General features: G+C 66.1%; 95 protein-coding genes, 1 tRNA gene and 1 other RNA gene (2 of these 97 running past the window's edge). 36 read left to right on the plus strand and 61 right to left on the minus strand.

The genetic code is table 11. From position 1 onward, the window contains the following. Positions 1-4,547, plus strand: the 3' portion of a protein-coding gene (locus QW861_RS17130) for an RHS repeat-associated core domain-containing protein (RefSeq protein WP_315752249.1). Its footprint begins 3,331 nt before the window's first position; 4,547 of the gene's 7,878 nt are visible here — the last part of the coding sequence; the start codon falls outside the window, past its left edge; the stop codon is at positions 4,545-4,547. Positions 4,548-5,102: 555 nt separating this feature from the next. Here the strand turns inward: QW861_RS17130 and QW861_RS17135 are convergent. Next, complete coding sequence (locus tag QW861_RS17135) at positions 5,103-5,600, minus strand: hypothetical protein (protein WP_315752248.1); 498 nt, start codon at positions 5,598-5,600, stop codon at positions 5,103-5,105. A 52-nt stretch (positions 5,601-5,652) separates the two neighbouring features. On the opposite strand from QW861_RS17135, the gene QW861_RS17140 reads away from it, so the two are divergent. The 4 genes from QW861_RS17140 (at position 5,653) to QW861_RS17155 (ending at position 12,672) form a co-directional block, all read left to right on the plus strand. Next, the gene (locus QW861_RS17140) at positions 5,653-5,871 is read left to right on the plus strand and encodes a multiprotein-bridging factor 1 family protein (protein WP_042340407.1); all 219 of its coding nucleotides are present in this window, start codon (positions 5,653-5,655) and stop codon (positions 5,869-5,871) included. A gap of 340 nt (positions 5,872-6,211) precedes the next feature. After that, the gene (locus QW861_RS17145; RefSeq protein ID WP_315752247.1) at positions 6,212-6,625 is read left to right on the plus strand and encodes a hypothetical protein; all 414 of its coding nucleotides are present in this window, start codon (positions 6,212-6,214) and stop codon (positions 6,623-6,625) included. Positions 6,626-6,700: 75 nt separating this feature from the next. Further along, the gene (locus QW861_RS17150) at positions 6,701-9,358 is read left to right on the plus strand and encodes a PD-(D/E)XK nuclease family protein (RefSeq protein WP_315752246.1); all 2,658 of its coding nucleotides are present in this window, start codon (positions 6,701-6,703) and stop codon (positions 9,356-9,358) included. Further along, positions 9,355-12,672, plus strand: a complete 3,318-nt coding sequence (locus tag QW861_RS17155) for a UvrD-helicase domain-containing protein (RefSeq protein ID WP_315752245.1) — start codon at positions 9,355-9,357, stop codon at positions 12,670-12,672. The genes QW861_RS17150 and QW861_RS17155 overlap by 4 nt, the downstream gene beginning before the upstream one ends. A 386-nt stretch (positions 12,673-13,058) precedes the next feature. Here the strand turns inward: QW861_RS17155 and QW861_RS17160 are convergent, their stop codons facing one another. From QW861_RS17160 to QW861_RS17175, 4 genes are all read right to left on the minus strand, one after another. Beyond that, positions 13,059-14,312 carry a site-specific integrase gene (locus tag QW861_RS17160; protein WP_315752244.1) on the minus strand — a complete coding sequence of 418 codons (1,254 nt, stop codon included), beginning with the start codon at positions 14,310-14,312 and terminating at the stop codon, positions 13,059-13,061. A gap of 154 nt (positions 14,313-14,466) precedes the next feature. Beyond that, positions 14,467-15,078, minus strand: a complete 612-nt coding sequence (locus QW861_RS17165; protein ID WP_315752321.1) for a RadC family protein — start codon at positions 15,076-15,078, stop codon at positions 14,467-14,469. A gap of 70 nt (positions 15,079-15,148) precedes the next feature. Continuing rightward, entirely contained in the window at positions 15,149-15,316 is a 168-nt protein-coding gene (locus QW861_RS17170; RefSeq protein ID WP_316193305.1) for a hypothetical protein, read from the minus strand. Positions 15,317-15,352: 36 nt separating this feature from the next. Further along, positions 15,353-16,903: an alpha/beta fold hydrolase gene (locus QW861_RS17175; RefSeq protein WP_316193306.1), complete on the minus strand. Its 1,551-nt coding sequence runs from the start codon at positions 16,901-16,903 to the stop codon at positions 15,353-15,355. A 148-nt stretch (positions 16,904-17,051) separates the two neighbouring features. Here QW861_RS17175 and mddA point away from each other — a divergent pair, with 148 nt between their 5' ends. Together mddA and QW861_RS17185 are read left to right on the plus strand one after the other, a co-directional pair. Further along, the gene (gene mddA, locus QW861_RS17180; protein WP_315752241.1) at positions 17,052-17,837 is read left to right on the plus strand and encodes a methanethiol S-methyltransferase; all 786 of its coding nucleotides are present in this window, start codon (positions 17,052-17,054) and stop codon (positions 17,835-17,837) included. A 209-nt stretch (positions 17,838-18,046) separates the two neighbouring features. Further along, on the plus strand, positions 18,047-19,237 hold the full coding sequence (locus tag QW861_RS17185) for an MFS transporter (protein WP_315752240.1): 1,191 nt from the start codon (positions 18,047-18,049) through the stop codon (positions 19,235-19,237). On the opposite strand, the gene QW861_RS17190 is transcribed toward QW861_RS17185, so the two are convergent. From QW861_RS17190 to QW861_RS17200, 3 genes are all read right to left on the minus strand, one after another. After that, complete coding sequence (locus QW861_RS17190) at positions 19,238-20,041, minus strand: intradiol ring-cleavage dioxygenase (protein ID WP_315752320.1); 804 nt, start codon at positions 20,039-20,041, stop codon at positions 19,238-19,240. Positions 20,042-20,137: 96 nt separating this feature from the next. After that, positions 20,138-20,962 (minus strand): type I methionyl aminopeptidase, encoded by an 825-nt coding sequence (map, locus tag QW861_RS17195; protein ID WP_315715310.1) that lies wholly within the window; start codon positions 20,960-20,962, stop codon positions 20,138-20,140. Between the two features lie 97 nt (positions 20,963-21,059). Continuing rightward, positions 21,060-22,379 (minus strand): mechanosensitive ion channel family protein, encoded by a 1,320-nt coding sequence (locus QW861_RS17200; RefSeq protein ID WP_315715311.1) that lies wholly within the window; start codon positions 22,377-22,379, stop codon positions 21,060-21,062. A 209-nt stretch (positions 22,380-22,588) separates the two neighbouring features. On the opposite strand from QW861_RS17200, the gene QW861_RS17205 reads away from it, so the two are divergent. Next, entirely contained in the window at positions 22,589-24,382 is a 1,794-nt protein-coding gene (locus QW861_RS17205) for a potassium/proton antiporter (RefSeq protein WP_315715312.1), read from the plus strand. Between the two features lie 3 nt (positions 24,383-24,385). Here the strand turns inward: QW861_RS17205 and QW861_RS17210 are convergent, their stop codons facing one another. After that, on the minus strand, positions 24,386-24,904 hold the full coding sequence (locus QW861_RS17210; RefSeq protein ID WP_315825846.1) for a hypothetical protein: 519 nt from the start codon (positions 24,902-24,904) through the stop codon (positions 24,386-24,388). 173 nt (positions 24,905-25,077) lie between these two features. Then, complete coding sequence (mepA, locus tag QW861_RS17215; RefSeq protein ID WP_316193307.1) at positions 25,078-26,019, minus strand: penicillin-insensitive murein endopeptidase; 942 nt, start codon at positions 26,017-26,019, stop codon at positions 25,078-25,080. 394 nt (positions 26,020-26,413) lie between these two features. Here mepA and QW861_RS17220 point away from each other — a divergent pair, with 394 nt between their 5' ends. Next, complete coding sequence (locus QW861_RS17220; protein ID WP_316193308.1) at positions 26,414-28,633, plus strand: EAL domain-containing protein; 2,220 nt, start codon at positions 26,414-26,416, stop codon at positions 28,631-28,633. Here the strand turns inward: QW861_RS17220 and ftrA are convergent. Then, the gene (gene ftrA / locus QW861_RS17225; protein ID WP_316193309.1) at positions 28,607-29,638 is read right to left on the minus strand and encodes a transcriptional regulator FtrA; all 1,032 of its coding nucleotides are present in this window, start codon (positions 29,636-29,638) and stop codon (positions 28,607-28,609) included. The two genes, QW861_RS17220 and ftrA, sit on opposite strands and share 27 nt — an antisense overlap. Before the next feature lie 99 nt (positions 29,639-29,737). Between ftrA and QW861_RS17230 the strand changes: the two genes are divergently transcribed. Continuing rightward, entirely contained in the window at positions 29,738-30,136 is a 399-nt protein-coding gene (locus QW861_RS17230; RefSeq protein ID WP_315752235.1) for a rhodanese-like domain-containing protein, read from the plus strand. A 125-nt stretch (positions 30,137-30,261) separates the two neighbouring features. Here the strand turns inward: QW861_RS17230 and QW861_RS17235 are convergent, their stop codons facing one another. Both QW861_RS17235 and lepA read right to left on the minus strand, forming a co-directional pair. Next, positions 30,262-32,229 carry a methyl-accepting chemotaxis protein gene (locus QW861_RS17235; protein WP_315752234.1) on the minus strand — a complete coding sequence of 656 codons (1,968 nt, stop codon included), beginning with the start codon at positions 32,227-32,229 and terminating at the stop codon, positions 30,262-30,264. Between the two features lie 151 nt (positions 32,230-32,380). Next, a complete protein-coding gene (gene lepA / locus QW861_RS17240; protein WP_315715319.1) occupies positions 32,381-34,192 on the minus strand; it encodes a translation elongation factor 4 in 1,812 nt (603 codons plus the stop codon). A 116-nt stretch (positions 34,193-34,308) separates the two neighbouring features. On the opposite strand from lepA, the gene QW861_RS17245 reads away from it, so the two are divergent. Next, positions 34,309-35,913, plus strand: coding sequence for a glycosyltransferase family 39 protein (locus QW861_RS17245; protein WP_315752233.1), 1,605 nt, complete (start codon positions 34,309-34,311; stop codon positions 35,911-35,913). Between the two features lie 47 nt (positions 35,914-35,960). Here QW861_RS17245 and QW861_RS34010 read toward each other — a convergent pair whose 3' ends face one another. The 6 genes from QW861_RS34010 to QW861_RS17270 form a co-directional block, all read right to left on the minus strand. Continuing rightward, a complete protein-coding gene (locus tag QW861_RS34010) occupies positions 35,961-36,494 on the minus strand; it encodes a putative immunity protein (RefSeq protein ID WP_409998353.1) in 534 nt (177 codons plus the stop codon). An 89-nt stretch (positions 36,495-36,583) separates the two neighbouring features. After that, on the minus strand, positions 36,584-36,913 hold the full coding sequence (locus tag QW861_RS17250; RefSeq protein ID WP_315715321.1) for an HPr family phosphocarrier protein: 330 nt from the start codon (positions 36,911-36,913) through the stop codon (positions 36,584-36,586). Then, positions 36,910-37,311: a PTS sugar transporter subunit IIA gene (locus QW861_RS17255; protein WP_006611446.1), complete on the minus strand. Its 402-nt coding sequence runs from the start codon at positions 37,309-37,311 to the stop codon at positions 36,910-36,912. The genes QW861_RS17250 and QW861_RS17255 overlap by 4 nt, the downstream gene beginning before the upstream one ends. Positions 37,312-37,506: 195 nt before the next feature. After that, entirely contained in the window at positions 37,507-37,968 is a 462-nt protein-coding gene (locus QW861_RS17260) for an HPr kinase/phosphatase C-terminal domain-containing protein (protein WP_315752232.1), read from the minus strand. Continuing rightward, positions 37,965-39,770 (minus strand): sensor histidine kinase, encoded by a 1,806-nt coding sequence (locus tag QW861_RS17265; RefSeq protein ID WP_315825852.1) that lies wholly within the window; start codon positions 39,768-39,770, stop codon positions 37,965-37,967. The genes QW861_RS17260 and QW861_RS17265 overlap by 4 nt, the downstream gene beginning before the upstream one ends. 222 nt (positions 39,771-39,992) lie before the next feature. Next, positions 39,993-40,694 (minus strand): response regulator transcription factor, encoded by a 702-nt coding sequence (locus QW861_RS17270; protein ID WP_006611449.1) that lies wholly within the window; start codon positions 40,692-40,694, stop codon positions 39,993-39,995. Positions 40,695-40,912: 218 nt separating this feature from the next. On the opposite strand from QW861_RS17270, the gene QW861_RS17275 reads away from it, so the two are divergent. Then, positions 40,913-41,638 (plus strand): HugZ family protein, encoded by a 726-nt coding sequence (locus QW861_RS17275; protein WP_316167253.1) that lies wholly within the window; start codon positions 40,913-40,915, stop codon positions 41,636-41,638. 679 nt (positions 41,639-42,317) lie between these two features. Next, a complete protein-coding gene (locus QW861_RS17280; RefSeq protein ID WP_316167255.1) occupies positions 42,318-43,931 on the plus strand; it encodes a phosphoenolpyruvate carboxykinase in 1,614 nt (537 codons plus the stop codon). Between the two features lie 160 nt (positions 43,932-44,091). On the opposite strand, the gene QW861_RS17285 is transcribed toward QW861_RS17280, so the two are convergent. From QW861_RS17285 to QW861_RS17295, 3 genes are all read right to left on the minus strand, one after another. After that, positions 44,092-44,910 (minus strand): thioesterase family protein, encoded by an 819-nt coding sequence (locus QW861_RS17285; protein ID WP_316193310.1) that lies wholly within the window; start codon positions 44,908-44,910, stop codon positions 44,092-44,094. A 105-nt stretch (positions 44,911-45,015) separates the two neighbouring features. Further along, positions 45,016-47,523, minus strand: coding sequence for a glycogen/starch/alpha-glucan phosphorylase (locus QW861_RS17290; protein ID WP_316193311.1), 2,508 nt, complete (start codon positions 47,521-47,523; stop codon positions 45,016-45,018). Between the two features lie 218 nt (positions 47,524-47,741). Continuing rightward, positions 47,742-47,990, minus strand: coding sequence for a hypothetical protein (locus tag QW861_RS17295; protein ID WP_315752226.1), 249 nt, complete (start codon positions 47,988-47,990; stop codon positions 47,742-47,744). A gap of 138 nt (positions 47,991-48,128) precedes the next feature. Between QW861_RS17295 and QW861_RS17300 the strand changes: the two genes are divergently transcribed. After that, positions 48,129-48,560, plus strand: coding sequence for a hypothetical protein (locus QW861_RS17300; protein WP_316193312.1), 432 nt, complete (start codon positions 48,129-48,131; stop codon positions 48,558-48,560). A 95-nt stretch (positions 48,561-48,655) separates the two neighbouring features. Here the strand turns inward: QW861_RS17300 and QW861_RS17305 are convergent, their stop codons facing one another. After that, on the minus strand, positions 48,656-49,477 hold the full coding sequence (locus tag QW861_RS17305; protein WP_315752225.1) for a DUF2865 domain-containing protein: 822 nt from the start codon (positions 49,475-49,477) through the stop codon (positions 48,656-48,658). A gap of 188 nt (positions 49,478-49,665) precedes the next feature. Continuing rightward, entirely contained in the window at positions 49,666-50,223 is a 558-nt protein-coding gene (gene pyrE, locus QW861_RS17310; RefSeq protein WP_315752224.1) for an orotate phosphoribosyltransferase, read from the minus strand. A gap of 168 nt (positions 50,224-50,391) precedes the next feature. On the opposite strand from pyrE, the gene QW861_RS17315 reads away from it, so the two are divergent. Beyond that, positions 50,392-51,018: a glutathione S-transferase family protein gene (locus QW861_RS17315; protein WP_315715332.1), complete on the plus strand. Its 627-nt coding sequence runs from the start codon at positions 50,392-50,394 to the stop codon at positions 51,016-51,018. 222 nt (positions 51,019-51,240) lie between these two features. Here QW861_RS17315 and QW861_RS17320 read toward each other — a convergent pair whose 3' ends face one another. The 4 genes from QW861_RS17320 to QW861_RS17335 all read right to left on the minus strand — a co-directional run bounded on the left by QW861_RS17320 (position 51,241) and on the right by QW861_RS17335 (position 58,121). Beyond that, on the minus strand, positions 51,241-51,876 hold the full coding sequence (locus QW861_RS17320; protein ID WP_316193313.1) for a LysE family translocator: 636 nt from the start codon (positions 51,874-51,876) through the stop codon (positions 51,241-51,243). Between the two features lie 84 nt (positions 51,877-51,960). Then, positions 51,961-53,160 carry a glycosyltransferase family 87 protein gene (locus QW861_RS17325; RefSeq protein WP_316193314.1) on the minus strand — a complete coding sequence of 400 codons (1,200 nt, stop codon included), beginning with the start codon at positions 53,158-53,160 and terminating at the stop codon, positions 51,961-51,963. 1,004 nt (positions 53,161-54,164) lie between these two features. Beyond that, a complete protein-coding gene (polA, locus tag QW861_RS17330; protein ID WP_316193315.1) occupies positions 54,165-57,197 on the minus strand; it encodes a DNA polymerase I in 3,033 nt (1,010 codons plus the stop codon). A gap of 72 nt (positions 57,198-57,269) precedes the next feature. Next, positions 57,270-58,121 (minus strand): LysR family transcriptional regulator, encoded by an 852-nt coding sequence (locus QW861_RS17335; protein ID WP_315752219.1) that lies wholly within the window; start codon positions 58,119-58,121, stop codon positions 57,270-57,272. Between the two features lie 99 nt (positions 58,122-58,220). On the opposite strand from QW861_RS17335, the gene QW861_RS17340 reads away from it, so the two are divergent. After that, the gene (locus tag QW861_RS17340; RefSeq protein WP_315752218.1) at positions 58,221-59,189 is read left to right on the plus strand and encodes a quinone oxidoreductase; all 969 of its coding nucleotides are present in this window, start codon (positions 58,221-58,223) and stop codon (positions 59,187-59,189) included. Between the two features lie 8 nt (positions 59,190-59,197). Here QW861_RS17340 and QW861_RS17345 read toward each other — a convergent pair whose 3' ends face one another. Next, complete coding sequence (locus QW861_RS17345) at positions 59,198-60,250, minus strand: acyltransferase family protein (protein ID WP_315752217.1); 1,053 nt, start codon at positions 60,248-60,250, stop codon at positions 59,198-59,200. Between the two features lie 151 nt (positions 60,251-60,401). Here QW861_RS17345 and QW861_RS17350 point away from each other — a divergent pair, with 151 nt between their 5' ends. The 4 genes from QW861_RS17350 (at position 60,402) to QW861_RS17365 (ending at position 66,695) form a co-directional block, all read left to right on the plus strand. Further along, positions 60,402-61,721, plus strand: a complete 1,320-nt coding sequence (locus tag QW861_RS17350) for a UDP-glucose/GDP-mannose dehydrogenase family protein (protein ID WP_315715339.1) — start codon at positions 60,402-60,404, stop codon at positions 61,719-61,721. A gap of 116 nt (positions 61,722-61,837) precedes the next feature. Further along, positions 61,838-64,312, plus strand: coding sequence for an ATP-dependent helicase HrpB (hrpB, locus tag QW861_RS17355; protein ID WP_315752319.1), 2,475 nt, complete (start codon positions 61,838-61,840; stop codon positions 64,310-64,312). Between the two features lie 161 nt (positions 64,313-64,473). After that, positions 64,474-64,974, plus strand: coding sequence for a TIGR02281 family clan AA aspartic protease (locus tag QW861_RS17360; RefSeq protein WP_315752318.1), 501 nt, complete (start codon positions 64,474-64,476; stop codon positions 64,972-64,974). Positions 64,975-65,195: 221 nt separating this feature from the next. Further along, on the plus strand, positions 65,196-66,695 hold the full coding sequence (locus QW861_RS17365; protein ID WP_316193316.1) for a phosphomannomutase/phosphoglucomutase: 1,500 nt from the start codon (positions 65,196-65,198) through the stop codon (positions 66,693-66,695). Positions 66,696-66,748: 53 nt separating this feature from the next. Here QW861_RS17365 and QW861_RS17370 read toward each other — a convergent pair whose 3' ends face one another. The 5 genes from QW861_RS17370 to QW861_RS17390 all read right to left on the minus strand — a co-directional run bounded on the left by QW861_RS17370 (position 66,749) and on the right by QW861_RS17390 (position 70,676). Beyond that, positions 66,749-68,215, minus strand: a complete 1,467-nt coding sequence (locus tag QW861_RS17370; protein ID WP_316167266.1) for a methyl-accepting chemotaxis protein — start codon at positions 68,213-68,215, stop codon at positions 66,749-66,751. A gap of 20 nt (positions 68,216-68,235) precedes the next feature. Continuing rightward, complete coding sequence (locus QW861_RS17375) at positions 68,236-68,565, minus strand: hypothetical protein (protein WP_315752316.1); 330 nt, start codon at positions 68,563-68,565, stop codon at positions 68,236-68,238. Positions 68,566-68,677: 112 nt separating this feature from the next. Further along, the gene (locus tag QW861_RS17380; RefSeq protein WP_315715344.1) at positions 68,678-69,178 is read right to left on the minus strand and encodes an Lrp/AsnC family transcriptional regulator; all 501 of its coding nucleotides are present in this window, start codon (positions 69,176-69,178) and stop codon (positions 68,678-68,680) included. A gap of 130 nt (positions 69,179-69,308) precedes the next feature. Continuing rightward, positions 69,309-70,253 carry an NAD(+) diphosphatase gene (gene nudC, locus QW861_RS17385; RefSeq protein WP_316193317.1) on the minus strand — a complete coding sequence of 315 codons (945 nt, stop codon included), beginning with the start codon at positions 70,251-70,253 and terminating at the stop codon, positions 69,309-69,311. A gap of 3 nt (positions 70,254-70,256) precedes the next feature. Then, on the minus strand, positions 70,257-70,676 hold the full coding sequence (locus QW861_RS17390) for an HIT family protein (protein ID WP_316193318.1): 420 nt from the start codon (positions 70,674-70,676) through the stop codon (positions 70,257-70,259). Positions 70,677-70,821: 145 nt separating this feature from the next. Between QW861_RS17390 and ffs the strand changes: the two genes are divergently transcribed. The 5 genes from ffs (at position 70,822) to QW861_RS17415 (ending at position 74,383) form a co-directional block, all read left to right on the plus strand. Continuing rightward, positions 70,822-70,918, plus strand: an RNA gene (gene ffs / locus QW861_RS17395) — signal recognition particle sRNA small type. A gap of 131 nt (positions 70,919-71,049) precedes the next feature. Then, positions 71,050-72,888 carry a DNA polymerase III subunit gamma/tau gene (locus QW861_RS17400; RefSeq protein ID WP_316169602.1) on the plus strand — a complete coding sequence of 613 codons (1,839 nt, stop codon included), beginning with the start codon at positions 71,050-71,052 and terminating at the stop codon, positions 72,886-72,888. Between the two features lie 103 nt (positions 72,889-72,991). Beyond that, on the plus strand, positions 72,992-73,312 hold the full coding sequence (locus QW861_RS17405; protein ID WP_315715348.1) for a YbaB/EbfC family nucleoid-associated protein: 321 nt from the start codon (positions 72,992-72,994) through the stop codon (positions 73,310-73,312). Positions 73,313-73,337: 25 nt separating this feature from the next. Continuing rightward, positions 73,338-73,937 (plus strand): recombination mediator RecR, encoded by a 600-nt coding sequence (gene recR / locus QW861_RS17410; protein WP_315715349.1) that lies wholly within the window; start codon positions 73,338-73,340, stop codon positions 73,935-73,937. Between the two features lie 20 nt (positions 73,938-73,957). After that, positions 73,958-74,383, plus strand: a complete 426-nt coding sequence (locus tag QW861_RS17415) for a hypothetical protein (protein ID WP_315715350.1) — start codon at positions 73,958-73,960, stop codon at positions 74,381-74,383. Positions 74,384-74,543: 160 nt separating this feature from the next. Here QW861_RS17415 and QW861_RS17420 read toward each other — a convergent pair whose 3' ends face one another. Next, positions 74,544-75,929 carry an AmpG family muropeptide MFS transporter gene (locus tag QW861_RS17420; protein WP_315752211.1) on the minus strand — a complete coding sequence of 462 codons (1,386 nt, stop codon included), beginning with the start codon at positions 75,927-75,929 and terminating at the stop codon, positions 74,544-74,546. A gap of 116 nt (positions 75,930-76,045) precedes the next feature. Then, entirely contained in the window at positions 76,046-77,281 is a 1,236-nt protein-coding gene (locus QW861_RS17425; RefSeq protein ID WP_315752210.1) for a DNA recombination protein RmuC, read from the minus strand. A gap of 169 nt (positions 77,282-77,450) precedes the next feature. Here QW861_RS17425 and def point away from each other — a divergent pair, with 169 nt between their 5' ends. The 3 genes from def to truA all read left to right on the plus strand — a co-directional run bounded on the left by def (position 77,451) and on the right by truA (position 79,913). Further along, complete coding sequence (def, locus tag QW861_RS17430) at positions 77,451-77,978, plus strand: peptide deformylase (RefSeq protein WP_315715353.1); 528 nt, start codon at positions 77,451-77,453, stop codon at positions 77,976-77,978. 141 nt (positions 77,979-78,119) lie between these two features. Next, positions 78,120-79,055, plus strand: a complete 936-nt coding sequence (gene fmt, locus QW861_RS17435; RefSeq protein ID WP_315752209.1) for a methionyl-tRNA formyltransferase — start codon at positions 78,120-78,122, stop codon at positions 79,053-79,055. 120 nt (positions 79,056-79,175) lie between these two features. Then, a complete protein-coding gene (truA, locus tag QW861_RS17440) occupies positions 79,176-79,913 on the plus strand; it encodes a tRNA pseudouridine(38-40) synthase TruA (RefSeq protein WP_315752208.1) in 738 nt (245 codons plus the stop codon). An 83-nt stretch (positions 79,914-79,996) separates the two neighbouring features. Here truA and dapE read toward each other — a convergent pair whose 3' ends face one another. The 11 genes from dapE to rpmH all read right to left on the minus strand — a co-directional run bounded on the left by dapE (position 79,997) and on the right by rpmH (position 89,616). Beyond that, entirely contained in the window at positions 79,997-81,151 is a 1,155-nt protein-coding gene (dapE, locus tag QW861_RS17445; protein ID WP_315752207.1) for a succinyl-diaminopimelate desuccinylase, read from the minus strand. 17 nt (positions 81,152-81,168) lie between these two features. Then, positions 81,169-81,819, minus strand: coding sequence for a DUF805 domain-containing protein (locus tag QW861_RS17450; protein ID WP_316193319.1), 651 nt, complete (start codon positions 81,817-81,819; stop codon positions 81,169-81,171). A 68-nt stretch (positions 81,820-81,887) separates the two neighbouring features. Next, positions 81,888-82,733 (minus strand): 2,3,4,5-tetrahydropyridine-2,6-dicarboxylate N-succinyltransferase, encoded by an 846-nt coding sequence (gene dapD, locus QW861_RS17455; RefSeq protein ID WP_015669883.1) that lies wholly within the window; start codon positions 82,731-82,733, stop codon positions 81,888-81,890. A gap of 215 nt (positions 82,734-82,948) precedes the next feature. Beyond that, positions 82,949-83,641 (minus strand): pyrimidine 5'-nucleotidase, encoded by a 693-nt coding sequence (locus QW861_RS17460; protein ID WP_316193320.1) that lies wholly within the window; start codon positions 83,639-83,641, stop codon positions 82,949-82,951. A gap of 220 nt (positions 83,642-83,861) precedes the next feature. Then, a complete protein-coding gene (locus QW861_RS17465; RefSeq protein WP_315715359.1) occupies positions 83,862-84,926 on the minus strand; it encodes a DUF1036 domain-containing protein in 1,065 nt (354 codons plus the stop codon). Between the two features lie 80 nt (positions 84,927-85,006). Next, positions 85,007-85,903: an acetylglutamate kinase gene (argB, locus tag QW861_RS17470; protein ID WP_012047096.1), complete on the minus strand. Its 897-nt coding sequence runs from the start codon at positions 85,901-85,903 to the stop codon at positions 85,007-85,009. A gap of 75 nt (positions 85,904-85,978) precedes the next feature. Next, positions 85,979-86,350 carry a DUF423 domain-containing protein gene (locus QW861_RS17475; RefSeq protein ID WP_315752203.1) on the minus strand — a complete coding sequence of 124 codons (372 nt, stop codon included), beginning with the start codon at positions 86,348-86,350 and terminating at the stop codon, positions 85,979-85,981. After that, a complete protein-coding gene (gene yihA / locus QW861_RS17480; protein WP_315715361.1) occupies positions 86,347-87,006 on the minus strand; it encodes a ribosome biogenesis GTP-binding protein YihA/YsxC in 660 nt (219 codons plus the stop codon). Before yihA ends, QW861_RS17475 begins: the two co-directional genes overlap by 4 nt. Positions 87,007-87,151: 145 nt before the next feature. Continuing rightward, positions 87,152-89,017 carry a membrane protein insertase YidC gene (gene yidC / locus QW861_RS17485; RefSeq protein ID WP_315715362.1) on the minus strand — a complete coding sequence of 622 codons (1,866 nt, stop codon included), beginning with the start codon at positions 89,015-89,017 and terminating at the stop codon, positions 87,152-87,154. Between the two features lie 22 nt (positions 89,018-89,039). Further along, the gene (rnpA, locus tag QW861_RS17490) at positions 89,040-89,450 is read right to left on the minus strand and encodes a ribonuclease P protein component (protein ID WP_315715363.1); all 411 of its coding nucleotides are present in this window, start codon (positions 89,448-89,450) and stop codon (positions 89,040-89,042) included. A gap of 31 nt (positions 89,451-89,481) precedes the next feature. Next, positions 89,482-89,616, minus strand: a complete 135-nt coding sequence (gene rpmH / locus QW861_RS17495) for a 50S ribosomal protein L34 (RefSeq protein WP_006609582.1) — start codon at positions 89,614-89,616, stop codon at positions 89,482-89,484. A gap of 513 nt (positions 89,617-90,129) precedes the next feature. Between rpmH and QW861_RS17500 the strand changes: the two genes are divergently transcribed. The 3 genes from QW861_RS17500 (at position 90,130) to hisC (ending at position 93,114) form a co-directional block, all read left to right on the plus strand. Further along, on the plus strand, positions 90,130-91,605 hold the full coding sequence (locus QW861_RS17500; protein WP_315715364.1) for a HAMP domain-containing sensor histidine kinase: 1,476 nt from the start codon (positions 90,130-90,132) through the stop codon (positions 91,603-91,605). Positions 91,606-91,876: 271 nt separating this feature from the next. After that, a tRNA-Arg gene (locus QW861_RS17505) sits at positions 91,877-91,953 on the plus strand. 93 nt (positions 91,954-92,046) lie between these two features. Further along, positions 92,047-93,114 carry a histidinol-phosphate transaminase gene (gene hisC, locus QW861_RS17510; RefSeq protein WP_316193321.1) on the plus strand — a complete coding sequence of 356 codons (1,068 nt, stop codon included), beginning with the start codon at positions 92,047-92,049 and terminating at the stop codon, positions 93,112-93,114. An 87-nt stretch (positions 93,115-93,201) separates the two neighbouring features. Here hisC and draG read toward each other — a convergent pair whose 3' ends face one another. From draG to QW861_RS17560, 10 genes are all read right to left on the minus strand, one after another. Next, positions 93,202-94,092, minus strand: a complete 891-nt coding sequence (gene draG / locus QW861_RS17515; protein ID WP_316193322.1) for an ADP-ribosyl-[dinitrogen reductase] hydrolase — start codon at positions 94,090-94,092, stop codon at positions 93,202-93,204. Positions 94,093-94,104: 12 nt separating this feature from the next. Next, complete coding sequence (locus QW861_RS17520; protein ID WP_316172746.1) at positions 94,105-94,929, minus strand: NAD(+)--dinitrogen-reductase ADP-D-ribosyltransferase; 825 nt, start codon at positions 94,927-94,929, stop codon at positions 94,105-94,107. Between the two features lie 64 nt (positions 94,930-94,993). Further along, on the minus strand, positions 94,994-95,815 hold the full coding sequence (locus QW861_RS17525; protein WP_316172745.1) for a TIGR04222 domain-containing membrane protein: 822 nt from the start codon (positions 95,813-95,815) through the stop codon (positions 94,994-94,996). A gap of 2 nt (positions 95,816-95,817) precedes the next feature. Next, positions 95,818-96,372 carry a hypothetical protein gene (locus QW861_RS17530; RefSeq protein ID WP_315752198.1) on the minus strand — a complete coding sequence of 185 codons (555 nt, stop codon included), beginning with the start codon at positions 96,370-96,372 and terminating at the stop codon, positions 95,818-95,820. A gap of 93 nt (positions 96,373-96,465) precedes the next feature. Continuing rightward, positions 96,466-97,548, minus strand: coding sequence for a M48 family metallopeptidase (locus QW861_RS17535; RefSeq protein ID WP_316172744.1), 1,083 nt, complete (start codon positions 97,546-97,548; stop codon positions 96,466-96,468). Next, on the minus strand, positions 97,549-98,739 hold the full coding sequence (locus QW861_RS17540) for a vWA domain-containing protein (RefSeq protein ID WP_315752196.1): 1,191 nt from the start codon (positions 98,737-98,739) through the stop codon (positions 97,549-97,551). It lies immediately after the preceding gene. After that, positions 98,736-101,117 (minus strand): DUF5682 family protein, encoded by a 2,382-nt coding sequence (locus QW861_RS17545; protein WP_316172743.1) that lies wholly within the window; start codon positions 101,115-101,117, stop codon positions 98,736-98,738. Before QW861_RS17545 ends, QW861_RS17540 begins: the two co-directional genes overlap by 4 nt. 1 nt (position 101,118) lies before the next feature. Further along, the gene (locus QW861_RS17550) at positions 101,119-102,222 is read right to left on the minus strand and encodes an AAA family ATPase (protein WP_316172742.1); all 1,104 of its coding nucleotides are present in this window, start codon (positions 102,220-102,222) and stop codon (positions 101,119-101,121) included. Between the two features lie 29 nt (positions 102,223-102,251). Then, positions 102,252-103,646 carry a DUF5691 domain-containing protein gene (locus tag QW861_RS17555; RefSeq protein ID WP_316172741.1) on the minus strand — a complete coding sequence of 465 codons (1,395 nt, stop codon included), beginning with the start codon at positions 103,644-103,646 and terminating at the stop codon, positions 102,252-102,254. Between the two features lie 2 nt (positions 103,647-103,648). After that, positions 103,649-105,079 (minus strand): SWIM zinc finger family protein, encoded by a 1,431-nt coding sequence (locus QW861_RS17560; RefSeq protein WP_316193323.1) that lies wholly within the window; start codon positions 105,077-105,079, stop codon positions 103,649-103,651. Positions 105,080-105,973: 894 nt separating this feature from the next. On the opposite strand from QW861_RS17560, the gene QW861_RS17565 reads away from it, so the two are divergent. Next, positions 105,974-106,297 carry a hypothetical protein gene (locus QW861_RS17565; protein WP_315715405.1) on the plus strand — a complete coding sequence of 108 codons (324 nt, stop codon included), beginning with the start codon at positions 105,974-105,976 and terminating at the stop codon, positions 106,295-106,297. A 102-nt stretch (positions 106,298-106,399) separates the two neighbouring features. Here the strand turns inward: QW861_RS17565 and QW861_RS17570 are convergent, their stop codons facing one another. Further along, positions 106,400-107,956, minus strand: a complete 1,557-nt coding sequence (locus QW861_RS17570) for a glycosyltransferase family 39 protein (protein WP_315715406.1) — start codon at positions 107,954-107,956, stop codon at positions 106,400-106,402. Positions 107,957-108,369: 413 nt separating this feature from the next. Between QW861_RS17570 and QW861_RS17575 the strand changes: the two genes are divergently transcribed. Together QW861_RS17575 and QW861_RS17580 are read left to right on the plus strand one after the other, a co-directional pair. Further along, on the plus strand, positions 108,370-109,041 hold the full coding sequence (locus QW861_RS17575) for a response regulator transcription factor (protein WP_315715407.1): 672 nt from the start codon (positions 108,370-108,372) through the stop codon (positions 109,039-109,041). Next, positions 109,038-110,486 (plus strand): HAMP domain-containing sensor histidine kinase, encoded by a 1,449-nt coding sequence (locus tag QW861_RS17580; RefSeq protein WP_315715408.1) that lies wholly within the window; start codon positions 109,038-109,040, stop codon positions 110,484-110,486. Before QW861_RS17575 ends, QW861_RS17580 begins: the two co-directional genes overlap by 4 nt. 31 nt (positions 110,487-110,517) lie before the next feature. Here QW861_RS17580 and QW861_RS17585 read toward each other — a convergent pair whose 3' ends face one another. Both QW861_RS17585 and QW861_RS17590 read right to left on the minus strand, forming a co-directional pair. Further along, positions 110,518-111,681 (minus strand): hypothetical protein, encoded by a 1,164-nt coding sequence (locus QW861_RS17585; RefSeq protein ID WP_315715409.1) that lies wholly within the window; start codon positions 111,679-111,681, stop codon positions 110,518-110,520. Between the two features lie 289 nt (positions 111,682-111,970). Continuing rightward, positions 111,971-112,921, minus strand: a complete 951-nt coding sequence (locus tag QW861_RS17590) for an aldo/keto reductase (protein WP_315715410.1) — start codon at positions 112,919-112,921, stop codon at positions 111,971-111,973. A 252-nt stretch (positions 112,922-113,173) separates the two neighbouring features. Here QW861_RS17590 and QW861_RS17595 point away from each other — a divergent pair, with 252 nt between their 5' ends. Next, positions 113,174-114,412 carry an NF038122 family metalloprotease gene (locus QW861_RS17595; protein WP_315715411.1) on the plus strand — a complete coding sequence of 413 codons (1,239 nt, stop codon included), beginning with the start codon at positions 113,174-113,176 and terminating at the stop codon, positions 114,410-114,412. A 216-nt stretch (positions 114,413-114,628) separates the two neighbouring features. On the opposite strand, the gene QW861_RS17600 is transcribed toward QW861_RS17595, so the two are convergent. Further along, positions 114,629-114,805 (minus strand): hypothetical protein, encoded by a 177-nt coding sequence (locus QW861_RS17600; RefSeq protein ID WP_316193324.1) that lies wholly within the window; start codon positions 114,803-114,805, stop codon positions 114,629-114,631. A 365-nt stretch (positions 114,806-115,170) separates the two neighbouring features. On the opposite strand from QW861_RS17600, the gene QW861_RS17605 reads away from it, so the two are divergent. Further along, positions 115,171-115,343, plus strand: the 5' end (the start) of a protein-coding gene (locus tag QW861_RS17605; RefSeq protein ID WP_316186635.1) for a hypothetical protein. The gene runs 268 nt beyond the window's last position; only the first 173 of its 441 coding nucleotides appear in the window; it begins with the start codon at positions 115,171-115,173; its stop codon lies beyond the right edge, outside the window.

The raw sequence follows: 115,343 nt of genomic DNA on the forward strand, positions 1-115,343 counted from the left end.
ACTCGTTTGCGCCCCCCGAGGCCTTTGTGGATAACACTGGCGCTGATCTCGGCGTGCGGCTTGTCGACGTGGACGGCAACGGACTCCCTGACCTCCTAAGGAGTTGGAAGGACAAGGACGGCGCGGTTCAGAAAGCTGCCTATCTCAACGTGGGAAGTCGCGCGGACACCATGCTGGCGCTCACCAGCGGCACCGGCCAACGGATTGAATTCGCTTACCGGTCGTTGCTGACTCTACGCGAAAATGAGGGCGCCGGAACGCGTTTCTACGAGCCGAGTCCTATCTCAGAATACCCGGTGATCAGCCACGTACCGACTATGTACGCGGTTTCAAGGCTCTCTGTTGTCGATGGCCCGGGCAAACGCCTCGACACGTCGTACCGATACGCCGGCTTTCGTTTCGACGTGATCTCTGGCTCCGTTCTCGGCTTCGCCACCCGTTTCGCAACAAGCTTCGTCAACTCTGTTGCAAACATTGAGGAGCGCGTCGACCTGTATCAAGACTATTACCGGAATGGCCGTAACAGGCGAGAGACCTCGAGCTACGGCGGCGTCAACTTGTCGGTGACAGAAAACTCTTATGAGGTGATTGCGACGCCCGGTGGCGGTCGGATGGCACGGGTTGTACTTGCATCAACTCGCTCCGAAAACCGAGATCTAACCGGCGTGGTAATCGGTCGGACTGCAGAGACCGATACCTTTGACGCGTACAGCAATCTGGTCGACAGCTGCGTCGTGTACGGTGATGACAGCTGGATGTTCACTCACAACGAGTATCTTCCGGCTGCGCAGAATTTTGATTTGCGAACGTGGTTTCTGGGTCGCTTGACGCGCGCAAACGTCACGCATGCGACAAAGAACGTGACCTTAAAATGCAAGGACCTATCTGCAGACGCGAGCGGTGTTCCCGAGGCGGAGTACCTCTCCAGATCGGCAGAGTTTCGATACGATAAGCTCACTGGCGTTTTGACCGGTGATACATCGAATGTCGGCGACCCGCTCTCAGTGACGACGGAGTATCACCACGACGGCTTCGGAAACGTGGATAGCACCGTACGATCCGCAGCAGAGGAGAAGAGCCGCACCAGCTCCGTCGAATTCGACCCGCTTGGGCGACTGGTTGTCGCCGAAACCAATGCCTTAGGTTATCGCAGCACCCGCGTACTAGGCCCGATCCTGGGTCTCGTCACGAGGATTACGGACGCAAATGGCACGTCCGGTAGTACCAGCTATGACGCCTTCGGTCAGGAACTGAGGAGCGTTAATCCAAGCGGTCTCGTCAAGCGAACGGTTCGGGAGTTTGGGGCAGGCGAGAGCGTCTTCGGTGTACCCGTGGCTGTGAAGGTGACTGCGACCATCGAGCACTTGCCATCCAAGCAACTCTGGCTTGATCTCGCAGGCAGAACCCTGAGAACTGTAAGCGTTGGGTTCGGCAATAGGCGGGTGTTCACGGACTATGAATACGACGCTCAAGGTCGACAGATCACAACGACCCTCCCATATTTCGAAGGCGATGCAGTTTTCGCATCGAAGACAACCTATGACATCCTAAACAGACCTGTCCAAGTCAATCGTCCCAATGGCGGCTATACGATTTCCACCTACGCGGGCCTGGTTTCGACAGTCACGGAATTGGTCCGAGCTCCGTCAAACGGGGCGCCGTCGACCACCACGTCAAGGGTTGTTAAGGACCTCAAAGGAAGGGTGGTGCGAACGATTGATGCCAAGGGCGGCGTCGTCGATTTTACATTTGGTGCGGCCGATCGACTAATTAAGACAGTTAGCCCTGGGGGCCGTACAGTCGAGCTTTGCTACGACCGGATTGGCAATCGCACAGAAACAGTCGACCCTGATTTAGGTCACTGGCAGTATCAGTATGACGCCTTCGGAAAGATTGTCTGGCAGCGTGATGCACGAGGGCAGACCACAATTATCCAGTACGATGTCTTGGGGCGACCGCTGAGCCGGCGAGGTCCCGACAAGCAAGCGACCTACACGTATGACGTGGGTCCGTTTGCGATTGGACGTCTTGCATTCGTCGTCGGCTCAAACGGCTACGAGGAAACGTACACCTACGATTCAAGCGGTCGCGTAACGCAGAAAGCCAGTCGAGTGGGCCGACAGCTCTATGGGATCTCGCTGGTCTACGATGCGAACAGCCGCGTTAAGGAGGTCTATTACCCTGGCGGATACACGACCTTCAACGACTATGACTCGCTCGGCTTTCTCGCGACCATCTCCGCGAAAACTCCTAAAAATGCTCTGTTCGGAAGCCGCACGGCGGTTTGGAAATCAGACGAGCGCGACCAATACGGGCGGGTGAAGCTGGAAACATTCGGAAATGGCGTCAAGACGAAACACGTTTTCAGCGAAGAAGCCGGATATGAAAAGGAAATGGAAGCGACGCGGGAAGACGGGTCGCACGTCTCTCACCTGTCACTCAATTACGATCTCGCAGGTAATCTTAAGGACAAGACCGAGCATACGTCGGGCGTTATAGAGGAATTCACATACGATCCGCTCTATCGATTGGATGGCTGGAAGGTAAACAAAAAGACTGCGGCCACTTACAGCTATGACGATGCCGGGCGCATAAAATTCAAATCTGATATGGGCACTTTCGACTACACGGGAAATGGTCCGTTCAGCGGGGTAAAGAGCATCACTACAAAGGAGGGTCAACGGCAATATTTCACCTATGACGGCAACGGTAATATGGATTTTGGCCCCAAGGGCCACTTCACCTACGACTCTTCGAACCTCATGACCGAGGCGTATCGATCGAACGATGCGTGGTCGTCATTCGAATATTCCCCTGATGGCACGCGATATCTAATCCGCGCTCGCGACCACGCGATGTACACCGAAACCACCACAATCGGCGCTTTTGAGCGAATCGTAGAGTATTTCTCTGTCAGTGGCCACCCCGATGTAACTCGTGATCGGATCTATGTGTCGGCAGATACTGGGTTAGTGGCAATTCTCGAGGAAGCCACAGCGTTTTCTCCATACGGTAGTTCGTTCCCTCCGAATCTAATTGGGTCGAAGGCGCAATTCGATAAGATCGCAGATCTCACTACCACCGTTCACTACATCACCAAGGATCAGTTGGGATCGATCACTCGGATAACTGACAAGCGGGGCGTCGTCGAAAGTGCCTTTGCTTACGACCCTTGGGGGAAGAAGTGCGCACTTGGCGGTTCGGGTCTTCAGGCCCCGAATCGCAGTTGTTCGCCTCTCCAGAGCGCGAAGACGCTTGGATCAGTATCTGAACATATAAGCGGAACGTTCCATCGAGGGTTTACCGGCCACGAACACCTCGACAATCTTGACCTCATTCACATGAATGGTCGGGTTTACGATCCAACGATCGCTCGATTTCTCTCAGCTGATCCGCAAATTCAATCTCCGCTTTATTCGCAGAATTACGATCGTTATAGCTACGTGTTGAATAACCCTCTGCGTCTCGTCGATCCATCTGGGTTTGGTTTCTTCGGTGATTTGTGGGAGGGGATCAAATCGGTTGGTCGCGCAATCGCCAGACCGTTTGAACAGGCTTGGCATTGGCTGGAGCGTAATTGGAAGACCGTGGTGGTGATCGCCGTCGCAGCGGTGATCACGGTTGCAACTGGGGGGATTGGCGGTGCAATTCTTGCTGGGGCGATTTCTGGTGGATTGAACGCTGCGTTGTACGGGGGTGACATCAACGACATATTGCGTGGCGCGATCATTGGAGCAGCAGTGGGAGCAGCCTTCTATGGGGCCGGAAGCCTGGGCATGAGTGTTGCGCAAGCCTCAGGTTCACAGGCCGCAGGTCTCGCAGTCGGCACGTTGGGACACGGTGTGGTTGGAGGACTCCAGGCCAGCATGCAAGGAGGTAACTTCTGGTCGGGCTTCGGCTCCGCGGCTGCAACCAAGGCATTCTCCCCAATTGTCGAAAGCGAGAACAATGTGGCTGCCGAGACGGTAACCGCCGCGGCCATCGGTGGTACAGCCAGCGTGATTGGCGGTGGGAAATTCGAAGACGGCGCTATTACGGGAGCCTATTCGCAGCTCATGAATGGTATCGCTCACGATCTTGAGCAACGGTGGGCCGACGATAGCTACTTCCATCTGAATGCTAAAATAGGCATGTTCAGTATTGACGGTTTTACCGTGGGTGCCGAATCCGGGAGTGCCACAGCGGGAGTGATTACTCAAAACGGAGCCGCAGAGAACATCTACGCGGTTGAGTATGACGGGGGACTTGCGGTCTCGGGCTTTAAAGTCGGAGACCAATACGGCGCCGGTCTTGGTGTGGGCGCTGCTCTACACGCGGGGCCGGGCGCGGTAGGAGGGCAGGCGGAGGGCTTCGTTTTGGCAGGTGGCGGACAAGCGGGCGTGGGTGTCCTGGTGACAAAGACAGTAGGAGTCCAGACAAGTGGAGTAGGCGTTGAGGTATCGGTTCAGCCGCAAGCTGGTGGCGCAACGCTTCGAGCTCTTCAAAGCCTGGAGAATTCGATAAAGAGCGCGGTCGGCTTTTACAGAATGTGTCCCCAGTGCCAGTGATGCTAGGTATTTGACCAATGCCGGTGACCGCTGCGTCGGTCGAGAGCTGGATTGTAGGTGCTGCAGAGCGCGTTAAACTATGTCGTATCCAAGGTCGCCGCCGGCCGGTCTTCCGCTCTTTGCGGCCTTCGTCAGCGATGACAGATAGGGTTTTTTGGGGCTGAGTGCCGAGCGACGACAGGTCAGCATTCGCACGGCAGACGTCTCGTTGTGGTTCCTTCGCGCGTCATCCGTTCCCGCGCCGCATCTTCGTCGGTTCAGAAGTAAAACGGGCATCGATTTCCGCGCCCGACGCGACCGCACCGGACTAGCTACTATTGATGGCTAATCGGGGGGCAGAGGTTAGGTCGAAACTTGTGCAAGCTGCGTCCTGACTTGGCTGTCCAGAGGCGATAATTGTCGCTATACCAATTTTGATGTATCACCAACACGAGACACCGGTGACGCCTAGACATTGTGCTTTGTTGAACTTGCTTGCGAATTTGCTCGGTTGGTAGGGAGTCCCTCCAGCGCATTGAACCCTCGACTGAGTGAGGAGCCGCTCAATCGTCACGCTCACCCGTTGGGATCTCTATGGCCACCTTCCGTCTGCTGTTTTCCGACTTGTGGCTTTCGGATGCTTAAGGGCGTGCTTGCGACGTTGCATATCGCTTCAACGAGCAGACGCACCGCTCGTCCTTCCCAACCTATTTGATCGATTGGGGCTTCCCAGTACTCCGACAGAACGTAGGCCAAGTGACGGGCCTTCACACTCAAGCCCGTCATCGTATAGGCGGGGGTCCCCATGATGGCTCGTTCAACGGGATCAAGGCGGGCCAGGAGGGCCTCATCCCGCGCCGTCAGGTACTCGTCGGACTGCTTTAGGTTTTCACCGTCACGATCGAGTTCAGCTACCAACGCCAAGAACTGCTTTTCGAAGGCGACCAAAGGAGCGTCTAGGTCTCCGGCAGCTTCCTCGGGGGTGGTGCCTTTGGCGCAATCACGCATTTTTTCAGGTCGGTACACGGAAACCGATAATTTTACACGGTTAGCGTTTATAATCGCGGATGTCAACGCTTTTCGTGGCTGTTAAACGAAAATCGTGTTCCCATGAAATGGCGGTTGAATGACTCCCGATCAATCTCGGGCGGCTCGTGGTTTGCTCGACTGGTCTCAGGCTGAATTGGCTGCTCGGTCCAATTTGAGCGAGAGTACAATTCGTGATTTCGAAAAAGGCCGTCGTATTCCGTCAATCAACAATCTGGCGGCTGTCAGGCGCGCTCTTGAGGCCGCCGGCGTGCAATTCATCGACGGCGATCATCCTGGAGTTCGCTTAGTACGATGACAGACTGCTTCACGCGTTGGCAATCACTTACAGTTCAGGACGATTGCCGCGCCACCACGGGCCGCCTCTGGAGCCGAGCCTGAATTAAGGCGGTTGACGACTTCGGCTGCTTCGTTCTGAATCGTGTCTAACCTGTTGAAGTTCAGAACCGGCGACTTCTGGCACACGTCAAATAGCCCAAGATCGCGGCTCCTAACTGTTGGGTCGCACGCGCGACGACCTGCAGCATGTTTTCAGCAGAGTGACTATCTCCAGCCCGCGGGTGAGGAGCGATCTTCGGGCCGCATAATTCGGACAATCTAGAAAAGCTGTTTCAGTTCAATGGCGCCTGGAGCTAAATTTGTCCGAACGCGCCTTGAAAGTATTCAAATGTCGAAACCCTTCCAAGCTGGATCCGATGGCTGCCTTACAGTCTTTTACCGTATGCTGCGGAAGCTTATTCGCGTCCCTGGAGCGAATGGCCGCGATCGCCAGCGACCTCGGTGTGGCAGGCCCTGCGCTGGTTTCGATTTCCCTCGATGGAGTTGAAGACGTTGAGTTGTCTGCCGCACGGCCCGGCGGAAGACGAGTGCCGCAACCGGAGGTCATCTTGCCTGTGGCCAAACTGGCCGAGATGAACGGTGAACTCGCCCCGAAGGTTCAAGAGCAATTGGATATCCTGTGGCAGACAGCCGGGTGGATTGACGGTTCACCCTCTTTCACCTCTGAAGCCTGGGCAGGCTATAGCGACAAGCAGAACTACAGCATCGAATAGAAGGCGGAACTTGGCGAGGCGCCCCTTGGGGGATCACCTAGCAATTCGTTGATGGGGGATGCGGGGAGCGGGGTGATGAATCGTCGAACGGTTGTCGTTGAAGGGCCGCTCGCCTTTCGCATGAGGCGGATCGCCGCCGCACGACAAAATGAAGGCGGCGTGCAGATCATGACCTTGCCGCAGCTTGCGGCACGGCTAGCCGGCGGCTTCACGCGCCCCGCCCAATCGGAGGAGCTTGACCGGGCGATCCGCTCGGCGCTCGAAGCCGGCGGTTTCGCCGAACTCGAGAGCATCCGAAGCCTTCCCGGCATGACGCGTTCTGCGGCTTGGACGCTGAACCGGCTGTGGAACGCCGACTTCGCGTTGGCCGACCGCGCCCGTGAGCGCGCGCGGCTCCAGGATCTTATGACAATCGATGCGCATGTGCGTGCGAGCCTGCCTGCGGGTGTCCTGTCGCCGCGCGATCTGCGCGATGCAGCCCTACAGCGTGTAGCGTACGCGCCCACGGTCCTCGGCGCGGTCGAGCTCGATCGCGTCGTGGGGGTCGCCCCCGTTTGGCGCCCGCTGCTCATTGCCCTCGCGCAACAGGTGCCGCTCATCTGGCGCAATCCCGGCGATCCCGATGTCGCCTGGTTCGCCGGCGAGCTTGGCTCCGATCCGCGGCCCACACCGGCGCCACCCGAGATCGTCTCCTGCGCTTCGCCGCGCGCCGAGGCCGTCGAAGCCCTGCGGTGGATCCGCGAACTCATCGCGTCAGGCCGCGCACGGCCGGACGAGATCGCCGTCTGCGCCACGGCGACCGAGGACTGGGACGACCACATGCTGGTGCTGACGGCTGACTCCGGTCTGCCGGTGCATTTCTCGCACGGCGTGCCGGCGCTGGCGTCGCGGGAAGGCCAGACCTGCGCCGCCTTAGCCGACGTCTTGCTCAATGGGTTGAGCCAGGATCGCGTGCGCCGCCTCCTCGGCCGCGCCGTTGGACGCAGCCGCGGCCTCGATGCGCTGCCTCCGACCTGGGCGCAGGGCCTGAGGCCTGGCGCTGCGCTCTTCGAGCTTGAGCAATGGCGCCGCGCACTCGATGAAGCCCATGCTCGTCGCACGGATGGCGTCGACGTGCGGCCGCTGCTCATGCCGGTTCTCGAGGTGCTTGCCAGAGGAGCCGGCGCCGCAGATGCAGCCTGCGGTCTGTTGCTCGGGCGCGCGGCACAGGCGCTCTGGGTCGAGGCGCTTCGCCGTGCGCCGCCGGATGCGCTCGAATTTTCGCTGCATGAGCTTCGTCTTCCGGATGGCCGCGACCCGGGCGCCTGCGCGGTCTGGTGTCCGGCGAATCATCTCGCGGCCGCGCCACGTCGCTTCGTCCGTCTGCTTGGTCTGACGACGCGATCGTGGCCGCGGCGAACCGGCGAAGATCCGCTGGTTCCGAGCCACATCCTGTCGCGTGACTTACTGGATTCCGTGTCGGTCAGCGAACAGGACCGGCGGGCGTATGCGATCATCACCGCGCAGGCCGCCGGCGCTTTGGTGCTGTCGCGAAGTCGCCGCAACGCCCAAGGCGGGCTGCAGGCGCCCAGTCCGCTCCTGCCGCACGGCCCATGCACCACGGCATTGAAACGCGCGCGCATCCCGAGCCATGCTTTCAGCGAGGCCGACCGCCTGCTGGCTCGGCCCGAAGAGGCGGCGATCTCGGCGGCGCTGCGAGCCGCTGACGCCTGCTGGCGCAATCGCCGAAACCCTGCAGTGACCGCTCATGACGGTCGCGTGAGCCACGACCATCCCGTCATCACGCGGGCCATCGAGCAGGTGCAGTCGGCTACATCGCTTCGCCTCATGCTGCGCGACCCGCTCGCCTTCGTGTGGCGCTACGCCTTGGGCTGGCGCTCGCCGGTCGAAGACGAGCAACCTTTGTCGCTCGACGCGCGCGCCTTCGGCGAGCTCGTCCACGAGATGCTGAAGCGCACGGTCGACGCGCTCGAGCCCAATCCCGGCTATGTGCGCGCGGCCCGCCATGAGATCGAAAACGCCCTCGATGCGGCATCTGCCGCCATCGGGGCGCAGTGGCCGGTCGAGCGTTCGACCCCACCCCTTCTTTTGTGGTGCCACACGCTAGCCGCCGCGCGCGATCTTGCGCTCAAGGCGTTGACGCTCGATGAGGCGTTTCAGGCTGTCACGCGCAGCTGGACCGAACTCGCGTTCGGCCGCGAGGAAAATGCCACGGACGCCGCTGGCGATCTCCTGTGGCCGCCGACGGGACAGGTGATCATTCCCGGTGCCGGGGTGCGCATTCGCGGCAGCATCGATCGGGTGGACTTCAACAGCGCCTATAAAGCCGTCCGCGTCTCCGATTATAAGACCGGCGCCGAACCGGCGAAGGCCAGCGAGATCGTTCTCGGGCGCGGCGCCGAGCTGCAGCGTGTGCTCTACGCGCTAGCCGCGCGCCAACTCGTGGCGGACAATCCGCGGGTCATCGCGCGCCTGGTCTTTCTGGGGGCTGATCGGCCCAGGCCGTACAGTCTGCCGGATGTCGATCAGGCGATCGCTGACATTGGCGCGCATATCAGCGCGGCCATCGATCTTCTGCGTCGCGGCAACGCCTTGCCGGGTCCTGATGCACGCGAGGCCTGGAACGACTTCGCATTGGCGCTGCCAGCGAACCCCGCGGTCTATTTCCAGAGCAAACAAGCAGCTTTGGGCCGCGCCTTTGGCGACTTTGCCCGAATCTGGAGCGTGCGATGACGAAACTCGTCGACGAATCCGCGCGGCTGAGGGCGCTCACACAACTCCATTTGACGCTGCTGGTGGAGGCGGCGGCAGGGACGGGCAAGACCGCTCTCATGGCGGGCCGACTGACGATGCTGTTAGCGCGCGGCGCCGAACCACGCTCGATAGCGGCCATCACCTTCACGGAGCTCGCGGCGAGCGCGCTCGGCGCCCGCGTCCACCGTTATGTCGACGATCTGCTCGCGGGACGTGTTCCGAATCCGTTGCGGGAAGCTCTGCCCGACGGCTTGACCGACGCGCAGCGGCGCGCCCTTTCGGCGGCTGCCGGCAAGCTTGATGAGCTCACCGCCACGACAATCCACGCGTTTTGCCAGACCATCATCTGCAGTTACGCGGTCGAAGCCGATATCGATCCCGGCGCACGCATCCTCGATGCGACGCAGGCCGAGGCCGCTTTTGAGGCCGTGTTTGAGCAATGGTTCAGAAGGCGGCTGAACGGACCGGCACGGGCCGATGATCCGATCGCCTCCCTGTCGGAGTATGATCCGCGTCACGTGGCCGCCACCTTGCAGGGGCTTGCTCGGTTTCGCCTGAAGCATCGCGGTGCGCGGGCGCCCGCGGCCGATCTCAGCGGCCGGCCGGATGTCGATATCGTCGAGGCTGTCGCGGATTTCCGCCGCTGGCTGTCGGCGCAGCCCGTCGAGCCCAAGACGCTCGAAGTGGTCAGACAGCTGGAGACACTGGCCAGTCATTTCGAGGGCAGCTTCGCGACGCCGCCTGTTTTCGACACGCTCTGGCGGCTCGCTCATCCGGCGCGTCTGCCTTGTATGCGGCGCTACACCTTCGATTTGCTAACCCCAAGGATGAAGACGGCATGGGACAAGGCCGCCGGCAAGGATCGCGGCGCCGAACTCAACGCGGAGGCCGGTCGCCATTTTGCGCGGGTCGACCACTGTTACCGCGTCATCCTCGGCCGTGTCGCGACCGCGCTGGTCGGCAAGTTGTCCGATGAGCTCGATGAGGTACTCGCCGACTACGCTGTCTTCAAACGCGCCGCCGCCGTTCTTGACTTCGACGATCTGTTGGAGCGGGCGCACGCGCTCGTGCGGGAGCACGATGCAGTTCGACGCGCGCTTGGACAGCGATATCGCCACATCTTCGTCGACGAATTCCAGGATACCGACCCGATCCAGGCGGAGATCCTGTTTCGGATCGCCGCCGACGACGGTGCGCCCCGATGGCAGGACAGCGTTCTGCGCGAGGGCGCTCTCTTTATGGTCGGCGACCCTAAGCAGGCGATCTACCGCTTCCGAGGCGCCGACGTGGGCTCCTACGCAGAAGCACGGGGCGCCGTCGCCCGGCGCTGGCCCGACAACATCGTCCAGATCACGGCGAACTTCCGCTCGCGGCCGGCGGTCCTGACCCATATCAACCGGTGTTTCGCGGCGCCGCTCTCCGGCCGGAATCAGCCGGGTTACGTGGAGCTCGCGCCAACGCTCGATCCGCCGGATCACGAGCTGCCGTGTGCCGCCAAGATCACGATCGATTTGCCGCCGGACTCGCGGGCGGCGCAGATCCGCGACGCCGAGGCCGAAGCCGTCGCCGATCTCTGCACACGGCTAATCGGCAACTTGAAGATCCGCGACGAGGACGGCGAGCTTGCGCCGCTCACGCCGGGCGGCATCGCGCTGCTCGCCCCGACGGGCTCCGAGCTCTGGCGATACGAGCGCGCGTTTGAAGCGCGCGGGCTCCCGATCGCTTCGCAGGCTGGGAAAGGACTGTTCCGTCGCCAGGAGGTGCAGGACCTTGTCGCACTCGCGCGCGTGCTGGCGGACGCCGGTGACACCTTGGCGTTCGGCGCCTTGATGCGCGGTCCGCTGGTTGGCCTCAGCGAGGAGGAGTTGCTCGATATCACCGCCGGTTTGCCGGCGCTTGCGGATCGGCCCGACGCAATTCCTCAATTCTCGCTCGCGATGGATCCCGATCACGTCGCTCATCCAGTCGCGCGGCGGATCCTCACGATCCTCCAGGACCTACGCCGCCGGACGCGGGCGACGACGCCTGCGTTGCTGCTTGCCGAAGCTGTCGAGCGGCTGGCCGTGCGGCCGATCTTGAGCGCGCGCGAAGGCGACCGCAGCGCGCGAGCCGCCGCCAACGTCGAGGCGCTGCTCGAACGGGCACGGTCCTACAGCGTCAAAGGCATGAAGCGCTTTGCCCGCGACGTGAGCCGCGACTGGCGCGACGGCGCCGCCTACAACGAGGGCCGTGTCGATGCCGACGGAGACGCCATCGAGATCATCACCATCCACAGCGCCAAGGGGCTCGAATGGCCGGTGGTGATCCCGATCAACACCGCGACCTTGCTGCGCTCCCGCGAGCCGTTTGTGCACCGGGCTGACGACGACACGCTACATTGGGTGATCGGCGATGTCGTGCCGCCCGAGCTGCGCGCTGCGCTGGAGACCGATGACGAGAGCCTGATGCGCGAACGGGAACGGCTCTGGTACGTGGCGTGTACGCGAGCCCGTGAGCTGCTGATCGTGCCGGAACTAGCGCAGGCCGAGCAGACGTCCTGGGCTCGTGTCGTCAACCTGGGCCAGGACGCATTGCCGGAGCTGGACGTCTCCCGCATGGCGCCGGTGCCGACGTCGATGAGCGCCGACCCGCCGAATACCCAGACCGCTGAGCTCTTTGCAGCCGAGCGCGGGGTCATCGAGGAAGCGGCCGTTCCGCTGACCTGGGTGCGGCCGAGCGATCATGATCCGGACCGCTTGCAGTCGATCGAGGCCATCACGCTCGATGCCGGCGATGCGCCCGAGGTCAACCAGCCTGTCGGTGCGGGGCGCGTGCGCGGTCTTCTCCTGCACAAGCTGATGGAAGAGGTGCTGACGGGCGAACTCGTCGAGGAGGTGGAGCGCTTTGCCAGCCGCGCGCGCCAGTTGGCGGCTGAACTGGTCCTCGATCCCGACGACGGCGACGGCCTTCCGGACGCCGGCGAGATAGCGGCTACCGCTTGGCGTACGTTGCAGCTGCCGGACATCGTGGCGCTTCGCGAGCGGCTGATCCCTGAGTGGCCGGTGTATGCGCTGCTCGAGGATAGCTCGAAGCCAAGCGCGCTCTCCGGGCGCATCGACGCCATCGCCTACGCTGGGGATCGCGCCGAAGTGGTCGTCGACTGGAAGAGCGACGTCGATCCGTCCGACGCTGATATTCGCCTCCATGCCGGTCAGCTCGAAGACTATGTACGGGCGACGGGCGCTCACAGGGGCGCGCTGGTCTACATGACGCCGGGTGTCGTTCAGTGGGTTAGGGGCGGCTCGGCGGCGTGAGCGGTAACCGGGAGGGAGGGATTGAGGTGCCGGTGGGGTCGAAACCGCCCTTACCAGCCAGCCGCCGGAAGGGAAAGACGTCAGAAATTTGTAATCGTTTTTCTGACAGCCTCGACTCTCCGGTCGGAAATGGGGATACATTTTCTGACAGGGCGGGCGGACGTGTTGAGCGAGACGTTTGACTGAGATCCGGAGCCGAACTTCGATCCATTCGGAGGGGTCGACTGTACCGGCGAAAAGGGCTGTCTCTATCACCAACGTGGCGGGTGCCTCCGGAAAGTAGAGGCCTGCCTAGCTCGTCAGTGATACTTGGCATGGGTCGGCGTGGGCACAAGCCATGGAGCCGAACACGGCGGGCGTGGCAACCACGATAAGCGAGCGGCAACTCACGCGGCCTGCTCCAATGCGCGGTTGGCCTTCTTCTCCTTGAGCAGGGTCCGAACGAACCTGTCCCATTTGGCCATCCCGGCGCGCTTCTCGGGCATATAGTGCCACCGATCGTAATTCTTGGAGCTCACATCCTGGAGCGCGTGGTTTTGGAGGCGGTCGCGGATCTCTTTTGAAACGCCGGCCTTGCCTGCCAACGTCTTGAACGTCCGTCGGAGATCCCGATTGGTTGCGTAAGGTATGACGCCGCGGTCGCGCTGCCGCCACACGAAGCTATAGAGCGTTCCGTGGCTGACGGGCTTCCTCGGGTCTTTGGCCGATGGGAAGTACCAGCCATATTCGTTCGGCTTAATCGACTCGATCAGCTCAGCAGCGAGCAATGGGACCGGGACGGCGTGGGGTTGGTCGTTCTTGGTCTTGGACCAGTCAATGATCCGCTCCCTGGCGTCCCATTGATCGATACGGAGCCGCGCGATTTCCTCGACGCGCTGGCCGGTCAGCATGATGAGCTGCACGGCGCGCGGATAAGAGGGATGAACCGGCGTGTCGGGGTGCTCCAGCCAGCGATAGAGCTGCACGAACTCGTTTTCGTCGAGCCAGCGACTGCCTTGGACCTTGGGTTCGGTGGGGATGCCCGTTGCCGGATTAAAGGGAATCCGGAAGCGGCGAGAGGATTGCTGACGATAGTCGTTGTCGGACTTCATGCCCCAACTAAAGGCGGCATGGAGATAGGAGCGCACATGGTCGGCCATCGACTTGGCACCGCGCTCGTAGATCGGGCGGATCAGCTCGATGATTTCCTCGGCCTCAATCTCGCGGGCGAGGCGATTACGCCCGAGCGTGTCGGCGATCTTGTTGAGGCCTTTTTCAGTTTCCTTCCAGGACGGTTTGCCTCCGTCCTTGAGCGCAGCGACATAACCCTCGAATAGATCGGTGACCGTGCCGGGGCGAGTGTCGGTGGCGATCTTGATGCTTCGGCCCTTCTGGATGACGTCAGCAAAGTCGCGCTTGTAGATCTCGCGAGCTTGCGTGAGCGACATCGAGGGATAGGCGCCGATCTTTTTCTTAGTGCGTCTTCCGTCGCGCCACTGCTGCGCCATCCAGTCGGCGGTGACACGCTTGGGCATGGGCTTGAGGACGAGAACGAGACGGCCGGTGCCGCGCCCCTCGCCATCGGCGAGGTTCTCCTGCTTGCGACTGATCTCGACGCGCTTCAGCGCATGTCGGATAGCGGTGTCAGTTAGGGCGGGCATAGCGTTTCCTCCTTTCCGGAACTGGGATCGATCGAGGAGAAGCAGGGATCGCTAGCTGGGAGCGGAAGGCCGCTTTCTACCCCTTTTACAGCCCCCAATTTGCCAAAACCGCCTCCACTACGCAATGTCGGAAAAATTATATTTTACAAGTGTTTCAATGAGCTTGAGCGTGATCAGGCGTGAGCGAAAAGTGGCAAGTGGGGTGGTTGTGCACCAGGATGATCGCGGTGGCCGACAATTCGAGCGCGCGCTTGATCACTTCGCGCGGATAGACCGGCGTGTGATCGACGGTGCCGGTCTGCTGCACCTCGTCGGCGATCAGCTGGTTGCGCTTGTCGAGAAACAACAGCCTGAACTGCTCCTTGTCGGCGAACGCCATGCTGGTGCGGCAATAGGTGATGACGTCCTGCCATGACGCCAGCGCGTGCTTCTGCCGCACCTCGCCCTTGGCGATGCGGTGCGCGGCGGCGGCGATCAGCTTGAGCTGGGTGATCGAGGCGTCGCCGACGCCGTCGATCTCGCGCAGCCGCGGCTCCGGCGCGTGGATCACCTCGGCGAACGATCCGAACGTCTTGAGCAGCGCCTTCGCCAGCGGCTTGACGTCGCGCCGCGGCAGCGCGGCGAACAGCACCATCTCCAGCAGCTCGTAGTCGTTGAGGGCGTCGGGACCGGCGCTGTGAAAGCGCTCGCGCAGCCGCTGCCGGTGGCCGTGATAGTGCGGCGTGTCCGGCGGCGTATCGTTGGGAGGAGGGGCTTTCTCGGGCATCGGCGTCAGCATGCCGTGATGCCGCATTTTTGCAACATCGAAGTGCTCGCGCCCCGCAGGGCGCGCCTTGCTAGGCCGCGCGTCCGGTCAACACGATGGCGAAGCCGACGATGAGCGAAAACGCTGTGGGGTAGAAGGTGAGCGCAAAGCCGAAGGCGCGGCCCGCGGCGCCGCTGGCATAGCCGAGCCAGAACAGCAGACGCCCGAGGCCGAACAGGATCACGAGCGTGAGCAGCACCGGACGATGTCCTTCTCGTCCGTCGGGCGATCCTGCTTATGGCTGCAGACTGCCGATGAAGGCTTCGATGCTGGCGAGGGCCGGCCTCTGGTCGCCGGCGAACATCCAATGGTCGGCGCCGTCGAGCTCGACGAAGCGCGCGTGGCGGATATGGCTGGCGACATGCCGCCCGGCCCCGACGAGCACGGCGTGATCGTGGCGACGGTGCAGCACCAGGGTCGGTGCAGCGACCCGGGCGAGCAGGTGGCGGACGTCCGTATCCCTGAAGGCTTCGAGCAGGCCCTTGATGGCGCCGGGGCTGGATGCCGCGCGAAGCAGTCCGGCCCACCAGGCGCGCGCCTGGGGATCGCCAGCCAGACTCGGTGCGAATGTCTCGATGCCGGCGGGGCCGCCCCATTCGGCCACCAGCTGTCGCAGCCAGATGCCGTACTGGCTGGCCTGCAGCGCATGCGGATAGCCGGGCGCAGCGCTGCCCTTGGCGAGCGAGGCGAACAGGATCAGCCCGGCGACACGTTCGGGATGGTCGGCCGCGAAGGTGATGCAGGCCGGTCCGCCCTCGGAGGCGCCGAGCAGCACCGTGCGCCGGCTGCCGGCGGCGTCGAGCACGGTCGCGATGTCGCGCGCCGTCGCCTCCACGCTGGGGCTGAAACCGACCCGGTCGGAGAGCCCGATGCCGCGGCGATCGAACAGGATCAGGCGGCCGATTCTGGCGAGCGCGGACAGCAAGGCCCGACAGTGCGGCTCCTCCCAGATCCGCTCGACATGCGAGACGAAGCCGGGCAGCAGCAGAATGTCCTGCGAACCTGTGCCGTAGGTCTGATAGGCGAGATGAACGCCGCCGCCCAGGACATAGCGCGTCGGCGGTGCGCTGTCGCCTGGCGCCGCAACGCCCTGCGCCAGCAGCGCCAGCGTGTCGGTTTCGGGGGCGACGCCGAGCTCGTCGCGCAGGCGCTGCGTCAGGGCGTCGAGATGGCGCTGGGCGGCGGCGCGGTCGCCGGCCAGCATCAGGCTGCGGATCAGGGCGCGGCCATAGACCTCGCTGAGCGGGTCGAACGCGACGAGGCGTCCGGCGTGGACCGCCGCCGCGGCATGGTCGCCGGCCGCGCTGCGATCCCGCACCACGCGCTCCAGCGCCTGGACCGCCCGGCCGCGCAAGGCTTCACGCCGGAAGAACGCCCATTCCTCGAACTGCGGACAGTCGCCGGGCGCGAAGCCGTCCAGGAAGTCACTGGAATAGAGGCGGCAGGCCAGCTCGAATTCGCCGCGGTCGCACGCCGCCTCGAACAGCCGGGATTCGACCTCCAGCTCGACCGCTTCCGCCCACCGAATCGTCGCGCGATCGATGGTGAGGCAGCCGTCGCCGAGTGTGAGCTGGAGCCGGTGCAGCAGGCGGCGCAGCCGCGCCCGCGCGACCTCCTCGGAACACTCCGGCCAGAGCATCGTCGCCAGGACGTCCCGCGCGACAGGGCCTTTGGCCTCCGCCAGATAGACCAGCAGAGCGAGGCCCTTGCGCAGCGCCAGCGGGCACGGCTGGCCGTCGCGATGCAGCTCGGGAAAGCCTAATGTCCGGACGCGGAACTGAACCATCGGGGGTGCGACCTGGGTGGCTGCGTTCGGGGGACGCTCGGGGGACGGTCGATTGGTAAGGGCTCAGGCTCGCGCGAGACGCGACCGATCCCAGGATCTGGCGTCTCGATCACGGCCACGCCGTCCTCGCAGCAACAAGGAAACCTTCATGTCCGGGCGTCTCCTCATCATGCTCTACGCCGTCGCGAGCTATGCCGTCTTTCTTGGGTCGTTCGTGTGGGCGGTCGGTTTCGTCGGCAATTACAACTATCTCACGGCCAAGTCGATCGATGTGGGCGTGTCCAGCGCCGTGACCGAGGCCGTCGTCGTCGACGCGCTGCTGCTGGCGCTGTTCGCGATCCAGCACAGCGTGATGGCGCGGCCGGCGTTCAAGCGCGCGTTGACGCGCATCATTCCGGCGGCGGCCGAGCGCAGCACCTATGTGCTGCTGTCCAGCCTGATCCTGCTGCTGCTGTTCTGGCAATGGCGTCCGATCCCGAATCCGGTCTGGCACGTCGAGGGTGTCGCAGCGGGCGTGCTGACCGGCGTGCATTGGCTCGGCTGGCTGATCGCGCTCTCCTCGACCTACATGATCGATCATTTCGATCTGTTCGGCCTCCGCCAGGCCGTGCTCGCCCTCCGCGGCAGCGCCGGGACGGCGCAGCCTTTCAGAACGCCGCTGCTGTATCGGCTGGTGCGCCACCCGCTGATGCTGGGCTTCCTGCTCGCCTTCTGGGCCACGCCGGAGATGTCGGTCGGCCACCTGCTGTTCGCCGCCCTCAGCACGGCCTACATCCTGGTCGGGCTGCAGCTCGAGGAGCGCGATCTGATCGCCCAGTTCGGCGACACCTACCAGCGCTACCGCCGGCGGGTGCCGATGCTGCTGCCGCGACTGATCGGCGGCCGGCGGACCGCCGAGACGGAGACGGAGGCGGAGGCGCGCGGCGCGCAGTAGCCGGCGCCGGCTCGACGTCCGCAGGGCTCGTCGGGCACGCTCGCTTTTGATCACGGCTTGCCCGGTGCCGCGCCCACGCAGACGTGAATTGGTGCGGGGACCTCAGCACCTATGTCGGGCTTGAATGCTGCGATGCAAAATCACAGCTCGACAGCCTCCGTTCTCATAAGGCCCTATGGCCTGCCTGTTCAGTCCGAGAGAGATCCGCGTTGACCACCATCACGTCCGATTCCGGCGACTCGCTGTCGGCCTGGATCACGCTGTTATTGGCCTTTTCCTGCGGGCTGATCGTCGCCAACATCTATTACGCGCAGCCGCTGATTGGGCCGATCAGCGCCGAGCTTGGGCTGCGGCCGCAGCTCGCGGGACTGCTGGTGACGATGAGCCAGATCGGATACGGCGCAGGTCTCTTGTTCGTGGTGCCGCTCGGCGATCTCATCGAGAACCGCAAGCTCGTCATCATGACCATCATCGTCGGCGCGGCCGCGCTCGGTTGTGCGGCCCTGGCGACGAGCCCGTCGACATTCCTGCTCTCGGCGCTGCTGATCGGCTTCGGCTCGGTCGCGGTGCAGATCCTGATCCCCTATGCCGGGCACATGGCGCCGGAGGCGATCCGCGGCCGCGCCGTCGGCAACGTCACCACCGGCCTGATGCTCGGCATCATGCTGGCACGGCCGCTCGCGAGCTTCGTCGCGGCGCATGCCTCCTGGCACGTGATCTATGCGGCCTCGGCGCTCGCCATGGTGATCCTGGCCGGGGTGTTGCGCCTCGCCCTGCCGCCGCGTGAGCCGCAGGCGCGGCTGAGCTACGGCCAGCTGCTCGGCTCGATGGTCGAGCTCTATCGCGACACGCCGGCGCTGCGCCGCCGCGCGCTCTACCAGGCCGCGCTGTTCGGCGGCTTCAGCGTGTTCTGGACCACGTCCCCGCTGCTGCTGGCCGGGTCCGATTTCCGGATGTCGCAGACCGGCATCGCCCTCTTCGCGCTGGCCGGCGTCGCCGGGGCGATCATGGCGCCGGTCGCCGGCCGCATCGCCGATCGCGGCTGGACGCGACCGGCGACGGTCGCATCGATGCTGATGTGCGCGATCGGCTTCGCGTTGACGCTTTCGGTTCCACTCGGAACGAACGGGTCGCTGGCCACGCTGGTGATCGCCGCCATCGCCATCGATTGCGGCGCGCAGCTCAGCCTCATCCTCGGCTATCGCGTGCTGTTCGTGCTCGGCGCCGGCCAGCGCAGCCGGCTGAACGGGCTCTATATGACCACCTTCTTCGTCGCCGGGGCGGCGGGTTCCGGCCTCGGTGCCTGGGCATATGCGCATGGCGGCTGGACGGCCGCCGCCGCGCTCGGCACGGCGCTGCCGCTCGCGGCGCTGGCCTATCAGTTCACCGAGCCGAAATGATCAGAACGGGCTGCGCTTGAGCCCGGGCACCAGCGCCGCCAGCCGGTCCTTGATCCAGGGTGCGGGCGGCAACTTGCCAGTGGGCATCTCGACGGCGGCGGCCGGGTTACGGCTTACGGCCAACGTGAGGGTCGCCAGATAGTGATCGCGCTCCTCCTTCACCGCGCAATGCGCGCGGTGTTCGGGATCGGCCTCGGTCGCGACGCGGTCGTTGGCATTGATGACGAGCCGTTGCTTCGGCCGTCCCGTGTAGTCGGGCACGTTGGTGTAGATGAACTCGTTCAGCGCCTCGGGAAAGAAGGTTTGTCCGGTCAGCACCGTGGCCTCGTCGACAAACACCCTGAAGTGGATGTGGGTGGCGCGGCCGGCATACCAGCCGGGATAGATGGTCCTGAAGCCGGCCCAGCCGGCGGCGTCGGCCATCTGCGTGCCGCGCAGGAACGTCTTTCCGCTCTGGTCGAGCTTGTGAGTGTCGCTCTGGCCGGGATAGCCCGAATAGATGCCGCGGGCATCGCAGTGCCAGATGTCGACGCGCGCGCCGGGGAGTGGCGCGCAGGAGCCGGCCTCGATGACGCGAAGGCGCAGCCTGAGCGGCACGCCCGGCCGGTCCTCGGCGATCTCGGCGCGCACCAGCTTGGGATCGAGATAATAGGGACCGGATTCCGACTGCGGCGTCAGGATGCAGGCGTCGTCGGCATTCGCCGATGCGGGAGCTGTCTCCGACGCTGCGCGCGCCGGCGGCGTCAGCAGCGCTGCGCCCGCCGAGAGCAGGCCGAGAACGCCACGGCGTGTTGCGTTGGTCAGAGCAGCCTCCCGCAGTCGCATGCGACGGAAGCGGCAGTCGATCAGCCGGGCATGGCAACAATCGGACGCCCGGCGGCCATTCGGCCAGGAGCCCGCTCACACCTGCGTCAGCGGCTTCTCTCCATGGCGCTCCGAGAGCGTGAAGATCTCGACGCCGTCGGCGGTGACGCCGACCGAATGCTCGAACTGCGCCGACAGCGAGCGGTCCCGCGTCACTGCGGTCCAGCCGTCGGACAGGATCTTCACATGCGGCTTGCCGAGATTGATCATCGGCTCGATGGTGAAGAACATGCCGGGCTTGAGCAGCACGCCCTCGCCGGGACGGCCGACATGGATGATGTTCGGCTCGTCATGGAACAGCCGGCCGAGACCATGGCCGCAGAAGTCGCGCACCACGCTCATGCCCTGCGGCTCGACGAAGCTCTGGATTGCGTGGCCGATGTCGCCGGTGGTGGCGCCGGGCTTCACCGCGGCGATGCCGCGCATCATCGATTCGTAGGTGACCTCGATCAGCCGCTCGGCCTTGCGCGCGATCGGGCCGATCGCATACATGCGGCTGGAATCGCCGTACCAGCCGTCGACGATGAAGGTGACGTCGACATTGATGATGTCGCCTTCCTTCAGCGGCCGGTCGTTCGGCATGCCGTGGCAGACCACGTGGTTGATCGACGTGCAGGTCGAGTAGCGATAGCCGCGATACATCAGCGTCGCCGGATAGGCGCCGTGGCTGAAGGCGAAGTCCCGGACGAAATCGTCGATCCGCGAGGTCGGCACGCCCGGCTTGACGATGTCGGTGAGCGCATCGAGGCACTTCGACACCAGCGCGCCGGCCTTGCGCATGCCGGCAAAGCCGCTCGGGCCGTGCAGCTTGATCTGGCCGTTCTTGCGCGCAGCGGTGTCGGTCGCTTCGATATAGTTCATGGGCCTGTTTCGTTCTCAGGGGTGTCGCAGGGTGATCGCCTAATTTAATGATCGTGCCGGCCGGTGCAAGCCGGGTGTGCACGGCCGGATCTGCCGCCTAGCCGGTCGGCACCTCCAGCGTGGTCTCCACCGGCAGCGCACCTCCGCGAACGCGAAGCTCTCGCACCGGATACGGCACCCTGATGCCCTCGCGCTTGAAGGCCTCCCACAGCGCCAGCATCACCTCGCTCTTGACGCTGTCCATGTAGCTGGGGTCGGCGATCCATGTGGTCAGCGAGAACTTCATGCCGGCCTCGGTGAACTCGGTCAGCAGGCAGTTCGGCGCCTTCGATTTCAAGGTGCGCGGCGTCTCGGCCGCGATCTCGGTGGCGAGCTTGCAGACGACCCGGGGATCGGCGTCGTAGTTGGTGCCGAAATTGACCTTCACCAGCGTGTTCTTGTCGGTGTAGGTCCAGTTGGTCACCTTCTGGGTGACGAGGTCCTCGTTCGGGATCAGGAACTCGCGGCCGTCGCCGGCGGCGACCGAGATGTAGCGCGTGTTCATCGCGCTGATGCGTCCCGAGCTGTCGCCGATGGTGACGAGATCGCCCGGCTTCACCGATTTGTCGGCCAGCAGGATGATGCCCGCGACGAAATTGGCGACGATGCGCTGCAGGCCGAGGCCGATACCGACACCGGCGGCGCCGGAGAAGATCGCGAGCGCCGACAGGTTGATGCCGACCGCGCTGATCGCAATCGCGACGCCGAGGATCATCAGGCCCATGCGGACCATCTTGATCAGGAGCACCTGGATCGACGGCGTCAGGTCCGTCGAGCGCGTGATGCGGCTCTCGACGAAATTGCTGGCGATGTTGGTCAGCCACAGCACCGCGAGCAGCAGCACGCCGAGCTTGATCACCAGCAGCGGCGTCAGCCTGAGGCCGCCGAGCACGACCGAGATGGAATCGAGCGCGTCGACGACGTTGTCGAGCTGGCCGATGATGCTGAGCGCGGCGACCAGCCAGGCCGAGATCGACACGATCTGCACGATGAAGGTGCTGCGGATCACCGAGGTGATCAGCCGGATCACGAGCCAAGCGAGCGCCAGCTTGAGCGCGACGGCGAGCAGGTAGCTGCGGCTCGGCCAGGTCCACAGCAACATGCCGGTGCGGGCGATCCGCATCAGGATCACGAACACGACCGTGGTGACGCTCTCCAGCAGCACCCGTAGCAGCTGCCGCAGCGGGCCAGGCCAGCCCATCGCCAGCGAAGTCAGGTCGATGCGCGCACGCACGGCGGCGCTCGCCGCAAAGGCGATGCCGGCGCCGCTCAGCACCAGCCCGAGTTGAAGATAGAACCACGGCGAGGTGACCTCGGCGCCGATCGAGCGGCCAACGGTCTGCAGGAAGTCGAGAACGTCTTTCAGGTCGAGGTCCATCAGCGGGGTCTCGGAGGGGAACAGTGGCGCGGGTTGGCCGGATCAGCGGAATTTAGTTCGTTTTCGTCACAGGCGATTGCCGCGAAATATACCCCGAACGCGGGCAAGGATGGAAAAATGGGCATATCGCCGCGATAAGAGCAAATCCGGTTGGCGTGCAAGTGTGGCGACGATAAGGATGTAAAACTCGGATCCATCAACGTTTTTTCATGTCATCCCTCGACGCCGTCAGCATTGCGATCCTCCTCGGTGCGGTCCTCGTGATGGCCGGCATCCTGTCGAGCCTGCTGGCGTTGCGCTTCGGCGCACCGCTGCTGCTGGTGTTCCTGGTGATCGGCATGCTGGCGGGCGATTCCGGCCCTGGTCATATCGAATTTCAGGACGTCCGTACCACCTATCTGGTGGGCTCCGTCGCGCTGGCGCTGATCCTGTTCGACGGCGGTCTGCGTACGCGCTTCCAGAGCATCCGCACCGTGCTGGCGCCCTCGATGGTGCTTGCGACCGTCGGCGTGCTGATGACCGCCTTCATCACCGCGCCCGTGGCGAAATATGCCCTCGACCTCGGCTGGACCGAGGCGATGCTGGTCGGCGCCGTCATCGCCTCGACGGATGCGGCGGCCGTGTTCCTGCTGGTCCACGCCCAGGGCCTGCGGCTGCGCCCGCGTGTCGGTGCCACGCTGGAGGCGGAGTCCGGCAGCAATGATCCGTTCGCGGTGTTCCTCACCCTGATGCTGGTCGAGCTGATCTCGGTCGGTCACGGGTCGTTCGGACATTTCGTGTTCGAGCTGATCCGCGAGGCGGTGCTCGGCACGCTGTTCGGCATCGTCGGCGGCCGCCTCGTCGTCATCGGCCTCAACAAGGTCGCGCTGCCGCAGGGCCTCCACGCGCCGTTCGTGACCACGGCCGCGCTGGTGATCTTCGGCATGGCGCAGATCGCCCACGGCTCCGGCTTCCTCGCGGTCTATCTCGCCGGCCTCATCGTCGGCAACCGGCCGACCCGCGCGCACAACTCTGTCGTCACCTTCCTCGATGCCGCGACGTGGCTCGCCCAGATCGTGATGTTCGTGCTGCTCGGGCTGCTGGTGTCGCCGCAGCGGCTGCTCGACAGCCTCCTGCCGGCGATTGCTGTTGCGCTGATGCTGATGCTGGTGGCGCGACCCGTTGCGGTGTTTGTCTGCCTCTATCCGTTCCGCTTCAACTGGCGGGAGAAGGCGTTCATCGCCTGGACCGGCCTGCGCGGCGCGGTCGCGATCTTCCTCGCCTCGATCCCGCTGCTGGTCGGCCTGTCCAGCGCCTATCTCTATTTCGACGTCGCGTTCGTGGTCGTGATCATCTCGCTGCTTGCGCAGGGCTGGACGCTCGGCGTGGCCGCGCGCAAGCTGCACGTGGCGCTGCCGCGCACCGATCGGGGCCCGCGCCGCATCGAGCTCGATCTGCCCGGCCAGCTCGAGCAGCAGCTGGTCGGCTATTCGATCCGCTCCAAGAGCCTGTACTTCCGCCGCGGCCTGATCCCGTCCTGGTCGAAGCCGACCCTGGTGATCCGCAACGAGCAGATTCTGTCGCCGCCCGAGGCCGAGCCGATCGCGCCGGGGGACTATCTCTATCTGCTGGCGCCGCCGGAAAAGGCCGAGTCGCTCGACCGCTTCTTCGTCGACATGCCGCCGTCGGCCGCGCCCGACCCGCATCTGCTCGGCGACTTCATGGTCTCGGCCGAGCATACGCTCGACGAGGTCGCCGGCATCTACGGCGTCAAGCTCGGCGAGGGCGAGGACAAGCTGACGCTCGCCGACTATTTCGACATCCATCTCGACAACGCGCCGAAGGAAGGCGCGACCGTGGCGCTCGACACCATCGTGCTGGTCGCCCGCTCGATCTCCGGCGGCCGCGTCAACGTGGTCGGACTGCGTCTGCCGGAGGACGAGGAGGATGTGCCGGTGCTGACGCGCAAGGAGCGGATGAAGCGCAAGCTGGCCAGTGTCTGGTCGTCGGTCGCAGGGGTGTGAGCGTCATTCTGCCGCCGGCAGGACGGCGATCGAGATCGCATTCTCCGGCGCGCCGCTGACCTGCAGCACGAAAGGCTTTGATCCCAGCTCGTACTTCATGGTCTTGCGAATGCCGTCGCAATCGGTGGCGCCGCTGAAGCCGGCCGGCTTGAGGATCTTGCCGTCCTGCACCACGTCGATCCAGGCCGCGGCCGACAGGCTGATGGTGTAGACGCCGGCCTTGGGCGCTCCGGCGATCCGCGTGAGGCCGGCGAAGCTGCCGTCCCTGGGCGCGCGCTCCGGCGGCATCGCCAGCTTGGCGTCAGCCGTCGGACGCAGCTCCAGCACAATCCCGGTCGCGGGAATAACGGCCATCTCGGCGCCAGATACGAGCTTCTCGCGGTCGGCTGCGGTCAGCGCGGCGTGCTCGCGCGCGATGTCCCATTTGAACTTGTCGCAGCCGCTCGGTTCGGCGGCAACCGCAGCCGAGCTCGCGGCCACCGTAACGAGGAAGGCGGTCGTGGCGGGACGGATCAGGATCATGACGGACTCGCGACTGTTACGCCGCGCAGCGGCGCGCGGCATCTTGATACCGCGATAACAGGAGGTGGAGGGACCGTCATCCCCTTCGATCGCCGCGCTGACGGCGCGAGCAATATCATCCTATGGCAATCGTCCCGCCGCTGCGACTCCCAATCACGGCAGCGTCGGCCGAATCAATTCTTGGCGTCCGGCGCATGCAGCACCGCTCGGCAGCCAGGCGGCAGTTGCGCCATCGTCAGCGGTTGCGGCGGCTTAGGGGGCTCTTTCGGCGGCAGCGGATGCAGCACCGCATCCGAGAACCAATAGTCGAGGTCGCCGCAGCCATCGCCGCCCTCCTGGTTGGTCTGGCCGTGGCAGTCCGGATTGCCCGGCGGGCACACCATGCGGATGTGGAAGTGATAGTCGTGGCCCCACCACGGCCGCACCTTGGTGAGCCAGCTACGGTCCCCCCTCGCGTCCCGGCACAGCGCCTTCTTGATCGCGGCGTTGACGAAGATGCGCTGCACCGACGGCTCCTGGGCCGCGGCGCGGATCACGGCGACGTGGCCCTTCGTGAACACCCGCGGATCGACATCGAGGCGATCAGGCCGAACCATCATGACCGCCGACATCTCCTCGCGCTCGTTGCGCGACAGCCTATGGTCGGGCATCGGCGTCAGCCAGATGTCGGCGTCGAGCCCGATCTGATGGCTGGCATGGCCGGACAGCGCTGGTCCGCCGCGCGGCTGGCCGATGTCGCCGACCAGGATGCCGGGCCAGCCGGCATCCTTGTGCGCGCGGGTCGCCAGCCGCTTCAGCAGCGCGATCAGGTTGGGATGGCCGAAATTGCGGTTGCGCGACAGCCGCATCACCTGCCAGCCCTCGCCGTTGACCGGCATTCGCTCGGCTCCGGCGATGCAGCCGCGATTATAGGTGCCGATCACCCTGGTCGGTTGCGCCGACGGCAGGATCCTCCGCGCGAACAGCTCCTTGGCCGGCGTATTCGGATCGTCCGGATGCGCCAATGGCGGCAGGGCCTTTGGCTCGACGCTGCCCTTGTCCTGGGCATGAGCCGGGGCCGCCGCGGCAATGACGGCCGAACTGACGATGGCGACCAGAATCAGGCGGACATGCATGGCGCCAGTGTAGCGTCTGCCGACCGGCCGGGTTGCCCAATTCTACGTCAACAGCGGGTCATTCGAGCCGTTTTAACCTGGCTCTAACCCTGCTGCCGGATTGGCGGAACCGGCTGAACACGGCTCAATTGCGTGAGTTCGTTCGGTAAACGAACAATAAGCGCAGGGCCATTGCACGGTATGCGGGTCTTTTCTGGCTCGTGGCAACCGACGTCACTTATCGCTGGTTGTACAGCAGCCCTTGGTTGATCCTCCGCGCAGGTCTCAACTCTCCAAATGCGCGAGTGCATCCACCTGTTCCCGTAACCAGTGGCTGTCGCGCCCTGCATCAAGATACCATTTTTTCAGAAACGTGGCCGAAAACTGCCGTTCGAGAAGGAGAGTGAGGCACGCGATGCGGCCCGTTCGGCCACCCACGGCAAAAAAGCGCAATCGCGTGCCAAGCGCCCGCGATGCAGTTCACCCGGTCAAGCCAAGCCCGAGATTGCGTTGGCACAATTTGCGCAAGCTCGCCCCCGTCGATGAGATCGGCGGCAAGTGCGCCGAAGTGGCGATGGCTGAGGCGAAGAAGGCGCATGATCGGCTCATCGAAGCGATCGACATTCTTCCCGAGGGGATCGTGTTCCTCGACGCCGACGGCCGCTACATTCTCTGGAACAAGAAATACGCCGAAATCTACAACCGCAGCTCGGACCTGTTCGAATCCGGCGCCCGGCTGCAGGATACGATCCGGATCGGCGTTACCCGCGGCGACTATCCGGAAGCCGCGGGCCGCGAGGAGGAGTGGATCGCCGAGCGGCTCGAAAAGCTGTTTCATCCGAGCGGTCGCCATGAGCAGAAGCTGTCGGACGGCCGTACCATCCTGATCGAGGAGCGTCTGACCGGCGATGGCGGCATCGTTGGCCTGCGCGTCGACATCACCGAATTGAAGCAGCGCGAGGAGTCGTTCCGCCTGCTGTTCGACGGCAATCCGGTGCCGATGATCGTCTGCGCGACGGATGACGGGCGCGTGCTCGGCGTCAACGAAGCGGCGGCCCAGCATTACGGCTACAGCCGGGACGCCTTCGAGCGGCTCAGCATCCGCAGCCTGCAGGCCTATGATAGCGAGCCGCCCTGGGCAGGCGAGCAGTCCAGCGAGGAGCAGGCGGCGCGCACCTGGAAGCATGTCCGCGCCGATGGCGCCCTGATCGATCTCGCGATCTATTCGCGCCATCTCGTCCACAACGCCCAGCCCGCGGTGCTGCTGGCGCTGATGGACATCACCGAACGCAAGCGCGCCGAGGCGCGGCTCGCCTTCCTGGCCCAGCACGACGCACTGACCGGCCTGCCGAGCCGCAACCTGCTGCGCCAGAAGATCGATGACAAGCTCACCCAGATGCGGCGCGGCTCCGAGAAGATCGCCGTGCTGGTGCTCGGCCTCGATAGTTTCAAGTCGATCAACGATACCCTCGGCCACGCGGTCGGCGACCGGCTGTTGCGCGGGGTCGGCAAGCGGCTGCGCTCGGTCCTGCGTCAGGAGGACATCGTCGCGCGACTGAACTCCGACGAGTTCGCGGTGGTGCAGGGCGGGCAGGCGCGGCCGGAGGATGCGGCCCAGCTCTGCCGCCGGCTGCTGGAGGCGATCGCCGATCCCTATCTCATCGACGGCAGCTCGGTGACGATCGGCGCTACGATCGGCATCGCCATGGCGCCGAACGATGGCGACGACGCCGAGAAGCTGCTCAAGAATGCCGACATGGCGCTGTCGCGCGCGAAGAACGAGACGCGCGGCTCCTTCAGCTATTTCGAATCCGGCATGGATGCGCGGGCGCAGAGCCGGCGCAAGATCGAATCCGAGCTGCGCGAGGCCATCCAGCGCGACGTGCTGCAGCCGCATTATCAGCCGCTGATCGACCTCTCGACCGGACGCATCACCGGTTTCGAGGCGCTGGCGCGCTGGCCGCATCCAGAGCGCGGCATGATCCCGCCGTCGGAGTTCATCCCGGTCGCCGAGGAGACCGGCCTGATCTCGGCGCTCGGCCGCGCGATGTTGCGGCACGCCTGCAACGACGCCGCGAAATGGCCGGACGACGTCCGTGTCGCCGTGAACATGTCGCCGCTGCAGTTCCGCGTCGGCAACGTGCTGTCGCTGGTGATGGACGTGCTGAAGCAGTCGGGCCTGCCGCCGAGCCGACTCGAGCTCGAGATCACCGAGACGCTGGTGCTGGAGAAGAGCGGCCAGGTGCTGGCCACCCTGCATGCGCTGCGCGCGCTGGGCGTGCGCATCTCGATGGACGATTTCGGCACTGGCTATTCCAGCCTGAGCTATCTGCGCAGCTTTCCGTTCGACAAGATCAAGGTCGATCAGTCCTTCATCCGCGGTCTCGCGGCCAATCGCGAGGCGCAGGCGATCGTCCGCTCGATCGTCAGCCTGGGCAAGGGGCTCGGCGTCATCATCACGGCCGAGGGCGTCGAGACCGAGGCGGAGCTGCGCTGTCTGCGCGCCGAGGGCTGCCATGAAGGGCAGGGCTATCTGTTCAGCCGGCCCCGGCCCAATGTCGACATCGTCCGGCTCTTGCAGGCGCAGCGGGATGCCATGGACGGCACCTCACCCGGCAACGCGCTGGTGGCTTGAGCGAGCGACGTTGGCCGCTGTTGGACGCGCCTCGAAGCGCCGCCGATAGGCCGCGGGCGACGTTCCGACGATGCGCCGGAAAGCGACGCGAAACGTTTCGAGCGACCGGTAGCCGCACTGCGCCGAGATGTCCGCCAGGGAGAGCGTCGCATTCTCCAGCAGCTCCCGCGCCCGCGTCATGCGCTCCTGCTGCAGCCAGGCCGTAGGGCTCGCGCCCGTGCTGTCCTGGAACGACCGCAGCAAGGTCCGCTCGCTCATCCCGGCGCGTTTTGCCATCGCGCTGACCGCAATCGGCTGCGCCAGTCGCCCCCGTGCCCAATCCATGACGGCGCCGATCGTCCGTCCCGGGCGGGCCTGGACCGGTGCGACGACGTATTGCGCCTGCCCGCCGTCCCGGTGCGGCGGCATCACCAGCCGCCGGGCAACGCTGTTCGCAACCTTGCTGCCGAAATCGCGCCGGACCAGATGCAGGCAGGCGTCGATGCCCGCAGCGCTGCCGGCCGAGGTGATGACATTGCCCTCGTCGACATAGAGCGTGTCCTCTTCGACGCGAATATTCGGATAGAGCCGCTTCAGGTCGGGAATGTGCCGCCAATGCGTGGTGGCGCGCCTGCCGTCGAGCAGGCCAGCGGCGGCCAGAACGAACACGCCGGAGCAGATCGACAAGCACCGCGCGCCGCGCGCGGCCGCCTGCGCGATGGCGCGCAGCAGGCGCTGGGGCGGCCGCTCGGTGCGATCGCGCCATCCTGGAACGATGATCGTGCTGGCTTGCTTCAGGCGTGACAGGGGCGCGCCGGCCTCGACCACGATGCCGCCGGTCGCGCGGGCACGCCGCGCTTCGGCAGAGACCACCGTGAACCGGTACCAAGGGAAGTCGAACTCCGGCCGCGGCAGCCCGAAGACTTCGACCGCGATGCCGAACTCGAACGTGCACAGCCCGTCATAGGTGATGACGGCGACCAATCCCGGATTCGGGTGTGGAGCATGGGTTGCGGCGCGGGGCATTGGCGGAAACTTACCGAACTTTGTCCGATCCGTCACTTGGGTCGCCCCGCGTAGCGCGCGAGATTGGAGGAGCTCACGCAACGTCGCAGGAGAGAGACGATGACGACCCATGTCACCGAGGTGCCCGCAGCCCCGTCAGCCCAGGCGCTCGCCCATTTCGAGGCGATGCTCTCATTCGAGACCGATTGCTGGGACGTGCACGAGAGTCTGCATGCAGCAGCTCCGGACTTCATCCTGGTGGATGTCAGGGGCCCGGCCTCGTTTGCCAAGGGGCACATCACCGGCGCCATCAACATCCCGCACCGGACCATGACCGCGGAGCGGATGGCCGAGTACGCGAAGGACAGGCTGTTCGTGGTCTACTGCGCCGGCCCGCACTGCAACGGCGCCAACCGCGCCGCGATCCGGCTTGCGCGGCTGGGACGGCCCGTGAAGATGATGATCGGCGGCATCACCGGCTGGCTCGACGAGGGCTTTGCACTCGCGACCGGCGATTGAAGCGGAGGCCCGGCTGTTACCTCATCACCAGCGTCGTCCCCGCGAATGCGGGGACGACACCGATTTTGGAGCTCGCCGCCTTGGAAGGCTGCGAGCCAAGAGGGCGGGATGGCGAAAGTCGCCCGCTACGCCGCCTTGCGCAGGCCGGCGAGGAAGGTGTCGACGCTCTTGAACAGGTCGTTCGCACGCTTGCCGAGGTCGCGCGTGGCGACCATGACGTGGTCGGCGAGCTCGCGTGACTGCTCGGCGGCGTCACTGGCGCCGACGACGTTCTGCGACACCTCGTTGGTCCCGGACGCCGCCTGCTGGACGCTGCGCGCGATCTCGCGCGTCGCCGAGTCTTGCTGCTCGACGGCGGCGGCGATGGTCGCGGCAATGCCGCTGATCTCCTGGATCGTTGTGCTGATGCCGCCGATGGCGGTCACGCAGTCGGACGTCGCGGCCTGGATCGAGGTGACCTGGCCGGCGATCTCCTCCGTCGCCTTGGCGGTCTGTCCGGCCAGCTCCTTGACCTCGGCTGCCACGACCGCGAAGCCGCGGCCCGCCTCGCCGGCACGCGCCGCCTCGATGGTCGCGTTGAGCGCCAGCAGGTTGGTCTGGCTCGCGATCGCGTCGATCAGGCGCAACACGTCGCCGATCCTCTCGGCGGCTGCGGCGAGGCTGCCGACCATCTCGGTGGTCTGGCGCGCCTTGACGACCGCGGCATCGGCCACCTTGCTGGAATGCGCGACCTGGCGGCCGATCTCGGTCACCGAGGAGGCGAGCTCCTCGGAGGCCGCAGCGACGGTCGACACGCCGCTCGAGGCTTCCTCGGACGCAGCAGCGGCGGCCGCTGCGCGCTGCGAGGTGCCGTTGACGCTGACCGTGATCTCGTGGACGACGCGCTCCATGTCCGCCGTGGCCTTGGCAACCGAGGACACCACGCCCTTGACGTCGGCCTCGAACCGGTCGGCCATCTGCCGCTGCAGCGCCTGCTTCTCCTGCTCGGCGCGGTGTTGCGTCGCCTCCTGCGCCTCGCGCAGGCTGGCCGTCTCGATCATGTTGCGGCGGAACACGTCGACCGCCTGCGCCATCGTGCCGAGCTCGTCCTTGCGCTGGCCGCCGGGGATCGCGACCTCGGTGTCGCCGCTCGACAGCCGGTGCATGACGGCGGTGATGGCGACCAGCGGGCGCGAGATGCCGCGGGCGACGAACAGCGCGACGATGACGGCGAGCAGCAGGATTACGACCGTGCCGATGATCAGCTGCTGCTGCGCGCTGGCGGCGGCGGCCTCATAGGCGGTTGTGTCCTTGATCAGCTCCAGCACGGCGATCGGGTCGCCGGCGTAGTTCCTGATCTGCCCGGCATAGACCGCGGCGGGCTTGCCGGCCAGGGTGGCATCGCGCAGCAGCGCCGTGCCCTTGAACACCGCGAGCACCTCGTCCGGGGTGGCGACGGTCTCGTCGCCGAACGTCGAGGACAGCCGCTTCGGCTGGCCGTCGTTGATCCAGTAGACGGCGAGATCGATGCCGAAGCGCTGCTTGGCGCGCTCGACGAATTCCTTGCCGAAGGCGGCGCCGACGTCGACGGTCGCGATCACCTTGCCGTCGCGCACGATCGGGGTCATGCCGAAGATGCCGAGCGACAGCCGGCTCTGCTCGACGCCGGCGATCAGGCGGCCGGTCTGGTTGGCCTGCACCACGGTGATGCGGCGCTTCGAGGTGTCGTCGCCGAACACCTTGGGCTCATGCACGCGATAGAAATTGGTGGCCGGCGGCGCCCATACGTTCACCAGCGGAATGCCCTGCGCCTTCAGCGACGTCATGGCGCCGCCGAGCAGGGCGCCAAGCGCGTCGCGGTCGCCCTTGAGGTAGGCGTCGGCGATCGGGGGCAGCGCCGCCAGGGTGGAGCTGACCGCCAGCGCGGCGCGGCCTTCATAGTCGATGCCGGCCGACACGCTGTCGAACTGCAGCTTGAGTTGCTGCTCCAGCGCCAGTCGGGTCAGAGCGCGCTGCTGGATGACGGAGAAGGTGCCGAGCACGGCACAGGCGATGGCGACGGTCAGCGAGAGCGCGATGATCAGGCGGGCGGAGATCGACCGGAGGCGGGACATTCGGGGCATTCCTTGCTTTGCAGCAAGGGTCTCAGGATACCATTAAGGAACAGATACCGTAGTTGCACGGGAGCGCTGGTTCCGCTTTGGAATCCGGATTTTCTTCAGCCTATCGTGCTGATGAAACCAGAGAAGGGGGCGGGCCCGCGCCTCAGCTATCCACCTTGAGGGCGGCGATGAAGGCTTCCTGCGGGATGTCGACCTTGCCGAACTGCCGCATCTTCTTCTTGCCTTCCTTCTGCTTCTCCAGAAGCTTGCGCTTGCGGGTGATGTCGCCGCCGTAGCACTTCGCGGTGACGTCCTTGCGCAGCGCGCGCACGGTCTCGCGCGCGATCACCTTGCCGCCGATCGCCGCCTGGATCGGGATCTGGAACATGTGCGGCGGAATCAGGTCCTTCATCTTCTCGACCATGGCGCGTCCCCGGCCTTCGGCGCGGGTCCGGTGCACCAGCATCGACAGCGCATCGACCGGCTCGTTGTTGACGAGGATCTGCATCTTGACGAGATCGGCCGGCTTGTAGTCGGTCAAATGATAGTCGAACGAGGCGTAGCCCTTGGAGACCGATTTCAGCCGGTCGTAGAAGTCGAACACCACCTCGTTGAGCGGCAGGTCGTATTTGACCATCGCGCGGCTGCCGACGTAAGTCAGCTCCTTCTGATTGCCGCGGCGGTCCTGGCAGAGCTTGAGCACGCTGCCGAGATATTCGTCCGGCGTCAGGATCGTCGCCTCGATCCAGGGCTCCTGGATCTCGGCGATCTTGACCACGTCGGGCATGTCGACCGGGTTGTGGATCTCGATCTCCTCGCCGTCGGTCAGCTTCATCTTGTAGATGACGCTCGGCGCGGTCGCGATGAGGTTGAGATCGAACTCGCGGGAGAGACGCTCCTGGATGATCTCCAGATGCAAGAGGCCGAGGAAGCCGCAGCGGAAGCCGAAGCCGAGCGCGGCCGAGGTTTCCATCTCGAACGAGAAGCTGGCGTCGTTGAGCCGGAGCTTGCCCATTGCGGCGCGCAATGTTTCGAAATCATCGGCATCGACCGGGAACAGGCCGCAGAACACGACCGGGATGGCCGGCTTGAAGCCCGGCAGCATCTCCGAGACCGGCTTGCGGTCGTCGGTGATGGTGTCGCCGACGCGGGTGTCGGCCACCTCCTTGATCGCGGCGGTGATGAAGCCGATCTCGCCGGGCCCGAGCTCGTCGACCTGCGTCATCTTCGGCGTGAAGAAGCCGACGCGCTCGACGTCATAGGCGGCCCCGGTGCCCATCATCCGGACGCGCTGGCCCTTCTTCATCACGCCGTCGACGATGCGCACCAGCACGACGACGCCGAGATAGACGTCGTACCAGCTGTCGACCAGCAGCGCCTTCAGGGTCGCCTCGCGGTCGCCCTTGGGCGGCGGCAGGCGGGTGACGATCGCCTCCAGCACGTCGGGAATGCCAAGGCCGGTCTTGGCGGAGATCATCACCGCGTCGGAGGCGTCGATACCGATCACGTCCTCGATCTGCTGCTTGATCTTCTCGGGCTCGGCCGCCGGCAGGTCGATCTTGTTGAGGACCGGGACGATCTCGTGATTGTTGTCGAGCGCCTGATAGACGTTGGCGAGCGTCTGCGCCTCGACGCCCTGGCTGGCGTCGACCACCAGCAGCGAGCCCTCGCAGGCCGCCAGCGACCGGGAGACTTCGTAGGCGAAGTCGACGTGGCCGGGCGTGTCCATCAGGTTGAAGATGTAATCCTTGCCGTCCTTGGCATGGTAACGCAGGCGCACGGTCTGCGCCTTGATGGTGATGCCGCGCTCGCGCTCGATGTCCATCGAATCGAGCACCTGCTCCTTGCCCGCCATCTCGCGGTCCGACAGCCCGCCCGTCATCTGGATCAGGCGGTCGGCCAAAGTGGACTTTCCATGGTCGATATGGGCGACGATGGAGAAGTTGCGGATGTTGGGAATGGGGGCGGTCGTCATGGGTCGCGCAGATAGCACCCCAAGCCCCTCACCAGCAACCATATTGCTGAATTTCCAGGGGCTTTCTTCACGGCAAGCTGATTCCCCGCGCCGCCAAAACAGGCTACCGAGGGCGGATGTCGAGTACCTCTCTTCCGCCTCTCGCGGCGCGCATGCGCGGCCGTCTCGGACCGCGGCGAATCTCCGCCTGGCTGGTGGCGCGCGCCACGGCGCCGGCAACGTCGCTCTGGGTCGTCGTCACCTTCGCGGTCGTCCATGCCGTGCTGTGGACGGCGATCCTGACCAATCTGAAGGCGGCGCAGGACGTCCATATGGACGTCGCCGAGGCCTATGCCTGGGGCAGCCGCTTCCTGCTCGGCTACGGCAAGCATCCGCCGCTGTCGGGCTGGATCGCGGGGCTGTGGTTCGCGGTGTTTCCGGTCAAGGACTGGGCGACCTATGCGCTGGCGATGGCCGTGAACGGCAGCGGTCTCGTCATCGTCTGGCTCGCGAGCCTCAAGGTGGTCGACCGCCGCCGCGCCTTCTTCGTCGTGGTGATGGTCGCGCTGTACCCGATCTTCAATTTCAAGGGCTTCAAGTACAACGCCGACCTGGTCCAGCTGCTGACCCTGCCGCTGCTGGTGCTGGCCTATCTCAACGCGTTCGAAAAGCGCAGCGCCGCCTCCGGCCTGTGGCTCGGCCTCGCCGGCGCGGCGGCGCTGATGACCAAATACTGGGTGCTGACCATGATCGGCGCCATCGGCCTTGCGGCGCTGCTGCACCCGGAACGGTTGCGCTTTCTGGCGTCGCCCGCGCCGTGGGTCGCGATCGTCACCATGCTGGTGGCGATGATCCCGCATCTGGTGTGGCTGTGGCGGGTCGATTTCGTCGCCATCACCTATGCCGGGGATGTCTATACGCTGTCGGACCGCGGCCGCGCCGCCGAGCTCGTGCTCGGCTATGTCGGCCACAATCTTGCGCTGCTGGCTTTGCCGGTGGCGCTGGCGGCGCTGGTGATGGCCTGGCCGCCGCGATTCGCCTTCCGCAACTGGCGCGGCGGTCCCAATCCCGGCGTGAATGTAAGCCAGGCGATCAATGTTTGGCTGGTGCAGGCGATCGTTGCCGTCGGGCCGCCGCTCGGCGGCCTCGCCTTCACGATCTACATGAAGACCGATTGGGGCATCTCGCTGTTCTTCCTGGTGCCGCTGGCGCTGGTCGCAATTCCCGCGCTGCGGCTGCGATCGGTCATGCTGCCGCGGCTCGCCGCCGTCTGGCTCGTCCTGTCGCTGCTCACGCTGATCGCCTCGCCCTGGATCGCCCGGCGCGAGATGGCCGCCAATCCGAACGGCGCCACCGGCTATGGCGCCCGTTCGGAGCTGGCGCGGGAGCTGACCAAGGCCTGGCATGCCCGATTCGGCTCGCCCTGGCCGCTGGTGGCCGGCTTTGCCGAGATGAACACGCCGATGACCTTCTACAGCCCGGACCACCCAAGGCCGTTCACGGTGCCCACCACGCCCGAGGAGACCTGGAGTTCCGGCCTGAGCGCGCTGGAGGACCTCAAGCGCGAGGGGTTCATCGGCATCTGCGACACCACCGACAACCGGATCGCGGCCTGCGAGGCCTGGATGGCCAAGGAGGCCCCGACAGCCGAGCCGCTGGTTATGACCACGCAGCGCTTCTTCCACGGCCAGGCGGGCCCTGCAATCGTTTGGAAGGTGTATATTCAGGCATCGGGGGGATAGCTCCGCGGTCGTCCCGGCCAAGCGCTCCTGCGCGCGAGGCCTCCCGATCACCGGAGCAGGGAATCGAGCTGGCGGATCAGCTCTCCGACCCGGCCTCCTCCGGGCGGCGGACCAGGATAACGCCTGAGGACGTCCACGACCTCTCGAGAAGCAAGGAGCCGTGATCGCGCGAGGTAGTCAGCGCCGACGGCGGGAACGTCTCCGGCCGAGATTTCGAAAGCTCGCGCCGCGTGGCCGGCAGCTCCGAGGATGTGCTTGACCTGGGAAGGGTTCGCGAGGGGATGAAGGAAGCCCGCGCCCGCCGCGGCAAGGGCGGCGCGAGCGGCCTCATAGGCCGCGCGCAACCCTTCATCGCGGGCTTCGATTGCCGCCCGCTGCGCCGCCCACGCGCTATCCCGTAGGGATTTGCTCCGACTCCCGCCGCTCGCAAAGCTTCGGGCGGCCTGTATTGCGGCTCGTGCACGAAGATCATCCGGTCGGTCGCGTTCGAAGATCGCCAGCGCCGGATGTGCAGAGAGGGCCGCGTATTCAGCCACGGCTCGCAGGTCTGCCTCGCTCAGCCGAATAGTGCTACTGGACATGCCATCCTTACCGCGTCGCTATGCGAGGATAGGCGCAAATCGGGTAGAATGCCCCATTGCGGCATGGCGAAACGCGTTTCGGGAGGCCCTTACACGCCTTCTTCGTGGAACTTGTCGTTCACCAGGTCGGTGATCGCCTGCAGCGCGGCCTCCGCCTCGGGCCCGGTGGCGGAGACCAGGATCTTGGTTCCCGGCGCCGCCGCCAGCATCATCAGGCCCATGATCGAGCGGCCGCCGACGGTCTCGCCGCCGCGCGTCACCCAGACCTCGGCCTGGAACTTCTCGACCATCTGCACGAATTTCGCCGAGGCCCGCGCATGCAGGCCGCGCTTGTTGGTGATCAGCAGCTCTCGCGAGATGGCTCCGGCAGGGACAGCCGGGCCGGCGACGTTGTCCTGCTGAGCATCCTCGTCGCTCATTTGCCGGCGAGCACCCGGCTGGCGATGGTGACGTATTTGCGTCCCGCCTCCTGCGCCATGGCGATGGCGTCGGGCAGCGAGCGCTCCTCGCGCACCTTGGCGAGCTTCACCAGCATGGGCAGGTTGATGCCCGCGAGCACCTCGACCTTGGGCCGGCTCATGCAGGAGATGGCGAGGTTCGACGGCGTGCCGCCGAACATGTCGGTGAGAATGGCGACACCGTCGCCGGTGTCGACGCGGTTCACGGCTTCGATGATGTCGCTGCGACAGAGATCGGAATCATCGTCGGCGCCAATCGTGACCGCTTCGATTTGTTTTTGAGGACCCATGACGTGTTCCAGCGCCGCCCTGAACTCGTCGGCGAGGCGCCCATGGGTCACCAGTACCAGGCCAATCATCGGATACTCCTCGCGGGCGCCTTGGGTGCACCGCACGAACGCGCCACTTTGACCATCCGGAGCCCTCGCGCAAGAGGGCATATTCGCGAGTCTCCCGGATTCTGGCATACAGAATGGGAGGGGGCGGCGGTCTACTCGGTCGCGATAGTGGGGCTGATATGGTTACCAATTTGCCCCACACAATCGGCCGAAAGATTACCGGAACATGAAAGCTTGAGTGGTAATTAGTTCCGCTGCAACCAGCGGGAGGGGTGAGAAGCCCGGGCCGACAGGTATCCGTGGCAATTCGATACCGTTGAGATGAATCCGAAGCGATTCGGCGTTCGGCAGGCGGGCAGCGTCCTCGGCCATCAGGTCAACCACAAGCCCAAGTTTCGCCTCCGACACATGGTCGCAGGCGCGGATTCCAAGGCCGCGGATCTCGATCAGCCCGGCCAGAGCGGGCGCGGGGCTCACCCACATTTCCCCGCCGCGTGTGGCGAGATGAACACGGTCGTCGCCCACCAGAACCGTTGGCGGCAGCTGTCCCGCGCGTCCGGCGAGGATCAGATCGAAGGCGAGTCGGGATTTACCGGAACCGGAGGGGCCCCGGATCAGGACGGCCTGCTCCCCCACCTGGACGGCAGACGCATGGATGCTCGCCGTTTCGTTCGTCACGACGCCGGCAGCCGGACGACGAAGCGAGCCCCGGCCGAGGTCGGATGTCCGTCGGCGTCAACAGGGCCGGGCCGGTTCTCGGCCCAGATCCGCCCGCCATGGGCGTCGATGATCTGCTTGGAGATCGACAGGCCGAGCCCGGAATTCTGGCCAAAGCCCTGGTGCGGCCGGTCGGTATAGAACCGCTCGAAGATGCGCTGCAGGGCGTCCTCGCGAATGCCGGGACCGTCATCATCGACGGTGATCTCGATCTCCGAGCGCACGCGCCGGCAGGTGATGCGCACCTTGCCGCCGGCCGCGGAGAACGATTGCGCGTTCGAGAGAAGGTTGGAGATCACCTGGCCGAGCCGCGAATCATGACCGGGCACCGAGAAGGTGTCGTTGGCGCCGCGGCCCTCGAAGCGGACCTCGACGGTGACGTCGGTTCCGAGCTTGGTCTCGTTGGCGACCGAGGTCAGCGTGTTCAGCAGCCGGCGCAGATCGACCAGGGTCATGTCCTGGCGCTGCAGCTCGGCATCGAGCCGGCTGGCGTCGGAAATGTCGGAGATCAGCCGGTCGAGCCGCTTCACGTCGTGCTCGATCACGGCGAGCAGGCGGGCGCGGCTGTTGTCGTTGCGCGCCAGCGGCAGCGTCTCGACCGCCGAGCGCAGCGAGGTCAGCGGGTTCTTGAGCTCGTGGGCAACATCGGCGGCGAACATCTCGATCGCCTCGATGCGGTTGTAGAGCGCGTCCGTCATGTCGCGCAGCGCCCCGGAGAGATGGCCGATCTCGTCGCGGCGGCGGGTGAAGTCGGGGATCTCGACGCGGGTCTTGATGCGGCGGCGGACCCGCTCGGCACTGTCGGCGAGCCGGCGCACCGGACCGGCGATGGTGCTGGCGAGCAGCAGCGACAGCACGATCATGACGGCGGAGGCGACGCCGCCGACCTTCAGAATGGCAAGACGCTCGGCGGTGACCATCTGGTCGATGTCGTCGCCCTGTGTCGACAGCATCAGGGCGCCGTGGATGGTGCGCGAGCGCTGCACCGACACCGCGACCGAAACGATCACTTCGCCGCGCGAATTGACCCTCACCATGCTGCGCTTCTGGCCCTTCAGCGCGTCCGCGACTTCCTCGTAGCCGTTGCCGTTCTCGGGGCCATATTCGCGGTACAGCGGCAGGTCGCCGCGATTGAGCCAGGTGCGGACCGAGATCAGCGCACGCTCGACGAAGCCGGGCTTCTCGCTCGACGGCGGCGGCAGGTCGAAGCGCAGCACGTTCTCCAGGTTGCGGCTGTCGAGCAGGAGCCCGCCATTCGGATCATAGATGCGCGCGCGCGTCTTGGTCGGCGAGATCAGCGTGCGCAGCACCGGCGCGACGCGTTCCGGATTGATCGGGAAGTCGAGCGGCGAATATTCGTCCGGCGCGCCGTAGCTCTCGCCGGGCTTGAGATCGAGCAGGCGCTCGGGATCGATGGTGATGGTGTTGGTCTGCACCGTGGCCGAGGCGGCGATGGCGCCGGCGATGATCTCGGCCTGCACCAGGAGGCTCTGCGCGCGCGCGTCGATCAGGCCGGCGCGGAACTGCGACAGGTACAGGATGCTTGCAACCAGTGCGAGCAGGCCGGCGATGTTCAGCGAGACGATGCGGCGGGTGAGGCTCGAGAACGACAGCGCGAACAGGAACTGTCCGGCGCGGCGCAGCCAGCTCAGCGGACGCTGCCAGCCGGAGACCTGCGGGGTCTCCTCCGCCGCCTCGGACGCGATCGCGGCGGCGGCGTCGTGGGCATTCACGGCTGGGTCAAGCTGCGTGCGATCGAGCAATGTGAGTGCTCCGATTCCGAATTTCGTAGGGGTTGTGCGGCGAATTCCCGCGAGAACTCGACTTGCCGCACCCGAATTCGCCGCAACAATGGCCCCGTTCCGGCATCTGCGCTCGGACAAACGCGCAGGAGGCGTAGCCTATCCAATCGAGACCGCGACGTCAGCGCGCAATTTCGCATGACGTCGCGCAAGGCAATGCTTCAGGTCCCTTGCCGCAGGGCTTCAGGTTTCCTTGAAGCGATATCCGACGCCGTAGAGGGTCTCGATCATCTCGAACTCCTCGTCGACCATCTTGAACTTCTTGCGCAGCCGCTTGATGTGGCTGTCGATGGTGCGGTCGTCGACATAGACTTGGTCGTCATAGGCCGCGTCCATCAGCGCATTGCGGCTCTTGACCACGCCCGGACGTTGCGCCAGCGCCTGCAGGATCAGGAACTCGGTGACGGTCAGCGTGACCGGCTCGTTCTTCCAGGTGCAGGTGTGACGCTCCGGATCCATGCGCAGCAGGCCGCGATCGAGCGCCTTGGCGTCGTTCTCCTTCGGCAGAGCCGTCGGATCCTTCGGCTGCGAGCGGCGCAGCACGGCCTTGACGCGCTCCACCAGCAGGCGCTGCGAGAACGGTTTGCGGATGAAGTCGTCCGCGCCCATCTTCAGGCCGAACAGCTCGTCGATCTCCTCGTCCTTGGAGGTGAGGAAGATCACCGGCAGGTCGGACTTCTGGCGAAGCCGCCGCAACGTCTCCATGCCGTCCATGCGCGGCATCTTGATGTCGAGGATGGCGAGGTCAGGCTGGCTGGTCCGAAAACCGTCGAGCGCCGACGCACCATCGGTATAGGTCATGATCCGATAACCCTCGGCCTCGAGCGCGATGGAGACGGATGTCAGAATGTTGCGGTCGTCATCGACCAAGGCGATTGTGGGCATGAGCCTGCTTTCAGAGTCTGGTTACGCCGAGACTTCGAGAATCAAGATAAGGGCCGCATATTTGGGCTTCGAACATGGTCAACGAGCAATGCAAGCTGGGCTGAAGTGTGACCGAGTTCCACAAATACCATGGCAAAGTCTTGTGCCGCGCCCAGGTTTGTGGCCCGTTTAGCCGAAAAAAGGCCTTCATTGCAACTGGATGGACGAGGGAAAAGACGATGTCTGCGAGCTTTAACCCTAACCGCGTGACGCAATCCCTGCTGCGCCGAAGCCGGCAGGGCGCACTTGCGACCTTGATGGTTGGTACGGGCGATCCCTACTGCTCCCTCGTCAACGTCGCCACCGCGTCCGATGGTGCTCCGATCATCCTGATCTCGCGATTAGCTGTACACACCAGGAATGTACTTGCCGATTCGCGCGTATCGCTGATGCTCGATGAACGGGCGCCGGGCGATCCGCTGGAGGGAACTCGCATCATGCTGTCGGGCAAGGCCGAGCAGGCCACCGACGACAATCGCGAGATGATGCGCCGTCGGTATCTCAATGCGCATCCGTCCGCTGCGGACTATGCGGATTTCGCCGACTTCTCGTTCTTCGTGATTCGTCCGTCAGGCGCGCATCTCGTCGCCGGATTCGGCCGCATCGTCGATCTCAAGCCCGAGCAGTTTCACACGGATATCTCCGATGCTGATGAACTGATTCTGGCAGAGCAGGGCGCTGTCGATCACATGAACGAAGATCACCGCGAGGCGCTCGCCCTCTACGCGACGAAGCTGCTCGGCGCCGAAGCCGCGGAGTGGCGGTGTAGCGGCTGTGACCCGGAAGGATTGGATCTGATGGCCGACGGCAAGACGCTACGGCTCGGGTTTCCCGAGCGCGTAACCACGCCCGGGGCGTTGCGCAAGATGCTTGTGCGGCTTGCTGACGAGGCACGCGCGAAGTGAGGTGTAGTTCGAGCCCGCTTTGATGGCTGTGCTCATCCTCTCGTGACGAAAGACGACAAAGTTCACGCATGAACGCAGTTGCGGTGAAGCTCGATGTGCACGCTCCCCGTCCAGCAGAAGGTGAGCGCCGCGCAAACCCATGGCGTGGGCGCGAGTGAGCTCATTGACGTCGCGGCCGGGAGAATCGGATTAAGTGATCCCGCAAGCGCGAGGCAATCGTGAATGGAAGCTGGCTGATCGGGTGGGCGACGACACGGCTGATCACCGACGCATTCCGTCGGCTCGGGCGGCGTCCCTTGATCGGTTGCAGCGATGCGCTGCGACGGGCGTTGGCCGGATGCTCGGTCTTCGTTTTGGTCTTCGCTTGCCGGCGCGAATTCGTCGATTTGAGCGTCGTTCGTCGTTCTCGTGAAACCCAAACGCGCTGATATATCTGTTGCGTTGCAGCAACTCCGCGGGGCGCAGGCGGCTGCTGCTGGAATGTGCATGGCGCGGCAAAACATGAGCTACGTACATCACGGTTTGCCAATAACCAATTGGGCCGGATCGTCTTGGCAAGACCAGCGTTGATCAGTATTAGGTCGGCGACCGCGCTTCGATAAGGCGATGTAACGGCAACGGTCACCGCGCAACGCGCGCGACTGCGCGCAACAGATGCGGGCTCTCAGGAGGGATCTTCGTGCAAGAGACGGGTATTCGCAACGGCGCCTTCGGTGCCGACAAGTTCGGCTTAAAGAACCTCAAGCAGGTGCACTGGAATCTCGGCGCTCCCCAGCTCTATCAGTATTCGCTGGCGGCAGGCGAGGCGGTGCTGTCGGCCGACGGGGCGCTGTGCGCGGATACTGGCGAGTTCACCGGCCGCAGCCCGAAGGACAAGTTCACGGTGCGCGACGCCTCCACCGAAAAGATGTGGTGGGCGGGCAACCAGGCGATCACGCCCGCGCAGTTCGAGGCGCTGCATCAGGACTTCATCAAGCACGCCGAAGGCAAGACCCTGTTTGCGCAGGATCTCTATGGCGGCGCCGATCCGAGCTTCCGCATCAAGACGCGCGTCTTCACCGAACTCGCCTGGCATTCGCTGTTCATCCGCACGCTTCTGATCCGCCCCGAGAAGATCGAGCTCGACACCTTCGTGCCGGAGCTCACGATCATCGACATGCCGAGCTTCCGTGCCGACCCGAAACGCCACGGCGTGCGCTCGCAGAACGTCGTCGCGATCGATTTCGCCCGCAAGATCGTCCTGATCGGCGGGTCCTATTATGCCGGCGAGATGAAGAAGAGCGTGTTCACCACGCTCAACTACTACCTGCCCGAACGCGGCGTGATGCCGATGCACTGCTCGGCCAATGTCGGTTCGAACGGCGACACCGCTGTCTTCTTCGGCCTGTCCGGCACCGGCAAGACGACGCTGTCGGCCGATCCGAACCGCACCTTGATCGGCGACGACGAGCATGGTTGGGGACCGTCCGGCGTGTTCAACTTCGAGGGCGGCTGCTACGCCAAGTGCATCAAGCTGTCGCAGGAAGCCGAGCCGCAGATCTATGCGGCGTCGACCCGGTTTGGTGCGGTGCTCGAGAACGTCGTGCTCGATGAGGATACGCGCGTTCCCGATTTCGACGACGGCTCCAAGACGGAGAACACCCGCTCGGCCTATCCGCTCGACTACATCCCGAACGCCTCGCGCACCGGCCGCGCGCCGCATCCGAAGAACGTCGTGATGCTCGCCGCCGACGCCTTCGGCGTGCTGCCGCCGATCGCAAAGCTCTCGCCGGCGCAGGCGATGTACCATTTCCTGTCCGGCTACACCGCCAAGGTCGCGGGCACCGAGCGCGGCTTGGGCTCCGAGCCGCAGCCGGAATTCTCGACCTGCTTCGGCTCGCCGTTCCTGCCGCTCGATCCGTCCGTCTACGGCAACATGCTGCGGCAGCTGATCGCCGAGCACAATGTCGACTGCTGGCTGGTCAACACCGGCTGGACCGGCGGCAAGTATGGCACGGGCTCGCGCATGCCGATCAAGGTGACGCGCGCGCTGCTGACGGCGGCGCTCGACGGCAGCTTGCGCAACGTCGAGTTCCGCACCGACAAATATTTCGGCTTCGCGGTGCCGACCGCGCTGCCGGGCGTGCCGACCGAGATCCTCGACCCGGTCAACACCTGGAAGGACAAGGCCGAGTTCGACAAGACTGCGCGCGCGCTGGTCGGCATGTTCCAGAAGAATTTTGCCAAGTTCGAAGCCCAGGTCGATGCCGAGGTCCGTAACGCCGCGCCGGATCTGAAGCTGGCGGCGGAGTAGGGCTGCAAACGTCAAGGGGGCGGTCGCATTGCGGCTGACCCCACATTTTCCCGCTCCGCCCCGTTCAATGCACGAGAGGCGCGAGCTCAAGCCATACCCACAGCTGTCGTCCCGGCTCAAGGCCGGGACGACGCCGTTTTCTTGGCTTGCGTCCCGGCCCTCACGCCTTGAAATACGCAATCTGCGTCGTCGTCGCGAGCAGCCGGCCGGACGGTGACCACAGCTCGCCATGCTGGTCCTGATAGCTGCGGTTGAAGATCTTGGCGTCGGCGGTCGCGAGCACATGCGTGATGTCCTCGGTCGCCAGCTCCTCCCGGCTGACGTGGAAATAGGTCGTCAGCGACACCGTGCCGAACGGCACCAGCTCGCCGCGGGCGTGGAAGACGCGGCCGAAGAAGGCGTCCGACATCGACAGCACCGATAGGCAGTCGAGCTTGCGCGGCTTGCGGTCGGAGATCCACAGCCGGGAATAGCTGCTGTGCGGCTCCCCCGACGACGATGCGCCAAACGCCGGACGGCCCTCGATGAAGCGGAAATCGTACTGCTTGGTCCAGGACATGTTCGTGTCGGGATGTCGCTTGACCTGATCGAACGGCGGCGCCTCGGGCTTTGTGGCCGGCTGATGCGACCAGGACGGCCGGCGCTCGGCGAACACGGCGGTGGCGAGCGTCGCCGCGTCAGAGTCGCCCTGGCTCAGCTCGACGCACCAATGCTGCGACGAGCGGTTGGCCTTCACCAGCCGCACGTCGAGATCGAACGGCCCTTCCGCGATCGGCGCGCAATAGTTCACCGTCACCGCCAGCGGATCGCCCTGAATTTGCGGATGCTGGATCAACGCGCGCAGCACGGTCGCCGCCGTGACGCCGCCAAACGGGCCGACGAACGCCCAGTAATCCGGGCTGGTCCGTCCCTGCCAGCGGCTGTCGCCGGCGGTGACGCGGGTGGCCTCGTCGAACAGGTGAGCTGGCGGTTCGGTCATGCATTCCTCCCGACGGTCATCGTATGATGGCCGTCAGATGAAACGCAATGGAAGGCCTCTGCAATGACGTCATGGGTCATTGCTGAAGGCGAGGGGAAGGGCCCGTCACGCCCGCTGCGCTTGCACCGGCGCCATCGCCAGTCCGACCGGCACGTTCCAGATGTCGTCGGCATATTCGCGGATGGTGCGGTCGGAGGAGAACCAGGCCATGCGCGCGACGTTGAGGATCGAGGCGCGGGTCCAGGCCGGCACGGTCTGCCAGCGTGCATCGATGCCGCGCTGGGCCTCGTAGTAGGAATCGAAATCGGCCGAGACCATGTAGTGGTCGAGATGGCGCAGCGCATGGGCGATCGGCTCGAACCGGCCGGGTTCGTCCGGCGAGAACGCGCCGGACGCGATCGCATCGATCGCGCGCGCCAGCCGCGGTGACTGGTGGATCACGTCGGACGCGTCCAGTCCCTGCTTGCGGCGGAGCATGACCTCGTCGGCCTCCATGCCGAAGATCGCGATGTTGTCGGCGCCGACATTGTCGCGGATCTCGATATTGGCGCCGTCCAGCGTGCCGATGGTAAGCGCGCCGTTCAGCGCCAGCTTCATGTTGCCGGTGCCGGACGCCTCCATGCCGGCGGTCGAGATCTGCTCGGACAGGTCGGCCGCAGGAATGATCGTTTCCGCCAGGCTGACATTGTAGTCGGCCATGAACACGACCTTCAGCTTGCCGCCGATCGCGGGATCGTTATTGACGACCTCCGCGACGTCGTTGATCAGCTTGATGATCAGCTTGGCATAGCGGTAGCTCGCCGCCGCCTTGCCGGCGAAGATTTTCACCCGCGGCACCCAGTTGGCTTGCGGGTCGTCCTTGATGTCCAGATACAGCGCCACCGCTTCGAGGATGTTCAGGAGCTGGCGCTTGTATTCGTGGATGCGCTTGATCTGCACGTCGAACAGCGCGCCCGGATCGAGGCGCACGTTCATGCGCTCGCCGATCAGACGCGCCAGCTGCACCTTGTTGTGGTGCTTCACCGCGCGGAACTTCTGGTGGAAGCCGGCGTCGGCGACGTAGCTCTCGAGGCTCGAGAGCAAGGTCGGATCGTCGACGACGGCGTCGCCGCAGGCCTCGCGCAAGAGGTTCGTCAGCTTGGGATTGGCCAGCATCAGCCAGCGGCGGAAAGTGATGCCGTTGGTCTTGTTGGTGATGCGGCCGGGATAGAGATGATTGAGATCGTGGAACACGGTCTCCTTCATCAGGTCGGAATGCATCGCCGAGACGCCGTTGATGCGGTGCGATCCGACGAAGGCGAGCTGGCCCATGCGCACGCGGCGGCCGCTCTTCTCGTCGATCAGGGACACCGAGGCGCGGTAGTCGATGTCACCCGGTGCGCGCTGCTCGGCGAGCGCGAGATGCTGCGCATTGATGCGATAGATGATCTCGAGATGGCGCGGCAGCAGCCGCTCGAACAGCTCGACCGGCCAGGTCTCGAGCGCTTCGGGCAGCAGCGTGTGGTTGGTATAGGACAAGGTCGCGATGGTGATCTTCCACGCCTCGTCCCAGCGGAAATTGTGCAGGTCGACCAGGATCCGCATCAGCTCGGCCACGGCGAGCGAGGGGTGCGTGTCGTTGAGCTGCACCGCGGCCTTCTGCGCCAGGCTGCGCAACTGGCCGTCGGAGCCGAGATGGCGCTTGACGAGATCTTGCAGCGAAGCCGAGACGAAGAAATATTCCTGGCGCAGCCGCAGCTCGCGTCCCGCCGGGCTCTCGTCGTTCGGATACAGGAACTTGCAGATCGCCTCGGCGCGCGCTTCTTCCGCCGAGGCGCCGAGATAGTCGCCGGAGTTGAACACGTCGAGCTTCAGCGGATCGGGCGAGCGCGCCGACCATAGCCTGAGCGCATTCACGTGCTGGCCGCGCCAGCCGACGATCGGCGTGTCATAGGCCACCGCCTGCACGGTCTCGCCGGGATGCCAGATCGCGCGGGCCCGGCCCTTGTCGTCGATGTGCTCGACGCCGCCGCCGAAATGAACGTGATAGACCACCTCGGGGCGCTGGAACTCCCAGGGATTGCCGAACGACAGCCAGACGTCGGGATATTCGTGCTGCCAGCCGTCGACGATGACCTGGCGGAACAGGCCGAAATCATAGCGGATGCCGTAGCCGATCGCCGGGATCTGCAAGGTCGACATGCTTTCCATGAAGCAGGCCGCAAGCCGGCCGAGGCCGCCATTGCCGAGCGCGGCATCCGGCTCGCATTTGCGCAGGTCCATCAGGCCGACGCCGAGATCGCCGAGCGCGGTCTCGAACACCTTCATCAGGCCCATGTTGTTGAGCGCGTCGGTGAACAGGCGGCCGATCAGGAATTCGAGGCTGAGATAGTAGACCCGCTTGCGCCCGGCGTCGTAGCTCTCCTTGTCCGCGGTCAGCCAGCGATGCACGATGCGGTCGCGCAAGGTCAGCGCCGCGGCGTGGTACCAGTCCTGCGGCGTCGCCTGGCTCGCCTCCTTGCCGATGGCGAGGCGAAGCTTGGCCAGGATGTCGCTCTTGATCTCCGCGACCGCCAATTCGTCGACGGGCTGGCCGGTGCTTACGAAGCTGCGCTGGGACGGCTGATCTGTCACCTTGGAAACCTGTGATGCTACGAGGAACCGGTAAAAGCATACGATGGTTGCGCGCGGTCCGAAACCCGGGGAAAGGCTGGTCCGCACAGCAAGGTGATGGAAAATGATGCAAAAACGGGGCCGGAGTTCCGGGGGCGGAACGCGCCAGGATGGTGCAGGTGCGTCGTGGAGTTGAGGGCTCTCCCCATCGTCATCCCGGCGAAAGCCGGGATCCAGACTCACGTTGTGAGGCGAGCGACGAACATCTGCTCGATCCGACGGCGCCAATCCGGCTCGTACTCCGCGTTCATGCCTTCGGCCCGCAGCACGGCCGCGGCGAACGCCTGCGGAGAGGGCGGTTGGCCGTCCAGCATCAGGTCGTCCGCGGTGAGGCGGCTGCAAAAGCCCCAGTCCACGCATAGGTCGCGCAGCAGCCAGTCGAGACGCTTGCGCAGGGCTGCATCGGTTTCGGTGTTGGAATTCTCCATGAGAGCGGCGCGCCTCCTTTGAGAAGGGATGGACAATCGGCTAGGAACAAATTAAGAACAATTTAGCAAGCGATCGTTTATCCTGACAGCGATTCGATCCGCCAGCCCCCGGCATCAGTGCATCCCGCGAGGACACCCATGTCCAATATCGCCTTCGATCCCCTGGCCCTGACCCGCATTGCCGATTTTGCGCGCAGCCTGACGCGGCTGCACAAGACGGCTCGCCGGCGGGCGGTGGACGACGACCAGATCGACCGCGCCTTCAACGCCGTCTGCATGTCGGTCTGGGGCTACACCACCGACGACATTTCCGACGATCTGTTCTCGGCCACCGACCACACCTTCCTCGATGGCCTCGACGAGGCGCGGGCGCGCATCTTCGCCGCCGAGCAGGGCTACGACCTGGTCGACGACGAGGGCATGCTGACCGATTGGTGGGGCTTCTGCTGGATGATCCTGGCCGAGAAACGCGGCCTGCTGACGCCGGACAACCGCGCCGCCGCGCGGGCGGCGATCGAGGAGAAATATCTGGAAGCGCCGAACGTCATCGGCGTGATCGTCGCGCGCTAGGTCAGCATTCCGTCATTGCGAGCGCTGCGAAGCAATCCAGGGTGGTGTGCGGGACTCTGGATTGCTTCGCTGCGCTCGCAATGACGAGTCCGGGCTCAATCCACATCCGCGCGCTTGGCGCGGCCGGTGGCCGGCTTCGGCGCGATCGTCAGCGGCGGCGCGACGCTGACATTGCTGGCGCTGGCCTCCGGCGGCGGCATCGCGGCGAGCGCATCGGCCGCCAGCATCTCGGCGCGCACCGGTGCGACCTTCATCTCGCTCAGCTTGGCCCGCATGTCCGAGTTCAGCCCGGGATAGGAGGCGACCGGCTTGAAATCGGCCGGCTGGCCGCCGCTGCCGCGCGTGCCCGAATAGGCGACGAGGCCGTCGCTGGTGGCGACGACGTCGCCGGGGCGCAGCGAGGTGTCGAGCGACAGGTCGACCGGCGCCAGCCCGGCCGGATCGCGGCCGTTGCAGGTGCAGTCGGCGCGCAGCGCCTGGCGATAGGCGAACGCGTTCTCGCTGTCGGCATAGCGCTCGCCGTTCGCCGCCGTGGCGTAGTCGATGTTGGAGCCGAAATAGATCCTGGTCGGGCTGGCCGGGCAGAACGCCTGGCACATCTGGGCCGGCGAGGCGAGGCCCCGCGTCAACGGAAAATAGCGGCCGTCGCAGGTGCGCACGCAGAACGCCGCGCCCGATCCGCCGCTCGCGGTGCGCGGCTGGGCGGGGGCCTGCGGGTTGGTGCCGAACGGATCGGCGAAGAAGCCGCCTTGCGCCGGCCGCTGCGATTGCGGCTTGTTGAAGCCGCCGAACAGGAAGTCGAACAGGCCCTGGGCCGACGCCATTCGCGGCGCCAGCGCGCCGGCCGCGACGAGGCCGACCGTCGCCGCGACAGCGACGTGGCGGGACCTCCGCCGAAACGACAACACGCTACGCAACGCCCGCTCCATCGCCAGGATCTTCACCGCAAAGCCACGCCGTGACGCGGCAACCCGCGTCGCTCGATCATGTGCGATCGAACGCGCCTTGCCCAAGGCATGGCGCCATCAGCTTTGCGGTAACCTTAACGGGCGTTGGTAAATGAGCGGTATGCGCGGGTCGCGAATTGCGCCGCGCGCCAGGCGCCTCAGAGGAATTCGTGCGCCTTGTAGAGCGCCCGGAACGGCAGGCCGGCCTGGGCGAAGGTCTCGGCGGCGCCTTCCTCGCGGTCGACCATGGTGAACACCAGCGCCACCTCGGCGCCGGCCTCGCGCAGGGTTTCCACCGCCTTCATCGCCGAGCCGCCGGTGGTGGTGACGTCCTCGACCACGACGATGCGTTTTCCCGCCAGGGTCTCGTCGCGGGTCAGGCCCTCGATCGCGAGCCTGGCGCCGTGCTCCTTCGGCTTCTTGCGGACGAAGAAGGCCGCGATCGGATGGCCCTTGATCCAGGAGATCTGGGCGATCGCGCCGGCGAGCGGCACCGCGCCCATCTCCAGGCCGCCGATATAATCGAAGCCCTCGTCCTTCAGCGCCTCATAGGTGAGCTCGGCGAGCAAGGTGGCGCCCTCCGGGTCCATCATGGTCGGCTTCAGGTTGAAATAGAAATCGCTCTTGCGGCCGGAGGCCAGCGTGACCTCGCCACGGCCGAACGAGCGCCTGCGGATGATCTCGAGGAGGCGGGCGCGGGAGGCGGATTTGGACACGGCGTTTCCCCTGAGGGTGGATTCTTGGGTGGCGCAATCTATCGGGGGCGGGCGGCGGAGACCAGCCGCCACGATGTCCCATCAACAACGGTACGTTTGAAGCCGGATGCAGTTTCGAGCTAATGGGAGCCCGCGACCAAGCAAGGACGGTTGGGAAGGATGCCCCGCATGACGATCGAGCTGTACACCTGGAACACCCCAAACGGGCGCAAAATCTCGGTCGCGCTGGAGGAGATGGGGCTGCCCTACCGCGTCGTTCCGGTCGACATCACCAAGGGCGCCCAGATGGCGCCGGAATTCCTGGCGATCAGCCCCAACAACAAGATCCCGGCGATCGTCGATCCCGACGGCCCCGACGGCAAGCCGGTCAGCGTGTTCGAATCCGGCGCCATCCTGCTCTACCTGGCTGAGAAGACCGGCCAGTTCCTGCCGAAATCCCTCGCCGAGCGGATCCCGGTCTATGAATGGCTGATGTGGCAGATGGGCGGTTTCGGCCCGATGCCCGGCCAGGTGCACCATTTCATCGCGCTGACCAACGAACAGGACCGTGCCTACGGGCTCAAGCGCTACATGGCCGAGACGGTCCGGCTCTATGGCGTGCTCGACCGCCGGCTGGCGCAGCACGAGTTCGTCGCAGGCGCTCTCTCGATCGCCGACTTCGCCATCGTCGGCTGGGCCTGGCGCCACCCGCGCCACAAGGTGGATCTCGCCGACTTTCCGAACGTCAAGCGCTGGTACGACACCCTGATGGCCCGCCCCGCCGTGAAGCGCGGCATGGAGGCGAAGCTGGACTGACGACTGCTGCTCCGTCGATCATGGCGGCGCTGTCTTCCGCGTTGGCGCTGCGCTCCCTCTCCCGCTTGCGGGGGAGGGCTGGGGAGAGGAGCCACACCCGACCGTACCGCTTTAGCGAGAACACGCCCCGACCCGTCTCATGCCGGCGGGTGAGCCGACCTGCTCCATTCCCGCCGCCGCCAAAAGGAGCTTCGGCGGACGAGGTGGGGGAGCCGATGGAAATCACCCCCGCCGCGCCTCCAGCGCCATGCGCACCGCAAGTCCCGCGAGCACCGTGCCCATCAGATAGCGCTGCACGAGCGCCCAGCTCGGCCGTGTCGCCAGGAACAGGGCAATCGATCCTGCCGCCATGGCGATCATGGCGTTGACGCTGACGCTGATCACGATCTGGATCGCGCCGAGCACCACCGACTGCGTCAGTACGCTGCCGACAGCGGGATCGATGAACTGCGGCAGCAGCGCCAGATACAGCATCGCGATCTTCGGGTTCAGCAGATTGGTGGCGAGCCCCATCAGGAACAGCCGGCGTGGGCTGTCGATGGCGAGCGTCCTCACCTGGAAGGGCGAGCGTCCACCCGGCTTCACCGCCTGCCACGCCAGATAGAGCAGGTAGGCAGCGCCGGCGAGGCGCAGCGCGTCATAGGCGAACGGCACGGCAAACAGCAGCGCCGTGATGCCGAACGCCGCCGCCAGCATGTAGACCAGAAAGCCGACGGCAACGCCGCCGAGCGAGACCAGGCCCGCGACGTGACCCTGCGTGATCGCGCGCGAGATCAGATAGATCATGTTCGGCCCTGGTGTCAGCACCATGCCGAGCGAGACGAGGGCGAAAGCGAGCAGGGATGATGCGGGGGGCATGACCGGCGTGACGATGGGGATCTCCTCCGCCTGCTTAGCGCAGCCGATCGCCGATCGTCATCCGGTCAATTGCACCGAGAACAATCAACCCGCGGCGGGCGGCGTCATGTTCAATGCAGGCGCGCTCCGGCCGGAGCGGTCGAACACACCGGCGATGCTCAACGCCAGCAGGACCAGCAGAATGGCCGCCGCGAACGGCACGGAGTGCCCGATCATGGCGAGCAGGCAGGCTCCCAGCGCGATCACGAGGCCGATCTCCAGCGGCGCGATCGGCTCGCCGGCGTCGCTCCGCGCCTTCCAGTGGATCGCAATCCCCGCCGCCACCATCGGCATGTCGTAGATCATCGCATAGGGCGTGGCGATGATGCTGCCGACCGCGACCAGCGCGATCGCCTGCTGCGTTGAGCCGCGTCGCCAGGCATCCCAGACCATCACGACGATGGAGCAGGACAACAGGAGCTGAACCAAGTAGCCGATCGGCGGCGGCGCGCCGAGCGCGTGCAAGCCAGCGATGACCGTCGGCATCATGTGATTGAGGCTGACCTGGTTGGCCTGCAATTGCGCCTGATAGCTCGGAAATTTCACGATCCATTCGAGCCAGATCCACGCATCGAGCGCAGCGCTGGTGACGACCGCGACGATCACGGTCGTGGCGATGGCCGAGAGGATGGCGCGCCAGTTGCGTGACGCCAGCAGCACGACCGGCATCAGCAGCACGAATTGTGGCTTGTAGGCGAGCAGGCCGAGCAGCGTGCCGGCAACGATCGGGTGGCGCGCGAGCAGGCGCAATCCGCCGATCAGCAAGGCAGCCGACAGGAAACCGTTCTGGCCGGTGATCGCGTTGATGAGCGTGGTTGGCGCCGCGAGCAGCGCCAGAGAGGTTAACGAGCGCCAATCGCGCTCCAGCGTCGCCAGGCCATAAAGCGCGAAGGTGACCGAGATCCAGCAGACATAGGCAACCGGCAGCGCCAGCATGCCCAGGGGTATCAGCACCAGCAGGAAGGTCGGCGGATAGGGATAGGGAAAGCCGCCGCCGCCCAGCGTCGGATCCAGCGTCTGCTGATAGCGCGCGAGCGCAACCGGATCGTAGATGCCGGCGCCGGACAGCGCGGCAAATCTGCCGAACGACCATAGCCCGAAGAAGTCGCCAAACGCCGGCTGCGGCGACGACAGCGCCCAGCCGACGAGATAGGCGCCGTTGTAGAGCGCCATCGCGACCAGCAGGATCAGCACCGCGCGCCGGTCGCGCGTCTTGGGGTGAGCTGCGGATGAGGTCGCGGTCATGGAGCTCTTCGTTCGCGCCCTCGGCGCAGTCGTGGCATGGGGATGATCGGAGCTGTCAGCGATCGCTCGCGTGCGGTGCCTCTCCAACCTTGCCAGGGTGCGCTGCACGTCGTGTTACCGTCCGTCCATCCGGCCAGGCGCGATCTCATCGTGCCTAACGAGGGGTAAAATCGCCGCGTTCCGAGTGACCGTGAACAGGGGACGGCGTCATCGCTCGGCATCGGGCAACGCGCTCGTCAAGATTTGTATTGCTATTTTTCCGAAATCGTGCTCTATTCAGCGCATCCCGTCCTCATGCAGAGGGGCGTACGCGTCGTCACGATACGTTGAGGCGGGGAGCGGTGGCCGCGGGCCTGTCAGGTGCTGATGCGCTGGACGATTGGCAGCTCGCGGACGTTCAAGCCGTGTGGTCCTGGCGCCCCGAAGCTGGCGCCAAGCCTGCGTGACATCACGTGTCGCGCTGGTGACGGGGGCAAACAAGCCGGTCCCCGGGGAGAGCTCGGAGCAGACGTTAAGCCCATCGCGCAGGGAGGGCCGGGTCTGTCCGGCTGAACCTGTGGTACCTGCCGCCTGCATTCTTTTGAGCAGGCGGGCCACGGGCCTCAGCCGAGGCCCGGCCTTCCCTGCGCCCTCTGCAAAATTCAGAGGGCGAACGACATGCATCCCTCGAGCAAATCATGCTGCGAGAAGGCTGAGGCATGTCTACGGCTCGCGTTGCAGCCAATGATCATCGTATTGGGGAGCATCAAACGGATGCGTATGAGGGCTGCGTTGCGAGGCACGCTGCCCACCCTCCCCTGGAGGGGGAGGGTCGCCTCTCACGAGCGCAGCGAATGGGAGGCGGGGTGGGGTGATCTCTCCACAGGCGCCAGCGCCCGCGGCTCACCCCACCCCGCTCGCCCGCTTTGCGTGCGATCGACCCTCCCCCTCCAGGGGAGGGTGGCATCTCGCTCGTGACGGATTTCGGCGCTCGCGATGACGAGGCAGAGATCACCGCGATCAGCTCAATGCGCCTCATCCCAGTTATCAGCCGCGCGGGCGTCGACATGTAGCGGCACCGACAGCAGCACCGCCGGGAAGGGGGCGTCCTGCATGACGTGCTGCACCACCGGCAAGGTCGCGGCGACCTCGTCGTCCGGCACCTCGAAGATCAGTTCGTCATGCACCTGCAGCAGCATCTGAGCCGACAGCTTCTTTTGCGCCAGGGCCTCCTCGACGCGGATCATGGCGCGCCGGATGATGTCGGCCGCGGTGCCCTGCAGCCGCGCATTGATCGCGGCGCGCTCGTTGAAGGCGCGCACCGAGGCGTTGGAGGCCTTGATCTCGGGGTAATGGCACTTGCGGCCGAACAACGTGGTGACATAGCCGTGCTTGCGGCAGAACTCCTTGGTCGCGTCCATGTAGTCGCGAATGCCGGGGAAGCGCTCGAAATAGCGCTTGATGTAGGCCGAGGCCTCCTCGCGGGCGATGCCGAGCTGGTTGGCGAGGCCGAACGCGGAGATGCCGTAGATGATGCCGAAATTGATCGCCTTGGCGCGGCGGCGCACCTCGCTCGGCATGTCCTTGATCGGCACGCCGAACATCTCGGATGCCGTCATCGCGTGGATGTCGAGCCCGTCCTTGAACGCCTGCTTCAGCACGGGGATGTCGGCGATCTCCGCGAGCAGCCGCAACTCGATCTGCGAGTAGTCGGCCGACACCAGCTTATGGCCCGGCGTCGCGATGAAGGCGCGGCGGATCTTGCGGCCATCTTCGGTCCGCACCGGGATGTTCTGCAGATTCGGCTCGTTCGACGACAGCCGGCCGGTGGTGGTCGCCGCCAGCGCGTAAGTGGTGTGCACGCGATGCGTCTGCGGGTTGACATAGGTCGGCAGCGCATCGGTATAGGTCGATTTCAGCTTCGAGACCTGGCGCCATTCCAGGATCTTGCGCGCGAAATCGTTGCCCTGCTCGGCGAGGTCATCGAGGATGGAGGCAGAGGTCGACCAGGCGCCGGTCTTGGTCTTGGTGCCGCCCGACAGGCCCATCTTGCCGAACAGGATGTCGCCGATCTGCTTCGGGCTGCCGACATTGATCGGCTCGCCGGCCAGCTCCTGCAACTCGGCCTCGACGCGCGCCGCGGTCTGGGCGAAGTCGCCGGACAGGCGCGACAGCACCTGGCGGTCGATCGAGATGCCGCGCCGCTCCATGCGCGCCAGCACCGACACCAGCGGCCGCTCCAGGGTCTCGTAGACCGCGGTCATGCGCTCCGCCGTGAGGCGCGGCTTCAGCACGCGCCAGACCCGATGGATGACATCGGCGGCTTCCGCGGAATGCGCGGTCGCGCGATCGATGGCGACCTGCTCGAAGGTCAGCTTGTTCCGGCCGCTCCCGATCAGCTCACCTTCACTGATCATGGCGTGTCCGAGCACGTGCTCGGACAGCGAGTCGAGCTTCTGCGATCCACGTCCGGCGTCCAGCGCGTAGCTCATCAGCTGCACGTCGTCGGTGTTGGTCAGGGTGATGCCGGCCTGCGCCAGCATCACGGCCGTGAACTTGATGTTGAAGCCGATCTTGAGCAGGCCGGCCGATTCCAGGATGGGCGTCAGGGCAGCGAGCGCCTCGCTGTCCCTGATCTGGCCAGGTGCGAGCCCGGCATCGAACAGGCCGCCGCCATCGCCGGCCTGGCGATGCGCCAGCGGGATGTAGCAGGCGTCGTTCGGCGCCAGCGCCAACGCGATGCCGCACAGGCTGGCCTGCATCGGATCGATCGAGCTGGCTTTGACGTCGATGGTGACCCGACCGAAGTCATGGACGCGGGCGAGCCACGCATTCAGCTCCGATACGGTGCGCACGGTCTGATATTTATCGCGATCGATCCGCGCGCTCTTGGCCGCCTCGGCCCTGGACTCGGCGAGGCTGGCGGGTGTGCCTTTGCTCATCGCCGACTTGTCGGTGCGCGGGTCACCGCTGCGAGGAGCGGCGCCTGGCTTGCTCAGTGTGCTCCCTCCCCCGCTTGCGGGGGAGGGCGGGGTGGGGGCTGCGGCCGGACTCGATCCCACCTTCAACTGCTCATCCGCCGATACGTCGGCCGGATCGATGTGCGAATACTCGGCGACGCGGCGCGTCAGCGTGGTGAACTCCATCGCCTTGAGGAAGGCGATCAGCTTGCGCGGATCGGGCTCGTGCACCGCGAGGTCGTCGAGTGGCACATCGAGCACGACCTTGTCGTCGAGCAGCACCAACTGGCGCGAGATCCGCGCCTTCTCGGCGTTCTCGATCAGCGCCTCGCGCCGCTTCGGCTGCTTGATCTCGCTTGCGCGCGTCAGCAGGCCTTCGAGATCGCCATAGTCGGTGATCAACTGCGCGGCGGTCTTGATGCCGATGCCGGGCACGCCCGGCACGTTGTCGGTGGAATCGCCGGCCAGCGCCTGCACCTCGACCACCTTCTCCGGCGGCACGCCGAACTTCTCGATCACCTCGGCGACGCCGATGCGTCGGTCCTTCATCGTGTCGTACATCGTGACGCAGTCGTTGACGAGCTGCATCAAATCCTTGTCCGAGGACACGATGGTGGTGGTGGCGCCGCGCTCACAGGCAAGCCGCGCATAAGTCGCGATCAGGTCGTCCGCCTCGAAGCCCGACTGCTCCAGGCACGGCAGGTCGAAGGCGCGGACGGCCTCGCGGATCAGCGAGAATTGCGGGATCAGGTCGTCGGGCGCCGGCGGCCGGTGCGCCTTGTAGTCGGCGTAGATCTTGTTGCGGAACGTGACCTCGGACTTGTCGAACACGATGGCCAGATGCGTCGGTCGGTCGGTCTCGGGCATGTCGCGCAGCAGCTTCCACAGCATGTTGCAGAAGCCGAGCACGGCATTGACCTGCAGCCCGTCGGACTTGCGGTTGAGCGGCGGCAGCGCGTGATAGGCGCGGAAGATGTAGGACGAGCCGTCGACCAGGAACACATGGTCGCCGTTGGCCGCGCCCTTCGCCAAATTCTTGGCGGCGGCAGGCACAGGGGCGGCGGGCGTGGCGGCGGCTTTCTGGGGAGCTTTGGGCATGGCCGCAATGTAGGGATTTTCGCTCGCATTGACAGCCGTGACGACGCCATGCGCACCGGATTTTTCCGCCCCTCAGTCCGGTCGGACGCAGCGGGTCAGGAACTCCATGACGGCGCGAATGAGGGGCGTGCGCCTGAGGTCGCGATGAACGATGAGCCAGATGTCCCTGCTGATGGCCGCGCCGGCTTCGAAGCGGGTGAGGTCGGGATCATGATCGCCGAGAAAATGCGGCAGGGCGGCGAGCCCCAGCCCTGCGCGCGCCGCTGCGGCCTGGCTCTCGAGATCGCTGCTCCGAAACACGATCGGGCGCTGCCCGGCGACCGCCTTCAGCCATTGCTGCTGGGGTGCCGAGTCCATGCTGGCATCATAGGCGATGAATCCGAGCGCATGCTGCGGCGTCTCCTTGAGATAGTGCGGCGCGCCGTAGAGGTTGAAGCCGAAGCGGCCGATCTTGCGTGCGATCAGGCCGGGCTCGTCGGGACGGAACAGTCGCAGAGCGATGTCGGCTTCCCGTCGGTTGAGCGAGGCGCTGCGCTTCTCGCCGATCAGCTTGATGATGATGGCGGGATGCCGCCGGTGCAGCTCGACCAGCCGTGGCGCGATCAGCCTGTTGGCGAGCGTCGGCGGCGCGCTGACCGAGACCTCACCGGCCAGACCGGGACGCGATGCGACCACGGCGCGCTCGATCGCGAACGCGGCCTGCTCCATCGGGCCGGCGGCCGCGGCGAGGCGGCGGCCGTCCTCGGTCAGCTCATAGGCCCGCGCTCGGCGGTCGACCAGCTTCAGCCCGGTGGCCCGTTCCAGGGCCGCGACCCGGCGGGCCACCGTGACATGATCGACGCCGAGACCACGTGCGGCGGCCGACAGCGTGCCCTCGCGGGCCAGGGTCACGAAGTGGTGAAGGTCGGTCCAGTCGATCCGCATGTTCGAATATTCACAATAGGGGAGCCAAATTGGGCAATTCCGCAGAATGCCAACGCTGACCACACTGTCCGGATCAAGGCAAGATGTGTGGAGACGGGCATGGTTGCTATCGTTCGACTGAAGGCACCGGGTGGCGCGGAGAATCTGGTGTTGGAGAATGTTGAGCTGCCGGCGCCGGGCGCCAACGAGATCCGGCTGCGCCACACGGCGATCGGCGTGAACTTCATCGATATCTATCAGCGCAGCGGCCTCTATCCGCTGCCCGATGGAATTCCTGGGGTCGAAGGGGCGGGGATCGTCACGGCGAAAGGCGCGGACGTGACAGAGTTGTCCGTCGGCGACCGCGTCGCCTATGCCGGCGCCCCGGTCGGCGCCTATGCCTCGGAGCGAAATCTGCCCGCCTGGCGCGCGATGCCGCTGCCCGACGCCGTGTCTGAAGCGAGCGCTGCGTCGACCCTGCTGAAAGGCATCACCGCGGTGATGCTGCTCAATCGTACCTATGCCGTCGGAGCCGGAACGACGCTGTTGGTGCACAGTGCCGCCGGCGGGCTCGGCCAGGTGCTGACGCGACTGGCTCGGCTGCGCGGCGCGACCGTCATCGGCACGGTGAGCTCGGAGGCCAAGGCGGAGCTCGCGCGTGCCGCCGGCGCGCGCCATCTGATCGTCGGCCGGGATGCTGACTTTGTCGATGCCGTGAAGCGATTGACCGACGGGCGCGGCGTCGATGTCGCCTATGATGGCGTCGGCGGCAAGACGCTTGCGCAAACGCTCGCCTGCGTCAGGCCGTTCGGGACGGTCGCCAGCATCGGTCAGTCCGGCGGTCCAATTCCAAGCCTTGCCGTCGAGGAGCTAGGGCCGCGCCGCAGCCTGTCGCTGGCACGCCCGAGCGTGATGGCCCATGTCAACGATGTCGCCGACTATCGCAGGGATGCAGCGACGGTTCTCGCCGCGCTCGCCGATGGCGATCTCGTCGGCCACGGCACCGCGTATCCGCTGGCGCGGGTCGTCGAGGCCCATATCGATCTGGAGAGCGGCCGCAGCCGTGGCGCGCTGCTTCTGGTGCCCTGACGGTGACGCTACTCCGCCGGCTGCAACACGGCTTTCGGCTTCGGCGGCGCGATCCAGAACGCGATCGGGCGCTCGAACAGGAAGCGTGCGCCGAGGCGCAGCGCGAGGCGCCAGATCGCGAGCGCGCCGAGCACGCCGGCGACGGTCACGAGCAGGGAGATCGTGCCGATGTCGGCGATGGCGCCCGTCTTCAGCAACAAGGAGCGCGTCGCCGCCATCGGCAGGAAGAAGGCGAGATAGATCACGATCGAATGCTCGCCGCAGAACCGCAATGCGTTGAGGAGCTGCGCGCGCGCCAGCAGCGTGCCGGCGATGATGATGGCGACGGCGCCGGCATAGCCGAGCATGAGGGAGACAGCCGGCCATTCGCTGACACCGAGGTTCACCAGCGACTGATTGATCACCGCCCAGGCGAGCAGGCCGACGATGGCGAGCATCGGCTGCGCCCGCGCGCGATCCGACAGCGCGAAGATGGCAGGCGCGAACAGATAGCCCGAATAGATATAGACGAAGCGGGCGCAGAATTCGTCGATCACGGTCCAGCCGGTGACGATGTGCGCCATTTCGAGGCCGGCCGCGACGCCCCAGATCACCGGCGCCGGCAGCTTTCGTGTCAGTTTGATGACGACGAAGAAGATCGGCAGCAGATAGATGAACCACAGCGTGCCGAACGGCTCGATGAAGGATTCCAGGTACAGGTAGCCGGCGTGCGGCCAGCCGGACGCGGCGGCGAAGCCGGGCGCCTTGAAGCCGAACTGGATGGTCACCCACAGCACGTAGAAGTAGGCGAAATGCACCACCTTGCGGTCGAGATAGGTACGCCAGTCCCGGTTGATCACCAGTGGCAGAAACAGGCCGGAAATCAGGAAGAAGTCGGGCATCCGGAACGGCTTGGCGAAGGCGACGACGGCGTGCATGAAGCCGGTCTCGCCGGCGGCGAGCTCGACGCCGAGCACCGAGTGCATCATCACCACCATGATGATGCAGATACCCTTGGCGTAGTCCACCCAGTCGATGCGCGTCTCGGTTCCGGCCGTTTTCGGCGTACCATTCGCGGTCATGCTGTCCCTCTTTGGCGCGGAGCTGCCGCATTGTCGGGCAGAGCCGTTAATACTCCTCCTTGTCATCCAAACGTCATGCCGTTTTCTAAATTCCCCTTGAACCGCAAATGGTTTAAGACGCGAAAGTATTAACCTTGAAGGATGGGTTTCGATGCGAATTGCGATGATCGGCACGGGCTATGTGGGTCTGGTGTCCGGTGCCTGCTTCGCCGATTTCGGTCACCAGGTGACCTGCGTGGACAAGGACGAGAGCAAGATCGCCGCGCTGCATCGCGGAGAAATTCCGATCTTCGAGCCCGGCCTGGATGCGCTGGTCGCGGCCAACGTCAAGGCCAAGCGGCTCGATTTCACCACGGACCTCAAGCAGCCGGTCGCGGAGGCCGACGCCGTTTTCATCGCGGTTGGTACGCCGTCGCGGCGCGGCGACGGACACGCCGACCTCACCTACGTCTATGCCGCCGCGCGCGAGATCGCCGCCTCGCTCACCGGCTTCACCGTGGTCGTGACGAAGTCGACGGTGCCGGTCGGCACCGGCGACGAGGTCGAGCGCATCATCCGCGAGACCAATCCGACGGCCGATGTCGTCGTCGCCTCCAATCCGGAATTTCTGCGCGAAGGTGCCGCGATCCGCGATTTCAAATGGCCGGATCGCATCGTCGTCGGCACCGCGGACGAGCGTGGCCGCAAGGTGCTCGGCGACATCTATCGCCCGCTGTCGTTGAACCAGGCGCCGATGATGTACACCGAGCGCCGCACCGCCGAGCTGATCAAATACGCCGCCAATGCGTTCCTCGCCACCAAGATCACCTTCATCAACGAGGTCGCCGATCTCGCCGAGAAGGTCGGCGCCGACGTGCAGGAGGTGGCGCGCGGCATCGGTCTCGACAACCGCATCGGCTCCAAATTCCTGCATGCCGGTCCGGGCTTCGGCGGTTCGTGCTTCCCGAAGGACACGCGTGCGCTGATCAAGATCGCGCAGGACTACGACACGCAGCTGCGCATCGTCGAATCGGTGCTGGCGGTGAACGACAACCGCAAGCGCGCGATGGCGCGCAAGGTGGCGCATGCCGTCGGCGGCAATCTGCGCGGCAAGACAGTCGCGGTGCTCGGCCTCACCTTCAAGCCGGAGACCGACGACATGCGCGAGGCACCGTCGATCCCGCTGGTGACCGGTCTGCTCGACATGGGCGCCAAGGTCCGCGCGCATGATCCCGTCGGCATCGAGCAGGCCAAGAAGGAGCTGCCGGAGATCGCCTACTACGACGATCCCTATGAGTGCGCGACCGGCGCCGATGCGATCGTGCTGGTCACCGAATGGGTGCAGTACCGCGCCATGGATCTCGATCGCCTCAAGGAGGTGATGGCGCATCCGGTCGTCGTCGATTTGCGCAATGTCTACCGCCCCGACGAGATGGCCGCCCACGGCTTCGTCTACGAGAGCATCGGCAGGCCATCGGTGAAGGGCGGTTGACATGGCATTGTCATACCCCGCGCAGGCGGGGTATCCAGTACGCCCGATCTTCGTGATCCGCGAGATTTGCGCTTACTGGATCACCCGCCTTCGCGGGTGATGACGGGTTGCTGCTATTGCCCCTCCGCTTCGACACACCGCTGCCCATCGATGCCGTGCTGGACGATCTGTCCGGCACGCTCGAACGCAGCAACACCGCCGTGCTGGTGGCGCCGCCCGGCGCCGGCAAGACCACGCGGGTGCCGCTGGCCTTGCGTGATGCAGTCTGGGTTGGGGACAAGAAGATCATCGTGCTGGAGCCGCGCCGGATCGCGGCCCGCGCCTCGGCCGAGCGCATGGCGAAGTCGCTCGGCGAGCGCGTAGGCGACACCGTCGGCTACCGCGTGCGCTTCGGCTCGAAGATCTCGCGCGCGACCCGCATCGAGGTCGTCACCGAGGGCATCTTCACCCGGCAGATCCTCGATGATCCCGAACTGATCGGCGTCGCTGCCGTGCTGTTCGACGAATTCCACGAGCGCTCGCTCGACGCCGATCTCGGCCTCGCATTGGCGCGCGATGCGCAGCAGGGGCTGCGCGAGGATCTCCGTATCCTCGTGATGTCGGCGACGCTCGACGGCGCCCGCGTCGCCAGACTGCTCGGCAATGCGCCGGTGGTCGAGAGCGAGGGCCGAGCCTATCCGGTCGAGACCCGTTATGTCGGCCGCAAGCCGGATGCGCCGGTCGAGCGCCAGATGGCCGAGACCATCGCCAGCGCGCTGCGCGCCGATGCCGGCTCCGTGCTCGCCTTCCTGCCGGGCGCGGCCGAGATCCGGCGTACCCAGACCATGCTCGCCGAGCGCGTTCATGATGCCAGCGTTGAGATCGTGCCGCTGTTCGGCGCGCTCGATGCCGCGGTCCAGGACCGCGCGATTTCGCCGGCACCGAAGGGCAGCCGCAAGGTCGTGCTGGCGACGTCGATCGCCGAGACCTCGCTGACCATCGAAGGCGTCCGCATCGTGGTCGATTCCGGTCTCGCCCGGGTGCCGCGCTACGAGCCGGACATCGGCCTCACCAGGCTGGAGACGATGCGGGCTTCGCGCGCCGCCGTCGATCAGCGCCGCGGCCGCGCCGGCCGCACCGAGCCTGGCGTCTGCTACCGGCTATGGGACGAGCCGCAGACGGCCTCGCTGGCGGCCTATACGCAGCCGGAAATCCTCAGCGCCGACCTGTCCTCGCTGGTGCTCGATCTGGCGCAATGGGGTGTCAGTGACCCCTCCGCGCTGAGCTTCCTCGATCCGCCGCCGCAACCGGCTTGGAAGGAGGCAAGGGACCTGCTGCGCGAGCTCGATGCGCTCGATGCCGATGGCAGGCTGACCAACGAAGGCCGGCGGCTGCGGGCGCTGGCGCTGCCGCCGCGGCTGGCGCGGATGATCGTCGATGCCGCCGACCACGGCGCGGCGGCGCAGGCCGCCGACATCGCCGCCATCCTGACCGAGCGCGGGCTGGGCGGCGACAGCGTTGATCTCGAGGTGCGGCTCGATCAGTTCCGCCGCGACCGCTCGCCGCGCGCGCAAAGTGCCCGCGACCTTGCGCGGCGGTGGGCGCAGCAGGTGTCGTCCGCGTCCGCCCGCGCCGGAGACGCGGACATCTCCACCGGCCTGATGCTCGCCTTCGCCTTTCCCGACCGGGTCGCGCGCAATCGCGGCAATGGCAGCTTCGTGCTCGCCAATGGCCGCGGCGCCGCCGTCGACCCCGCCTCGTCGCTGGCGCGCGTGCCCTATATCGCGGTCGGTGAGCTGACGGGAACGGCGGCCAGCGGCCGCATCCTGCTGGCGGCGCCGCTGGCGATCGAGGATATAGAGCGGCATTTTGCTGCACATATCGAAGCGAGAGACGAGGTCAGCTTCGATCAAAACGCGATGGCGTTGCGGGCGCGCCGCCGGCGCAAGCTGCATGCGATCACCATGGCCGATGCGCCAGTCGCGCTGACGCCGTCGGAGGAGACCGCGCGCATCTTCGCGGAAGGGATCTGCGCGGCCGGGCTCGACCGGCTGCCCTGGTCGAAGGCCGCCAAGCAGTGGCGTGACCGCGTCACCTTCCTGCGCAGGGCGGAAGGCGAGAGTTGGCCGGACCTGTCGGAGGCGGGCCTCGCCGAGCGGCGCGAGGACTGGCTGGTGCCGCTGCTCGCCGACAAGACCTCGCTCAAGGACATATCGCCCGGCGACGTCTCCGACGCCGTGATGGCGCTGCTGCCCTGGGATCTCCGCGCCCGGCTCGACCGGGAGGCGCCGACCCATTTCGAGGCGCCGACCGGCACCATGCTGGCGATCGACTACGAGGCCGAGCAGGGGCCCACCATCGCGGTGCGGCTGCAGGAGCTGTTCGGCCTGAACGTCCATCCCTCGATCGCGCGCGGCGCTGTGCCCCTGGTGCTGGAGCTGCTGTCGCCGGCGCAGCGGCCGGTGCAGGTGACGCGCGATCTGCCCGGCTTCTGGCGCGGCTCCTATGCCGCGGTCCGCACCGACCTGCGCGGCCGTTATCCGCGCCATCCCTGGCCCGACGATCCGGCCCATGCCGAGCCGACCCGGCGGGCCAAGCCGCGGGGGACGTAGCTCATGCAAATTGTACCGCCGCCGTCGTTGTCGTTAACGCTTCACTCATCGTTTTCGCCAAAATGGCGGCGGCAGCCGGTCGCTCGCAGTCGCCCGTCAGCGGCTTTGATGGTCAAATCGGTTGCGGGGTAAAGTCAGGCGTTTGCGTCATGCGTAACATAATGATCTTCGCGGCCGTTCTCGTCGGTCTCGGCACCTTCATGGCGCAACTGGCCGATCGCCTGACCCCCGCGTCGGCATCCGCGACGCCGTCCGCGCGGGTTGCCACGGCGGAACCGTCTCCTGCGGGCCAGCGCAGCCTGAGCATTCCGACCGACCGCCGCGGTCATTTCCGCGCCGACGGCCGCATCGACGGCCAGCGCATCAGCTTCATGGTCGATACCGGCGCCTCGATGGTCGCGCTGAACGAGAGCTCGGCCGCCCGTTTCGGCCTGCGTCCGGCGCGCGGCGACTACACCGCCACCGTGACCACGGCCAACGGCACCGTGAAGGCCGCCCGGGCCAGGCTCGCGATGGTCGAGCTCGGCGAGCTCACCGTGCGAGACGTCGATGCCCTGGTGCTGCCCGATACGGCGCTGTCGGAGAATCTGCTTGGCCTGTCCTTCCTGTCCAAGCTGAAGCGTTTCGCCTACGCCAACGGCCAGATGGTGCTGGAGCAGTAGGCTGCACCGAAGCGGAATGTTGTTTCGCGCGTCACCGGCCCCCACATACCGGCAGGCAGGCCTATCCCGAGTCGCAGTCATTGAGTTCGTCTGGTGGCCTGCTCGAGCGGTCCTGCCCGATTGTTGCCTGTATTCCTCTGCCTTCTGACACTGTTGTCTGACGTCGTGCTAAGCACGAATGCCTTCTTCCATTGATGTGATATTGCCGAGGCCGTCTCCTGATGTTTCCGAAACCCAAGCCCGTCCTGGTTCCCAATACCTACGCCTTCGAATCCGAGCCGATGGTGAAGCCGACGGGCTTCCGCGAATATGACGCGCGCTGGCTGTTCAACAAGGAGATCAATCTGATGGGGGTGCAGGCGCTCGGCATGGGGCTGGGCGCGCTGATCGCCGAACGCGGCGTCAAGCAGGAGATCGTGACCGGGCACGATTTCCGCGGCTACTCCGCCTCGATCAAATACGCCCTGATCTCGGGCCTGATGGCCGCCGGCTGCAAGGTGCATGACATCGGCCTTGCCGTGACGCCGATGGCCTATTTCGCCCAGTTCGACCTCGACGTGCCCTGCGTCGCCATGGTGACCGCCTCGCACAACGACAACGGCTGGACCGGCGTGAAGATGGGGGCCAACCGCCCGCTCACCTTCGGCCCCGAAGAGATGACCCGGCTCAAGGAGATCGTGCTCGAGGCCGCGTTCAAGAATGGCAGCGGCGGCTCCTATCAGTTCCATGAGAATTATCCGGCGCGCTACATCGCCGACCTCACCAGCCGTCCCAAGCTGAAGCGCAGGCTGAAGGTGGTCGCGGCCTGCGGCAACGGCACCGCGGGCGCGTTCGCGCCGCAGGTGCTGGAGGCGATCGGCTGCGAGGTTGTCCCGCTCGACACCGAGCTCGATCACACCTTCCCGAAATACAATCCCAATCCCGAAGACATGGAGATGCTGCACGCCATCCGCGATGCCGTGCTCGCGCACGAGGCCGATGTCGGCCTCGGCTTCGATGGCGACGGCGATCGCTGCGGCGTGGTCGACAATACCGGCGAGGAGATCTTCGCCGACAAGGTCGGCGTGATGCTGGCGCGCGACATGTCGGCGATCCACAAGGACGCGCAGTTCGTCGTCGACGTGAAGTCGACCGGCCTGTTCATGACCGATCCGGTGCTGCAGGCGCAGGGCGCGAAGACCGCCTACTGGAAGACAGGCCATTCCTACATGAAGCGCCGCACCAACGAGCTCGGTGCGCTCGCCGGCTTCGAGAAGTCGGGCCACTTCTTCTTCAACCGCCCGTTCGGGCGAGGCTACGACGACGGTCTGGTCTCGGCGATCGCGATCTGCGACATGCTCGATCGGGCGCCGGGCAAGTCGATGGCCGACCTGAAGGACGCGCTGCCAAAGACCTGGTCGTCGCCGACCATGTCGCCGCATTGTGGCGACGAGGTCAAATACGGCGTCGCCGACGCTGTCGTGAAGCACTTCCAGGCGCTGCAGCAGCAGGGCGGCAAGGTGGCGGGGCAGAAGATCCGCGATCTCGTCACCGTCAACGGCGTCCGCGTCACCGTCGAGGACGGCAGCTGGGGTCTGGTGCGAGCGTCATCCAACAAGCCCGAGCTCGTGGTGGTGGTCGAAAGCCCGGTGTCCGAGCAGCGCATGCACGACATGTTCGAGGCGGTCAACGAGGTGCTGCGGACGCATCCCGAAGTCGGCGCCTACAACCAGACGATCTGAGGCCGCGTCGATGATGTCGCGCTAGGGCGCTGATCCGATCCTACTCGATGGAATCAAGCGGCCCTCAGGGAGCTCAGGAACTGATCGACCTCGGATTTGAGCCGGGTCGATTGCGAGGTGAGTCCGGTCGCGGACTCCAGCAGGCGCGAGGCGGCGCTGCCGGTCTCGTCGGAGGCACGGGTCACGCTGCCCATGCTTTGGCTGACCAGCCGCGTGCCTTCGGCCGCCTGCTGCACGTTGCCGGAAATTTCTCCGGTGGCGAGGCCCTGCTGCTCGACCGCGGTGGCGATCTCCTTGGAGATGTCGTCGATCTCGGCAATCGTTCCCCCGATCGCCTGGATGGCGGAGACGGCGTCACCCGTTGCGCTCTGGATGCTCTGCACCTGGCTGGAAATTTCCTCGGTGGCCTTCGCGGTCTGGTTGGCGAGCGCCTTGACCTCGCTTGCCACGACGGCAAAGCCCTTGCCGTGCTCGCCGGCGCGCGCCGCCTCAATGGTGGCGTTCAGCGCCAGCAGGTTGGTCTGGCTGGCGATCGTCTGGATCAGCGTCACCACCTCGCCGATCTTCTGAGTGCCGGCAGCCAGGCTCGCGACCACCGTGTTGGTGCGGCGAGCTTCGTCCGCCGCTTTCGCGGCGATCTCCGCCGACCGCGTCACCTGCTGTGAGATACTGTTGATCGACGCAGTCAGCTCTTCCGTTGCGGCAGCGACCGTCTCGACATTGGTCGACGCCTGTTGCGAGGCGCCGGCCGCGGCCGACGTCTGGCGCGAGGACTCCGCGCTGCTCCGGCTCATCGACGAGGACAGGCTCTGCATCTCGTTGGCGGCGACGGCCACCGCCTCGACGATGCCGCCGATCTTGCGCTCGAAGCCTTCTGCGAGCTCGCGACGGGCAAGATCGGCCTGCTGCTTGACGCGTTGCTCGGCCTCGAACCGCTCGGCGGTGGCGCGCGCCTCGGCAGCGATCGCCGATTCGGCTTCTGCGGTCTTGCGCGCGCTGGTTTCGAACAACTGCGTCAGCTTGAGCGCAAGGGCGATGAGAACACCGGCCTCGATCAGCAGGATGACCGCATGCAGCACAACGCGGCCGAAATCAGCGCCGCCCGGGTAGATCGCTGCAGGAAAGACGAAGTTCAGGACCAGATGGTGAAGCGCGACGGCGACGGTGCCGGCCAGGATCGGCCGGTAGTCGCAATATGCGACCAGACAGGCGAGCGCGGCGAAGAAATACATGTGCATGTCGATCTGCCAGGCATGTCCGGACATCTGGTAGACAAGCACAGATACACCGCCCATGACGGCGACCGCGACCGTGAGCTGGGTCGACAAGGTGTCGCCGGCGCTGCGCCAGGAAAGGGTCGCCACCACCGCCATGACGACCATGAGCATGGTCGGCATCAGCCAGTCGCCGCGCGACAGCCCGATGATGAGGGAGAGCGGAACGTGAACCCAGAGTACCGCCAGCAGAAGCTTGCTGGTTGTGTGCCGGAGGGTTGCCAGATCGCTGGTCTCGACGTTCATTTCCGATTCCCCCAAAGAGATCATTTTGCAAGGCAGGCGGAGACCGCCTGCGGATCGATGATGAGCCAGGCTCCGGCCTCGCGCAGCCGCGCCGAGCCGTCGTGTTCGCCGGGACGAACGACCAGCAGCGATGAAATGGTCGTTGTGCGCACGAGCGCGGCGTCAGCCGAGGCCGCAGCGAGCATCGCGTGTTGCGCGCTCCACCAAGGTGGGAAAGCGACGGCCACGATTTCGCTCCCCGCGCGCACTTGGAGTGACAGCGCTGCGACCGCGACAAAGCTCGCGATCAGAAGCGCCGTGGCATTGAGCCACGGGCGCGAAGACTGAGGTATGGTTGCACCGGACGTCATCACATCCAAGAATAGAGGGATGGGAATAACTTCCGGTAAACGTTCGTTAGGGATGACGACTGGAGTTCGGGACGCCGGCGCTGCAACGTCCAAGCGGCCCGGAATGCTCGGCTCAGACCGGCGGCACCGGCAGCGCCGTGACCGACTTGATCTTCTCCATGGCGAAGCGCGAGGTGACGTTCTTCAGGGGCACCGCGCTGATCAGCTTCTTGTAGAAGACATCGTAGCTCTGCATGTCCGCAACGACGACGCGCAGCATGTAGTCGACGTCGCCGGCCATCCGGTAGAACTCCATCACCTCCGGCATCGAGCTGACGGCCTCGGCGAATTTGCGCAGCCAGGCCTCGGAATGGTCGGCACTCTCCACCGAGACGAACACGGAGATGCCGAGCCCGATCTTGTTCTGATCGACCAGGGCCACCCGGCGCAGGATCACGCCATCGGCCTCCAGCCGCTGGATGCGCTTCCAGCACGGCGTCGACGACAATCCGACCCGATCGCCGATCTCGGCGACGGAGAGCGATGCGTCCTCCTGCAGGACCATCAGAATCTTGCGGTCAATGGCATCGAGCCGGCGATTGGCCTCGGAGCCTTGGGCGGCGACGTCGGTCATGGAGAAACTTGTTCCATAGGAAGGCTATAAAACCCTCATATAGAGAAAATCGTTCCAAGGCAAGGATCGGCCGTTCAGCCCTTTGCGGCCGGGTCCGGCCGTTTCCGCAGAGGGCCGGACTGGTTTCCTGTTACCGCTCGTCGTTCTCCTTCAGCCAGCGGCCGACCAGATGATGAGCAATGGCGAACGGATGCGGTCCCGCCAAGCCGTCCGGATGCTGCCGTAGCAGCATCTGCCGGGCCTCGTCGCGGCTGAACCAGCGCACGTCCTCGAGCTCGGTGCGGTCGATGACGATGTCTTCGTTGAGCGCTCGGGCGCTGCAACCGATCATCAACGACGACGGATAGGGCCAAGGCTGGGTCATGTAATAGGTCACGTCGGTACAGCGAATGCCCGATTCTTCGAACACCTCGCGCCGGACGGCGTCCTCGATCGTCTCAGCCGCCTCGACGAAGCCGGCGAGGCAGGAATACATGCCGGCCGGAAACTGCTTCTGCCGCCCGAGCAGGCACTTGTCGCCCGAGGCGACCAGCGAGATCACGACCGGATCGGTGCGCGGGAAATGCTCCGTCTTGCAGCTCGGGCATTCGCGCTTCCAGCCGCCCTCGCGCATCGCGGTCTTGGCGCCGCAATTGGCGCAGAAGCCGTGGCGCTGATGCCATGATACCAGGGACTTCGCCATCGCGATCGTCGCCAACTGGTCGACCGGGATCGCGCCCTGCATCGCCATCCCGCGCAGCTCGGTGACCGCCACATCGTCGCGCCCGGCGAGCTTCTCGACGGCCGCCGGCGAGATGCCCATGCCGAACACCGCCGCTTCGTCCTGCAGCCCGAGGAAGATCGTTCCCGGATTGGCACCGAACTTCAGCGCCTCGTCGATCGACAGCAGCGCGCGCAGCTTGTCGCCCTCGCGCTTCAGCACCAGCGAATCGCGATGCACGACATAGGCCCGCGTCGACGGCTTGCTCTCGAAGCCGAGCAGCCTCTCGTCATGGAAGCGCAGATGGGCGGCGCGATCGATCGGATGGCCGACGAAGGCCGGCTTGCCCAACGGAAACAAGTCGAATGGCGACATCTCTCACCCTAGCCAGATCTTGCGCCTGATAGCGCTGATGAACTGCTGCACCTCCTGCGCATCGTGGGGCACAGGCGGCACGGCGCCCCACACCGGTCGCGGCCAGGCCACGTCACTTGTGCGTCGCGCGATGATGTGGACGTGCAACTGCGGCACCATGTTGCCGAGCGCGGCGACGTTGAGCTTGTCGCATTTGGTGATCTCTTTGAGCGCGCGTGACGCCCGCGTGATCTCGGTCATCAGCTGCGCCTGCGCGACCTCGTCGAGATCGATGATCTCGACCGCGCCCTCGCGCCGCGGCACCAGCAGCAGCCAAGGATAGTTCGCGTCCTTGATCACCAGCACGCGGGACAGCGGCAGGTCGCCAATGTCGATTGTATCCTTCGCAAGTTGCGGATGCAGCGACCAGGCTGATTCGGGCATGCGGCGGTTCCTGGCGGATGGTCAGGTGGGGAGCTCGCGGGCACCTAAAGCCTTTCCGAGCTGCGGCACAAGCCCGCGGGGCGGTAGACTAGGCCGGCGAAGCTCGCGCTTGCTTTCCGGACCATTTGGCCCCAAATAGGCAGCGGGAGATTGGCGGTGGACGAGCCACTCGCCAACCGGGTCAGGTCCGGAAGGAAGCAGCCCTAACGAGGTCCGGATCGGGTCGCTCGTCAGTCTCCTACCTGTTTTCTCGAGCGAATCGCGCAAAGATGGCGGGGACCCCGCGCAGGGCGGGCGCTCGACCGCGCTCCGGCTGATTGCGTCGACGATCGCGATCGATGCCGGCCTGGAATGCTCACTTGCGGATCGCTCGATGACCGACGCTGGCGCCCCACCTGTTCCGCCTGACAGCGCCGACGCTCCCGCCAAGCCCTACCGGGTGCTGGCGCGCAAATACCGCCCCTCCAGCTTCGCAGATCTGATCGGCCAGGAGGCCGTGGTGCGCACGGTCTCGAACGCGTTCGAGACCGGCCGGATTCCGCAGGCCTGGATTCTGACCGGCGTCCGCGGCGTCGGCAAGACGACCACCGCCCGCATTCTCGCCCGCGCATTGAATTACGAGCTGCCGGACGGCTCGGTGAAGGGGCCGACCATCCATATGCCGGTGCTCGGCACCCATTGCCAGGCGATCATGGAAAGCCGGCACATGGACATCCTCGAGATGGACGCGGCGTCCCATACCGGCGTCGACGACGTCCGCCAGATCAATGACAGCGTCCGCTATGCGCCGGCCAGCGCGCGCTACAAGGTCTACATCATCGACGAAGTCCACATGCTGTCGACAGCGGCGTTCAACGCCTTCCTGAAGACCTTGGAGGAGCCGCCGGAGCACGCCAAGTTCGTGTTTGCGACCACCGAGATCCGCAAAGTGCCGGTGACGGTGCTGTCGCGCTGCCAGCGCTTCGATCTGCGCCGCGTCGAGGCCGACGTGCTGATGAAGCATCTTTCGGGCATCGCGACCAAGGAAGGCGTGACGATCGAGCCCGAGGCGCTCGGCATCATCGCGCGCGCCGCCGAAGGCTCGGTGCGCGATTCGTTGTCGCTGCTCGATCAGGCGATCGCGCACAGCGCCGGCGAAGTCCGCGCCGACGATGTCCGTCAGATGCTGGGCCTCGCCGACCGCACCCGCGTGATCGACCTGTTCCACCATCTCGCCAGCGGCGACATCGCCGCCGCCTTCAAGGAATTCCGCGAGCAATATGACGTCGGCGCCGACCCCGTGGTCGTGCTGTCGGATCTGGCCGAGTTCGTGAATTTCGTCACCCGGGTGAAGGTCGTGCCGGCCACGGCCGACAACGTCGCGTTCAGCGAGACCGAGCGGCTGCGCGCGCGCGACTTCGCCACCAAGCTGTCGATGCGGGTGCTGTCGCGGATGTGGCAGATGCTGCTCAAGGGCATTGCCGAGACCCAAGGTGCGACGCGCCCGGCCGCCGCTGCGGAAATGGTGCTGGTACGGATTGCCTACGCGGCCGATCTGCCGACGCCCGACGAAGCCATTCGGATGATCGACCAGAACGGCGGCGGATCTCCCGTTGTCACGAACGGCGGCGGAGCGCGTGCTGCGCCGGCATCCACCATGAGCGCGGGAACGCCGCCTGTGATGACGTCGGCGCCGATGCAGGCGCCGCGCGCGCAAGGCCCGACGCTCGCTGCGGTCGGCGGTTCGATGCGCCCGCAGGCGATGTCGTCACAGCCGGCGCCGGCAACACAGGACCAGCCCGCGCTGCGCATCGCGAGCTTTCAGGAACTCGTCGCGCTGGCCGGCAAGAATCGTGACCTGATCACCAAGAGCGCGCTGGAGATGGACGTGCGGCTGGTCCGCTTCGAAGAGGGACGGCTGGAGATCGCGCTGGAACGGACGGCGCAGCGCTCGCTTGTCTCGGACCTCGGCCGCAAGCTGGAAGACTGGACCGGCCGGCGCTGGACGGTGATCGTTTCCAACGAGCCGGGTCAGGCGACCTTGCGCGAGCAGAACCTGCGCGCCAAGAGCGAGCGAGAGGCGGCGGCGGAGGCCGATCCGCGCGTACAGGAGATCCTGGCGCGGTTCCCGGGCACCAAGGTGGTCGAAGTGCGCCGGCTCGCCCCCGAGCCGCCCGAATCGGACGCCAGTGCTGTCGAGCCGCCCGACGAGTCCGACGATGATGATTTCTAGAGCATGATCCGGAAAAGTGGAAACCGGTTTTCCTCGCGACAAACGCCAAAGGCGTTTGCGCGGAGATCATGCTCAACAAGATGGCTGATGATGAGGTGCTCCGATGGCTGACTTTCTCGGCATGATGAAACAGGCGGCGCAGCTGCAGACGAAGATGCAGGAGATGCAGGAGGAACTCGGCAACGTCGAGGTCGAGGGCATCTCGGGCGGCGGTCTGGTTGCCGTGCGCATGACCGCCAAGATGGACGTGAAGAGCATCAAGATCGATCCGTCGCTGCTCAAGCCGGAGGAGGCCGAGATCCTGGAGGACCTGCTGGTCACCGCGCATGGCGATGCGCGGCGCAAGGCGGAAGCCGCGATGCAGGAGAAGATGCAGGCCATCACCGGCAAGCTCGGCCTGCCGCCAGGCTTCGGTTTTGGTTAGTTGACCTGATGACATTCGTGAACTGATGGCCGTCGCTGGTCCTGAGATCGAACGCCTGATCCAGCTGCTCGCGCGCCTGCCCGGCCTCGGGCCGCGTTCGGCGCGGCGCGCCGCCCTGCATCTGATCAAGAAGCGCGAGGCGCTGATGGTGCCGCTTGCCTCGGCGCTGCAGGTCGCGATCGATCGCATCCAGGTCTGCAAGACCTGCGGCAACATCGATACGCAGAATCCCTGCACGGTGTGCACCGATCCGCGGCGTGATCCCGCGATGATCGTCGTCGTCGCCGATGTCGCCGACCTCTGGGCGCTGGAGCGCGCCAAGGCCTCGAACGGCCGCTATCACGTGCTCGGCGGCACCTTGTCGCCGCTCGACGGAGTCGGTCCGCAGGATCTCACCATCGACGCGCTGGTGCAGCGCGCGCATGCGCCGGAGGTGCAGGAGATCATCCTCGCTCTGAACGCGACGGTCGACGGCCAGACGACGGCGCACTACATCACCGACCTCCTGCAGGAGGCGAACGTCAAGGTCACGCGGCTGGCGCATGGCGTGCCGGTCGGCGGCGAGCTCGACTATCTCGACGAAGGCACGCTCTCGGCCGCGATGCGGCAGCGGACCTTGTTCTAAGCACAGACGGAAGTGAATTGATGACGAAACGCGGATTCGGCAAACGGCTGGCTTTGGGCGCGATTCTGGCGGCACTCTCGGCGCCGTCGGTGCTGGCGCAGCAAAGCGAGGCACCGCAGAAGGCGGGGCGTCCGCTCAATGCCGGTGACGTGCTGTCGGGCGAGCTGACGGCGCTGAAGCTGAAAGGCGCCAAATCGGGCCAGCCCTCCGCCGCCTATCAGATCACCAGCGAGCCGCGCCGCCTGCCGCCGCCGAGCGGGTTGTGCAATCTCGAGACCGGACCGGAGACGTTCCAGCTCGTCACCGCGAACACGGCGCAGGCCTCGCAGCTCAAGGGCCTGCTCGGCAAGCAGATCGCGGTCAAGGTCGACGAGATCGCCTGCGCCCAGGATGCGGGGCAGATGAGCGAGGCGGTCGTGACCAAGTGGAGCTTGGTGAAGCGGTGACACTTGGGACGCTGCGAGCGCCGCCTCCTGACTTCTGCAGTCATCGCCCGGCTCGACCGGGCGATCCAGTACGCCGCGGCCCCTCGGTGGATAGCTGACGTCTCTGGAATACTGGGTCACCCGCCTTCGCGAGTGACGACAGTTGACGGTGAGGCGGCAGCTACAACTTCACCGGCCCCAAATCATCGAAATGCCCACGCCGTTGCAGCCAAGCGAGCAGCACGAGGCTCGGGATCGCGACGAGCACGCAGATGACGAAGAATGCAGGCCAGCCGGTCGCTTTCGCCACATAGCCCGCGCCCGATGACAGATAGGTTCGTCCAACCGCGGCGAGCGCGGTGAGCAGCGCATATTGGGTCGCGGTGTGCAGCGGGTTCTGGCACAGCGCAGAGAGATAGGCGACGAAGATCACGGTGCCGATCGCGCTGGTGAGGTTCTCCGCAGAGATCGCCAGCGCCAGCGCCCACTGATTGACGCCGACGATGGCGAGCCATGAGAACGACAGGTTGGCCAGCGCCTGCACGATGCCGCCGATCCACAGGCTGATGGCGAGCGAATAGCGCCGCGCGACGAAGCCGCCGGCAAAGCCGCCGGCGAGCGTGGCGGCGAGGCCGACGCCTTTCACGATCGCGGCGTAGTCGACCTTGCTGAAACCGAGATCGATCACGAACGGCGCGGTCATCGTGCCGGAGAAGGCGTCAGTGAACTTGAACAGCACGACGAAGGCGAGCGCCGTGAGCGCATCACGTCGGCCGAGGAACTCGACGAAGGCCCCGGCAGCCGCATGCATCACGCGGGTGAGCGCGGTGTCCGCCCCCATCGCGGCCTCCGCCTGCTGCGACTGGGCCGGCTCGGTCGCCGCGAGGGCCGTGATCGTGCCGATCAGCACCAGTCCGGCCATCGCAACATAGCCCCACATCCAGGACGACGGACGCGTCAGCCCCGAGTTCTCGAATGCACTGACCACCACCAGTGCGCCGGCGGTCGAGACCAGCATGCCGATGCGGTAGGCGGCGACATACGCCGCCATGCCCGCGGCCTGCTCACTCTCCGGCAGGCTCTCGACGCGGAAGGCGTCGACCACGATGTCCTGGGTCGCCGACATCGCGGCGACCAGCAGCGCGGCCAGCGCCACCATGAACGGCGCGTGCGCCGGATCGGTCAACGCCAGCAGCAGGATGGCGGCGATCAGCAGCAGTTGCGCGAACACCAGCCAGCCGCGTCGCCGCCCGAAGGCGCGCGTCAGCAGCGGCACGTGCAGCGCGTCGACCAGCGGCGCCCAGAGGAATTTCAGCGTGTAGGGCGTGCCGACGAGCGCGAATAGCCCGATGGTCCCGAGGTCGACGCCGAGCTCGCGCATCCAGATCTGCAAGGTCGAGCCGGACAGCGCCAGCGGCAGCCCCGACGAAAATCCGAGGAACAGCACCACGAGCACGCGCGGCTGCAGATAGACGGCCATGCTCTCGCGCCAGGTGGGGGCTCTTGGCGCAGCCTCGGGCTTTGCGCCGGTCGCGGTGATGTCGGAAGAAGCCTCAGGTACGGTCATGGATGGGTGGTAGCAGATTGGCGCAAGAAACGCTCCCCATCTCAGCTGTCATCGTCCGCGAGCCGGACGATGACAGTCTTGGCAAAATTCAAGCTGCGACAGGGGCAGCTGCCCAATCACTCGCCCGCCTGCACGCGTCCCGCCAGCGGAAACAAATCCGGCGCGGTGCCCGTAGCCGGCGCGATGCGTGGCGACTCCACCGGCGTGTCCTGTTTGCTGAAGTCGAGCTCCTCGATGCGGGCGGCGCGCTTCTCGATCTTGTCGGCCGAGATGAGGATCTGGCGGATGTCCTCGCCGACATCGCCGAAATGCTTCTGCAGCTTGAGCACGCGCTCGCGCAGGCGGCCGAGATCGTCCCCGAGATGGATCACCTCGTTGCGGATCTGGTCGGCGGCGTCGCGGATGCGTGCGTCCTTCATGATCTGCTGCATGACCTGGATCGCGAGCATCAGCAGCGACGGCGACACCAGCACGACGCGCGCGCGATACGCTTTCTGGATGACGTCGTCGAAGCCATCATGGATCTCGGCATAGACCGATTCCGACGGCACGAACATCAGCGCGGTGTCCTGCGTCTCGCCGACCACCAGATATTTCTCCGCGATGTCGTTGACGTGACGCAGCACGTCGGTACGCAGGCGCTGTGCGGCGGTGCGCTTCTCCTCGTCCGTCTCCGCATCATGCAGCGCGGTCACGGCTTCCAACGGAAACTTGGCGTCGATGCACAGCGGTCGCGCGTCGGGCAGGAACACGACGCAGTCCGGCCGCTTGCCGCTGGCGAGCGTGTACTGGAACGCGTAGCTGCCCTTCGGCAGTCCGTCCTGCACGATCGCCTCCATCCGCGCCTGGCCGAACGCGCCGCGCGACTGCTTGTTGGCGAGGACGTCGCGCAGGGTCGTGACCTGGGTCGTCAGCTCGCTGAGATCACGGTGGGCATTGTCGATGATGCCGAGCCGCTCGTGCAGCACGCGCAGACTATCCATGGTGTGGCGCGTACTCTGCTCCATCGACTGTCCGACGCGATGAGTCACCGCATCGAGCCGCTCGTTGACGCTGCGGGCAAGATCAACCTGCCGGCCGGCGAGCAGCTGCGCCATCGCGTCGACCCGGCCGGAGGCCTCGCTCTGGACGCGGATCATCTCGCTGAACCGATGTTCGATCTCATCGCTGCGCATCGCCTGCTGGGCCGCGAGCTCGGCGCCGCGCCGGCCGGAACGCACCACGGCCGCCACGATCATCACGAGCAGCAGCACCACCAGCACGCCAAATCCGATCAGCGCATCGCTGGCGCGGACCGGAAGGTCGCCGATCATGATGACGACAGGATTGAGGGACTGGCTGGCGGCGGTCATCACGCCCGTCTATCCGATTCGCACAAGCTCGCGAACGAAGAGAGAACATTTATGGTTAAGGCCAGGTTAAGAATCATGGTTAACGAGGCGTTGAAATTCATGGTTAGCGAAGTCTTAACCGCGCACCCTCACATTGACCGCGCCGGTTCCGCGGCTTAAATCGCGCGCCATGTCCCTAAGAGAAATCATCATCCTGCCGGACCGGCAGTTGCGGCTGGTGTCCAAGCCGGTCGAGAAGGTCACGCCGGAGATCCGGCAGCTGGTCGACGACATGTTTCAGACCATGTACGACGCGCCGGGCATCGGGCTCGCAGCGATTCAGGTCGCGCAGCCGCTGCGCGTCATCACCATGGATCTGGCCAAGCCCGACGCGAACGGCGAAGGCAAGCGCGAGCCGCGCGTCTTCATCAATCCGGAGATCGTTGCCAAGTCGGACGAGCTGTCGGTCTACGAGGAAGGCTGCCTGTCGATCCCCGAATATTACGAGGAGGTCGAGCGGCCGGCGCGGGTGCGCGTGCGCTTCACCGATCTCGACGGGCTGGTTCGCGAGGAGGATGCCGAGGGGCTCTACGCCACCTGCATCCAGCACGAGATCGACCATCTCAACGGCGTGCTGTTCATCGACTATCTGTCGAAGCTCAAGCGCGACCGCGTGATGAAGAAGTTCGCCAAGGCCGCCAAGCGCGCCAGCGAGTAACGATCAACTCTCTCCTCCGTCATGCCCGGGCTTGACCCGGGCATCTACGTCGCGCCGCGCGTTACAGGCAGCTCGACGTGGATGACCGGGACAAGCCCGGCCATGACGCGGAGGATTCGGCAATGCAGGATCTTCCACCAGATGCCGCTTCGCCTGATCTTCATGGGCACGCCGGATTTCGCCGTGCCGACCCTGCTCGAACTCGCCGGCCACGGCCACGAGATCGCGGCGGTCTATACGCGCGCGCCCAAACCCGGCGGCCGCCGCGGCCTGGCGCTGGTGCCGACGCCGATCGAGACCGAGGCGCGCCGGCTCGGCATTCCCGTGCTCACGCCGAAGACGCTGAAGACCGAGGACGCGCTGGCTGCGTTCCGCGCCCATGAGGCCGATGCCGCCGTTGTCGTCGCCTATGGCATGATCCTGCCGCAGGCGATTCTCGATGCACCGAAACTCGGCTGCTACAACCTCCACGCCTCGTTGCTGCCACGCTGGCGCGGCGCCGCGCCGATCAACCGTGCCATCATGGCAGGGGACGCTGAAAGCGGCGTGATGGTCATGAAGATGGATGTCGGTCTCGACACCGGCGACGTCGCGATGGCCGAGCGTCTGCCCATCACTGACGCGATGACGGCGTCCGATCTGCACGATCGCCTCTCGCGGATCGGTGCCGACCTGATGGTGCGCGCGATGGCGGCGCTGGAGCGCGGCGGGCTGACGTTGACGAAGCAGGCCGAGGAGGGCGTCACCTACGCCGCCAAGATCGAGAAGGCGGAGGCGCGGATCGATTGGACGAAGCCGGCGCATGCGGTGCTGCGGCACATCCACGGCCTGTCGCCATTTCCCGGCGCCTGGAGCGAGGTCACGCTCGATGGCGAGGCGGTGCGTTTGAAGTTCCTGCGCTGCGCGCTCGCCAGCGGCGCGGGCGAGCCGGGCGCCGTGCTCGACGAGCAGCTCACCATCGCCTGCGCCGACGGCGCGATCCGCATCACCGAGCTGCAGCGCGCCGGCAAGGGCCCGATGAAGGCCGCGGATTTCCTGCGCGGCACCCCATTGAATCGCGGTGCTCGTTTTTCGTAACGCTGTCATACCCCGCGAAAGCGGGGTATCCAGTACGCCGAGACGTGCATTGTCGCGCCGAGACGTCGGCGAATACTGGATCGTCCGCCTGCGCGGGCGATGACGGCAGCAATAGACCGAATGCCCCGCTACAAGCTCACCATCGAATATGACGGCGCGCCGTTCTGCGGCTGGCAGCTGCAGGAGACCTTGCCGTCGGTGCAGGGCGCGCTCGAAGCGGCGGTGCAGGCGACCTGCGGCGTGCCCACGCGTGTGCACGGCTCAGGCCGCACCGACGCCGGCGTCCACGCTACCGGCCAGGTTGCGCATTGCGACATCGCCAAGGAGTTCCGCCCGGACAAGCTGCGCGACGCGCTCAACGCGCATCTGCGGCCGAACCCGGTCGCGGTGCTCGCCGCCGAGATCATGCCCGACACCTTCGAAGCGCGGTTCTCCGCGCGCAGGCGGCACTACCGTTACCGGATCGTCAATCGCCGCTCCAACCTCGCGCTGGAGGTCGGCCGCGTCTGGCGGGTGCCGCAGCGGCTCGATTCCGATGCAATGCATGCAGCCGCGCAGCGGCTGATCGGCAAGCACGACTTCACGACGTTCCGCGATACCGAATGCCAGGCGAAATCGCCGGAGAAGACGCTGGATCAGCTCGACGTCGTGAGGGACGGCGATGCGATCACCATCCTCACCTCCGCCCGCTCCTATCTGCATAGCCAGGTCCGCTCGATGGTCGGCTCACTGGTGTGGGTCGGGCAGGGTCGCTGGACCGCCGATGATCTCGCCGCCGCGCTCGCCGCGCGCAACCGCGCCGCCTGCGGCGTCGTCGCGCCGCCGGAAGGGCTTTACCTCGTGAAGGTCGACTACTAATTGCGGCCGCTCCACTCGATATCGCTGCCGCGGAGACGTCCTGGATTCCTTCGCTGCGTTCGCAATGATGCGCAGAGAGGGGGTCACGCGAAGTAGCGATCGAGAATGCCGCGATAGATCTTCGTCAGGGTGGCGATGTCGGCGACCGAGGCGCGCTCGTCGATCTGGTGCATGGTCTGGCCGACCAGGCCGAACTCGATCACCGGGCAATAGCTCGAGATGAAGCGCGCGTCCGACGTGCCGCCGGTGGTCGAGAGCTCCGGCTTGCGGCGCGTCACGCTCTCGATCGCAGCAACCGCGAGGTCGGTGAACGGTCCGGGCTTGGTCAGGAACACGTTGGAGTTCGACGGCAGCCAGTCGATGCGGGCGCGGATGCGATTGCCGCAGGCCTTCGTCAGCCGCTCCTCGACCAGCGCGCGCAGCGTCTCCTGCGTATGGCAGTCATTGTAGCGGATGTTGAACTTCGCCCGCGCCAGTCCGGGAATGACGTTGCTGGCGGTGTTGCCGACATCGACGGTGGTGAATTCGAGATTCGACGGCTGGAACTGCGCGCTGCCGTTGTCGAGCGGTTCGTCCGACAAGGCCACGATCAGGCGCGAGATGTCCGGCACCGGGTTGGAGGCACGGTGCGGGTAGGCGACGTGGCCCTGCTTGCCCTCGACGATCAAGGTGCCGGACTGCGAGCCGCGGCGGCCGATCTTGATGCAGTCGCCCATGACCTCTTGATTGGACGGCTCGCCGAGCACGCAATGGTCGAACCGCTCGCCGCGCTCGGCCGCCCACTTCAACAGCTTGATGGTGCCGTTGATCGAGACGTCCTCCTCGTCGCCGGTGATCAGGAACGAGATCGAGCCCTTCGGCTGTCCGCTGTGATCGCGCAGATAGTCGAGCGCAGCCGCGACGCTGCAGGCGATGCCGCCCTTCATGTCGACGGCGCCACGGCCATAGATGTAGCCGTCCTTCACCTCGCCCGAGAACGCCGGCAGGCTCCACGCCGCTTCATCGCCGGGCGGCACCACATCGGTGTGGCCGGCGAACGTGATGTGCGGCCCCTCGGTGCCGATGCGGGCATAGAGGTTGTCGATGTCGGCGGTGCCTGCTTCGGAGAACGTCACGCGATGCGTGGTAAAGCCCGCGTCCTTCAGCAGGGCCTCGAGCACGCCGAGCGCGCCGGCATCGGCCGGGGTCACGGAGGGGCAGCGGATCAGGTCGCGGGTGATGGCGAGGGCATCGGTCATGCCTTTCGCTTAACATGCTATTTTGCCGGCGGGCTAGTGCTGCCGATTGCCGCTTCCCCTAGCGGCGGGCTCGCAACGTGCGGGGTGAACTCCAGCTCCTTGTGCTGGTTCCAGGCGGGCGCGGGCGGTCTTGGCTGGCGGGAGCGTTCGCTGGATCGGACCTTCGGCAACGGGTTGGGCCCGAAGCGATTGGTCCAGGGATCGCCGGCAAGGCAGTACAATTCGATGAAGGCCCACAGCGAGAGCAGCGCACCAGCGCCGCCCACGATCGCTGGAATGACCGTCCCGGGAATGCGCTCCGCGTACTGGTTGACCAGCCCGGGCACGACGAAGAACGGAACCGTCCACCAGCCGCTCCTGTCGCGGTCATGCAGCCGCTTGATGGCGCCTGCGGCAAACACCCAGACGAACACGGGGGTGAGGATGACGTGGAAGGTGGCGGGGACGATATCGGCGCGGGTCAGGCCGCGAAAGGTGTCCGGGTCGAGGACCGCGAAGATGTCGGTCAGATTGAAGCTGAAGGCCGTCGGGCCGCCCAGCAGCCTGCTCGCGCCCGCCACCAGCGCGGCGGCAAAGACCATCCAGCAGAGCACCACCAGCAACGACAGCCAGAGCTTGGCGCGGTTGATCCGGCCGTGGAAGCGAAACAGAAACCAGGTCCAGTCCATGGACGTCCTCCGGACCGATGGCTTGGCCGGCCCGGAGATTCGTTGCTGCGGCCGCAGCCGCGGTTCAATCAGTCGCGCAACAGCTCGTTGATCGAGGTCTTGGAGCGGGTGCGCTCGTCGACGCGCTTGACGATGACGGCGCAGGCGGTGGACGGGCCGATCTGGCCGTTCTTCATCGGCTTGCCCGGCAGCGCGCCCGGCACCACGACGGCATATTCCGGCACCTCGCCGACGAAAACCTCGCCCGTCTCTCGGTCGACGATCTTGGTCGACGCGCCCAGGAAAACGCCCATCGACAGCACCGCCCCCTTGCGGACGACCACGCCCTCGGCAACCTCCGAGCGCGCGCCGATGAAGCAGTCATCCTCGATGATCACGGGGCCGGCCTGCAGCGGCTCCAGCACGCCGCCGATGCCGACGCCGCCGGAGATGTGCACGCGCTTGCCGATCTGGGCGCAGGAGCCGACCGTCGACCAGGTGTCGACCATGGTCGCCTCGTCGACATAGGCGCCGAGATTGACGAAGGACGGCATCAGCACGACGTTCCTGGCGATGAAGGCCGAGCGGCGCACGATCGCGCCGGGCACGGCGCGGAAGCCGGCGTCGCGAAAGCGGTTCTCGCCCCAGCCCTCGAACTTCGACGGCACCTTGTCCCACCACGACGCCTGGCCGGGGCCGCCGGGGATCACGCTCATGTCGTTGAGGCGGAACGACAGCAGCACGGCCTTCTTGAGCCACTGGTTGACGCTCCACTTGCCGTCAGTGCCGCGCTCAGCGACCCGGGCCTCGCCCTTGTCGAGCAGCTCGAGCGCGCTCTCCACGGCGTCGCGGACCTCGCCCTTGGTCGTGGTCGAGACGCCATCACGGGCATCGAAGGCGCTGTTGATGGTGGATTCCAGGGCGGACAGTGACATCGGTCGATCCTCGCTTGGTCCCTGGGCAGAAAGCCGGGGACGGCCGTGTACGAGCATGGTGGGCAGGGCGGCTTTTTCGGGATTTGGACCCGGAGAGTCAAGGACGCATCGGTGGCGGGGGCCGTCCGCGCGGGAGGTGCGGCTTATCATGCTCCGTCATTCCGGGTTCGATGCTTCGCATCGTCCCGGAATGACAGCTCAATGCGTGGCGGGTTTCACCCCACCAGCCGCTGCAAGAACCCGGTCAGATCGTCCGTGACATGATCGACATGCGGATCGTCGCGCCCCGCCAGCTCCCAGTCCTCGCGCACCACCTCCTTGGTGCCGTCGGGCACTACCAGCACGGTCGTCATGCCGAGGTCGTGCGGGACGACGAGATTGCGGGCGAGATCCTCGAACATCGTGGCCCTGGCAGGATCGACGTCATGGAGCTTGAGGAATTTGTCATAGGTCTCGCGCGCCGGCTTCGGCGTCAACTCGGCGGCGATGATGTCGAATACGCCGTGGAAATGCGCGGCAATGCCGAGCCGCGCCAGCACCGCGTCGACGTGGCCGACCGAGCCGTTGGTCAGGATCAGCTTGCGCCCCGGCAGCTTCTCGATCGCCGCGCCCATCGCCGGGTTCGGCTCCAGCGGCGAGTGGTCGATCTTGTGCACGTAGGCGAGGAAGTCGTCGGCGTGCACGCCATGCTCGGTCATCATGCCGCGCATCGTGGTGCCGTAGCGGCGGTAGTAGTCCTTCTGGATGCGGCGCGCCTCCTCCGCATCGACCTTGAGCCAGTTGGAGACGAACTCGCCGATCCTGGCATCGACCTGCTGCCACAGATTGACGTGATGCGGATACAGCGTGTTGTCGAGGTCGAACACCCAGGTGTCGACGTGATCGAAGGCGCGAGGGGATTTTGTCATGTGGGCGTCGGTCCATCCTGCCTTCGGTCATCATGCCCGGCTAGGGCGGCATATTCCGCTGTCGTCCCGGCGAACGCCGGGACCCATACCGCGGAAGCTATCTTGCGGCATGATGGCTGATGCCGATGGCCCAAACCTCGGCCGGTGGTTATGGATCCCGGCGTTCGCCGGGATGACAGCTGTGGGTGTGGTGGCAACGTGGGCAACATCGCTATGCCCCTCACGGCAACGCGAAGCGCAGCGTCTTGCCGCCGCGGGTGATGTCGACGGCGGTGAATCCGGTGGCGGTGAAGCCGCGGCTCGGGCAGTCGCCCTGCTCTGATGTCTCGAACTTGTTCTCGCGGGTGCAGAGTTGCACCAGCCCGCCCCAGTTCAGCGGCTTGTTCTTCAGTTTGATGGTGCGGTTCTCATCGTCGACCGCCTCGGCGAAGCTGTAGACCTTCTTCGGCTGCCCGGTGATGTCGGGATGCAGGCATTTGCCGGCATCGATGCGGTACCAGCCGCGGCTGACCACGGTGCGGCCGTCGTCGGTGCCGACCGCCGCCATGACCTTGTGCGGGGTGTCGTTGCACCAGGTCAGCCCGGTGGGTGAGGGCGTCTGCACCGCGTCCACCATGGTCGCGAAGAAATTCGGCTGCGACACAACGTCGGATGACAGCCCGCGGCTTTTCAGGAACGCCGCGAGCGCGGCTTGCGTCTTCGGCCCGTCGACGCCGTCGATCGGCGAGGCGTCATAGCCGGCGATGCCGAGCAGCCGCTGGATGCCGGCGAGCCGCGCCTGCTCGTCGTCATATTCTGCGCTCTCGGCGAGATAGGCGATCAGGGTGCCGTCGTCGGCCTTGCTCGGCGTCACCTGCGTGAACGCCGCCGGCGTCTGACCGGTGCGGCACTGGCGGGCGGCGGCGATGACGAAATTGTCCGCCGCCACGCACAGCTGATCGTTGCCGTTCTCGGCGAGCGGCGACGCGCCGTAGAGGCTGAGCGCGCGTGCATGCAGGAGAATGCGGTCGGCGGTCATCGTCCCCTGCAGCACCACGCGGCAGGTCGCCGGATCGAGCCGGAACCATCCGCGTGTCGCGGTTGCCGCCTTCTCGTCGATGCCGATTGCGGCCTCGACGACGTAGCTCATTCGGTTGCAGAGCTTGAGGTCGGCGCGGGCGGGGGTGAGGGAGGCGAACAAGGCCAGAAGGATCACAGTGAGGCTGAGCGGAGCGCGAGTCCGGGAGGGTTTGATACGCCCCGCTCTCTCCCCATCGTCATGCCCGGGCTTGACCCGGGCATCCATGTTTCTCGCTCCGAACTCGCCGAACAACGTGGATGGCCGGGACAAGCCCGGCCATGACGGCGAGAGATGGTGGTGGCTGCTCACTTGTGGATCAGCGTGCCCGTGCCCTGGTTGGTGAACAGCTCGAGCAGCACGGCATGCTGCACCTTGCCGTCCAGGATGACGACGCCCTGCACGCCCTGTTCGAGTGCGTAGATGCAGGTCTCGACCTTCGGGATCATGCCGCCGGAGATGGTGCCGTCGGCGATCAGCTTGCGTGCGTCCTTCACCGACAATTCCGGAATCAGCTTCTTCGACTTGTCGAGCACGCCGGGCACGTCGGTGAGCAGCAGGAGGCGCTTGGCCTTCAGCGCACCGGCCACGGCCCCGGCGAACGTATCGGCGTTCACGTTGAAGGTCTGGCCTTCCTTCGAGGTCGCCAGCGGTGCGAGGATCGGGATCAGCTCGTAGCCGATCAGCTGATTCAGCAGCGTCAGATCGACCTTGTCCGGCTCGCCGACGAAGCCGAGATCGACCACCTTCTCGATGTGACTGTCGGGATCGACCATGGTGCGGGTCGCCTTGACCGCGCGCACCATGTTGCCGTCCTTGCCGCACAGCCCGACGGCCTTGCCGCCGGCCTCGTTGATGTAGCCGACCAGCTGCTTGTTGATCGAGCCGGCCAGCACCATCTCGACGATCTCGATCGTCGCCGCGTCCGTGATGCGCAGGCCGGCGGCGAATTCGGAGACGATGCCGAGGCGCTTGAGCATGGTCGCGATCTGCGGGCCGCCGCCATGCACCACCACCGGATTGATCGCGGTCTGCTCCAGCAGCACGATGTCGCGCGCGAACGCTTTTGCGGTGTCCTCGTCGCCCATGGCGTGGCCGCCATATTTGATGACGATGGTTTCGTCGTCGTACTCCTGCATGTGCGGGAGCGCTTCGGACAGGATGCGGGCCTGATCGAGCGGGCTGATGGTGGTCGCGTCGGTCATGTCTGGGAGGTCTCGGCTGTCGGGGGCGTCGCGCCGCGTTCTAGCCGATTGCCGCCCGCGGCGCAAAGCGCCGGATCACGCCCGCCGCGGCCACAGCGCGCAGACCGCGAGTGCGAGCCAGCTCGCGATCTGCAAGCTACCGCCGATCGGCGCCGCGAACGGAAACAGCCGGTCGCCGGTGAACTGCCGCATCAGGAGGTCGCTGGCGAACAGGGCCGGGCCGAGCACGAAGCCGATCGCCGTGACCAGGCCGATGCGCCGATGAACCACGCCGCGCTCTGCCAGCGCGATGGTGCCGAGCAGGGCGCAGGCGTGGAACAGCAGCATGGTGGAGGCGGTCGCGAGCCGCGCTGCGTCGGGCTCGTGCGCGGCCTTGGCCGCCAGCGCGACGCCGGCGGCGCCCATCAGCCCGGCCATTGCGACCAGGATTCGCCACGGCGTCATCATGTGCTGCGCTCTTCCAGCAGCCGCACCATGGCGGCACGCAGCTCCGGCATGCCGGTGCCGGATCGTGACGACGTCGCCAGCACGTGAGGAAACGCCGCCGGATGCTTGGCGAGCGCGGCCTCGGTCTCGGCGATCCGGCTTGCGAGCTCAGCCGGCTTGATCTGGTCGGCCTTGGTCAAGACGAGCTGATAGCTGACGGCGGACCGGTCCAGCGTCTTGAGGATCTCCTGATCGACTTCCTTCAGCCCATGACGGGCATCGATCAGCACATAGACGCGGGCGAGAGAGGCGCGGCCGAGCAGGAATTTGTGGATCAGCTCGGTCCAGGACGCGACCTTGGTCTTCGCCGCGGCGGCATATCCATAGCCGGGCATGTCGACCAGCCGCAGCGGCGCATGCTCGGGCCCCTCGAAGAAGATCAGCTCCTGGGTGCGGCCCGGCGTATGCGAGGTGCGCGCCAGCGCGTTCTGGCCGGTCAGCGCGTTGATCAGGCTGGACTTGCCGACATTGGAGCGGCCGGCGAAGGCGACCTCGATCGCCCCCATCGGCGGCAGGCTTTCGATCGAGGGAGATGCATGGGTGAAGCGCCACGATTGGGCGAACAGCTTGCGGCCTTTTTCGATCAGGCGCTCGTCGGTGTCGTGGCTGGTGGTCATGACAAGGCCTCGCTCTTCGTCATGCCCGGGCTTGACCCGGGCATCCACGCCCATTGCGCGGGATATCAAAACGTGGATGGCCGGGACAAGCCCGGCCATGACGGTAGATGGTTGGTTGCTTCAGCGGCTCACGCCGCCTTACTCGTCACGCCGCTTTTTTTTTGAACGTGCCGCGGATGTTGTCGAACAGCTCCACCTTCACGCCATTGCGGCGCATGATGAAGCCCTGCTGCAGCACCGAGAGCGTGTTGTTCCAGGCCCAGTAGATCACGAGGCCGGCCGGGAAGCCCGCGAGCATGAAGGTGAAGATCAGCGGCATCCAGTTGAAGATCATCGCCTGGGTCGGATCGGGCGGCGTCGGGTTCAGCTTCATCTGGAACCACATCGTGATGCCCATGATGATCGGCCAGATGCCGAGCGCCAGGTAATGGCCGAACAGCGGCAGCTGCGTCGGATCGAACGGGATCAGGCCGAACAGCGTGAACAGATTGGTCGGATCCGGAGCCGAGAGATCCTTGATCCAGCTGATGAACGGCGCGTGCCGCATCTCGATCGTGACGAAGAGAACCTTGTAGAGCGAGAAGAACACCGGGATCTGCAGCACGACCGGGAGACAGCCGGCGACCGGGTTGATCTTCTCCTTCTTGTAGATCTCCATCATCTCCTGCTGCTGCTTCATCCGGTCGTCCGGATAGCGTTCTTTCAGCGCCTGGAGCTGCGGCTGGATCGCCTTCATCTTGGCCATCGAGGCATAGGACTTGTTGGCGAGCGGGAAGAACAGGGCCTTCACCAGCACCGTCACCAGCAGGATCGAGACGCCGAAATTGCCGAAGAAGCGGAAGAAGAAGTCGAGCGCCAGGAACATCGGCTTGGTCAGGAAGTAGAACCAGCCCCAGTCGATCAGGAGATCGAAATGGTTCAGCGCGAGCTTCTGATTGTAGCCGCCGAGGCCGCCGATCGGGAAGTTGATGCCGACCACGCCGGCCTCCTTGGCGCCGGCGAACAGCCGGGTGGAGACGCTGGCCGAGCCGCCGGCCGGCACTGTCTGCGGGGTCTCGACATAGTCGGTCTGGTAGCGATGCTGGTTGTCGACCAGCTTCGACGAATAGTTTGCCTGCAGCCGCGCATCGGTCATCGGCAACAGCGCCGCCGCCCAATATTTGTCGGTGATGCCGAGCCAGCCATTGGTGACGTCGAACTTCGCCGCCTTCTCGTCGTCCATCTTCTTGTAGGTGAACTCCTGCAGGCCCTTCTCGCCGAGATAGCCGATCAGGCCTTCGTGCAGGATGTAATAGCCCGACACGTGCGGCGTGCCGTGGCGGGAGATCAGGCCGTAGGGATACAGCGTCACCGGTGCGTTGCCGGCGTTGGTGACGTCGTCCTTGATGGTGAAGAGATAGTGATCGTCGACGCTGATGGTGCGCTGGAAAGTCAGGCCGTCGCCGTTGGTGGTGGTCAGCTTCACCGGGGTCGACGGCGTCAGCGCATTCGAGCCGTCCTGCTGCCAGACGGTGTTCTGGTCGGGCACCTGCACCTTGGCGCCGGCGGCGTTCACCCAGCCGAACTCGGCGTAATAGGGCTCGGCGGTGTTGGACGGGGAGAACAGCACGATCGCCGGCGATTTCGGATCGACCGTCTCGCGGTACTGCACGAAGGCCAGGTCGTCGATGCGTGCGCCCTTGAGTGAGATGCTGCCGGTCAGCCGCGGTGTGTCGATCTTGACGCGCGGCGTGGCGGCGATGGCGGTGTCGCGCGGCATCACGCCGGTGCTGGTCACGGCGCCGCCCGGCGCGCTCGGGCTGCCGGTCGCGGCCGCGCCCGGCTGCGGGGTGGCCGACGGCGCGGCGCTGTCAGGCTGCGTTGCCGGCGCCTGCTTCTTGGCGAGCTCGGCCTGCATCTGGGCCTGCGCGCGCTGCTTCTCCATCTGCGGTCCGTTGTAGAAGACCTGCCAAAGGATCAGCACGAGGCCGGACAGAATGACGGCGAGGATGGTGTTGCGATTGTCGGTCATCGTTTTCTTATCGTCTCGTCGTTCAATCCGGTTTGCGGGAATGCGCGTCCGGTGCGGGAGCGTTTGGCTTGTCCGCATCCGACGGCTTGCGCGGCTGCGGCTTGGCCTGCGGCCGGTCGAGGCGGCGGAGCGTCGCCTGGAGATCGGCGAGCATGGTCTGGAAGTCGCGTGACAGGGCATCCCGCCGGCCGACCAGCACGTAGTCAGTGTGCGGCCGCATCGACAGGGGATCGAGCCGTTTCACAAGCTCGCGCAGCCGCCGACGGATGCGATTACGCTCCGTGGCGGTGCCATTCTTCTTGGTGACGGTAAAGCCGATCCGGACCGGGCCCCGGTCCGGCCGTTCCCGGCGCTGGACGACGAAGGCAGGGCTGTTCGCCCGCACGCCATCGGCAACGGCGAGGAAGTCCGCCCGCTGCCGTAGCCGATCCATGATGGAAATCTCCGGGACAGACGCCCTGGCTTCAGGCGCTGAGACGCTTGCGGCCCCGGGCGCGACGCGCGGCAAGGACCTTGCGGCCGCCGGTGGTGGCGAGACGGGCGCGGAAGCCGTGACGGCGCTTGCGCACCAGTTTGCTGGGTTGATAAGTCCGCTTCACGGGTCGTTCTCCGCTGACGGGCAATTTGCCAGTTGACAACTTGCCTGCTTGAAATGTCGATTGATGTCCGGTGATGTTTACGGGCCCGAAATGGACCGCTGCCGGCCCTGAAATCGAGCCGCTCCCGGGCGAGCCGGGTCATCGCGGACGGTTGGCGCGGCTTATAAGGGAGCGTCCTGCCTTCGTCAATCGCGGCAAGACGTCATAGGCGGTGCAGGGATCGACGACGCCGAGATCTCGTCAAGACCTTCGTCACCAGCCGTGGGTCAGCGTCGCGAACGACACGAGGCAGGACGAGAACGCAAGTCCCTGCGCACAAGACCCTGCGCACATGACGAAGGCAAGAATGGCTTCGGCGCGGCGGGGTTGAAGACGTCAGAGATCGTGCAGTTTCGGGTTCCATTATGAACGATTTGGAAACCGGAACATGAGCGATCCGTAATTTGACCGGACTCCGGTGCAGTCCCATCTTGCGGTCCCGTAAGGGTGGGGTGTCTCTTACAAGGGCGATACGTGACCGAGAGCGACAACCAGCCAATCCTGGAGCGCCTGCGACCGAAACGGTCGCGGCGGCTCGGCTTGTCTGGAAAGCTGCTGCTGTTGACCATTCCGCTGGTGATGATCGCGGAGGTGCTGATCTACGTGCCGGCGATCGCCAATTTCTGGACCAACCGGCTCAACGACCGCCTGGCGGCCGCAAATACCGCTGCCCTGGTGCTCGACGCCGCACCGTCCGGCATGGTGCCGGATTCGCTGGCGCGGCAGATCCTCACCTCCATCAACGCGCGCGGCGTCGCCATCAAGATGGGCCAGCAGCGCCGTCTGCTCGCGAGCGCCGACCTGCCCGCCTCGATCGACCACGACTTCGACATGCGCGACATGACGGCGTGGTCGTCGATCGTGAACTCGCTGACGATGATGACGGAGACCGGCGACCACACCATGCGGGTGATCGGACCGGCGCCCGGCCGAGCCCAGTTCATCGAGGTCGTCACCGACGAGAAGCCGCTGCGCAAGGCGATGTACCGGTTCTCGCGCAACCTGCTCGGCGTTTCGCTGCTGCTGGCGGTGCTGACCGCGGCGCTGGTCTATCTCGCCCTGCATTTCCTGTTCGTGCGGCCGATGCGGCGTCTCACCGCGAGCCTCGTCGGCTTCCACGAAAATCCGGAGAGCGTGGCGCGAATCATCGTGCCGAGCCAGCGTTCCGACGAGATCGGCGTCGCCGAGCGCGAGCTCGCCGACATGCAGCGCGACCTCGTCTCGATGCTGCATCAGAAGAGCCGGCTCGCCGCGCTCGGCCTCGCCGTGTCCAAGATCAACCACGATCTGCGCAACCTCTTGGCCTCGTCGCAGCTGCTGTCGGACCAGCTCGCCAGCGTGCCGGATCCGCGAGTGCAGCGCTTCGCGCCGAAGCTGATGCGCTCGCTGGAGCGCGCCATCGCGTTCTGCCAGTCGACGCTGTCCTACGGCAAGGTCCAGGAGCCGGCGCCGGACCGCCGCATGGTGGTGGTCGAGCCCGTCGTCGCCGAGGTGCGAGAGACCGCCGGCCTGTCGCCGGATGCATCGATCACCTGGATCGCGGCGATCGAGCGCGGGCTGAAGATCGATGCCGACCCCGACCAGCTGTTCCGCGTGCTGCTCAACCTGGTGCGCAATGCCGCCCAGGCCCTGGACAGCCTCGCGGCGGACGCCGGCGTGCGCCAGATCCGCATCACCGGCCGCCGCGAAGGCGGGGTGGCGATCCTGGAGGTCTCGGACACGGGTCCCGGTGTCCCGGCGAAGGTGCGGGAGCACCTGTTCGAGGCCTTCCGCGGTGCCGGTCGTCCGGGCGGCTCGGGGCTGGGCCTTGCGATTGCGGCCGAATTGGTCCGGGCCCATGATGGCGACATCCAACTGGTCGAAGGGACCCTGGGGGCGACCTTCCGAATCACGATCCCTGACCGTCCTGTCGAGTTGCAGACCTTCTGGACCGAGCGCGCCAGCGCCTGAACCCGACCGGCCTCATCCGCCATTCCCCCGGGCGACGCCGCAGGCGTTGAGCGCGGAACTCCTGGCGTGTCGGAACGAAGCCCATCCGCTCCGGCCATGCCGAACCGCGCCGGCGCGTCTGCGGAAAAATGGTCGCAAAATGTCCCGCTCCAGCCTTGCCAAGCGGTCTCCGAGCCGTTAGTCAGGGGCCCTTCGCGAGGCCTGCCGGCGTTTGCCGCTCCGGCCTTCCGGGATCCGGCCCCTGGCCCGGAGCCTGCCAAATGCGAAAAACGCGCCCGTAGCTCAGCTGGATAGAGCATCAGACTACGAATCTGAGGGTCGGACGTTCGAATCGTTCCGGGCGCGCCATTTGCCGATGATCCACACCACGTTCAGTTCGCACGTCCATCGCTTCCGATCGATGCGTCGATCGGCGGATCTCGGGTGCGCAGGAGAACAATCTTGAGTCGCTTCTGGTCCGAGCTCGTTCATCGGCTGTCGCCCTATGTGCCCGGCGAGCAGCCGCAGATCCCGGGCCTGGTCAAGCTCAACACCAATGAGAGTCCGTTCGGGCCCTCGCCGAAGGCGATCGGGGCCATACGGGCCGCCGCGGCCGACACCTTGCGCCTCTATCCCGATCCCCAGGCAACGCGGCTGCGCGAGGCCCTCGCGGCCTATCACAAGGTCTCACCCGAGCAGGTGTTCGTCGGCAACGGTTCGGATGAGGTGCTGGCGCATGCCTTCGCGGCGCTCCTGAAGCAGCCGGCGCCGCTTCTGTTCCCTGACGTGACCTACAGCTTCTATCCGGTCTACTGCCGGCTGCTCGGAATCGACTACGCGACCGTTTCGCTCGATGCCGAGATGCGCGTGCGTATCGACGATTATGTCGGCCGTCCCGGCCCGGTGATCATCGCCAATCCGAACGCACCGACCGGAATTGCGCTGTCGCGTGCCGAGATCGCACTGCTGGTTGCTGCCCGCAGCGACGCGGCCGTCGTCATCGACGAGGCCTATGTCGATTTCGGCGCCGAGACCGCGATCCCCTTGATCTCCGAGCATCCCAACCTGCTGGTGGTGCAGACGATGTCGAAATCGCGCGCGCTCGCAGGACTCCGCGTCGGCTACGCGATCGGCGACGCCGCGCTGATCGAAGGCCTGACGCGGGTCAAGGACAGCTTCAACTCCTACCCGCTCGGCCGCCCCGCCCAGGCCGGCGCGATCGCCTCGATCGAGGACGACGCCCATTTCCAGCAGGCGCGCTCGGTCATCATGAAGAACCGCGCGGACCTCACCGCCGCGCTGGTTCGTCTCGGCTTCGAGGTGCTGCCGTCCAGCGCCAATTTCGTCTTCGCCCGGCATCCGGACCATTCCGGCCAGGCGCTGTCCGCAGCGTTGCGCCAGCGCGCCGTGCTCGTCCGCCATTTCACCGCCCCGCGGATCGCGGACTATCTGCGTATCACCATCGGCTCGGAGACGGAGCTCGCGCGGCTGACGGACGCGCTGCGCGAGATGTTGGCGCAGAATGGTTGAGGGCCGTGGCTGAGACGACGATCGGTCGGAGCCGATCCGCCACGGCCGGCACACTTTGCGACGTCTGGATGCCATTGCTCCAAGACATCAGGCCCGAATCGCGCGCGCAATCGCCAGTAGCCGCGGCACCTGCACCTCAATGTCCGCCGCCACGTCGCGGTCGAGCCTGTCGCGCCAGCGCGCAGGAATCGCCGCCAGCCCATAGGTGGCGCCGGCCAGCATGCCCGCGAGCGCACCCGTCGTGTCGGCATCGCCGCCCTGGTTGACGGTCTGCACAAGGCATTCGGTGAACGAGTTGGCGGCAAGATAGTGGTGCAGCACGGTCTGCATGGTGTCGACGACGAAGGCCGAGCTCCGCCCCGGATAGGGGACGAAGCTGAAGGCGCGGTGCTTGCCGATCAGAGCATCGGCTTCGCGGCGGACGGCGTCCTGGCCCTCCCCCAGCAGCAAGGCGTGAGTCATGCGCACCAGCGCGATGCAGGCGCCGTCCGACAGCGGATGATGGTGCGTGGCGCGTGCCTGCGCCAGCGTCCAGGTTTCGGCGTTGTCCGGTGCCTCGAGCGTCGCGAGCGCCACCGGCAGCACGCGCATCGCCGCGCCATTGCCGGCGTCGCCTTCGGCGTAGACGCCTTCGACCGTGCCGTGCATGACGTAGCGGCGGATGCCGCGGCGGCAGGTGTTGCCGACATCGGCCGGCCCGGTCCGGAGCCAGGCGGCAAACTCCTCGCAGACGTCGCGCGCGTCGAAGCCGCGCTTGCGGATCAGCGAGCGTCCCAGCGCCAGCGACATCTCGGTGTCGTCGGTGACCTCCCCCGGCCTGAGCTTGAGCCAGCCGCCGCCGATGATGTCGCGATGCACGCCGTATTGCGCGACGATCTCGCCTCGGGTCATGAACTCGACGGTGGCGCCGAGCGCGTCGCCGATGGCAAAGCCGAGATAGGCCGCGAGCGCGCGTTCCTCGACATCGGGTGCGGTCATGCTGCGATCCGCTCATACATAGTCGACGCTCACGCGGTAGTCGCCGCCGATCACGAGGTATTCGCCTTCGCCCTTCAGCGCATGTGACGACAGCAGGCCGTTGAAGAACACGATCTTGCTGACGGGAATCCGCGCGGTGAGGATCATGTCGCCGAAGCAGCCCGCAGTGTCGCGGTCGGAGGAGAACGAGACGAGGTTGTTGAGCCGGACCACCGCCTCGCGCCGCGTTGTTCGCGCCACGATCCAATGCTCGTCGAACGAATTGACGCCGCGATGCAGCGTCAGATGCGTCTCGCCTGGAAAGGCGAAGCGGCGGATCGCCCATTGGCAGAATTCGAACAGCAGATCGAGCTGCACCCAGATCGCATTGTTGTGGAAGCGGCTCGACATCTTCTCCTGGACATAGGTCGTCCAGGCCCGGCTTGCCACGCGTTCGATGATCTCCTTGTGGTAGGACGGACCGAGGCCGAACCGGCTCTCGACCCAGCCCTTGAGCACGGCGCCTTCCGGGCCGTTGCTGTCGAAGCCCCAGCCCTGGATCAGCCGCAGGAAGGACGAGCGGAAACGCCGCTGGCCGCCGGACGTCGCGGCGCGTTGCTCGGGATCGAGGCCGAACATCGCCATCATGTAGGCCGAGAAGGCCTGGCCGGCCTCGTTGAGATGCTCCGCCTGCGCGAGCATCGTGAACAGGCTGGGGTTCATCTCGGTGACGCCCCAGATGTGCAGCGGCGCCGCGCTGTCGTTGAAGGCGCAGCTCGCCAGCCATTCCGAGGGACGTCCCACGAGATTGGTCGAATGGCCGATGCCGCGCCGTGCTTCGTCGTTCATGACGCGCATGATGCCGCGTCGGATGCGAACAGGAAAGTCTACGGCGGTGACACCGGCGAAGAGCGATTGATTGTCAGCTGCAACCGCCGCAGCCGCCTCCACCACCACCTCCGCAACCGCCACCGCCGCAACCACCGCCACTGCTGCTCAGCGCCTTGGATGTTGCCAGCACCGAAGCGTAGGCGGTGCCGGACAGCACCGCCGCGCCGGTCAGTGCGACGGCCAGTAGCAATTCATGCTCGCGCGGGGCGCGGGCTGCGCGCGCATGCGTCGCCTGATAGCTCCGCAGCACCTCGTTGCCGGCGTATGTGCGGGAGGGCGCCTTTGCGATCATCGCCGCGCCCAGCGCCGTAAGACCGAGTAGTAGTATTAGAAAGCCTACGTCGTGTTGCCGCGAAGCGCCGACGAGGACCTTGATCAGTCCGAACAGGATGAGCGCGCCGACGAATGGCAACACGGCCTTGCGGAATGCCACCATCTGGCTGTCGGTCGGTGCATAGCCGAGAGCCTCCAGCCGCGCCTGAATGCGCGCCGTAAGTGGCGCAAGCGCCTGCTGGAATTCCTGCCGTGTCATCTCCGGGCGGAATGCAAGCCGCGGCGGACGGTCCATCAGCGCCGCCAGCGACGTCTGATCAGTCACTGTTATCTTGTGATCGCGGGCGGTGAAGGTTGCTGCGCCGTTCGCAGCGAAGCCGAGCAGCACGGTATCGCCGAAACGTGGCGCGCCGCCGGCGAGATAGGCCAGCTCGAGCTCGTTTAAAGGCGGCTGGGGCTTGGCCGCGGCCGGGCCGATCGTTCCGCGTAGGGCGAAGGCCTTGAGGAAAATGATGGCGCCGAGAACGATGTAGACGAGTAGGAATGGGCCGGCCGTCCAGTCGAACGGATTGAGCGCCATATTCATCTCCTGAACAGCCGCCGCAGCCATGCGCGTGGCCGGGGCAGAATGAGCCAATGGGTGAGGTCGGTGACGTGATAGCGCGGGCCGGCGAAACGGATGTGTGTCGCAGGCCACAGATCGGGGCTGGGCGGACCGAAGAAGCGTTCATGCAGTGCCAGCGTCTCGGCATATTGCCGGCGGTAGGTCATCTGCGCCTGCGGTCCGCCGGGCGTCGGATCATGATGCAGCGGGGCCTGGAGCCGTTCGCCGCACCAGATCACCCAATAGTCGCGCGAATAGATCAGATGCTGGTGCCAGACCTCGTCAACCACCTCGCTGGGCGTCACCGGCGTGGGCGAAACCATCGCGAGAAAGCAGAAGCGGCGATAGGCCTCGATCGCGGCCCGGGCCTCATCGAGGCTCCAGCCATGGTCGCGCGCCAACCGCTGGGTGAAGTTGAACGGCGTATCCGGCTCGAAATCATGCGCGGCAATGCGCTGCCATAAGTCCTGTCGCGCAGGTGCCCAGTCCGGCTCGTCGGCCTGGACATCGACCTTGACCTGCGCGCGTCGCACCGAAGGCTCCCGGAGATCGTGCACGGCAGCACCTTAGCATAGATGCGCGCCGAGTTCCACGGGGGCAGGCGTCGCCGGCAGGCATGCTGAATATCAGCCTCCAAGACGGACCCGGATCTGTGCCAATTTGCGCCACTCGGCATCGAGCCCGGCCGACAGGTTGGGCGCGGCATGCGGTGAGAGCAGTCGCTCGATGGCCGGAGCCTCGATCGCATCGACCGCGGGGAGCGTGGCATAGCCGAGATTGGCAAGGCTCGCACGGAGCGGCGGGTGGGTCGAGTTCGGGTCCTCCATGGACTCCTCCTCGATCGTCTTGGCCGCAGCAGCGGTGAGCGCATCATGGTCGCGGATGTCGACGAGATGGGTCGACATGCGCTGCAGCGGCGTCGCCGGCAGGCTGATGGCGCCGAGCATGTCGGTCTCCAAGGGAGAGAACACCAGCTCGCGCAGTCGCGCCACGCCACCGGCGATCAGCACGAGCGATCGCGCCATCTCGGATGGTCCCAAAAGCGCGGCCGCGCGCCGGTCGGCGGCCAGCTCATTCTGACGTGAGAGTGCGAGATACTCCCTGTTGACCCATCCAAGCACGGCACGCAGCAGCCGTGCTGCAATCCGGCCGGTGATGGTGCGATCGGGGTTCGCATAATGCAGAACGTTCTCGCAGGCGCGCAGAAAGTCGAACAGATTGCCGGCCCCGGTGATGTGACGCAGCTCGGCATGGGCAACCTCGTGGGCGATGGTGGCGCGGATGGCCCGCTCGTCGAGGATCATCAGCAGCGGCAGTCCGACGGTCATCGTGACGTGCTGGCGGAAGATGCCGGCATAGCCGCGCGCTTCGCTGATCGACGCATTGAACTCGGCGTCGAACCGCAGCGTGCGCGCCGGCTTGGCGAAGGCTGGATCGAGCTCCTGCCAGATCCGCCAGAGCGCGGGCGCCATTGCTTCGTCCAGGACGTTGCTCCGCTCGCGCCGGGCCGGCACGAAAAGAATTCCGAGCGCCAGCGCGACGGCGGCCGCGACCACGCAGAACATGATGGGGGCGGTGATGAGCGCAACTCTCGTGTAGTCGTCCAGCGCGATCAGCCAGATGAACAGCAATCCGGCGGCCAGCGCGACGACCGGCAGAACAGCGTAGCGCCCGAGCAGCAGGATGCATGACAGAACGAGACGCTTCATTCACACGCCCGGTACGCCGTCCTCGGGCCGCACCAGCTTGATGTCCTGTGCTGCGGCCCACGACCAGATGTCCTGGCGCTTCAGCGCGGTTGCCATCAACTCCGGAAACTGATGCGGCGTGCAGGCGAACACCGGACAGCCGAGCGCGGCCAGGATCGCGGCGTGCTTGGCGTCGTAGGCCGGGCGGCCATCGTCGTTGAGCGCGAGCAGCACGATCAGGTTGACGCCCGACGAGACCAGCGCCTTGGCGCGGGCCAGCATCTGCTCGGCGATGCCGCCCTCGATGAGGTCGCTGATCAGCACCATGTGCGTGCGCGCCGGCTCGCGCACCAGGCGCTCGCAATAGGCCAGCGCCTGGTTGATGTCGGTGCCGCCGCCGAGCTGCACCGAGAACAGCACCTCGACCGGATCGGCCAGCTCCTCGGTGAGGTCGATGATGTTGGTGTCGAACACCACGAGCTTCATCGCGATCGCCGGGATCGAGGCCAGCACCGCGGCGAAGATCGAGGAGTAGACGACGGAGGTGCCCATCGAGCCCGACTGGTCGACGCACAGGATCACCTCCTCCAGATTGGTCCGGCGCGCGGCGCGCGCGTGCCCGATCAACGTCTCCGGCACGATGGTGCGATGCTCGGCCTGCCAGTGGCGCAGGTTCTTGCCGATCGTGCGCGGCCAGTCGATGTCGCCGGCGCGCGGTCGGCGGGTGCGGCGGCGGCGGTCGACCGCACCGCGGATCGTCTCGGTGGTGCGGGCATCGAGCTTTTCCATCAGCTCCTTGACGACCTTGGCGACGACTTGGCGCGCCGTCGACTTGGTCTTCTCCGGCATCACCGAGCGCAGCGCCATGAGGTCGGCGACGAGATGCACGTCGGCTTCGAGGGCTGCGAGAAACTCAGGCTGCAGCAGCATCTCCTTCAGGCCGAGCCGCTCGAACGCGTCCTTCTGGATCACCTGCACGACCGGTGCCGGAAAGAACTCCCTGATGTCGCCGAGCCAGCTCGCGACGCGCGGCGCCGAGCCGCCGAGACCGCCGCGTCGGCCGCCGCCGCGCTTGCCGCCGGAGCCGGCGTCATAGAGTCCGGCCAGTGCCGCATCGAGGCGCCGATCGCGATCGGACAGGCCGGCCTGGTCGTCGCCGCCAAGCACGAGGCGCCAGCGGCGGTTGCGCTCGGCATCAGCGTCGTCGCTCATCGATTGGCCTCCTTGATCGGCCGGTCGGCGCCGAGGATGGTCAGCAGCAAGGGCAGGGCCGCGTCGAAGCCGGCGGCGGTGGCCGGCAGCGGCGCGGGCGGCAGCAGCGGGCTGGCGTCGGAGGTGGAGCCGACGGCCAGCGGCCGCTGCCTGGCCAGTTCGTCCAGCAGGCGCCGCCGCTCGTTGCGGTCGAAGCTCGCGAAGGCACGGCGCATCACCGGCAGCAGGTTGTTGAACGCCTCGTCGTCGATCGCAGCCAGCCAGCCGTCGATGATCCGGCGCAGCATCTGGTCGTGCAGCAGCACCTGGCCGCTCCGGCCGAGAAACCCGTCGAGCCAGTCGCCGGCCTCCAGCGTCGGCACGCTGTGGGACAGCGCGCGCGACAGTGCCAGCGCGGTCTGCTCCGGTGACACGATGCCCTGATCGTACAGCACGCGGTTCGCCAGGCCCTTCAACAGCGGATGCGCCGCCGCATCGGCGGCGACGTGCAACAGCGCGCGGCTCCAGCCGTCGCGCAGGCCGCGATCCTCGATCAGTCCGATCGCGACGTCGAGCCGCGCCAGCCTGCCGCGGAGATCGGCGGCGACGTCGGCCTGCAGGCTGCGGCAGGCATAGACGAGGCCGGCACAGATCGCCTCGACGAGGCTGGTCACCAGCAGGCGCAGCGCCTCGGTCGGCAGCGCCCGTGCGGTGCCGTAGCGCAGGATTTCGGCGAGCGGCGGCACGGCCTCGGTGAGATCGGCAACATCGCTTGTCGCGGCCGAGCGCTGCTGCAGCAGCGCGATCGTCGTCTCGGCCGCCTCGCTCAGACCCGCTTCGAGACAGCCGCGCACGATGGCCGCGACGGTGTTCAACGAGGTCGCCGCCTGTGCGTTGGTGACGGCGGCATTGTCCGCAGCCTGCGCGACGGTGGTGCCGTGCACCAGCGCCTCGACGAGACGCACTGAGAATTCCGGCTCCCAGCGCAGGCGCCAGTTCTCGCGAAAGGTGCCGCGGCTCTGTCCCGATCCCTGCAACCGTCCCCACGGCACCTGGATCAGGCCCAGCCGGTGCAGGAGCTGCGACTTGGCAAGCCCGGCCTCGCTGCGCAGGTCGAGCGCGATGTCGGTGTCGAGCGCCTCGGGCTTCAGCTTCAGCTTGCGCTGCCAGCGCGCGAGATCGGCGGCGAGCGGCATCTGCGGCACGCTGTCGTCGATCTCGCCGACACGTTGCCCGATGATGAGCTGCTGCTCGATCAGGCGGAACGGCGCCGTCTCGCCCTCGCAGAGCGTCGCAAGGCTCGCCTCGCGCATCTCGGCCAATCCCGGCAAAGCGACGTCGCGCAACGCGGCCAGCGTGATCGCGAGCCGGGACGCCTCGATGACAGATGCCGTCGATGCCGGCCGCCCGTTCCGCCGCAGCAGCTCCGCGACACGGGCCTGCCAGCGGGTCGTGAAGCCGGTGGCGTCGAGCGCGGCGGCCTGGCCGTGCTGCAGTCCCTGCCACAGATGCGCGTACCAGCCCGGCGAAATTACGCCGGCGCCATAGCCGGACGCGGCGGCGAGGCGCGTCTCCGTCCACGGCACCCAGGTGGCGGTGACCTTGACCTGCGGCAGCCCCTTCAGCAGCGCGCGATCGTCCTTCAGCGCCACTTTCCGCCGCAGCGCCGGCACGTGCCAGGCGCCGCAGATGACGGCGACGGCCCCGTCCTGCTCGCCGAGCGCCGCCGCGATTTCCAAGCGCATATGCGCTTCGCGGCGCAGCTCGCGCTGGGCTTCATCGGCAGGCTGGTAGGGCAGCGGATCGATCTTCTCGCGCAACGCCGCGATCGCGGCTTCCAGCGCGGCAAAGATCTCCGGCCCATGCGCCCCCTGTTCGACGATCGCATTCCACCAGGACTCGCTGTCGTCATAGCCGGCAAGGGTGGCGAGATAGGCCAGCGGATCGCGCCGGATCTGCGCCAGCTCAGGATCGACCGTGTCCGGCTCATCTGGCGCAGGCGCATCGGCGTCCTCCGGCGCGGCCTCGCTTTCATTGCCCTCCGGCTGCTTCGGCTTGGCCCGTTCGGCGAGGCGGTAGGACGCCGGCAGGTCGATGAAGCGGACCGGCCGTCCCCTCGCCAGCGCCCAGCGGATCGCCTGCCATTCGGGCGAGAACAGCGCGAACGGAAAGAAGCTCGCATTGGCGGCATCGTCCTGGGCGTGGACCAGCAGCGCGATCGGCGGCACCATCGACGGCAAGCCGGCGAACGCGATCAGCTCATCGGCATCCGGCGGCCCTTCGATCAGCACCACGGCCGGATCGGCCGCGTCGAGCGCTGATAGCACGGCGCGCGCCGATCCCGGCCCGTGATGCCGGATGCCGAGCAGATGCAGGCGATCGGGCTGCGGCGCGGCCATGTCAGATCACGTCGCGGATCGCGCCGTACAGATCGGCCCACGGCTTGCGCTCGCGCACCACCGTTTCGAGATATTCCTGCAGCACGACCTTGTCCTGCACCGGATCCTTGACGATGGCGCCGACGAGGTTCGCCGCCATGCTCTGCGCATCGATCACGCCGGAGCCGAAATGGCCGGCTTCCGCCCAGGCGCCGATGGTCACCGCGATGGCTTCCGCCGTCGACAGCGAGCCCGACGGCGACTTCAGCTTGAGCCGGCCGTCGAGCGTCTGGCCGTCGCGCAGCTCGCGGAACACCGTGACGATGCGCATGATCTCCTGGTCGGCCGGCGCGATCTTCGGCAGCTCGAGACCGCCGCCGATTTCGCCGACGCGCTTGGTGACGATCTTCACCTCCTCATCGAGGTCGGCCGGCAGCGGCAGCACCACGACGTTGAAGCGCCGCTTCAGCGCCGAGGACAATTCGTTGACGCCCTTGTCGCGCGCATTCGCCGTCGCGATCATGTTGAAGCCGCGCCGGGCGTGAACGGCGTCGTTGATCTCCGCGATCGGCATCAGCTTCTCCGACAGCACCGTGATCAGCGTGTCCTGCACGTCCGACGGCATGCGGGTCAGCTCCTCGAAGCGTACGATCCGCCCTGCTTCCATCGCGCGCATCAAGGGCGTCGCCACCATGGCCTCGCGCGAGGGGCCCTTGGCGAGCAGCAGCGCGTAGTTCCAGCCGTAGCGGATCTGGTTCTCGTCGGTGCCGGCCGTGCATTGCACGATCAGCTCGGACGAGCCGGAGATCGCGGCGGCGAGATGTTCGGAGACCCACGACTTCGCCGTGCCGGGCACGCCGAGGATCAACAGCGCGCGGTCGGTCGCGAGCGTCGCCACCGCGGTCTCGATCAGCCGGCGGTTGCCGATATATTTCGGCGTGATCTCGACACCCGATTTGGTGCGGCCGCCCATCAGATAGGTCACGACCGCCTGCGGCGACAGCCGCCATTGCGCCGGCCGCGCCCGCGTGTCCTCCTGCGCCAGCGCCTCGAGCTCGTGGGCATGCAATGCTTCCGCGGAGCGGCGCAACTGGCCGTCGCTTGGGCTCGCATCAGCGTTTGTCATGGGCGTGCTCCGGACTGTTTGATGGTGCGTTACGTCGGCAACGCGAGAACGAGGTCGGCGAAATCCTTGGCCGCGCGCGCGGTCGCGGGGGGCAGCGGGGTGAGCGTGGCGACGAAGGCGGGCATCGTCGCGCGCGGCATCAGCGCAGCCATGAGCACCAGCCGGCCGTCGTCCTTCTGCGCCGCCGGCGTCGTCGCGTCGGCGAGGTCCTGAATCGCCTTCTGCCAGGCCGGCGATGCGAGCACGCGTTCGGCGACCTGCGGCGCGAGCGGCTGGCGGGCCTTCGCCGCCAAGGACATCAGCGCATATCCGTGCAGTGCGTCACCGCCGCAGAGGCGCGCGCCGATGATGCGCAGCACGGTGTCGTCATCGCCCTCGGCCGCGGCGGCATCCATCAGCAGCGTGAGCACGCGGTGCTCGGACGGCGGCAGTGAAGCGATCAGCGCCTCGGGCGGCGCGCCGACCGCCGTGGCGAGCGCGGTGAGCCGCAGCCCGCCGAACAGCCGCTCGCGCAACGCCTCGGCCTCCTGCCATTTCAGGCCGTCGGCCGGCAGCTTGAAGGTCACTGTCGACGCCGCGCAGAGGCCGATCTTGGCCAGCAACGAACCCGCGCGCTGGAAGCACCGCGCGGCCTCGGTCAGCCGGGCGCCGTGCTCGGTGCGTTCGGCGATCCGGGTCAGGAGCTGTGCGGCGAGCTGCTTGACGCTGTCGGCGCGATCGGCGCTCAGGCTTTCCAGAAACGGCTGGTCATCGGAGCCGAGGCCGACCATCAGTGCATCGAGCAGCGCAGCGCGGACCGGCGCGGGCTCGCTCTTCCAGACCGATTCGATCAGCGCGCGGCCGTCGGCGGGATTGTTGCGGCGCTGCTCCGCCACGAAGGCGCGGCGCTGCGTCTTCGGGAAGGTGGTCCAGTTCTCCATGGTGATGCGTTTGAAGAACAGGCCCTTGGTGGCATCGTCATCGGCGTCGGAGGCGATCAGCGCCAGATAAGCGCGCTCGGCGAGGCCCCGGTCCTCGGCATTGGCCTTGATGTGCGGCACGAAATCCGGCAGATCGAACGGATGCAGCCGGCAGCCGGCGGCCTGGATACGGCGCAGCGCGAGCGGCAAGGCGCTCGACGCCAGCGACTTCTCGACGCTGCGCGCCAATGCCTTGAGCGCGCGCCGCGCCGCCTCGGGCAGGATGGGCCGCGCGTCCTGGTGCAGCCGCAGGGCGGCATCCGGGACGGGATCGGCGACAGGCGCCGTCCCGCCGGCGAAGCGCTGCCATTGCGCGGCCAGTGCAAGGAGTGGCAGCGCAGGCTCGCGTCCGTGTGGCAACAGTTCGGCCAGCGCCGGCGGCGTCGTCAAGGGCTGCCGCGCCAGGCCAAGCAGGAAGGATTGGCGCAGGCGGGCATGGCTCTGGGGATCGATCGCGCTCGCCATCGTCAGCCCTCGTGATGCCAGCGGCCGAGCGCCGTTTCGGCGGCCAGCACCTGCGCAATGCGGCCGTCCCACAGACACAGCAGCGACAGGTCGTCGAGGCCGAGCAGCGGCGTCAGTTGGTCGAACTGGCCGCGCTCCACCGCGATCGCAGCTCCGGCCTCGTCGGCGATGACGAGCGCACCCTTTCCCGCGGTGTGAAGCGTGACGCCCGCGAGCAGCAGCGGCCAGCGATCGAGCCACGGCAGCGCGGCGAGCCGCGCCGTGTAGTCCTGCAGCGCTGGGGCGAGCCCCGGCAATGGCCGCGGCCAGGTCGCGGTCGCCGCCGTCTTGCGGCTCGCCAGCAGCCCGCGCAACGGCGCGGCCGACGGATAGAACACGACCTCGCCGTCGATGATCTCCCCCGGCGCGAACGGAAATCCGGCGCCGCCGCCGGACACCGGCACGAAATCGATCAGCACCGCGGCGCGTGGCTGGCCGGGGTCATCGCCCGTGTTGACGAGCCACGTCTCCAGCCTGCGCAGCTTGTCCGGCTGCACTTCGGACAGGTTGGCGGCAACGATCCACACGCTGCTCGCGCGCGGGGCCGTGGCGTCCGCCAGCAGCTCCTCGCGGCGCAGCGACCAGCCGACCGCGCGTCGGACATCCTCGCGCAGCGGTGCCGGCAGCCGGTCCTGATGCCGGTAGGCCGAGGCGATCAGGGACATGATGCCGAGCTGCTCGATGGCGAGATCGGCGCGGCGATCCTCTCCGACGCGAAACAGTTCGGATGAGAGCTGGTCGAGCCGCGCAGCGAGGCCGCCGGCCTTGGCGTCGACCAGTCGCGTCGACAGCGTGCGCGCGGCGGACGCGGCGCGGGCGGCGAAATCGGCAAGCCCCTGGTTGAGCTGATCCGCGATCCAGCGCTCCAGCTCGTCGAGTCCGGCGAGGATCGCCGCCTCGCGCTCGGCCCTGATCCGCTCGCGCTGCGCCTCGGCGCGCGCGGCAGCCTTTGGGTCGGCGGGAGCAATCGTCGCGGCCTCTGCCAGGGCAGCATCGAGCGACGGTGGCGCGCCCGCATCGTCGCCCTCCGGCTTGGGCTTGCCCGGTGCGCGGCCGCTCGCGCCGCGCCGCCGCGCGCTCCAATCCTCGACCCATTGCGGCGGGCTGGTGGTCTCGAACCGCTCGGGCTTGTCGACCCGCTGCCACAGCACCGCCAGCACGTGCTTGCAGGGAAACTTGCGGCTCGGGCAGGTGCATTTGTAGCCGCTGCCGTCGGCCGCGGCGACCACGCGATACGGCGTCGCGCCGGAGCCCTGGCATTCGCCCCACAGCACCTCGGCATCGCTGCTCGCGGCCAGCATTGGCCAGTTGGCAGGCTTCACGAGCTTCAGCGCTGCGGCGAGCGAGGCCTGATCAGGCGCGAGCCCTTCGATTCGTTCGCGTGTCAGAGACACCCACTCTCCCAACCGGCTGATCGCGCGATGCCGCACTCCCTAGCAGATGGCGGCGGAGCCGCACAACAATTCCAGCGCGATGCCTGCTGATTTCGCTTCGCGTCGCACGGGAAAGAAACTGAGCGATCTGCGCAACGCTCGTCGCGTCACGCGCACGCCGGCGGAACTGCGGAGTTTCCTGGGCGGGCATGAGGCGGGCGCGATATCTCCGACGCCGCGGTGAGCTCGCGCACCGGACGCTCTGAAATCGCCGCCGCTCATACGGAACTACATCGCCGTTTCGCCGTCGGAACGGCTCGTCCGTGAAGCACATCAGCGCGCTGTCGGGCCCGTTGTCTTCCATCACATCGGGCCCCGCTGCTCGCGCGCGCTGTGTTCAGCACGGAGGCCATCAGCATGGCCGCCCTTGGAATTTTTCCCGGCCATGCACTGGTGAGATGCCCGGATCATCCGCGTCGTACTGTAATCCTGCGGTAAGGCCGTGACGCTAGCTTCAACGCGTCCTTGATCGAGGTCACATCGGTTTGCCATCGACAGCGTGTCATGATGAGCATTGCTCGCCGTCTCTCGATGTGGCGTTCGATCGGAAGGACATTGGAGCGCCGCCGCAGACCCGAAAGCCCGGCCTGATCAGGTCGGCTCCGTCCCACCTGCGGCACCTTCCATCATGATCTGGCGCCGCATGGCTTCGAACGTCGTCGGAGTCCAGTGAGCAGGCCGTTCGGTTTGTGTCCCAGCCCCACACGTCCGAACGGCCTGCCATGATGGAGCTCGCGGCGGTGCTCGCGCTCACATGCTCGTTGTGCATCTGCCATCCGCCGTCTGTAATGATGCGGTAAGCCGCAGACACGAGTCTCCCGCAGCGACGGCCGAGCCGATCGCAAGGAGAACCCAATGAAACGAATTTGCGCGCTCATGATCATGGCCTCGACCATCGCAGGCACGATCGCCACGCCGGCCAACGCTGGCGGGAATCGCGGAGCGGCGGTCGCCGCCGGCGTCGTCGGAGGTCTGGCGATCGGAGCCCTGATCGGTTCGGCGGCAACCGCCCGTTCCGCGCCCACCTATGTCTACAGCTACGACGACTATCCGCCGCCGCGGGTCGTCTATCGTCGTCACCGCGTCTATGAGTACGACGCGGAATACGGCAACTATGGCGACGGCTATTTGTCCGGCTACCGGGACGGCTATTCCGACGGATCCTGGGACAACGACTGAGACCGCCGCCCGAGCGCAAGGTCCCGCCGACGCGGGACCTCGTCCTTGATCCGAATGTTCGGATCCGCTGACGAGGCTGCCGCGTGCGGCGTTGCCTCAACCCTATGGTTCCTTCCGCCGTGTCACCAGGAATGCCACCACCGTTCGTGTGCATCCTGTCCAGCCGAGCAGCCGCGCCTGCACCGCGAACTCGCGCTTGACGTAGGTGCCGGATCGGGCGGCCACCGCTTCCGCGGCGCCGATGCAATCCGCCTGGTCACGGAAGCACAACGAAATCCAGCCTTCGCTGCCAGAGTCCGCACCGGTCTCGTGGATCGAGACGGGCAGACCGTAAGCGGGATGATCAGCGCTGTAGAAGGCGGTTGCGAGCGCGAGACTCTCGGTGCCGCCGACATGCTCGAGCGGCTTCCCCGTCAACTCCCGCCATTGGCGCGTCGCTTCCCGCGCGGTCTGCTGGTAGAAGGTGCGACCTTCCTCATAGCCGTGCCTGTTGCGGTAGAAGGCGTGGAGCGGCGCCGCGACGATCGCAGCCAGGACGGCGATCCCGACCGTCAGCACCGCGATGTTGACGGTGTGGAAGCGCGCGATCGGATAGCTTGCGCCGCAGACGATCACCACGACGAACAGGAACAGCCCCTGCAGCGCCCATAGCGACGGCAGGTCGGTGCCCATGATCAGCGCGTTGATGACGGGCAGGCCGACCGTGCCGATGGCGATATAGGACAACAGCCGGAGGCCGCCGTTCAGCGCGGCCATCTCCGTGGTGAAAGACCTGATCCTGGCGCCGGCGACGATCAGCCAGGTGGCAGCCGGAACGGCCATCGCGGCCGCGAGCCCCAGCACGAAGAACAGGGCATCCCGCGACGATGTCGCCAGGGTGGAGCGCGCGTGCATCAGCGCGTGCTGGATGGGCGCCGCGTCATGTCCGACGAGCCAGTCGAGATGCATCGACAGCGCGGCGAGGCCTGCGGCCGTGGAGATCCATGGCGACGCCGAGGTGAAATAGGCGCGTCGCTGCGGATGCGCCATGGCGGCGAATGCGAAGCTCACCACCAGAAAGATCGAGTAGTACTTGCCGAGCAGCGCGAGCGCGGCCGTCAGGCCGGCGGCGGCCGCCCAGGGCAGCGTTCGCGTTTCGAACGCGCGCAGGAAGCAGTAGGTGGCGAGCGGCCACGTCGCCAATTGCACCGAGTTCGCGTTGAAGCGCTGGGCGTGAAACTGATAGGCTGGCGTCAGCATCAGCAGCAGCAGCACGATCACCCGCTTGTCCCCGACGACGAAGCGGCGCGAAATCAGGTCGACGAACCACAGCGCCAGCGCCGCATTGGTCATCGCCATCAGGTGGAACGACCAGTCGGAAAGAGGGAAGACGGCGGTCCAGGCACCGGCGATCCAGCCCATCAGCGGCGGATGCTTGTCGTAGCCCCAGGCGAACTGCCGTCCGAATGTCCAGGTCTCGATCACGTCGGGATGCAGGCCGGCGCCGGCGTAGGCGATCGAGAGATAGGCCGTCCACACGGCCACGAAGCACACCAGCAGCAGCGGCACGGCCCAGCCGGCCTCGATGCCGTCGAGCCAACGCAGGAACGGACGGCGCCAGGCCGCCGGATGACAGTCCGACCGTTCGGCGACGGTCGAGAACGCAAAGCCATGGAACATGTCGATGTTGATCAATGATGAGGCGACGGATGTGACGCGCGATCGGCAGCCGCGGCCGACAAGAATGGCTGATCGCCCGGTGTGTCCGGTCGATCATGCGGCAGGCTTCATGCGGGCGAATCCTCGGCGCGTATTTGAATGCCAGTCTAGGCCGAGACGATTACGAAAGGCTGACGTCGAAAATCGGATCAACGCGGCATGGCACGTCATACCACTGCAATCGCGCCGGCCGAGAAGTCGTTCCGCTTGCAACTGAGATATCGCGATGGAGGCTCGATCAGCCCTGGCAGAACGGCTCGACTTCGATTAGGCGCTGAAGAAAACAACGGTACCACAATGCCTCCGACGTAATCCTATTGTAATCCGTCTGTAATGATAGGAACAGCCGATTGTCGATGTTGCGGGAGGATGGCGTGCGCGTTCTGGTCGTTGAGGACGATCCCCAGCTCGGGCTCTGGCTGCGGGATGCACTCGCGACGGCGTTCGGCTCGTCGGACATCGTCACGACGCTCGACGAGGCGCGGGCGGCGATCGCGGTGCGCAATTTCGAGCTCGTGGTGATTGACCGCGGACTACCGGACGGCGACGGGCTGGCGTTATTGCCGGACCTGCGGCAGCAGAAGCCGAGCCCCGCGACCGTGGTGCTGACGGCGCTCGACGACCCCGCCGACATCGCGCGTGCGCTCGACGAGGGCGCGGACGACTACGTCGCCAAGCCGTTCGAGCCGATCGAGCTGGTGGCACGGGCGAGGGCGGTGCTGCGCCGGCTGTTTCTCGACCGCGGCGCGATGGTCTCGATCGCCAATCTGGGCTTCGACATCGTCAATCGCGCGGTCTGCGTCGACCAGGCGCCGATCGTGGTGCCCAGGCGCGAACTGGCGATCCTCGAGGCGCTGGTTCGCCGCAGCGGGCGGGTGGTGCTGCGCGAGACCTTGGAGACCGCTGCCTACGGCTTCGAGGACGAGATCCAGTCGAACGCAATCGAGGCCCATGTGTCGCGGCTGCGCCGCCGCCTGCGCGAAGCCAATTGCAGGGCGACGATCAGGCCGGTGCGCGGCCTCGGCTATCTCCTGAGCGGCGAGTGACGCAGGTGAGGTGGCAGAAGCTCAGCCGTATCCGCCGCTCCATCACGCTGCTCTCCGCGACGCTGATTGCGGTCGTCACCACCATCATGCTGATCTGCGCCGCTGCCTTGCTGATCCGCTTCGGCGGCGACGATGACGGCACGTGGGGCGCGGCCGACGTTGCCGATGCGCTGAAGGAGGCCGTGGCTCGCGATGCTGGCGGCCAATTGCTCGTGAAGCAGACGCCCCGGCTCGACACGATCATGCAGGACTTCCCGACGTTCTGGTACGTCGTCTCCGACAAGAGCGGCGAGGTGAGCTACGGGCCGATTCCGAAATGGCGACCGCACAAGGGTCCGTCGTCGCAGAACGGCACCAGCTTCCTGGCCTATGCGATCGACGGCGAGACCCGGCGCCTGAAACGGATGATGGCGGTCCGCAATACGCCGGTCGGCGAGGTCTTGATCGAGACCGGCGGCGTCGCCTACACGTCGACGCAGCTGATGACGGGCACCTTGACCGACGCGACCATCGTCGCGCTTCCGATCATCCTGGTCCTGGTCGCGACCGTGCTGGCGGCGCTGTTGTTCGTGCCGACGCTGATCGCCCGCCCGGTGCGTGCGGTCGCACGCGCGGCCGAGATGATCGACGGCGTGCCCGACGGCCGAAGGCTGCCCGAGCGGGACGCGCCGGCCGAATTGCTGCCGCTGGTCACCGCCTTCAACCGCGCCTTGTCGCGCATCGACCACGCCGCCGAGGCGCAGCGCAACTTCCTGTCCAATGCCGCCCACGAGCTGCGGACCCCGCTGACCAACGCCCGCACCATGCTGGAGGCGGTGCCGGATGCCGGCCTGCGCGCCAAACTGGTCGGCGAGAACCAGAAGCTGTCGTCGATCGTCACCATGCTGCTGCAACTGGCGCGGATTTCGCTGGAGCCGGACGAGCTGGGCGAGATCGACCTGGTCGCGTTGGCGCGGCGCGTCACCGCCGAGCACGTGCCGATGGCGCTGCAGGCCGGGCTCGAGATCGGCTTCGCCGGCTGCGATGCGCCGGTCCGGATCCGCGGCTCGGAGCCGGCGATCGCGGTCGCGCTCTCCAACCTGATCAGGAATGCGGTCGCGCATGCCGGCGCGGGCGGTCCGATCCTCGTCGAGGTCGACGCCGCGGCGCGCCTGCGCGTGATCGATTCGGGGCCCGGCCTGCAATCCGATCAGCCCGAACGCCTGCTGCGGCCGTTCGAGCGCGGCCACACCCGCGGCGAAGGCATGGGGCTCGGGCTTTCGATCGTCTCGCAGGTCATGGCGACGCATCAGGGCGGCGTCGCGCTGCGCGAGACGCCGGGCGGCGGCACCACGGTCGAGCTCAGCTTCGCGCGCGCCGCGCCTTCGCAAGGCGGCGCTGCGGATGCGACATTGCCGGCCGTCCGGCGCACGGCCGATCAGGCGGGATTGCCGCCGCGCTCCTGATGCCGGGACGTCGCTTCCGGCGGTTCGGCGCTCAGCGCGGCTCCCTGCTCCGCTGCCACTTCAGGAAGTCGCTGTAGAGTCGCGCGGCCTCGTCCGGCGACATCCTCGCCTGCGCCTTGCGCTCGTCGAGAAACTTGCGGAATTCGGCCGGGTTGGCATCCTGGCCCGGCGACTGCATCGCGCGGGCGCCATCGAGCCATTCCTGCGCCGCCTTGAAGCGGACCAGGCCCTGCACCGGCGCCGACAGCACGGTGTCGCGCCATTTCGGATGCCGCGGCGGCGATTGCAGCACCTGGATCTTGCCGAACAGCGCGTCGACGAACCGCGCCGTGCGGCGATAGCGCTCGCTGTTCTCCGGCCAGTTGTAGACCATCAGCACGGTCGAGGCGGCGACGGTCTCGACCTTGGTGCCCGGCGGCACCAGGTTCGGATATTCCTCGGACGAGAATGACGACGGCAGATAGATGTCCTGCAGCGCGTGGTCATAGGGGATCGTCAAGAGATGCAGCCGGCCGCCCTCGTTCTTGATGCCCTTGATGATCGGCGCGTCCTTCGACACCGATGCGATCCAGGCGTCGCCCTGGCCGTCGATCAGCTTTTGCAGCCCGCCGGTCGGATCGGTCTGGGAGTCGATGTCGGCGCGAATGCCGAGCCGGCGGAAGATCGTGCGCGCTGCCGGCAGGCCGATCGAGCGCTCGGCGAACACCCGCCGTCCATTGAGATCCTCCAGCGAGCGGATCTCGCGCCGCGCGACGATGTGGACGTCGTTGTGGAAGAGCTGCGCGATGTAGCGCACGCGCTGGGCAATGTCTGGAATGTTGTATTCCGTCTTCACGAATTCCAGCGCGTCGGTGGTGACGAAGCCCATGTCGATGTTCTTCAACATGATGATGTCGATGAGGTTCTGCGCCGAGCCCCTGCCGAGGATCGGCAGCACGCGCAGGCTCTCGCCCTCGTCGAGCACCGCGGCCATGTCGGAGCCCATGACCGACATCGGCCCGCCGATCGGCGCGGTGATCACGGTGACGGTGCCGGAGTTCAGCGCCTCGCGGTCCGGCAGCGTACCGACGGCGCCGCCGGTGGGCGGGCGCTGCGGCAATTGCTGCGCTCGGGCGCTGCCAGACAGCGCCACGAGGGATGACAGACCACATGCAAATACGAATGCGCCAACAGTTACGCGCGCGACACGATTCACCGAACGCTTCCTCGATACATTCTAAATTGACAGTGGACTTAGCAGTTCGATCCCGGCCGAAGTTTGGCCGTGAGGTGGCGATCCGCGAGATGCTGCAAAGTCGCCCGGCCCGCTTCACCGCTGTGCTGAAAATGCGGTGCAGGAGCGTGATCGGGTGTTGCGATCGAGGACCGGCACTGAGCGCGCCGAGTCCTCCATCACAGGCCCTGTTCGGTGGAGAACGACCGTCCTGCGTGCGTGTCGAAACGTCGCACGCCTGGCGCTGAATGGTGGCGTCGCGCGCCGGCGCTCACGCGCTCGCCGCGTCGAGCCGCGCGACCTGGTCCGCGGTCAGCGCGAGCTCCGTCGCCGCCACCAGCGTGTCGACGTGCTCGGGCCTGGTGGCGCTGGCGATCGGCGCCGTCACCGAGGGCTTGGCCAGCAGCCACGCCAGCGCGATCGAGGCCTGCTGCGCTCCGGTCTCCCTTGCGACCGCGTCCAGCGCGGCGAGGATGCGCATGCCGCGCTCGTTCATGTATTTCGGGATGCCGCGCTGTCCGCGCGGGCTCTTGCCGAAATCGGCCTCCGAGCGATACTTGCCGGTGAGGAAGCCGGCGGCCAGCGAGAAGAAGGTGATGACGCCGACGCCGTAGTTCTCGCAGACGCGTTGCAGCGCGCCTTCGTAGGATGCGCGCTCGGCGAGGCTGTATTCCGGCTGCAGGCTCTCATAGCGCGGCAAGCCGCTCTTCGCCGACAGCTCGAGCGCGGCCTGCAGCCGCTCCGCCGAGAAGTTCGAGGCGCCGATGACCCGCACCTTGCCGGCCTTGATCAGCCTGTCATAGGCCGCCAGCGTCTCCTCCTGCGGCGTCGTCTCGTCGTCCTTGTGCGACTGATAGAGATCGATCACGTCGGTCTGCAGCCGGCGCAGGCTGTCCTCCACCGCGCGCGCGATGTAGTCGGCCTTCAGCCCGACCTTGCCGTCGCCCATGTCCATGCCGACCTTGGTGGCGAGGATGACACGATCGCGATTGCCGCGCAGCTTCATCCATTTGCCGATGATGGTCTCGGACTCGCCGCCGCTGTGGCCGGGCACCCAGCGCGAATAGACGTCCGCCGTGTCGAGGAAGTTGATCCCGGACTCCAGCACCTTGTCGAGCAGGCGGAACGAGGCCGCCTCGTCCACCGTCCAGCCGAACACGTTGCAGCCGAAGCAAAGGGGCGGAACGTTGAGGCCGGAACGGCCGAGCGGGCGCATCTTCATGGGAGGCTCTCGATCTGAATGATGTTGGCTGCATCCGTCGCGGACGCCTGCCGCAGATTGCCGTCATTCGTCGCGCGAGACCAGCGCGGCAGGAGCATGGCGGGCCCGCCCGGCCGCATCCAAACCGTGGCACGGCTGCCCCGAAGTGGGTCCGGCAGCGTCAGACTTTTCACTCACTTGCCGATGATGGTCGCAGCCTGCGAACGCCTCGCAGCTGGAGACGCGGGGGGCCATGATCAAGGAGTCCGTCTGATGAACACGCTGACCCATGACCAGCTCGGGCTGAGCTCAGATGGTCTCATGATGCCCGATCCGGCCGCGGCGGCGAAGAACACGACGACCAATATGGCTGCGGCTGCCTCGCCTGTCGTGCTGCCGCCCGGCGCGGTGTCGGATCCGGTGGTACACGCCGACGGCTCCGAGACCGTCTCGGTTCACACCGGCGGGCTCACCTTCAACCTCACCTTCGATGCCGCCGCCGCGGCCGCGCCCGAAAGCTTCCGCGCCGGCGTCGAGCAGGCGGCGGCGATCCTGTCCTCGGCGATCACCGATCAGGCCACGGTCAACCTCGCGATCGATTTCGCCGGCACCGGCGGCGGGGCCGGCGCCAATGTCTCCAATGGCGTGCTCACCAGCTACGCGCAGCTCCGAACCGATCTGCAGGACCACGCGGCGGCCGGCGACACGGTGTTCGACAACCTGCCGACGGGGCGGGCAGTGCAGGGCCATTCCCAGGTGTTCGTCGCCAACGCCCAGGCCAAGGTGCTCGGGCTCATCGATCCAAACAGCACGACGACTGAGGACGGCTTCGCCGTCTTCAACACCGACATCCCGACGCAGTCGCTGGTCGGCGTCGCGCTGCACGAACTGTCGCATGCGCTGGGACGGGTGCCGTCGCCGGGCAATCTCGACATCTTCGACCTGTTCGACTTCACCAAGCCGGGGCAGCATCTGATCAACAACAGCATCAGCTCGGCGCCTCCCGCGTATTTCTCGCTCGACGGCGGGCTCACCAAGATCGCCGATTACGGCCAGATGTCGGACCCGGCCGACTTCCTCAACACCGGCATCCAGGGCGCCCGCGATCCCTTGAACGAATTCTACAATCCGACCACGTCGCAGACGCTGTCGCCGATCGATCTCGTGGTGCTGGAGACGCTCGGCTACAATATCTCGACTCCCGACACGCAGGCCCTGCTCGCCCAGATCCCGCACGCCGCCGGGGTCGCCGCACCGGTGCAGACGCCGCAGCAGGCCGTCGCGATCGCCTCCGCGGTGGCCGCCGAGACGGCCGCCAGCCTCACCAAGCTGGGTGATGCCGCCGGCGCCGCGCAGGTGCTGGCGAATGCCCAGGCCGACGCTGCTGCGCTGAATGGCGCCGATGCCGGCGCGAACCATGACCAAGCAACGGCCCATGCGTCCTATTCCGCCGAGCCGCACCACGATCCGATGATGCTCGCGATGCATCTGCACGCGATCAGCGCGAACTGAGGCGGTCGCTACCAGCAGAGGATCGATTGGGCGCGAGAAGGCCATCGCGTAGTCGATCTAAGTCATGCCCGCCATTTCATCGTCGTCATGGCCGGGCTTGCCCCGGCCATCTCCGTCGCACTCGCCTGAACTGAAAGGCGTGATGTAGCCAAGCGATCGGGCGGATCGGAGGTGCGGTCCGCTCACGATCGATCGCCATGTGTCCGACGCGACAGGTCAGGATCGCTCGCGGTCGCGTTGTCGGTCGAGTTGACGCAAATAGCTCAAGCCGCAGACGGTCAGCCGGCCGGGATCATGCACGCCCTGATCGGTCATCCCGCGCATGTGCCGCGCCAGCGCGCGCCGCGTCCCCTGGTCCAGATCGTGTCTGGTCATGCGGCGATAGATCTGCATCGCTCGCGAGAGCGGCTTGGCAAGTTCGATCCGAGGCATCGAAGTCAACGGAAGCTGGCGGCGATCGTTCCGAATGCCGGCCCATCATCGGAGCCAACTGGTGCGCCGCTGATTTTCGCCCACGCGCAAACGATGCGGATGGTCCTCGCGTTCGGCTCCTACCGATAGACGACGATCGCTGCAGGCGGGTTGACCTCAACCTCGGTCTTCGACCGCCATGTCAAGACATCTCCGGGGCAAAAGCACCAAGTCTCGACGCGTCGCATATTGCACGGTTCACGGGAACTCGCGTATCTTTCAGGTAGCGCGAATACGACGGTGATTACTCGGGGGCGAGGCGATCGTTGGGCGCTGGGGGATCGTTCATGGAAATGAAGTTCGCTTTGCGTGCGGCGCTGACGGGGGCTGCCATTGCGCTGCTCGGTGGATGTGCGATGTCGCCGGAGGGCCTGAATTCGCGCGACGTTGCCGACAGCAAAAGCTTTTCCGAAAGTTACGAGGAGATCTACCGCCGCTTGAGCGAGACCGGCAAGCGCTG

The organism is Bradyrhizobium sp. SZCCHNRI1029, assembly GCF_032487555.1.
GTDB lineage: Bacteria > Pseudomonadota > Alphaproteobacteria > Rhizobiales > Xanthobacteraceae > Bradyrhizobium.

What these genes read in the sequence shown, in the direction of transcription:
- nudC (WP_316193317.1), bottom strand. Translation starts at nt 70,253, where the DNA reads ATGTCGCCATTCGACTTGTTTCCGTTGGGCAAGCCGGCCTTCGTCGGC.
- QW861_RS17205 (WP_315715312.1), top strand. Translation starts at nt 22,589, where the DNA reads ATGTCATCCCTCGACGCCGTCAGCATTGCGATCCTCCTCGGTGCGGTC.
- QW861_RS17345 (WP_315752217.1), bottom strand. Translation starts at nt 60,250, where the DNA reads ATGACCGCGAATGGTACGCCGAAAACGGCCGGAACCGAGACGCGCATC.
- QW861_RS17565 (WP_315715405.1), top strand. Translation starts at nt 105,974, where the DNA reads ATGAAACGAATTTGCGCGCTCATGATCATGGCCTCGACCATCGCAGGC.
- QW861_RS17275 (WP_316167253.1), top strand. Translation starts at nt 40,913, where the DNA reads ATGTCTGCGAGCTTTAACCCTAACCGCGTGACGCAATCCCTGCTGCGC.
- QW861_RS17540 (WP_315752196.1), bottom strand. Translation starts at nt 98,739, where the DNA reads ATGAGCGACGACGCTGATGCCGAGCGCAACCGCCGCTGGCGCCTCGTG.
- QW861_RS17285 (WP_316193310.1), bottom strand. Translation starts at nt 44,910, where the DNA reads ATGACCGAACCGCCAGCTCACCTGTTCGACGAGGCCACCCGCGTCACC.
- draG (WP_316193322.1), bottom strand. Translation starts at nt 94,092, where the DNA reads ATGACCGCACCCGATGTCGAGGAACGCGCGCTCGCGGCCTATCTCGGC.
- map (WP_315715310.1), bottom strand. Translation starts at nt 20,962, where the DNA reads ATGAACTATATCGAAGCGACCGACACCGCTGCGCGCAAGAACGGCCAG.
- QW861_RS17350 (WP_315715339.1), top strand. Translation starts at nt 60,402, where the DNA reads ATGCGAATTGCGATGATCGGCACGGGCTATGTGGGTCTGGTGTCCGGT.
- QW861_RS17555 (WP_316172741.1), bottom strand. Translation starts at nt 103,646, where the DNA reads ATGGCGAGCGCGATCGATCCCCAGAGCCATGCCCGCCTGCGCCAATCC.
- QW861_RS17520 (WP_316172746.1), bottom strand. Translation starts at nt 94,929, where the DNA reads ATGCGCGTCATGAACGACGAAGCACGGCGCGGCATCGGCCATTCGACC.
- QW861_RS17400 (WP_316169602.1), top strand. Translation starts at nt 71,050, where the DNA reads ATGACCGACGCTGGCGCCCCACCTGTTCCGCCTGACAGCGCCGACGCT.
- QW861_RS17535 (WP_316172744.1), bottom strand. Translation starts at nt 97,548, where the DNA reads ATGAAGCGTCTCGTTCTGTCATGCATCCTGCTGCTCGGGCGCTACGCT.
- QW861_RS17340 (WP_315752218.1), top strand. Translation starts at nt 58,221, where the DNA reads ATGGTTGCTATCGTTCGACTGAAGGCACCGGGTGGCGCGGAGAATCTG.
- QW861_RS17525 (WP_316172745.1), bottom strand. Translation starts at nt 95,815, where the DNA reads ATGGCGCTCAATCCGTTCGACTGGACGGCCGGCCCATTCCTACTCGTC.
- QW861_RS17150 (WP_315752246.1), top strand. Translation starts at nt 6,701, where the DNA reads ATGAATCGTCGAACGGTTGTCGTTGAAGGGCCGCTCGCCTTTCGCATG.
- fmt (WP_315752209.1), top strand. Translation starts at nt 78,120, where the DNA reads ATGCCGCTTCGCCTGATCTTCATGGGCACGCCGGATTTCGCCGTGCCG.
- recR (WP_315715349.1), top strand. Translation starts at nt 73,338, where the DNA reads ATGGCCGTCGCTGGTCCTGAGATCGAACGCCTGATCCAGCTGCTCGCG.
- QW861_RS17590 (WP_315715410.1), bottom strand. Translation starts at nt 112,921, where the DNA reads ATGAAGATGCGCCCGCTCGGCCGTTCCGGCCTCAACGTTCCGCCCCTT.
- QW861_RS17380 (WP_315715344.1), bottom strand. Translation starts at nt 69,178, where the DNA reads ATGACCGACGTCGCCGCCCAAGGCTCCGAGGCCAATCGCCGGCTCGAT.
- QW861_RS17360 (WP_315752318.1), top strand. Translation starts at nt 64,474, where the DNA reads ATGATCTTCGCGGCCGTTCTCGTCGGTCTCGGCACCTTCATGGCGCAA.
- dapE (WP_315752207.1), bottom strand. Translation starts at nt 81,151, where the DNA reads ATGACCGATGCCCTCGCCATCACCCGCGACCTGATCCGCTGCCCCTCC.
- yidC (WP_315715362.1), bottom strand. Translation starts at nt 89,017, where the DNA reads ATGACCGACAATCGCAACACCATCCTCGCCGTCATTCTGTCCGGCCTC.
- QW861_RS17450 (WP_316193319.1), bottom strand. Translation starts at nt 81,819, where the DNA reads ATGGACTGGACCTGGTTTCTGTTTCGCTTCCACGGCCGGATCAACCGC.
- ftrA (WP_316193309.1), bottom strand. Translation starts at nt 29,638, where the DNA reads ATGCCCCGCGCCGCAACCCATGCTCCACACCCGAATCCGGGATTGGTC.
- QW861_RS17250 (WP_315715321.1), bottom strand. Translation starts at nt 36,913, where the DNA reads ATGAGCGACGAGGATGCTCAGCAGGACAACGTCGCCGGCCCGGCTGTC.
- truA (WP_315752208.1), top strand. Translation starts at nt 79,176, where the DNA reads ATGCCCCGCTACAAGCTCACCATCGAATATGACGGCGCGCCGTTCTGC.
- QW861_RS17545 (WP_316172743.1), bottom strand. Translation starts at nt 101,117, where the DNA reads ATGGCCGCGCCGCAGCCCGATCGCCTGCATCTGCTCGGCATCCGGCAT.
- QW861_RS17370 (WP_316167266.1), bottom strand. Translation starts at nt 68,215, where the DNA reads ATGAACGTCGAGACCAGCGATCTGGCAACCCTCCGGCACACAACCAGC.
- QW861_RS17155 (WP_315752245.1), top strand. Translation starts at nt 9,355, where the DNA reads ATGACGAAACTCGTCGACGAATCCGCGCGGCTGAGGGCGCTCACACAA.
- QW861_RS17550 (WP_316172742.1), bottom strand. Translation starts at nt 102,222, where the DNA reads ATGACAAACGCTGATGCGAGCCCAAGCGACGGCCAGTTGCGCCGCTCC.
- QW861_RS17415 (WP_315715350.1), top strand. Translation starts at nt 73,958, where the DNA reads ATGACGAAACGCGGATTCGGCAAACGGCTGGCTTTGGGCGCGATTCTG.
- QW861_RS17255 (WP_006611446.1), bottom strand. Translation starts at nt 37,311, where the DNA reads ATGATTGGCCTGGTACTGGTGACCCATGGGCGCCTCGCCGACGAGTTC.
- QW861_RS17220 (WP_316193308.1), top strand. Translation starts at nt 26,414, where the DNA reads ATGCGGCCCGTTCGGCCACCCACGGCAAAAAAGCGCAATCGCGTGCCA.
- QW861_RS17200 (WP_315715311.1), bottom strand. Translation starts at nt 22,379, where the DNA reads ATGGACCTCGACCTGAAAGACGTTCTCGACTTCCTGCAGACCGTTGGC.
- QW861_RS34010 (WP_409998353.1), bottom strand. Translation starts at nt 36,494, where the DNA reads ATGTCCAGTAGCACTATTCGGCTGAGCGAGGCAGACCTGCGAGCCGTG.
- QW861_RS17375 (WP_315752316.1), bottom strand. Translation starts at nt 68,565, where the DNA reads ATGACGTCCGGTGCAACCATACCTCAGTCTTCGCGCCCGTGGCTCAAT.
- QW861_RS17230 (WP_315752235.1), top strand. Translation starts at nt 29,738, where the DNA reads ATGACGACCCATGTCACCGAGGTGCCCGCAGCCCCGTCAGCCCAGGCG.
- QW861_RS17595 (WP_315715411.1), top strand. Translation starts at nt 113,174, where the DNA reads ATGAACACGCTGACCCATGACCAGCTCGGGCTGAGCTCAGATGGTCTC.
- QW861_RS17140 (WP_042340407.1), top strand. Translation starts at nt 5,653, where the DNA reads ATGACTCCCGATCAATCTCGGGCGGCTCGTGGTTTGCTCGACTGGTCT.
- QW861_RS17600 (WP_316193324.1), bottom strand. Translation starts at nt 114,805, where the DNA reads ATGCAGATCTATCGCCGCATGACCAGACACGATCTGGACCAGGGGACG.
- QW861_RS17365 (WP_316193316.1), top strand. Translation starts at nt 65,196, where the DNA reads ATGTTTCCGAAACCCAAGCCCGTCCTGGTTCCCAATACCTACGCCTTC.
- mepA (WP_316193307.1), bottom strand. Translation starts at nt 26,019, where the DNA reads ATGCATGTCCGCCTGATTCTGGTCGCCATCGTCAGTTCGGCCGTCATT.
- QW861_RS17335 (WP_315752219.1), bottom strand. Translation starts at nt 58,121, where the DNA reads ATGCGGATCGACTGGACCGACCTTCACCACTTCGTGACCCTGGCCCGC.
- QW861_RS17235 (WP_315752234.1), bottom strand. Translation starts at nt 32,229, where the DNA reads ATGTCCCGCCTCCGGTCGATCTCCGCCCGCCTGATCATCGCGCTCTCG.
- QW861_RS17390 (WP_316193318.1), bottom strand. Translation starts at nt 70,676, where the DNA reads ATGCCCGAATCAGCCTGGTCGCTGCATCCGCAACTTGCGAAGGATACA.
- QW861_RS17460 (WP_316193320.1), bottom strand. Translation starts at nt 83,641, where the DNA reads ATGACAAAATCCCCTCGCGCCTTCGATCACGTCGACACCTGGGTGTTC.
- QW861_RS17175 (WP_316193306.1), bottom strand. Translation starts at nt 16,903, where the DNA reads ATGGTTCAGTTCCGCGTCCGGACATTAGGCTTTCCCGAGCTGCATCGC.
- rnpA (WP_315715363.1), bottom strand. Translation starts at nt 89,450, where the DNA reads ATGGATCGGCTACGGCAGCGGGCGGACTTCCTCGCCGTTGCCGATGGC.
- QW861_RS17465 (WP_315715359.1), bottom strand. Translation starts at nt 84,926, where the DNA reads ATGGATGCCCGGGTCAAGCCCGGGCATGACGATGGGGAGAGAGCGGGG.
- QW861_RS17420 (WP_315752211.1), bottom strand. Translation starts at nt 75,929, where the DNA reads ATGACCGTACCTGAGGCTTCTTCCGACATCACCGCGACCGGCGCAAAG.
- QW861_RS17295 (WP_315752226.1), bottom strand. Translation starts at nt 47,990, where the DNA reads ATGGAGAATTCCAACACCGAAACCGATGCAGCCCTGCGCAAGCGTCTC.
- QW861_RS17325 (WP_316193314.1), bottom strand. Translation starts at nt 53,160, where the DNA reads ATGACCGCGACCTCATCCGCAGCTCACCCCAAGACGCGCGACCGGCGC.
- def (WP_315715353.1), top strand. Translation starts at nt 77,451, where the DNA reads ATGTCCCTAAGAGAAATCATCATCCTGCCGGACCGGCAGTTGCGGCTG.
- argB (WP_012047096.1), bottom strand. Translation starts at nt 85,903, where the DNA reads ATGACCGACGCGACCACCATCAGCCCGCTCGATCAGGCCCGCATCCTG.
- QW861_RS17210 (WP_315825846.1), bottom strand. Translation starts at nt 24,904, where the DNA reads ATGATCCTGATCCGTCCCGCCACGACCGCCTTCCTCGTTACGGTGGCC.
- QW861_RS17475 (WP_315752203.1), bottom strand. Translation starts at nt 86,350, where the DNA reads ATGATGACGCCGTGGCGAATCCTGGTCGCAATGGCCGGGCTGATGGGC.
- QW861_RS17160 (WP_315752244.1), bottom strand. Translation starts at nt 14,312, where the DNA reads ATGCCCGCCCTAACTGACACCGCTATCCGACATGCGCTGAAGCGCGTC.
- QW861_RS17570 (WP_315715406.1), bottom strand. Translation starts at nt 107,956, where the DNA reads ATGTTCCATGGCTTTGCGTTCTCGACCGTCGCCGAACGGTCGGACTGT.
- polA (WP_316193315.1), bottom strand. Translation starts at nt 57,197, where the DNA reads ATGCCCAAAGCTCCCCAGAAAGCCGCCGCCACGCCCGCCGCCCCTGTG.
- QW861_RS17270 (WP_006611449.1), bottom strand. Translation starts at nt 40,694, where the DNA reads ATGCCCACAATCGCCTTGGTCGATGACGACCGCAACATTCTGACATCC.
- QW861_RS17165 (WP_315752321.1), bottom strand. Translation starts at nt 15,078, where the DNA reads ATGCCCGAGAAAGCCCCTCCTCCCAACGATACGCCGCCGGACACGCCG.
- QW861_RS17405 (WP_315715348.1), top strand. Translation starts at nt 72,992, where the DNA reads ATGGCTGACTTTCTCGGCATGATGAAACAGGCGGCGCAGCTGCAGACG.
- mddA (WP_315752241.1), top strand. Translation starts at nt 17,052, where the DNA reads ATGTCCGGGCGTCTCCTCATCATGCTCTACGCCGTCGCGAGCTATGCC.
- yihA (WP_315715361.1), bottom strand. Translation starts at nt 87,006, where the DNA reads ATGACCACCAGCCACGACACCGACGAGCGCCTGATCGAAAAAGGCCGC.
- QW861_RS17315 (WP_315715332.1), top strand. Translation starts at nt 50,392, where the DNA reads ATGACGATCGAGCTGTACACCTGGAACACCCCAAACGGGCGCAAAATC.
- lepA (WP_315715319.1), bottom strand. Translation starts at nt 34,192, where the DNA reads ATGACGACCGCCCCCATTCCCAACATCCGCAACTTCTCCATCGTCGCC.
- QW861_RS17245 (WP_315752233.1), top strand. Translation starts at nt 34,309, where the DNA reads ATGTCGAGTACCTCTCTTCCGCCTCTCGCGGCGCGCATGCGCGGCCGT.
- QW861_RS17425 (WP_315752210.1), bottom strand. Translation starts at nt 77,281, where the DNA reads ATGACCGCCGCCAGCCAGTCCCTCAATCCTGTCGTCATCATGATCGGC.
- dapD (WP_015669883.1), bottom strand. Translation starts at nt 82,733, where the DNA reads ATGTCACTGTCCGCCCTGGAATCCACCATCAACAGCGCCTTCGATGCC.
- QW861_RS17300 (WP_316193312.1), top strand. Translation starts at nt 48,129, where the DNA reads ATGTCCAATATCGCCTTCGATCCCCTGGCCCTGACCCGCATTGCCGAT.
- QW861_RS17320 (WP_316193313.1), bottom strand. Translation starts at nt 51,876, where the DNA reads ATGCCCCCCGCATCATCCCTGCTCGCTTTCGCCCTCGTCTCGCTCGGC.